The sequence below is a fragment of the Mycobacterium basiliense genome, from assembly GCF_900292015.1.
GTDB lineage: Bacteria > Actinomycetota > Actinomycetes > Mycobacteriales > Mycobacteriaceae > Mycobacterium > Mycobacterium basiliense.
Genome location: NZ_LR130759.1, coordinates 4,835,204 through 4,949,947, shown reverse-complemented (window position 1 = coordinate 4,949,947; position 114,744 = coordinate 4,835,204). Strand labels below are relative to the sequence as shown.

General features: G+C 64.6%; 107 protein-coding genes, 5 tRNA genes and 3 pseudogenes (1 of these 115 running past the window's edge). 54 read left to right on the top strand and 61 right to left on the bottom strand.

Going from position 1 to position 114,744, the window contains the following annotated elements; genetic code table 11:
* Positions 1-713, top strand: the 3' portion of a protein-coding gene (locus tag MB901379_RS21020; RefSeq protein WP_158018367.1) for a non-ribosomal peptide synthetase. The gene continues 3,727 nt to the left of window position 1, outside the view; the window shows 713 of its 4,440 coding nt (coding positions 3,728-4,440); the start codon falls outside the window, past its left edge; it ends in the stop codon at positions 711-713.
* Positions 714-731: 18 nt separating this feature from the next.
* Here the strand turns inward: MB901379_RS21020 and MB901379_RS21015 are convergent, their stop codons facing one another.
* Both MB901379_RS21015 and MB901379_RS21010 read right to left on the bottom strand, forming a co-directional pair.
* Positions 732-3,365 carry a helix-turn-helix transcriptional regulator gene (locus MB901379_RS21015; RefSeq protein ID WP_158018366.1) on the bottom strand — a complete coding sequence of 878 codons (2,634 nt, stop codon included), beginning with the start codon at positions 3,363-3,365 and terminating at the stop codon, positions 732-734.
* A gap of 84 nt (positions 3,366-3,449) precedes the next feature.
* Positions 3,450-3,620 carry a hypothetical protein gene (locus MB901379_RS21010; RefSeq protein ID WP_232021923.1) on the bottom strand — a complete coding sequence of 57 codons (171 nt, stop codon included), beginning with the start codon at positions 3,618-3,620 and terminating at the stop codon, positions 3,450-3,452.
* 152 nt (positions 3,621-3,772) lie between these two features.
* On the opposite strand from MB901379_RS21010, the gene MB901379_RS21005 reads away from it, so the two are divergent.
* The 7 genes from MB901379_RS21005 to MB901379_RS20975 all read left to right on the top strand — a co-directional run bounded on the left by MB901379_RS21005 (position 3,773) and on the right by MB901379_RS20975 (position 13,167).
* Positions 3,773-5,506 (top strand): PE domain-containing protein, encoded by a 1,734-nt coding sequence (locus MB901379_RS21005; RefSeq protein WP_158018365.1) that lies wholly within the window; start codon positions 3,773-3,775, stop codon positions 5,504-5,506.
* Positions 5,503-6,282, top strand: a complete 780-nt coding sequence (locus MB901379_RS21000) for an enoyl-CoA hydratase (protein WP_158018364.1) — start codon at positions 5,503-5,505, stop codon at positions 6,280-6,282. The genes MB901379_RS21005 and MB901379_RS21000 overlap by 4 nt, the downstream gene beginning before the upstream one ends.
* 74 nt (positions 6,283-6,356) lie before the next feature.
* Positions 6,357-8,756 (top strand): arylsulfatase, encoded by a 2,400-nt coding sequence (locus MB901379_RS20995; protein WP_158018363.1) that lies wholly within the window; start codon positions 6,357-6,359, stop codon positions 8,754-8,756.
* A 26-nt stretch (positions 8,757-8,782) separates the two neighbouring features.
* A complete protein-coding gene (uraD, locus tag MB901379_RS20990; RefSeq protein ID WP_158018362.1) occupies positions 8,783-9,286 on the top strand; it encodes a 2-oxo-4-hydroxy-4-carboxy-5-ureidoimidazoline decarboxylase in 504 nt (167 codons plus the stop codon).
* 37 nt (positions 9,287-9,323) lie between these two features.
* The gene (gene uraH / locus MB901379_RS20985; RefSeq protein WP_158018361.1) at positions 9,324-9,644 is read left to right on the top strand and encodes a hydroxyisourate hydrolase; all 321 of its coding nucleotides are present in this window, start codon (positions 9,324-9,326) and stop codon (positions 9,642-9,644) included.
* Positions 9,644-10,468: an FAD binding domain-containing protein gene (locus tag MB901379_RS20980; protein ID WP_158018360.1), complete on the top strand. Its 825-nt coding sequence runs from the start codon at positions 9,644-9,646 to the stop codon at positions 10,466-10,468. The genes uraH and MB901379_RS20980 overlap by 1 nt, the downstream gene beginning before the upstream one ends.
* Positions 10,465-13,167, top strand: a complete 2,703-nt coding sequence (locus tag MB901379_RS20975; protein ID WP_158018359.1) for a molybdopterin-dependent oxidoreductase — start codon at positions 10,465-10,467, stop codon at positions 13,165-13,167. The genes MB901379_RS20980 and MB901379_RS20975 overlap by 4 nt, the downstream gene beginning before the upstream one ends.
* On the opposite strand, the gene hpxO is transcribed toward MB901379_RS20975, so the two are convergent.
* The 3 genes from hpxO to MB901379_RS20960 form a co-directional block, all read right to left on the bottom strand.
* The gene (hpxO, locus tag MB901379_RS20970) at positions 13,151-14,317 is read right to left on the bottom strand and encodes an FAD-dependent urate hydroxylase HpxO (protein ID WP_158018358.1); all 1,167 of its coding nucleotides are present in this window, start codon (positions 14,315-14,317) and stop codon (positions 13,151-13,153) included. The genes MB901379_RS20975 and hpxO overlap by 17 nt on opposite strands.
* 150 nt (positions 14,318-14,467) lie before the next feature.
* A tRNA-Thr gene (locus tag MB901379_RS20965) sits at positions 14,468-14,539 on the bottom strand.
* Between the two features lie 26 nt (positions 14,540-14,565).
* Positions 14,566-15,294, bottom strand: coding sequence for a hypothetical protein (locus MB901379_RS20960; protein ID WP_158018357.1), 729 nt, complete (start codon positions 15,292-15,294; stop codon positions 14,566-14,568).
* A gap of 161 nt (positions 15,295-15,455) precedes the next feature.
* Here MB901379_RS20960 and phoP point away from each other — a divergent pair, with 161 nt between their 5' ends.
* Together phoP and MB901379_RS20950 are read left to right on the top strand one after the other, a co-directional pair.
* Complete coding sequence (phoP, locus tag MB901379_RS20955) at positions 15,456-16,181, top strand: two-component system response regulator PhoP (RefSeq protein WP_158018356.1); 726 nt, start codon at positions 15,456-15,458, stop codon at positions 16,179-16,181.
* Positions 16,182-16,220: 39 nt separating this feature from the next.
* Positions 16,221-17,666, top strand: a complete 1,446-nt coding sequence (locus MB901379_RS20950) for a sensor histidine kinase (RefSeq protein ID WP_158018355.1) — start codon at positions 16,221-16,223, stop codon at positions 17,664-17,666.
* A gap of 6 nt (positions 17,667-17,672) precedes the next feature.
* On the opposite strand, the gene MB901379_RS20945 is transcribed toward MB901379_RS20950, so the two are convergent.
* Complete coding sequence (locus MB901379_RS20945) at positions 17,673-18,077, bottom strand: HIT family protein (RefSeq protein ID WP_158018354.1); 405 nt, start codon at positions 18,075-18,077, stop codon at positions 17,673-17,675.
* 260 nt (positions 18,078-18,337) lie between these two features.
* Between MB901379_RS20945 and MB901379_RS20940 the strand changes: the two genes are divergently transcribed.
* Positions 18,338-19,435, top strand: coding sequence for a D-TA family PLP-dependent enzyme (locus MB901379_RS20940; protein WP_158018353.1), 1,098 nt, complete (start codon positions 18,338-18,340; stop codon positions 19,433-19,435).
* A 99-nt stretch (positions 19,436-19,534) separates the two neighbouring features.
* On the opposite strand, the pseudogene MB901379_RS20935 reads toward MB901379_RS20940, so the two are convergent.
* Positions 19,535-20,917, bottom strand: a pseudogene (locus MB901379_RS20935) (HNH endonuclease signature motif containing protein).
* Positions 20,918-21,114: 197 nt separating this feature from the next.
* Here MB901379_RS20935 and MB901379_RS20930 point away from each other — a divergent pair.
* Positions 21,115-22,569: a hypothetical protein gene (locus tag MB901379_RS20930; RefSeq protein ID WP_158018352.1), complete on the top strand. Its 1,455-nt coding sequence runs from the start codon at positions 21,115-21,117 to the stop codon at positions 22,567-22,569.
* 5 nt (positions 22,570-22,574) lie between these two features.
* Here the strand turns inward: MB901379_RS20930 and MB901379_RS20925 are convergent, their stop codons facing one another.
* The 9 genes from MB901379_RS20925 to MB901379_RS20885 form a co-directional block, all read right to left on the bottom strand.
* Positions 22,575-22,994 (bottom strand): ketosteroid isomerase family protein, encoded by a 420-nt coding sequence (locus tag MB901379_RS20925; RefSeq protein ID WP_158018351.1) that lies wholly within the window; start codon positions 22,992-22,994, stop codon positions 22,575-22,577.
* Positions 22,995-23,023: 29 nt separating this feature from the next.
* Positions 23,024-23,173, bottom strand: coding sequence for a hypothetical protein (locus tag MB901379_RS20920; protein ID WP_158018350.1), 150 nt, complete (start codon positions 23,171-23,173; stop codon positions 23,024-23,026).
* A 29-nt stretch (positions 23,174-23,202) separates the two neighbouring features.
* Entirely contained in the window at positions 23,203-24,330 is a 1,128-nt protein-coding gene (locus MB901379_RS20915; protein WP_158018349.1) for an NDMA-dependent alcohol dehydrogenase, read from the bottom strand.
* Between the two features lie 159 nt (positions 24,331-24,489).
* Complete coding sequence (locus tag MB901379_RS20910; RefSeq protein ID WP_158018348.1) at positions 24,490-25,035, bottom strand: nuclear transport factor 2 family protein; 546 nt, start codon at positions 25,033-25,035, stop codon at positions 24,490-24,492.
* 4 nt (positions 25,036-25,039) lie between these two features.
* Positions 25,040-25,246 (bottom strand): ferredoxin, encoded by a 207-nt coding sequence (locus MB901379_RS20905; RefSeq protein WP_158018347.1) that lies wholly within the window; start codon positions 25,244-25,246, stop codon positions 25,040-25,042.
* Positions 25,243-26,616 (bottom strand): cytochrome P450, encoded by a 1,374-nt coding sequence (locus MB901379_RS20900; RefSeq protein WP_158018346.1) that lies wholly within the window; start codon positions 26,614-26,616, stop codon positions 25,243-25,245. Before MB901379_RS20900 ends, MB901379_RS20905 begins: the two co-directional genes overlap by 4 nt.
* Positions 26,613-27,437 carry an SDR family oxidoreductase gene (locus tag MB901379_RS20895; RefSeq protein ID WP_158018345.1) on the bottom strand — a complete coding sequence of 275 codons (825 nt, stop codon included), beginning with the start codon at positions 27,435-27,437 and terminating at the stop codon, positions 26,613-26,615. Before MB901379_RS20895 ends, MB901379_RS20900 begins: the two co-directional genes overlap by 4 nt.
* A complete protein-coding gene (locus tag MB901379_RS20890; RefSeq protein WP_158018344.1) occupies positions 27,438-28,670 on the bottom strand; it encodes a cytochrome P450 in 1,233 nt (410 codons plus the stop codon).
* Positions 28,667-29,302, bottom strand: a complete 636-nt coding sequence (locus tag MB901379_RS20885) for a TetR/AcrR family transcriptional regulator (RefSeq protein ID WP_158018343.1) — start codon at positions 29,300-29,302, stop codon at positions 28,667-28,669. The genes MB901379_RS20890 and MB901379_RS20885 overlap by 4 nt, the downstream gene beginning before the upstream one ends.
* A 212-nt stretch (positions 29,303-29,514) precedes the next feature.
* Here MB901379_RS20885 and MB901379_RS20880 point away from each other — a divergent pair, with 212 nt between their 5' ends.
* The 5 genes from MB901379_RS20880 to purD are packed head-to-tail and all read left to right on the top strand — an operon-like array spanning position 29,515 to position 34,361.
* Complete coding sequence (locus MB901379_RS20880; RefSeq protein ID WP_158018342.1) at positions 29,515-30,984, top strand: aldehyde dehydrogenase; 1,470 nt, start codon at positions 29,515-29,517, stop codon at positions 30,982-30,984.
* Positions 30,985-30,994: 10 nt separating this feature from the next.
* On the top strand, positions 30,995-31,747 hold the full coding sequence (locus MB901379_RS20875; protein ID WP_158018341.1) for an SDR family oxidoreductase: 753 nt from the start codon (positions 30,995-30,997) through the stop codon (positions 31,745-31,747).
* Entirely contained in the window at positions 31,744-32,628 is an 885-nt protein-coding gene (locus MB901379_RS20870) for an NAD(P)-dependent oxidoreductase (protein ID WP_269462771.1), read from the top strand. Before MB901379_RS20875 ends, MB901379_RS20870 begins: the two co-directional genes overlap by 4 nt.
* Positions 32,628-33,065, top strand: a complete 438-nt coding sequence (locus MB901379_RS20865; protein WP_158018340.1) for a carboxymuconolactone decarboxylase family protein — start codon at positions 32,628-32,630, stop codon at positions 33,063-33,065. Before MB901379_RS20870 ends, MB901379_RS20865 begins: the two co-directional genes overlap by 1 nt.
* A 24-nt stretch (positions 33,066-33,089) precedes the next feature.
* On the top strand, positions 33,090-34,361 hold the full coding sequence (purD, locus tag MB901379_RS20860) for a phosphoribosylamine--glycine ligase (RefSeq protein ID WP_158018339.1): 1,272 nt from the start codon (positions 33,090-33,092) through the stop codon (positions 34,359-34,361).
* 14 nt (positions 34,362-34,375) lie between these two features.
* On the opposite strand, the gene MB901379_RS20855 is transcribed toward purD, so the two are convergent.
* The 3 genes from MB901379_RS20855 to MB901379_RS20845 all read right to left on the bottom strand — a co-directional run bounded on the left by MB901379_RS20855 (position 34,376) and on the right by MB901379_RS20845 (position 38,652).
* A complete protein-coding gene (locus MB901379_RS20855; protein WP_158018338.1) occupies positions 34,376-35,914 on the bottom strand; it encodes a serine/threonine-protein kinase in 1,539 nt (512 codons plus the stop codon).
* A 161-nt stretch (positions 35,915-36,075) separates the two neighbouring features.
* Complete coding sequence (locus tag MB901379_RS20850; protein ID WP_232021922.1) at positions 36,076-37,668, bottom strand: gamma-glutamyltransferase family protein; 1,593 nt, start codon at positions 37,666-37,668, stop codon at positions 36,076-36,078.
* Between the two features lie 72 nt (positions 37,669-37,740).
* On the bottom strand, positions 37,741-38,652 hold the full coding sequence (locus MB901379_RS20845; protein ID WP_158018337.1) for an alpha/beta hydrolase-fold protein: 912 nt from the start codon (positions 38,650-38,652) through the stop codon (positions 37,741-37,743).
* Positions 38,653-38,707: 55 nt separating this feature from the next.
* Between MB901379_RS20845 and MB901379_RS20840 the strand changes: the two genes are divergently transcribed.
* On the top strand, positions 38,708-39,331 hold the full coding sequence (locus MB901379_RS20840) for a TetR/AcrR family transcriptional regulator (protein ID WP_158018336.1): 624 nt from the start codon (positions 38,708-38,710) through the stop codon (positions 39,329-39,331).
* On the opposite strand, the gene MB901379_RS20835 is transcribed toward MB901379_RS20840, so the two are convergent.
* Positions 39,285-40,085, bottom strand: coding sequence for a DUF429 domain-containing protein (locus MB901379_RS20835; protein WP_158018335.1), 801 nt, complete (start codon positions 40,083-40,085; stop codon positions 39,285-39,287). The genes MB901379_RS20840 and MB901379_RS20835 overlap by 47 nt on opposite strands.
* A 235-nt stretch (positions 40,086-40,320) precedes the next feature.
* On the opposite strand from MB901379_RS20835, the gene purB reads away from it, so the two are divergent.
* Together purB and MB901379_RS20825 are read left to right on the top strand one after the other, a co-directional pair.
* A complete protein-coding gene (gene purB / locus MB901379_RS20830) occupies positions 40,321-41,739 on the top strand; it encodes an adenylosuccinate lyase (RefSeq protein WP_158018334.1) in 1,419 nt (472 codons plus the stop codon).
* The gene (locus tag MB901379_RS20825) at positions 41,736-43,001 is read left to right on the top strand and encodes a cytochrome P450 (RefSeq protein ID WP_158018333.1); all 1,266 of its coding nucleotides are present in this window, start codon (positions 41,736-41,738) and stop codon (positions 42,999-43,001) included. The genes purB and MB901379_RS20825 overlap by 4 nt, the downstream gene beginning before the upstream one ends.
* A 12-nt stretch (positions 43,002-43,013) precedes the next feature.
* On the opposite strand, the gene MB901379_RS20820 is transcribed toward MB901379_RS20825, so the two are convergent.
* On the bottom strand, positions 43,014-43,634 hold the full coding sequence (locus MB901379_RS20820; RefSeq protein WP_158018332.1) for a hypothetical protein: 621 nt from the start codon (positions 43,632-43,634) through the stop codon (positions 43,014-43,016).
* Positions 43,635-43,708: 74 nt separating this feature from the next.
* On the opposite strand from MB901379_RS20820, the gene MB901379_RS20815 reads away from it, so the two are divergent.
* Positions 43,709-44,602, top strand: coding sequence for a phosphoribosylaminoimidazolesuccinocarboxamide synthase (locus MB901379_RS20815; protein ID WP_158018331.1), 894 nt, complete (start codon positions 43,709-43,711; stop codon positions 44,600-44,602).
* The gene (locus MB901379_RS20810; RefSeq protein ID WP_158018330.1) at positions 44,599-46,764 is read left to right on the top strand and encodes a S9 family peptidase; all 2,166 of its coding nucleotides are present in this window, start codon (positions 44,599-44,601) and stop codon (positions 46,762-46,764) included. The genes MB901379_RS20815 and MB901379_RS20810 overlap by 4 nt, the downstream gene beginning before the upstream one ends.
* Here the strand turns inward: MB901379_RS20810 and MB901379_RS20805 are convergent.
* Positions 46,693-47,139: a DoxX family protein gene (locus MB901379_RS20805; RefSeq protein ID WP_158018329.1), complete on the bottom strand. Its 447-nt coding sequence runs from the start codon at positions 47,137-47,139 to the stop codon at positions 46,693-46,695. The genes MB901379_RS20810 and MB901379_RS20805 overlap by 72 nt on opposite strands.
* A 97-nt stretch (positions 47,140-47,236) precedes the next feature.
* Between MB901379_RS20805 and MB901379_RS20800 the strand changes: the two genes are divergently transcribed.
* Positions 47,237-47,800 carry a TetR/AcrR family transcriptional regulator gene (locus tag MB901379_RS20800; RefSeq protein WP_158018328.1) on the top strand — a complete coding sequence of 188 codons (564 nt, stop codon included), beginning with the start codon at positions 47,237-47,239 and terminating at the stop codon, positions 47,798-47,800.
* Between the two features lie 5 nt (positions 47,801-47,805).
* Here MB901379_RS20800 and MB901379_RS20795 read toward each other — a convergent pair whose 3' ends face one another.
* Positions 47,806-49,410, bottom strand: coding sequence for a DHA2 family efflux MFS transporter permease subunit (locus tag MB901379_RS20795; RefSeq protein WP_158018327.1), 1,605 nt, complete (start codon positions 49,408-49,410; stop codon positions 47,806-47,808).
* Positions 49,411-49,570: 160 nt separating this feature from the next.
* On the opposite strand from MB901379_RS20795, the gene MB901379_RS20790 reads away from it, so the two are divergent.
* Positions 49,571-50,275: a DUF2334 domain-containing protein gene (locus MB901379_RS20790; RefSeq protein WP_158018326.1), complete on the top strand. Its 705-nt coding sequence runs from the start codon at positions 49,571-49,573 to the stop codon at positions 50,273-50,275.
* 119 nt (positions 50,276-50,394) lie between these two features.
* Positions 50,395-51,611, top strand: a pseudogene (locus tag MB901379_RS20785) (FAD-binding dehydrogenase); the annotation flags it as partial.
* A 12-nt stretch (positions 51,612-51,623) separates the two neighbouring features.
* Here MB901379_RS20785 and MB901379_RS20780 read toward each other — a convergent pair.
* Entirely contained in the window at positions 51,624-52,262 is a 639-nt protein-coding gene (locus MB901379_RS20780; protein ID WP_158018325.1) for an MBL fold metallo-hydrolase, read from the bottom strand.
* Here MB901379_RS20780 and MB901379_RS20775 point away from each other — a divergent pair.
* From MB901379_RS20775 to purQ, 3 genes are all read left to right on the top strand, one after another.
* Entirely contained in the window at positions 52,239-52,964 is a 726-nt protein-coding gene (locus MB901379_RS20775; RefSeq protein WP_174237052.1) for an ATPase, read from the top strand. The genes MB901379_RS20780 and MB901379_RS20775 overlap by 24 nt on opposite strands.
* Before the next feature lie 67 nt (positions 52,965-53,031).
* The gene (gene purS, locus MB901379_RS20770) at positions 53,032-53,271 is read left to right on the top strand and encodes a phosphoribosylformylglycinamidine synthase subunit PurS (protein WP_158018324.1); all 240 of its coding nucleotides are present in this window, start codon (positions 53,032-53,034) and stop codon (positions 53,269-53,271) included.
* A complete protein-coding gene (gene purQ / locus MB901379_RS20765; protein WP_158018323.1) occupies positions 53,268-53,942 on the top strand; it encodes a phosphoribosylformylglycinamidine synthase subunit PurQ in 675 nt (224 codons plus the stop codon). The genes purS and purQ overlap by 4 nt, the downstream gene beginning before the upstream one ends.
* A gap of 77 nt (positions 53,943-54,019) precedes the next feature.
* Here the strand turns inward: purQ and MB901379_RS20760 are convergent, their stop codons facing one another.
* The gene (locus MB901379_RS20760) at positions 54,020-54,475 is read right to left on the bottom strand and encodes a YbjN domain-containing protein (protein WP_158018322.1); all 456 of its coding nucleotides are present in this window, start codon (positions 54,473-54,475) and stop codon (positions 54,020-54,022) included.
* Between the two features lie 129 nt (positions 54,476-54,604).
* The gene (locus tag MB901379_RS20755) at positions 54,605-55,105 is read right to left on the bottom strand and encodes a cupin domain-containing protein (RefSeq protein ID WP_158018321.1); all 501 of its coding nucleotides are present in this window, start codon (positions 55,103-55,105) and stop codon (positions 54,605-54,607) included.
* Positions 55,106-55,470: 365 nt separating this feature from the next.
* On the opposite strand from MB901379_RS20755, the gene MB901379_RS20750 reads away from it, so the two are divergent.
* Positions 55,471-57,342: a PPE family protein gene (locus MB901379_RS20750; RefSeq protein WP_158018320.1), complete on the top strand. Its 1,872-nt coding sequence runs from the start codon at positions 55,471-55,473 to the stop codon at positions 57,340-57,342.
* Between the two features lie 135 nt (positions 57,343-57,477).
* Here MB901379_RS20750 and MB901379_RS20745 read toward each other — a convergent pair whose 3' ends face one another.
* Positions 57,478-58,284, bottom strand: a complete 807-nt coding sequence (locus tag MB901379_RS20745) for a family 1 encapsulin nanocompartment shell protein (protein ID WP_158018319.1) — start codon at positions 58,282-58,284, stop codon at positions 57,478-57,480.
* Positions 58,281-59,339: a Dyp-type peroxidase gene (locus MB901379_RS20740; protein ID WP_162334422.1), complete on the bottom strand. Its 1,059-nt coding sequence runs from the start codon at positions 59,337-59,339 to the stop codon at positions 58,281-58,283. The genes MB901379_RS20745 and MB901379_RS20740 overlap by 4 nt, the downstream gene beginning before the upstream one ends.
* Positions 59,340-59,348: 9 nt before the next feature.
* Here MB901379_RS20740 and MB901379_RS20735 point away from each other — a divergent pair, with 9 nt between their 5' ends.
* Positions 59,349-60,644, top strand: coding sequence for a M18 family aminopeptidase (locus MB901379_RS20735; RefSeq protein ID WP_158018317.1), 1,296 nt, complete (start codon positions 59,349-59,351; stop codon positions 60,642-60,644).
* Between the two features lie 12 nt (positions 60,645-60,656).
* Positions 60,657-61,004, top strand: coding sequence for a VOC family protein (locus MB901379_RS20730; protein ID WP_158018316.1), 348 nt, complete (start codon positions 60,657-60,659; stop codon positions 61,002-61,004).
* 11 nt (positions 61,005-61,015) lie between these two features.
* On the opposite strand, the gene MB901379_RS20725 is transcribed toward MB901379_RS20730, so the two are convergent.
* Entirely contained in the window at positions 61,016-61,666 is a 651-nt protein-coding gene (locus MB901379_RS20725; RefSeq protein WP_158018315.1) for an acetyl-/succinyl-CoA transferase, read from the bottom strand.
* 88 nt (positions 61,667-61,754) lie between these two features.
* Here MB901379_RS20725 and purL point away from each other — a divergent pair, with 88 nt between their 5' ends.
* From purL to MB901379_RS20710, 3 genes are all read left to right on the top strand, one after another.
* Positions 61,755-64,019 (top strand): phosphoribosylformylglycinamidine synthase subunit PurL, encoded by a 2,265-nt coding sequence (purL, locus tag MB901379_RS20720; protein ID WP_158019351.1) that lies wholly within the window; start codon positions 61,755-61,757, stop codon positions 64,017-64,019.
* Entirely contained in the window at positions 64,016-64,651 is a 636-nt protein-coding gene (locus tag MB901379_RS20715; RefSeq protein ID WP_158018314.1) for an Rv0804 family intramembrane glutamic endopeptidase, read from the top strand. The genes purL and MB901379_RS20715 overlap by 4 nt, the downstream gene beginning before the upstream one ends.
* Positions 64,652-64,717: 66 nt before the next feature.
* The gene (locus MB901379_RS20710; protein ID WP_158018313.1) at positions 64,718-65,674 is read left to right on the top strand and encodes a phosphodiesterase; all 957 of its coding nucleotides are present in this window, start codon (positions 64,718-64,720) and stop codon (positions 65,672-65,674) included.
* Here MB901379_RS20710 and MB901379_RS20705 read toward each other — a convergent pair.
* The 3 genes from MB901379_RS20705 to MB901379_RS20695 all read right to left on the bottom strand — a co-directional run bounded on the left by MB901379_RS20705 (position 65,619) and on the right by MB901379_RS20695 (position 69,946).
* Positions 65,619-67,217, bottom strand: coding sequence for a stealth family protein (locus tag MB901379_RS20705; RefSeq protein ID WP_158018312.1), 1,599 nt, complete (start codon positions 67,215-67,217; stop codon positions 65,619-65,621). The two genes, MB901379_RS20710 and MB901379_RS20705, sit on opposite strands and share 56 nt — an antisense overlap.
* Before the next feature lie 221 nt (positions 67,218-67,438).
* Positions 67,439-68,698: an HAD family hydrolase gene (locus tag MB901379_RS20700; protein WP_232021921.1), complete on the bottom strand. Its 1,260-nt coding sequence runs from the start codon at positions 68,696-68,698 to the stop codon at positions 67,439-67,441.
* Positions 68,699-68,740: 42 nt separating this feature from the next.
* Positions 68,741-69,946: an MCE family protein gene (locus MB901379_RS20695; protein ID WP_158018311.1), complete on the bottom strand. Its 1,206-nt coding sequence runs from the start codon at positions 69,944-69,946 to the stop codon at positions 68,741-68,743.
* A 19-nt stretch (positions 69,947-69,965) separates the two neighbouring features.
* Between MB901379_RS20695 and MB901379_RS20690 the strand changes: the two genes are divergently transcribed.
* The 3 genes from MB901379_RS20690 (at position 69,966) to purM (ending at position 73,221) form a co-directional block, all read left to right on the top strand.
* Positions 69,966-70,361, top strand: coding sequence for a sterol carrier family protein (locus tag MB901379_RS20690; protein ID WP_158018310.1), 396 nt, complete (start codon positions 69,966-69,968; stop codon positions 70,359-70,361).
* 134 nt (positions 70,362-70,495) lie between these two features.
* Positions 70,496-72,022 carry an amidophosphoribosyltransferase gene (gene purF, locus MB901379_RS20685; protein WP_197717836.1) on the top strand — a complete coding sequence of 509 codons (1,527 nt, stop codon included), beginning with the start codon at positions 70,496-70,498 and terminating at the stop codon, positions 72,020-72,022.
* Between the two features lie 95 nt (positions 72,023-72,117).
* Positions 72,118-73,221, top strand: a complete 1,104-nt coding sequence (gene purM / locus MB901379_RS20680) for a phosphoribosylformylglycinamidine cyclo-ligase (protein ID WP_158018308.1) — start codon at positions 72,118-72,120, stop codon at positions 73,219-73,221.
* A 164-nt stretch (positions 73,222-73,385) separates the two neighbouring features.
* Here the strand turns inward: purM and MB901379_RS20675 are convergent, their stop codons facing one another.
* From MB901379_RS20675 to csoR, 6 genes are all read right to left on the bottom strand, one after another.
* On the bottom strand, positions 73,386-73,568 hold the full coding sequence (locus tag MB901379_RS20675; protein ID WP_158018307.1) for a DUF3073 domain-containing protein: 183 nt from the start codon (positions 73,566-73,568) through the stop codon (positions 73,386-73,388).
* Positions 73,569-73,725: 157 nt separating this feature from the next.
* On the bottom strand, positions 73,726-74,817 hold the full coding sequence (gene ygfZ / locus MB901379_RS20670) for a CAF17-like 4Fe-4S cluster assembly/insertion protein YgfZ (RefSeq protein ID WP_158018306.1): 1,092 nt from the start codon (positions 74,815-74,817) through the stop codon (positions 73,726-73,728).
* A gap of 63 nt (positions 74,818-74,880) precedes the next feature.
* Positions 74,881-75,498, bottom strand: coding sequence for a DUF5134 domain-containing protein (locus tag MB901379_RS20665; RefSeq protein WP_158018305.1), 618 nt, complete (start codon positions 75,496-75,498; stop codon positions 74,881-74,883).
* Positions 75,499-75,556: 58 nt separating this feature from the next.
* On the bottom strand, positions 75,557-77,953 hold the full coding sequence (locus MB901379_RS20660) for a copper-translocating P-type ATPase (protein ID WP_408632312.1): 2,397 nt from the start codon (positions 77,951-77,953) through the stop codon (positions 75,557-75,559).
* Positions 77,940-78,248 (bottom strand): DUF1490 family protein, encoded by a 309-nt coding sequence (locus tag MB901379_RS20655; RefSeq protein WP_158018304.1) that lies wholly within the window; start codon positions 78,246-78,248, stop codon positions 77,940-77,942. The genes MB901379_RS20660 and MB901379_RS20655 overlap by 14 nt, the downstream gene beginning before the upstream one ends.
* 116 nt (positions 78,249-78,364) lie before the next feature.
* A complete protein-coding gene (gene csoR / locus MB901379_RS20650) occupies positions 78,365-78,724 on the bottom strand; it encodes a copper-sensing transcriptional repressor CsoR (protein WP_158019348.1) in 360 nt (119 codons plus the stop codon).
* Positions 78,725-78,870: 146 nt separating this feature from the next.
* On the opposite strand from csoR, the gene MB901379_RS20645 reads away from it, so the two are divergent.
* Complete coding sequence (locus MB901379_RS20645) at positions 78,871-79,743, top strand: aminodeoxychorismate lyase (RefSeq protein WP_158019347.1); 873 nt, start codon at positions 78,871-78,873, stop codon at positions 79,741-79,743.
* Between the two features lie 242 nt (positions 79,744-79,985).
* Here the strand turns inward: MB901379_RS20645 and MB901379_RS20640 are convergent, their stop codons facing one another.
* From MB901379_RS20640 to lmeA, 8 genes are all read right to left on the bottom strand, one after another.
* A complete protein-coding gene (locus tag MB901379_RS20640; RefSeq protein ID WP_158018303.1) occupies positions 79,986-81,512 on the bottom strand; it encodes a sensor domain-containing protein in 1,527 nt (508 codons plus the stop codon).
* Positions 81,513-81,721: 209 nt separating this feature from the next.
* The gene (locus MB901379_RS20635) at positions 81,722-84,091 is read right to left on the bottom strand and encodes a hypothetical protein (RefSeq protein WP_158018302.1); all 2,370 of its coding nucleotides are present in this window, start codon (positions 84,089-84,091) and stop codon (positions 81,722-81,724) included.
* Positions 84,092-84,224: 133 nt separating this feature from the next.
* Positions 84,225-84,836 (bottom strand): FABP family protein, encoded by a 612-nt coding sequence (locus MB901379_RS20630; protein ID WP_232022159.1) that lies wholly within the window; start codon positions 84,834-84,836, stop codon positions 84,225-84,227.
* Positions 84,837-85,063: 227 nt separating this feature from the next.
* Positions 85,064-85,366: a DUF1416 domain-containing protein gene (locus MB901379_RS20625; protein WP_158018300.1), complete on the bottom strand. Its 303-nt coding sequence runs from the start codon at positions 85,364-85,366 to the stop codon at positions 85,064-85,066.
* A 1-nt stretch (position 85,367) separates the two neighbouring features.
* Entirely contained in the window at positions 85,368-86,201 is an 834-nt protein-coding gene (locus MB901379_RS20620; RefSeq protein WP_158018299.1) for a sulfurtransferase, read from the bottom strand.
* 38 nt (positions 86,202-86,239) lie between these two features.
* Positions 86,240-86,710 (bottom strand): DUF4395 domain-containing protein, encoded by a 471-nt coding sequence (locus MB901379_RS20615; protein ID WP_158018298.1) that lies wholly within the window; start codon positions 86,708-86,710, stop codon positions 86,240-86,242.
* Between the two features lie 100 nt (positions 86,711-86,810).
* Positions 86,811-86,936 (bottom strand): putative leader peptide, encoded by a 126-nt coding sequence (locus tag MB901379_RS25370; protein WP_408632311.1) that lies wholly within the window; start codon positions 86,934-86,936, stop codon positions 86,811-86,813.
* A gap of 67 nt (positions 86,937-87,003) precedes the next feature.
* Positions 87,004-87,816, bottom strand: a complete 813-nt coding sequence (lmeA, locus tag MB901379_RS20610; RefSeq protein ID WP_158018297.1) for a mannan chain length control protein LmeA — start codon at positions 87,814-87,816, stop codon at positions 87,004-87,006.
* A gap of 380 nt (positions 87,817-88,196) precedes the next feature.
* Between lmeA and MB901379_RS20605 the strand changes: the two genes are divergently transcribed.
* The 6 genes from MB901379_RS20605 to pstB all read left to right on the top strand — a co-directional run bounded on the left by MB901379_RS20605 (position 88,197) and on the right by pstB (position 94,015).
* Positions 88,197-88,991 (top strand): winged helix-turn-helix transcriptional regulator, encoded by a 795-nt coding sequence (locus MB901379_RS20605; protein WP_158018296.1) that lies wholly within the window; start codon positions 88,197-88,199, stop codon positions 88,989-88,991.
* Positions 88,988-89,929, top strand: coding sequence for a mycothiol synthase (mshD, locus tag MB901379_RS20600; RefSeq protein WP_158018295.1), 942 nt, complete (start codon positions 88,988-88,990; stop codon positions 89,927-89,929). Before MB901379_RS20605 ends, mshD begins: the two co-directional genes overlap by 4 nt.
* A 127-nt stretch (positions 89,930-90,056) precedes the next feature.
* On the top strand, positions 90,057-91,181 hold the full coding sequence (gene pstS / locus MB901379_RS20595) for a phosphate ABC transporter substrate-binding protein PstS (protein ID WP_408632310.1): 1,125 nt from the start codon (positions 90,057-90,059) through the stop codon (positions 91,179-91,181).
* A 105-nt stretch (positions 91,182-91,286) separates the two neighbouring features.
* Positions 91,287-92,318, top strand: coding sequence for a phosphate ABC transporter permease subunit PstC (gene pstC / locus MB901379_RS20590; RefSeq protein WP_158018294.1), 1,032 nt, complete (start codon positions 91,287-91,289; stop codon positions 92,316-92,318).
* Positions 92,315-93,238: a phosphate ABC transporter permease PstA gene (pstA, locus tag MB901379_RS20585; protein ID WP_158018293.1), complete on the top strand. Its 924-nt coding sequence runs from the start codon at positions 92,315-92,317 to the stop codon at positions 93,236-93,238. Before pstC ends, pstA begins: the two co-directional genes overlap by 4 nt.
* On the top strand, positions 93,239-94,015 hold the full coding sequence (gene pstB, locus MB901379_RS20580; protein WP_158018292.1) for a phosphate ABC transporter ATP-binding protein PstB: 777 nt from the start codon (positions 93,239-93,241) through the stop codon (positions 94,013-94,015).
* Between the two features lie 19 nt (positions 94,016-94,034).
* Here pstB and phoU read toward each other — a convergent pair whose 3' ends face one another.
* From phoU to MB901379_RS20555, 5 genes and pseudogenes are all read right to left on the bottom strand, one after another.
* Complete coding sequence (gene phoU / locus MB901379_RS20575) at positions 94,035-94,703, bottom strand: phosphate signaling complex protein PhoU (protein WP_158018291.1); 669 nt, start codon at positions 94,701-94,703, stop codon at positions 94,035-94,037.
* 61 nt (positions 94,704-94,764) lie between these two features.
* The gene (locus MB901379_RS20570; protein WP_158018290.1) at positions 94,765-96,897 is read right to left on the bottom strand and encodes an LCP family protein; all 2,133 of its coding nucleotides are present in this window, start codon (positions 96,895-96,897) and stop codon (positions 94,765-94,767) included.
* A 169-nt stretch (positions 96,898-97,066) separates the two neighbouring features.
* A complete protein-coding gene (dusB, locus tag MB901379_RS20565; RefSeq protein ID WP_158018289.1) occupies positions 97,067-98,200 on the bottom strand; it encodes a tRNA dihydrouridine synthase DusB in 1,134 nt (377 codons plus the stop codon).
* A gap of 7 nt (positions 98,201-98,207) precedes the next feature.
* Positions 98,208-99,224: an acyl-ACP desaturase gene (locus MB901379_RS20560; RefSeq protein WP_158018288.1), complete on the bottom strand. Its 1,017-nt coding sequence runs from the start codon at positions 99,222-99,224 to the stop codon at positions 98,208-98,210.
* A gap of 93 nt (positions 99,225-99,317) precedes the next feature.
* Positions 99,318-99,957 (bottom strand): annotated as a pseudogene (locus MB901379_RS20555) (TetR/AcrR family transcriptional regulator); the annotation flags it as partial.
* 75 nt (positions 99,958-100,032) lie between these two features.
* Here MB901379_RS20555 and MB901379_RS20550 point away from each other — a divergent pair.
* Positions 100,033-101,091 (top strand): oxygenase MpaB family protein, encoded by a 1,059-nt coding sequence (locus tag MB901379_RS20550; RefSeq protein ID WP_158018286.1) that lies wholly within the window; start codon positions 100,033-100,035, stop codon positions 101,089-101,091.
* Positions 101,092-101,125: 34 nt separating this feature from the next.
* On the opposite strand, the gene MB901379_RS20545 is transcribed toward MB901379_RS20550, so the two are convergent.
* The 3 genes from MB901379_RS20545 to MB901379_RS20535 are packed head-to-tail and all read right to left on the bottom strand — an operon-like array spanning position 101,126 to position 102,323.
* On the bottom strand, positions 101,126-101,329 hold the full coding sequence (locus MB901379_RS20545) for a zinc transporter Slc39a7 (protein WP_158018285.1): 204 nt from the start codon (positions 101,327-101,329) through the stop codon (positions 101,126-101,128).
* 60 nt (positions 101,330-101,389) lie between these two features.
* A complete protein-coding gene (locus tag MB901379_RS20540) occupies positions 101,390-101,773 on the bottom strand; it encodes an ArsR/SmtB family transcription factor (protein ID WP_158018284.1) in 384 nt (127 codons plus the stop codon).
* Between the two features lie 58 nt (positions 101,774-101,831).
* Entirely contained in the window at positions 101,832-102,323 is a 492-nt protein-coding gene (locus MB901379_RS20535) for a nucleoside deaminase (RefSeq protein ID WP_158018283.1), read from the bottom strand.
* Between the two features lie 87 nt (positions 102,324-102,410).
* On the opposite strand from MB901379_RS20535, the gene MB901379_RS20530 reads away from it, so the two are divergent.
* Positions 102,411-103,316 carry an SAM-dependent methyltransferase gene (locus tag MB901379_RS20530; RefSeq protein ID WP_158018282.1) on the top strand — a complete coding sequence of 302 codons (906 nt, stop codon included), beginning with the start codon at positions 102,411-102,413 and terminating at the stop codon, positions 103,314-103,316.
* A gap of 33 nt (positions 103,317-103,349) precedes the next feature.
* Here the strand turns inward: MB901379_RS20530 and MB901379_RS20525 are convergent, their stop codons facing one another.
* Positions 103,350-104,165, bottom strand: coding sequence for a TIGR04255 family protein (locus MB901379_RS20525; protein ID WP_158018281.1), 816 nt, complete (start codon positions 104,163-104,165; stop codon positions 103,350-103,352).
* A gap of 139 nt (positions 104,166-104,304) precedes the next feature.
* Positions 104,305-104,377 (bottom strand) — tRNA-Lys (locus MB901379_RS20520).
* Between the two features lie 125 nt (positions 104,378-104,502).
* Here MB901379_RS20520 and MB901379_RS20515 point away from each other — a divergent pair.
* The 3 genes from MB901379_RS20515 (at position 104,503) to MB901379_RS20505 (ending at position 104,789) form a co-directional block, all read left to right on the top strand.
* A tRNA-Glu gene (locus MB901379_RS20515) sits at positions 104,503-104,575 on the top strand.
* Positions 104,576-104,612: 37 nt separating this feature from the next.
* Positions 104,613-104,686 (top strand) — tRNA-Asp (locus MB901379_RS20510).
* A gap of 29 nt (positions 104,687-104,715) precedes the next feature.
* A tRNA-Phe gene (locus tag MB901379_RS20505) sits at positions 104,716-104,789 on the top strand.
* A gap of 36 nt (positions 104,790-104,825) precedes the next feature.
* On the opposite strand, the gene MB901379_RS20500 is transcribed toward MB901379_RS20505, so the two are convergent.
* Entirely contained in the window at positions 104,826-106,064 is a 1,239-nt protein-coding gene (locus MB901379_RS20500) for a tyrosine-type recombinase/integrase (protein WP_158018280.1), read from the bottom strand.
* Entirely contained in the window at positions 106,061-106,453 is a 393-nt protein-coding gene (locus MB901379_RS20495) for a helix-turn-helix domain-containing protein (RefSeq protein ID WP_232021920.1), read from the bottom strand. The genes MB901379_RS20500 and MB901379_RS20495 overlap by 4 nt, the downstream gene beginning before the upstream one ends.
* 132 nt (positions 106,454-106,585) lie before the next feature.
* Here MB901379_RS20495 and MB901379_RS20490 point away from each other — a divergent pair, with 132 nt between their 5' ends.
* Positions 106,586-106,846 (top strand): helix-turn-helix domain-containing protein, encoded by a 261-nt coding sequence (locus MB901379_RS20490; protein ID WP_158018278.1) that lies wholly within the window; start codon positions 106,586-106,588, stop codon positions 106,844-106,846.
* A gap of 291 nt (positions 106,847-107,137) precedes the next feature.
* On the opposite strand, the gene MB901379_RS20485 is transcribed toward MB901379_RS20490, so the two are convergent.
* Together MB901379_RS20485 and MB901379_RS20480 are read right to left on the bottom strand one after the other, a co-directional pair.
* Positions 107,138-108,397 carry a hypothetical protein gene (locus tag MB901379_RS20485; RefSeq protein WP_158018277.1) on the bottom strand — a complete coding sequence of 420 codons (1,260 nt, stop codon included), beginning with the start codon at positions 108,395-108,397 and terminating at the stop codon, positions 107,138-107,140.
* A complete protein-coding gene (locus tag MB901379_RS20480; protein WP_158018276.1) occupies positions 108,394-110,358 on the bottom strand; it encodes an AAA family ATPase in 1,965 nt (654 codons plus the stop codon). The genes MB901379_RS20485 and MB901379_RS20480 overlap by 4 nt, the downstream gene beginning before the upstream one ends.
* Positions 110,359-110,773: 415 nt before the next feature.
* Here MB901379_RS20480 and MB901379_RS20475 point away from each other — a divergent pair, with 415 nt between their 5' ends.
* The 3 genes from MB901379_RS20475 to MB901379_RS20465 are packed head-to-tail and all read left to right on the top strand — an operon-like array spanning position 110,774 to position 113,861.
* Positions 110,774-112,489 (top strand): N-6 DNA methylase, encoded by a 1,716-nt coding sequence (locus MB901379_RS20475; RefSeq protein WP_158018275.1) that lies wholly within the window; start codon positions 110,774-110,776, stop codon positions 112,487-112,489.
* Positions 112,486-113,355 carry a site-specific DNA-methyltransferase gene (locus tag MB901379_RS20470; protein ID WP_158018274.1) on the top strand — a complete coding sequence of 290 codons (870 nt, stop codon included), beginning with the start codon at positions 112,486-112,488 and terminating at the stop codon, positions 113,353-113,355. The genes MB901379_RS20475 and MB901379_RS20470 overlap by 4 nt, the downstream gene beginning before the upstream one ends.
* Positions 113,352-113,861, top strand: coding sequence for a hypothetical protein (locus tag MB901379_RS20465; protein WP_158018273.1), 510 nt, complete (start codon positions 113,352-113,354; stop codon positions 113,859-113,861). The genes MB901379_RS20470 and MB901379_RS20465 overlap by 4 nt, the downstream gene beginning before the upstream one ends.
* Positions 113,862-114,028: 167 nt before the next feature.
* Here the strand turns inward: MB901379_RS20465 and MB901379_RS20460 are convergent, their stop codons facing one another.
* Positions 114,029-114,238: a hypothetical protein gene (locus tag MB901379_RS20460; RefSeq protein ID WP_158018272.1), complete on the bottom strand. Its 210-nt coding sequence runs from the start codon at positions 114,236-114,238 to the stop codon at positions 114,029-114,031.
* A 271-nt stretch (positions 114,239-114,509) separates the two neighbouring features.
* On the opposite strand from MB901379_RS20460, the gene MB901379_RS20455 reads away from it, so the two are divergent.
* Positions 114,510-114,740 (top strand): hypothetical protein, encoded by a 231-nt coding sequence (locus MB901379_RS20455; RefSeq protein WP_158018271.1) that lies wholly within the window; start codon positions 114,510-114,512, stop codon positions 114,738-114,740.
* Positions 114,741-114,744 lie beyond the last annotated feature (4 nt).

The window sequence follows — 114,744 nt, the reverse complement described above, 5'->3', positions numbered from 1 at the left end:
TGCCCTACCCGCCCGGTGCCGACAACCGGGGCGACACGGTGTCGGTGAGGTGGTCGGCGGCCCTGCACCAGCAGATCGCCGGCCTGGCGCGCGAACATCACGCCACCAGCTTCATGGTCGTCCACGCGGGCCTGGTTGCGCTGCTCGCCAAACTCAGTGCTACCAAAGACATCCCGGTCGGCGTTGCCGTCGCCGGGCGCAATCACCCGGCTCTCGATGAGCTGATCGGCATCTTTGTCAACACCGTGGTGCTGCGTGTGGGGGTGGCCGACGATCCGAGCTTTGCCCAACTGCTGGCCCGGGTACGGGCCGTTAGCCTGCACGCCTTCGAGCACCAGGACATGCCCTACGGAATCCTGGTCGACCGGGTCAACGCTGCCCGGTCGCTACCTGCTCAACCGCTGATCCAGGTGATGCTGGCATGGCAAAACAACACACCTCCCCGGACGGCGCTGGGGGAGCTGGACGTAACGCCGGTCACGCTACACACCCAGACCGCTCGGATGGACCTACTGCTGTCCCTGGCCGAGAATTTCACCGACGCCGCCGAGCCCGCAGGTATCGGCGGCGCCGTGGAATATCGCACCACGGTGTTTACCACGGCGGCCGTCGAAAACCTGATCCACCGGTTGGCCAAGTTGCTGGCGGAGTTGACCGCCGACCCGCAGCGGCCGCTGTCTTCAGTCGATGTACGTTTCGGTGATGGCAGGTAGGAGGCCCCGAAGGGCTTCTTACCGTCGCTGCTTTCGCCCCCTCGGCGTGAGCAGAGCCGCAAGCTCCTCGCGGTTTGAGACGCCGGTCTTGGCCATTGCCCGGTAGATGTGGCCTTCCACGGTGCGTACCGACAGCGTGAGCCGCTCTGCCACAGCGCGACTGGACAAGCCTTCACCCAACAGCATCACGATCTCTCGCTCGCGCAAGGTCAATGGAACGCGCATGCTGGCTTGCCGAAGCGCTGGCGTTGCAGCTCCGCCACACCGTTCGGCCAGCGCATCTGCCCGGGTGGCGCAGCCCAATGCCGAGCCCCGCAAGTCCCTCTTGCGATATGCGGTCGCGGCGTGCGCAGCCGCATCCAGTGCCGCGACAAGATCGCCCAGATCTTCGAATTCCTCAGACATCGAAGCTAATGCGGCCCCATCGCTGGCGGCCAGAGCGGTTGCGAACCGGGCGGCCGCGCCGACCCGAGGCCCCTCCACGATCGCTTCGAGCTCACGCAGCCGGATCGCTGTCGAACCATCGCCGAACTGCGCCGCGGTCTGCAGACACACCACCTCCGCAGCGAATTGACCATTGGAACAAGTAGTTTCGGCGGCAGACTGGGCAATCTTGATCGCTTCACTGACCGCTCCCTGACAAGCTGCCACCCAGGCGCGCGCCAGCTCACGCTCATAGTCGACGAATCCATAGCTTCGATGGTGTTCCGTCGCAGCAGTTCGAAGCGCGGTGGCCGCCTCGGCGGTCAACCCGCACATCGCCAAGGCGGTGGCAAGTGGGAGTAGGTATCGGTATCGAAAACCGTTGGAGTCGCCGGTAAAGAGCTCGACGACCGATTCCAATGCCGACTTGCCTTGGCTCAGCCGGCCCGATCCGACGTCGACCCGGCCCACGATGCCGGCGCTGAGCAACCTGCCAACGCCGGGGGCATCGGTGGTCTGGATGCGCGCCTGCTCGGCCAGTGAGTCCGCTTCGCGTATCCGACCGCACTGTAGAAGCGCGCCGACATGCCGGTCAACGATGAGCAACCTCATGTGGGCGGCTGTTGTCGTGCGCTGAACGTAGGCATAGCCGATTTCGGCCGTCCGATTCGCCTCGGCGATACGCCCTGCATCGCCATGGGCGACAACCAGCGCCCAGGCCGCCGCCGCGCTGGTGATCCCGGGTAGTCGCTCAAGGTCGACGCCGACGCCCAGCCGCGATGCCCGCTTCGGCTGGGCCATCGATGCCCAGTAGACGATCTGGTAGGCATCGCTGAAGTTACGTGTGGACGTCGTCGCCATCCGGGCGGCTTCGTCGATGAGCTCTTTCGCCCCATCGGGGTCGGCAAGACCCCACAGCTTGTTGAAGGCTCGCTGGCCGATCAGGAACATGCAATCGGCCTCCGTCAATCCATCGGTAGGCGTTCCGGCCAGCACGGCGTCGGCCTCCGCACCGCGGCCCTGCCACGCCAGCGCAAATGCGCGGATCTTGTACGCCTGCGCTCCCGCACCCGCGCGAACGGCCGCGGCTGCCAGCCGATCGGCCGCGGGAGCATCCGCCAGGAACATCGCGCCCTCGGCGGCCCTGATCAGCAAGTCCGGGTCCGGGACGAGATCGGAATCGATGCTCAATACCGCGCGCCGGACCACCGTTCGCACCTCGTCGCGGTCGTCCGACGCGGCCAGCTCGAGGGCGACCTGTCCGCGCAGCCGACGCAATCTTGTCGCGGCGGCACGCTTTCGACGCAGCTCGCCGTACAGCGGATGAGCAAGCCGGACTTCGACCCGGTCATCGACCTCACCGAGTGTGATCAAGCCCCGCATGTCGGCGTCTTCGATCGCTGCCCGGTCGGTGATGCGCGTCAACGCCGCTAGGTCAAGAGGTTCGCCAACCGCGAGCGAATCCACGACGTCGCCGACCGCATCTGGCAGCGTTCCGACCCGCGACTCGATCAATTCGGCAAGGCTGGGTGGCACGATCGGATCACCGGTCCACCGCCAGTAGCCATGCTGCTGTCCGAGACGCCCATCGGACAGCTCCTGCTCGACGATATTGCGTAGATAGAGCACATTGCCTCGGGTCAGTCTCCACATGCGTTGGACGGCATCCGGATCCACCGAGCCGCCTAGCGTTGCCGAGAGCAGCATCGCAGTTTCGTCGGCAGACAGTGGTTGCACGTCCAAGCGCTCGAACCGGGGGGTGCGCCAAACATCCTGTACCGCAGTGGGAACCGGTTCACCGCCGCGGATCGTCAACACCACCTTCGCCGCGCCACGCTGGACGATCTGATGGAGAACGAAGGTCGACAAGTCATCGAGTAGATGCGCGTCGTCGATGGCGATGATCACCGGGGTGTGCGGTGGTGCGGCGGTCAGCGAGTCGATGACGTCGCGGACGAGGTGAACCAGTTGGCTGTTGTCGGGTTCCGGCAAGCTCACCCATGCCGCGAAGGGCCCGAGTGGAAGCGACCGCGCCGACGCGGTACCGACCGCCCACCGAGTCTGGCACCCGCGCGCTGCCGCGGCCGAGAGTGCCTCGTGGGCAACTCGGCTCTTTCCGACACCGGCGGCCCCGCAGACGACGATCCCGGCCGTTCCCGCGTCAGAAATGGCGGCCTCGATGAGCGCCATCTCCTGTGACCGGCCGATCAGCGGCCATGTCAACCGCACCCGGATAGCGTAGGAGAGCCATCGGCGGCGCGCAGTCGAACAACCAACGCGGTGCGCTGCGGCTCGCCTATTTGTGTAGCGCGATCAGCTTCGCTTCGGCGATGCGAAAAAGCCGTCCAGTGAATCTTCCTCGACACCGACGTACTCACAGATCACCTCGCGGGCCACGCCGGCGTCGGGTAGCCGCAGGGCCAGCGAGTACGGCAATGGCAATTTGCGTAGCGCTACCTCGAGCTCGGTGCGATCCTCTGCCACCAGATCAGCGTGTGGATATCGGAACCCGCTGGAGTGAGTATGGCCGTACCCGATTGATATCGACGATCGGGGAACTCGTTTGCCGAAACGCCGCATCTTCTTTGCGGCTGGCCACCATGATGGCTAGTACGCGACAACACCAGGGGTAGGCGATGTCTTTTGTGCTCGTAGCGCCGGACATGTTGGAGACGGTAGCGGCGGAGGTGGTGCAGATCGGGTCGGCAGTCAGCGCCGGCAATCTGGCGGCAGCGATTCCGACGACTGAGGTGATGGCGGCGGCCGCCGATGAGGTGTCGGGGGCCATTGCGTCGTTGTTCGGCGCGCACGCCCGCGAGTATCAGGCGACGGCGGCGCAGCTGGCGGCGTATCACGGGCAGTTCGTGCGCACTCTTAGCGCGGCGGCGGCATCGTATGGTGGCGCCGAGGCGACCATCGTCGCCGGTCTGGGTTCGGCGGTTTCCGACGGGTTCCAGACCGCCGTCTACGGTCCGATTCACAGCGTCGGTCAAGCGTGGATTGCCAGCCCGTTCGGTCAGGCGGTAGATCCGGTTATCAATGCGCCCACCGAGTTGCTGCTCGGGCGTGGGCTGATCGGCAACGGTACCGCCGGAACGGCGGCCAACCCTACCGGCGGTGCCGGCGGGATCCTGTTCGGTGACGGCGGCACCGGCTATACCCCCACCGGGGGCATGGGTGCCATCGCGGGCGGCGCCGGCGGAAACGCCGGCCTGATCGGCAACGGCGGCGCCGGTGGTGCTGGCTTCGGCGGCGGCACCGGAGGTGTGGGCGGTGTCGGTGGCTGGCTGATGGGTAACGGCGGCACCGGCGGTGGGGGAGGTGTCGGGGGTGTCGGTGGCGACGCCTTGTTCTTCGGCAACGGTGGTGCTGGTGGCGCCGGCGCGTTGGCCGGCCGGGGTGGTCTCTTTATCGGGGAGCCCGCCACCGGCTGGATTACCAACACCGGCGGCGGCCAGTCGATCGTGATCGACTTTGTCCGGCACGGACAGACGGCGAGCAACGTGGCAGCGTTGATCGACACCAATGTGCCCGGACCGCCGCTCACCGCGCAGGGGCAGCTACAGGCGGACGCTATCGCCAGCGCGCTCTTCGCGAAGGGCCCCTACGCCGGGATCTTCGACTCGCAGTTGCTCAGGACGCAAGAAACCGCCGCGCCGTTGGCCGCCATGTACGGGATAGCGGCCGTTCCCGAGTTGGCCGGGCTCAATGAGATTAGTGCCGGCATTTTCGATGGCATTGCGCAGATCAGTCCCGCGGGCCTGCTATATCTGGTGGGCCCGATGGCGTGGACCCTCGGATTCCCGATCATGCCGATGCTGACCCCCGGCTCCCTCGACTTCAACGGGGTGGTGTTCAACGAGGGCTTCACCAACGCCGTGGACACGATGTATAGCGCTGCGCTGGCGAATCCGGTGTTGGCCGCCGACGGCAAGATCACCGACGTCGCCTACTCAAGCGCGTTCACCATCGGGGTCGGGACGATGATGAACGTCGACAATCCTGATCCGCTGCTCCTGCTAACCCACCCGTTGCCCAACACCGGCGTGGTCGTGGTAGAGGGCAATCCCTCCAGTGGTTGGACGATGGTCAGTTGGGACGGGATACCGGTCGCGCCAGCGACATTGCCGACGCAGCTGTTCGTCGACGTGCGTAACTTGATCACCGCGCCGCAGTACGCGGGCTGGGACATTTTCTATTCGCTGTTCACCGGTGATCCGACAACCATCTTGACCGCGGTTCGGGATGGCATCGAGGAGGTCGGCACGGCGGCGATCAACTTCCCGATCGCGATGACCGAAGACGTGGTCAACGCCGTGTGCGGCGCCACCGGGGGCCTGACGACCAGCGTGCCCAACCTGCTCCCGTGACCGAGGAGGCGACGGAAAACCGGTTCGTCGAACTCGGTCGTGACGGCGGCGCGGCCACCATCGAATTGCTCAACTCGGCACCGCTGAACATTGTCGGCACGGCAGCTATCGCGGCACTTACCAACGCATTCCGCGGTATCGGTCAGGACCCCGAGGTGCGGGTGGTCGTGCTGCGCGGGGGAGGCGACAAGGCGTTCATCGGTGGCGCCGATATCAAAGAAATGGTCACCCTTGACCGGTCCAGTGCCGAGGCGTTCATTCGCCGACTCGCGGATCTGTGCGAGGCGATTCGTGAATGTCCGGTCCCTGTCATCGCCCGGCTCGCTGGGTGGTGCCTGGGCGGTGGCCTGGAAATCGCGATGTGCTGTGATTTGCGGATCGCCGAGACCGGCGCCAAATTCGGCATGCCCGAAGTCGCGGTGGGAATCCCGTCGGTGATCCATGCGGCCTTGATGCCGGCGCTGATCGGGGCCTCACGGGCAACCTGGCTGCTGCTGACCGGCGAGACGATTGGCGCCGATACCGCGGCCGGCTGGGGCCTGGTACACGAAGTCGTTGCCGCCGACGCGCTGGACCACAGGATCACCGAACTCACCACACGACTCGCCGGCTTTGGCCCGCAGGCGGTCCGTCAACAAAAGCGGCTACTCAACAAGTGGTTCGATATGACCGTTCACGGGGCAATCGAGGACAGCGTCGAGCAGTTCGGCCTCGCGTTTCTTACCGGCGAGCCGCAACAGCATATGCAGGCGTTCCTGGCGCGTAAGAACCGATAACGGTGCTCGCGGCCCCAGGGTAAGTGTGAGCGCCAGTTACCTTGGTAGTAAAGCGGATTGACGAGGAGATAGGGATGACAAGAGCAGCGAAGAAGTCGCCAACCAAGGCCCAGCTCACCGAGCCCCCCGAGCCCCGTGTGGCCAGAGAGCACTTGCCCATCCCGGACCCCAAGCACGTCGGGTTGACCACCTACGATGCCAAAGATCCCAACACCAAATACCCACCGATCAAGGAACTGCGCCCCCCGCAGGGCGCGCCGAACGTTCTCATCGTATTGATCGACGATGTCGGTTTCGGCGCGTCGTCGGCGTTTGGTGGACCATGTCACACGCCGGTGGCCGAGCGGCTGGCGGCCGGCGGTCTCAAGCTCAACCGGTTCCACACCACCGCGCTGTGCTCACCCACCCGGCAAGCATTGTTGACCGGCCGCAACCACCACTCGGTCGGGATGGGGGCGATCACCGAGATGGCCACCTCGGCGCCCGGTAACAACAGCATCAGGCCCAAGGAGAAGGCACCCATAGCCGAGACCTTGAAGCTCAACGGCTACTCCACCGCACAATTCGGCAAGTGTCACGAGGTGCCGGGGTGGGAGGTCACCCCGATGGGTCCATTCCATCAGTGGCCGACGGGTTCTGGGTTCGAATACTTCTACGGTTTCGTCGGTGGCGAGGCCAATCAGTACTACCCGGGTCTGTACGAGGGCACCACTGCGGTGGAGCCGCCGAAGACTCCGGAAGAGGGCTACACGCTCACCGAGGATCTAGCGGATCGAGCGATCACCTGGGTGCGCCAACAAAAGGCGCTGATGCCGGACAAGCCGTTTTTCATGTATTTCGCGCCCGGTGCGACCCATGCGCCACATCACGTGCCCAGGAAGTGGTCGGACAAGTACCAGGGCAAGTTCGACGACGGCTGGGACGTGCTGCGGGAGAAGACTCTCAAGGCGCAGAAGAAACTCGGGGTGGTGCCCAAAGACGCCGAACTGACCAAGCGCCACGACGAGATCCCCGCCTGGGACGAGATGTCCGACGAGCTCAGACCGGTGCTGGCCAGGCAGATGGAGATCTATGCCGGGTTCCTCGAGCAGACCGATCATGAGGTGGGCCGCGTGGTGGACGCCATCGCCGACCTCGGCGTCCTCGACGACACGCTCATCTACTACATCATCGGCGACAACGGCGCCTCGGCCGAGGGCACGCTCAACGGCTGCTTCAACGAGATGACGACGCTCAACGGTCTGCCCGGGATCGAGACGACGGAGTTTTTGCTGTCCAAGATTGCTCACTTCGGAACCCCGGATGCCTACAACCACTACGCCGTCGGCTGGGCGCATGCCCTCTGCGCGCCCTACCAGTGGACCAAGCAGGTCGCCTCGCACTGGGGCGGCACCCGCAACGGCACGATTGTGCACTGGCCGGCCGGGCTGGCGGACAAGGGCGGGATGCGAAATCAGTTCCATCACGTGATCGACGTGGCCCCGACGATCCTGGAGGCAGCCGGCCTGCCGGCACCGTATTCGGTGAACGGGATAACCCAGGCGCCGCTGGAAGGGGTGAGCATGATGTCGACCTTGCGTACAGCGCAGGCACCGGAGACACACGAGGTCCAGTATTTCGAGATGATGGGCAACCGCGGCATCTACTTCCAGGGGTGGACGGCGGTGACCAAGCACCGCACCCCGTGGAAGGCCGACGTCCCGCCGCCGTTCGACGATGATGTGTGGGAACTGTACGCCCCCGACGACTGGACCCAGGCTCACAACCTGGCGGCCGAAAACCCAGCAAAACTTGCTGAGCTGCAACGGCTTTGGCTCATCGAGGCAACCAAGTACAACGTCGTCCCGCTTGATGATCGCGGTTTTGAGCGGATCAACCCCGAAATCGCCGGTCGGCCGCAGCTGGTACGGGGAAACAGCCAGGTGCTGTTCAATGGCATGCGCGTCAGTGAATGGTGCGTGTTGAATATCAAGAACAAATCACACTCGGTGACCGCCGAGGTGGCGGTGCCAAAGGGCGGGGTCAGCGGGGTGATTACCACCCAGGGCGGCAGCGCCGGCGGCTGGACGCTGTACGCCCACGAAGGCAAGCTCAAGTATTGCTACAACTTCCTGGGCATCGATCACTACCTGGTGGCGGCGACCAAGAACATCCCCGCCGGCAAACACCAGGTCCGGATGGAATTCGCCTACGACGGAGGCGGTTTGGGAAAGGGTGGCGATGTCACGCTCTTTTACGACGGCGAAGCCGTCGGAAAGGGACGGGTCGAACGCACCCAACCAATGGCCTTCTCCGCCGACGAGGCCTGCGATGTCGGGCGCGATACCGGCTCGCCCGCTTCGCCGGACTACGGGCCCACCGGCAACGCGTTCACCGGAGGCATCGATTGGGTACAGATCGATCTCGCCGAAGACGGCCACGACCACCTGATCACCGCGGAGGATCGGTTCAACGTGGCCATGGCCAAGCAATGATCGGCTGAAAGTGCGAGCCGTTGCAGATGACGAAGCCCGCCTTGGGCGTTGATGGGTTCAATCGCCTCCCGGATCGCCAGCGAATGCGCCTATTGCTCGGCGTGTGCTCGACGACGATCTGGGCGCGCAGGGTGCTGGCCGGTGCGCCGTTCGATGGTGTCGATGCGCTGCTGGACCGTGCGGGCCGGGTGCTGGCCGAGCTGCCCGAGGCCGAGATCGACGCCGCGCTGGACGGCCACCCGCGCATCGGTGCCGACGTCGACAACGCGTCCTCGGCGCGTGAGCAGGCCCACGTCATCGACGCCGACGATGACGTGCGAGCCGAGCTCGCCGAGAAGAACCGCAAGTACGAGGACAAGTTCGGCTACATCTTCTTGGTGTGCGCCAGCGGACGGTCCGCCGAAGAATTGCTCGGGAACCTGACCCAAAGACTCGACCATGATCCGGAAACCGAGCGCCGGGTGATGCGCAACGAACTGGCCAAGATCACCCGGCTGCGGCTGGAGCGCCTGCTGCGCGAGCTCGGGTAGGCGCCGCACTGCGCTGCTGGCCTGGCATGGTGAACCCATGAGCCTTTCGACGCATGTGCTAGACGCCGTGAGCGGTCGACCCGCGGCCGGAGTCGCCGTGCACCTCACCGACGGCGCCGGAACGATCCTGGCCACCGGCCACACCGATGATGACGGTCGGGTCAGATCGTTTGGGACGTCGTTGGTGGCCGGGATCTACCGACTGCGTTTCGACACCGGCGCCTACTTCACCGGTCGCGGTGTGGTCGGGTTCTATCCGGAGGTGGTGGTCGCCTTCGAGGTCACCGACGCCGACGCCCACTACCACGTGCCGCTGCTGCTGTCGCCGTATGCGTACTCGACCTACCGAGGCAGTTGATGGATCTCAATTCAGTCGAAACGGTCAGCATCCCCAGCAGCCGCGAGCAGCTGTGGCCGCTGGGGCCCACCGACGCCATCCTCGCCGGCGGGACCTGGTTGTTTTCCGAACCGAACGTACACATCCATCGCCTGGTCGATATCACCGGCTTGGGCTGGCAGCCGATAACGTTGAGTGACAATGGTATTGAACTGGCCGCGACGTGCACGCTCGCCGAGGTTTCGGTCCTATCGCGGCGGCTACCCGCCGCATGGGCGGCCGGTCCATTGCTGTATCAGTGTTGCACCGCGATGCTGGCGTCGGCCAAGATCTGGCGTACCGCCACCATCGGCGGCAATGTGTGCCTGTCCTTTCCGGCTGGCGCGATGATCTCCCTGCTGTCTGCGCTGGACGCAAGGGTGACGGTGTGGCGCGCCGATGGCAACGATTACACGCTGCCAGTAGCGGAATTCGTCACCGGACAGGGCACCAATGTGCTCGCGCCGGGCGACGTGCTGCGCTCAGTTCACCTGCCGGCCGCCGCGTTGCGGGCTCGTACCGCCTTCCGCAAGCTTGCCTCGTCCGCGCTGGGACGTTCCGGCATCGTGGTGATCGGCCGTCGCACCCCCGAGTCGGATGGCGGCGGCTTCGTGCTGTCGATCACGGCGGCTACCATGCGCCCCTTGGTGTTTGAGTTCCCTACCCTCCCCGATGTCGAGGAGCTGCGGGCCTCGCACGCCGGCATTCCCGACCGCGCCTGGACCCGCGATGCACACGGCGATCCCGATTGGCGGGCAGCGGTGAGCCTGGTGCTGGCCGAGCAGATCCTGGCCGAGCTGACATGAGGTTCACCGTCAACGGTGCCGACCTGGACGCCACACCGGCGGCCGGGCAATGCCTGCGCACCTTCCTGCGCGAGCACGGCCACTTCGAAGTCAAGATGGGCTGCGACGCCGGTGACTGCGGTGCGTGTTCGGTCTTGGTCGACGGGTCCGCGGTGCACTCGTGCGTGTTCCCGGCGTTTCGTGCGGCGGGCCGCACGGTCACGACGGTGGCCGGGTTGGGCACTCCCGATGACCTGCATCCGATGCAGCGGCGCTTCGTCGAGGCGGCCGCCTTCCAGTGCGGGTTTTGCACAGCCGGCATGGTGACCACCGCGTCGACATTCGGTGATGATGAACTAGCCGACCTACCACAACAGCTCAAGGGAAATCTGTGCCGGTGTGCCGGCTACCGGGCGATCTTGGATGCGTTGGAGGGCAGGGTCAACGTCGAGAAGTCCAGCGGATCCGACGCCGGTCGTTCGATCGGCGCGCCTGCGGAGCTGCGGGTGGTGACCGGCACCGAGTCGTACACCATGGACGATGCGCCCGAGGACCTGCTGCACCTGGCCGTGCTCGGCAGCCCGCTCGCGCACGCCCGCATCACCTCGATCGACACCACGGTGGCCGCTGCGATGCCCGGCGTCCATTTGATCCTCACCCACCACGACAGCCCACCCGTTGCGTTCTCCACCGCGCGCCACGAGATGCGCACCGACGACCCCGACGACACCTATGTGCTGGACCGCACCGTTCGCTTCATCGGACAGCGGGTCGCGGCGGTGGTCGCCGACAGCGTGGCGGTCGCCGAAAAAGCTTGCCGGGCGATCCAGATCGAGTACGAGGAACTGCCGGCCGTGTTCGAACCGGAGCAGGCCCGGGCGCCCGGCGCGGTGCTCTTGCACGCCGACAAGGGCGGCCAGGCCCGCATCGCCGACCCGGCGCGCAACTTGGTCGCCGAATTACATGGCGGCACCGGCGATGTCGAAGCCGGCATTGCTGCCGCGGAGGCCTCCGGCGGAGCGGTGGTGCGCGGACGGTGGCAGACCGCCCGAGTGCAGCCGGCCCACCTCGAAACCCATGGCTGCACCGGGTGGCGAGACAGCCTCGGGCGGCTGGTGATTCGGACCAGTTCCCAGACACCGTTTCTGGTCCGCGACGAACTGTGTCACGTCTTCGGGCTGGACCGCGACCAGGTGCACGTTTTCACCAAGCGGGTCGGCGGCGGATTCGGCGGCAAACAGGAGATGCTCACCGAGGACCTGGTGACGTTGGCCGTGCTGAGACTGGGCCGGCCGGTGCGCTACGAGTTCACCCGTGTCGACGAGTTCGTCCGGGCGACGTGCCGCCACCCCTACCGCATCGACGTCACCGTAGCGGCCGACGGTGAGGGGGTGTTGACCGCGCTGGCGGTCGACGTGCTGACGGATACCGGGGCCTACGGAAACCACGGTCCGGGCGTGCTGTTCCACGGTTGCGGCGAGTCGGTGTCGGTGTACCGCTGCGCGAACAAGCGTGTCGACGCCCAAGCCGTGTACACCAACAACATGCCGTCTGGGGCGTTCCGCGGCTACGGCGTAGGGCAGATGAGCTTCGCGGTGGAGTCGGCGCTCGACGTGCTGGCGCAACGACTGGGCATCGACGCGTTCGAATTCCGGCGCCGCAACGTGGTGGTGCCCGGCGATCCGTTCATCGACGCCCATGCCGGTGAGAACGACCTGATGTTCGGCAGCTATGGGCTGGATCAATGTCTGGACCTGGCCCAGGATGCGTTGCGCCGCGGCGGGCGACCGGCGCCGGCCGGCGAGCACTGGCGAGTCGGGGAGGGCATGGCACTGGCCATGATCGCGACGGTGCCCCCGAACGGGCATCTTGCCTCCGCCGAAATCTCGGTTGATGACGGCGGGGTCTACACCCTCGGCGTGGGCACCTCGGAGTTCGGCAACGGCACCACCACCGTGCATGCGCAGCTGGTCGCCACGGCCCTGAGCACCACCATCGACCGGGTGACGATCCGCCAGTCCGACACCGACGTCGTCGATCACGACACCGGGGCATTCGGCTCGGCGGGAACCGTGGTCGCTGGACGGGCGGCGCTGGCCGCGGCACACCAGTTGCGCACCCGTATCGTCGCGGCCGCCGCCGAGGCGGCGGGAATGTCACCGCAGGACTGTGTACTTGGCCCGCACGGAGTGCAGTGCGGGGACCAGCTGGTGGGGTTCGCGCAGCTGCCGATGCCGTTGACCGGCCAGGGACACCACGACGGGAGACAACGGTCGGTGTCGTTCAACGTGCACGCCTTTCGGGTTGCGGTGAACACGGCTACCGGCCAGGTGGAGATCTTGCAGTCCGTTCAGGCAGCCGACGCCGGTGTGGTGATGAACCCGGAGCAGTGCCGCGGGCAGGTGGAAGGCGGTGTGGCGCAGGCGATCGGCTCCGCGCTTTATGAGGAACTGCAGATCGGTGCCGACGGCAGGGTGCTTACCCAGACGCTGCGCGATTATCACATTCCGCAGTTCGCCGACGTGCCGATCACCGAGGTGTACTTCGCCGATACCTTCGACGAGTTCGGTCCGTTGGGCGCGAAATCGATGGCTGAATCGCCCTACAACCCGGTGGCGCCCGCGCTTGCCAACGCGATCGCCCGTGCCTGCGGTGCCCGGGTAACTCGGCTGCCGATGACTGCGGCCCGAGTGTGGCGGTCGATCAACTCAGCGGGGTGAGCGGCCCACCCATGATGCTGGCGACGAGCCCGCGAATGATGTTGGTGCCGTCTTCGTTTCGCAGCTCCTCGTACCAGGCCGCAGTGGTCTCGGGGTTCTTGGCATGGATGAGATCGCAACGTTTTCGGGCCCGCAACACCAGATCGCCGGCGCGTTCGGTGCGACTGGCCTGATAGGCGGCCAGCGCGGCGTCAACGTCGGTGGGGTTGTCCTTGAACGCCCACTGCAGTGCCACCGCGTCTTCCATCGCGGAGCATCCGCCCTGCCCGATGTCGGGAGTGGTGTTGTGGGCGGCATCGCCGAGCACGGCGACGCGCCCCTTGACCCAGGTGTGAAACGGGTCCACGTCGAGGATCTCGACCCGGTTGGTGGTCATCGGGTCGAGTTTGTCGATCAATGCCTGCACGCCTGGAGCCCAACCGGCGAACTGCTGGCGTAGCACCTCGCGTGCGGATCCCTTTTTGAAAGGCCGGCCCTCGGGCTCGACCACGTCGAAAAAGTAGTAGAACCGGCCCCCGGAGACCGGCATCGCCGAAACCCGCTTGCCGTCGCCGACATGCATGGTCCACTCGGTGGCGGGGCCGATGGCGTCGTCGGCTTCCACCAGGCCGTTGAAGTTGACGTAGCCGGCGTAGCGCCGGGTAACCGGCCGGCCGAGCACGTATTCCCGGGTGATCGAGTTCGCACCGTCGGCGCCGATCACGGCGTCGGCACTCGCGGTGGTGCCGTCGGCGAACGTCGCGGTCGCAGCACCGTCGCCGCCGACGACCTCAACCATGGTCGTGCCGAACTGGATGTCGTCGATGCCGTAGGCCGCCATCAGCATTTGTTGCAATTCGGCGCGTGCGATCGGATACGGGCGCTGGCCGACCTGATCGATGAGCGGCTGCATCGAGAACCGGCACATGGTCTCTCCGGTGTGGGCATCGACGTAGCTCATCGTGTCGACGATCCCGCCCAGCCGTGCCGTCTGCTCCGCGAGTCCCAGGTAGTTGAGGCATTTCACGCCGTTGGACCACACCGATATGGCGGCGCCGACCGGCTTGTTCTCCGTGACACGCTCGTAGACCTCGGTGTCGATGCCGATTTGTCGTAGCGCAATCGCGGCGCTCATGCCACCTATGCCGGCACCGATGATCACCACTTTCACCGTTACCTCCTCGCTGTCCGGGTGCCGTGCCTCGACGGTATGACGGCCGGCCCGATTTCGCGCGTGCAGCGCGCGCTCCGAATACGGTTGCCGCAACGAAATGAACGCTCGTCGAAAATGCTGGTCGAAAACGTGAGCCCCGAAAGCTTGAGCCCCCTGTCAGGATTGAACTGACGACCGCTCGCTTACAAGGCGAGTGCTCTACCACTGAGCTAAGGAGGCCGGAAAAACCGGTGCCAGCCTAACCGTTACTCCTCGGCGTCGACGACTCGCTGGGATCGCACCGGACGCGAGGACGAACGGCGGGCGGGACGGCGGCCCGGCAGCGGGATGCGCTCGGCGATGTTGCTCAACGGGTTGACCACCATGGTGAGGGCGACGACGGCATCTTGCAGGGTGTCGATCGCGGGCTCGAGCGCCTCCATGCCGGGGGCCAGGCGGGCCAGGGTGTCGGCTAGGTCGGTGAGCTGCTCGAGTGGTCCGTTTTTGGCCGTCAGCTTGTCGACCAGACCACCTTCGGACAGCAGGCGATCGGCCAGCCCGTCCTCGGACAGCACCCGTTCGATCAGGCCGTCCTCGGCGACCAGCTGATCGGCCAGCCCGCCGGGCTGAAGAGCGCGGTGCATCGCGCCGCCTTCGGCGGTCACCCGATCAAGCAAACCCCCGGGCGCGGTCAGCAGGTCGACCACCCCGCCCGGGCGCAGCATGCGGTCCATCGGGCCGTTGGGGGCGATGGCGCGTCCCAGCGGCGCGTCTTCGTCCAGCAGCTTGGCCAGCCGATTGGCGCGCACGATCGCGTCTTCGATGCCGAGCACGCTGGCCATGGCGTTCGTGCCGGCATCGCCGCTGGTGTCGCCCAACGCCTGCTTGGCCAGACCAACCGCCGCACCGGCCAGGTTGAGGCTGGCCTCAGCGGCGGCGAGACCCGCGCGGGCGGGAGCGGTCGCGACGTCCACCAACGTTTTGCCGAGGTTCATTCTGTGAGTCTATTCACGACTCGCACCGACAAATGTGTCTGGGTTCCAGCCGATCCGACGATTCCTGGCAGACTGTTAGCAGTCGACTGCCAATGAGCTTTCAGGAAGTACTCAATGAACGCCAAGCTAGTTCTCAACTCCGTGTTGCAGGAATGGACGTCATGACAGCCGCAACGCCACCGAGTGAGGCCGCCACCCCAGAAGCACGCATCCTTGTCGTCGACGACGAGGACAACATCGTCGAGCTGCTATCGGTCAGCCTCAAGTTCCAGGGCTTCGAGGTGTACACGGCGACCAACGGGGCCCAAGCGTTGGATCGGGCCCGGGAAACACGCCCCGACGCGGTGATCCTGGACGTGATGATGCCCGGAATGGACGGTTTCGGGGTGCTGCGCCGGCTGCGCGCCGACGGCATCGATGCTCCGGCGTTGTTCTTGACCGCGCGAGACTCGCTGCAGGACAAGATCGCGGGCTTGACCCTGGGCGGGGACGACTATGTGACCAAGCCGTTCAGCCTGGAAGAGGTCGTCGCTCGGCTGCGGGTCATTCTGCGGCGCGCCGGCAAAGGCAGCGCCCAGCCCCGCAATGCCCGCCTCACGTTCGCCGATATCGAGCTCGACGAGGAAACACACGAGGTGTGGAAGGCCGGCCAACCGGTGTCGCTGTCGCCCACCGAGTTCACCTTGCTGCGCTATTTCGTGATCAACGCCGGCACGGTGCTGAGCAAGCCGAAGATCCTGGACCACGTCTGGCGCTACGACTTCGGCGGTGACGTCAACGTCGTCGAGTCCTACGTGTCGTATCTGCGACGCAAGATCGATACCGGGGAGAAGCGGCTGCTGCATACGTTGCGCGGTGTGGGTTATGTGTTGCGGGAGCCGCGATGAGTGTGCCTCGTTGCCCGGCGGGTTAGCGAGAAATTGGGAATGGCCGAACACCGTCCACGAGGGGTGCCGCTGCGGGTGGGCCTGGTTGCGGCCACCCTTGCTCTGGTGTTGTGCGGCCTGCTGGCCTCGGGCGTGGCGGTCACCTCGATCCTGCGGCACAGCCTGATCAGCCGGATCGACGCGATGCTGGTCGACGCCTCGCATACGTGGGCGCAGTCGCCCTGGAAGCATGCCGTTGCCAACGTCGAAGGTCCCGATCCCGCCCGGCCGCCATCGAAGTTCTACGTGCGCAGCATCAGCCCCGACGGCCATACGATGACGGCCATCAACGACCGCAATGCCGAGCCGGCGCTGCCCGGCGACAACGACGTGGGTCCAGACCCGATCACGCTGCCGTCGGTATCCGGCTCGGACATCGAGTGGCGTGCGGTCACGGTACACGGGCCGCAGGGCGGTCTGACCACTGTGGCCATCGATTTGTCCGATGTTCAGCACACGGTTCGATCGCTGGTCTGGTTGCAGACCGCTATCGGGGCCGCCGTTTTGGTGGTGGTCGGTCTGGCGGGATTTGCGGTGGTACAGCGCAGTCTGCGTCCGCTGGTCGAAGTCGAACAGACGGCCGCGGACATCGCCTCCGGCCAGCTGGATCGCCGCGTTCCCGAGCGCGATCCCCGTACCGAGGTGGGTCGGCTGTCGCTGGCGCTCAACGGGATGCTCTCCCAAATTCAGCAAGCGGTGGCGGCCTCGGAGGCCTCGGCGGAAAAGGCCCGCAGCTCAGAGGACCGGATGCGGCGATTCATCACCGACGCCAGCCACGAACTGCGTACACCGCTGACCACCATCCGTGGCTTCGCCGAGTTGTATCGCCAGGGTGCCGCTCGCGACGTTTCCATGTTGTTATCGCGGATCGAAAGCGAAGCGAGCCGGATGGGTCTGCTGGTGGACGACTTGCTGACGCTGGCCCGCCTGGACGTGCAACGGCCGCTGGAAAGTAGCCAGGTTGACTTGCTGGTGCTAGCCAGCGACGCGGTGCACGACGCGCGGGCGATCGACCCCCAGCGCACGATCACCCTGGAAGTGCTGGATGGTCCCGGCACTCCCGAGGTGCTTGGCGACGAGCCCAGGCTGCGCCAGGTGTTGAGCAATCTCGTCGTCAATGCGTTGCAGCACACCCCGGCGAGCGCCGACGTCACGGTACGAGTGGGCACCGAGGGCGACGATGCGGTGCTCGAAGTGGCTGACCAGGGTCCCGGCATGCCCGAGGAGGATGCGGCGCGCGTGTTCGAACGCTTTTACCGGACCGACTCATCGCGGGCCCGGGCCAGCGGGGGCACCGGGCTCGGCCTGTCGATCGTCCACTCCTTGGTGAAGGCGCACGGTGGCACCGTCACGGTGACCACCGCGCCGGGGGAGGGTTGTTGCTTTCGCGTCACCTTGCCGCGCGTCAGCGAGGTGGCGGTCGACGTAGGTGAGCCGGTCAGCTAGCGGCGCCTAGCCCAGCTGGTCCAGGGCGGCCTTGATCTTGGCCTGGGCTTCGTCGAGGGATTCCGGCGACGGATTGCGGTCGACGTTGGCAAAGCCGAAGTCGCTGAGCCTGCGGGTGGGGAACACGTGGACGTGCAAATGCGGGACCTCCAACCCGGCGATGATCACCCCGGCCCGCTCGGTCCTGAACGCTTTGCACACGGCTTTGCCGATCAGCTGGCTGACCTCCATGACACGAGCGAACGCCGCACCGTCCACGTCTTGCCACTGATCGATCTCGGCACGCGGCACCACTAGGGTGTGCCCCTGGGTCATCGGCTCAATTGTCAAGAACGCAACGACGTCGTCGTCCTCGTAGACAAAGCGGCCCGGCAGTTCACGATTGATGATCTTGGTGAAGATCGACGCCATCGGTTCAGCATATGGCCCGCCGGTGGGCGTGATGGCTAGGGGCTCCGGCTGAAATCGTCAGGCCAGCCCACCCTGATGGCGCCGACTCAACACGGTGAATTCGCCCCATTTAGAATTCGCCGTTGTGCTGGTCGGCGTCGAATACATCGGCTTTGACTATGCCGACAAGAGACGCCAGCTGACCCTGCCGGGCCCGCCTAGCCAGCCCGGGTCGCTTTGGGCGCGTCATTCCGATCGCTGGCATTCACTAGGAGCAGCGCGTGGTCCCCATTGCTGATGACGTCGATACACCGGCCGTGTTGATCGACCGCGACATCCTTGACCGCAACATTGCACGGATGAGTACGGCGGTCGCCGCCAAAGGGATCGCCCTTCGGCCGCACGTGAAGACGCACAAGATGCCCGAGATCGCCGAGCTGCAACTCCAAGCGGGCGCGGCGGGTTTGACCGTGGCCACCGTTGGGGAGGCCGAGGTATTCGTCGACCACGGCGCCGACGACATCTTCATCGCCTACCCCCTCTGGTTGAGTGCCCGCCAAGCCGACCTGCTGCGCAAGCTGACCGCCCGCGCCAGGATCGCCCTCGGCGTCGACTCTGCGGACGGCGCCGCCAATGCAGCAGCCAAGCTCGCCGGCACCGCCGCGGCAATCGACGTCCTTATCGAAGTCGACAGTGGTCATCACCGCAGCGGTGTCCGTACCGAGCAACTGCTCGAGGTGGCCCGCGCCACTCGTGATAGCGGTCTGAGGCTCACCGGCGTATTCACCTTCCCCGGTCATGGCTATGCACCCGGCAAGCCCGGAGAGGCCGCTGAACTCGAGCGGCGTGCTCTCGACGATGCGGCGGACACCCTGATAGCCGCCGGGTTCCCGATCGCCCGGCGCAGTGGCGGATCCACTCCGACCGCGCAGCTGGCGGCCACGGGAGGGGTCACCGAGTTGCGACCGGGCGTGTACGTGTTCGGTGATGCCCAGCAACTTGAACTCGGGACGTGTACGCCCGACGAGGTGGCCCTGACCGTGGCCGCGACGGTCGTGAGCCGACATGAGACCGCCAACGGCCCGCGGCGGATCATCCTGGATGCCGGCAGCAAGGTCCTCGGCAGCGATCGCCCGGACTGGGCGACCGGGTTCGGCCGGCTCATCGACCACCTCGACGCACGCATCGTTGCGCTCTCGGAGCACCACGCCACCGTTGTCTGGCCCGATGATGCCGCTCTCCCGCGGCTGGGAGCGCGATTGCGGGTGATTCCCAACCATGTCTGCCTGACCACCAACCTCGTTGACGAAGTAGCCGTCGTCCGCGACGCAAAACTGATCGACTGGTGGAAGGTCGCCGCCCGCGGCAAGAACAATTGATCCCGCTTGCAAGTGTGAAACGGGACCGGCATCCGCATGACGGCCGCCGCAACCATGGATGACATGGGTAGGAGGCGATTCTCGCCGCGCCGATGCGCGCTACTCCTCGTCGTCCTCAGCGTCTTCCCCGTCGCGCAGGTGTTTTTCCGGGTGCTGGACGGTGTTGGTGCGCGGTTGCCCGCGTTCCAGATGCGGTGGGGGTATCCAGTCGGTGTCACCGTTAGCGTTCTTGCGGGTGGTCCAGCCGGCGGGCGCCAGCATGCGGTGGTGGGGGCCGCACGCGAAGGTGAGGTTGTTGACGTCGGTGGTGCGGCAGACGGCGTAGTCGGTGACGTGGTGCGCCTCGCTGTAAAAGCCGGGCACGGTACACCCCGGTGCGGTGCAGCCGCGGTCTTTGGCGTAGAGCACGATGCGCTGCCCGGGCGAGGCCAGCCGCTTGGTGTGATACAACCCCAGGGCCTTGCCGCGGTCGAACACGGCCAAGTAGTGGTGGGCGTGGCGGGCCAGTCGGATCACATCGCTCATCGGCAGCAGGCTGCCGCCGCCGGTGAGGCCTCTACCGGTGGCGGACTCTAGCTCTCGAAGCGTGGTGGAGACGATGATAGACGCGGGTAATCCGTTGTGCTGCCCCAGTTCTCCGGAACCCAACAGCGCGCGCAGGCTGGCCAGCAGCCCGTCGTGGTTGCGTTGGGCCGGGCTGCGGGTGTCGGTGTCGATGGCCCGTTGTGCTGGTGAGCCGTCGACGACCGGGACGTCGTCGGTGGGGTTGAACATGCCGGGTGCCGCCAGTTTGGCCAGCACGGCCTCCAAGGTCGCCGGAAATTCGGGGGTGATCCAGCCGCGTAGCTGCGACATGCCGTCGGCTTGCTGGCCGCCCAAGGTGATGCTGCGACGACGGGCGCGGTCGTCATCCTGGTAGGTGCCGTCGGGGTTTAGGCAATCGGCGAGTCTCTGGGCCAGCCCGGCCAGCTGTTCGGGGCGAAACTGGCTGCCCTGGCGGGCCAGTTGGGCTTCGGCACGGTCGCGGGTCTCCTGGTCGACCCAGCCGGGCAGCTCGCGGCAGAAGCGGCGGATCACCGCGACCTATTCGGTGCCCAGTTTGCCCTCCCGTTGCGCCGCGGCGGTGGCGCTGAGTATCGGAGCCAGCGGTTGGCCGGTGAGGGCGCGGCGCGGTCCCAGGTCGGTGGCTTCGCGGAGGCGCCGCCCGGCCTCGGGACGGCTGATCAACGCCCACTCGGCGACCGCATGGGAGAGCTTGCCCCCTAACTCTTCTCGGCTGGCCAGCCGGGACAGTTGATTGAGCAACGGGTGCTCGACGGCGGGCAACCGCCGGCGCACTCGTTCCACCCGCTCTAGTAAGCACAGTCTTTCCCTGGTGCTCAGCGCTTCGAAATCGGCCCTTACCAGTTGATCAACGGCGGCATCAACGGCGTCAAAAACGGACGTGATCGCCTCCCAACCGACAACACCATCAGCGCTCATAAACCCAAACTAGACCAGGTCACCGACAAGAAATCTCATGCTGAAGGCGCAGTGACACAGGTGATTTCATCTCGGCTGCCACCACCGCAGAGAATGCGCAAGCCATTTCGAGTCGAGATCGTTAACTCCTTGTTGCCGTGTCGTTTTCCTGGGTCGTCAAACTCCACGATGACCCAATATACGGGAGGGTGACCTTGGTGCGGTTTCCCGCGGCGGTGCTGGCCGTTCCTGCGGCAGTTCTGGCCGTATGTGCCACTTCCCTTCTACCTGATGTGATTTCACGGCTGCTGTCGCCTCCGGCGAGCGCGGCGTCGATGTTCGGCCCGTTGGCACCGAACAACCCGTTCATGGCGCCCAATGGCCTGGCGTCCATGCACAACGATGCGGGATCGGCCGACGCTGGGCCGCTTCCGGGTCCCGGCGCTCACCTGGTACCCATCTTCGCCTATCCGCTGTTGGCCGCCTGCCCGACGATCACCCAGGGCACCGACGGGCTGGTGGTGGCGCTGTGTACCACGATCGCCCAGCAGACCCCCATCGTCCATCTCATCGATCCCGGCGGCATTGCCCCCCATGTGATTCCGTTGACCAGCCTGGAAATCGCCAAGGGGGGACTGCTCGGAGGGGTCTATGCCTACCTGGACAACAACAACCAGTTGGTGATGATCGATGGAACCAACCATCTGCTGCGCATCGCGCATGCCAAGGACTCAAAGGGCTGCTGGCAGCTGACCGTCACCGAGTCCACCGATGTGTCCAGTGTGATTCCGTCGGGTGACCAATCAGTTGGTGTGGTGCCCGATTATCTGGGCAACGTCTGGTTCGCCACCGCCACCGGGGTGGTGGGGGTGGCCAAAGTGGGCGGCGGCGTGGCCAGCGTGCATGTGGACCCCGGGGAGCAGGTAGCCAATAGCATTTCGGCGGCGCCGACCAATCGGGTCGGTGTGGCCACCACGCATGCCCTCTACGAAATCAATCTGGACGGTGGGGGCAACCCGCAGATCCTGTGGCGCCAACCCTACGACCGCGGCCCGGCGCGCAAACCAGGACAACTGAGCTGGGGCACCGGCTCCACCCCAACCTACTTCGGCCCCACCGGGGCCGACTACCTGACCATCGTCGACAACGCAGAGCCCTTGGTGCACGCGTTGATCTACCAATCCGGTACGGGCACTTTGGTTTGCCAGCAACCAGTGCTGACTCAGGGCGGACCCGGTAGTGAGAACTCTCCCATCGGGGTCGGAAACTCGATGTTCATCGCCAGCACCTACGGCTACCCGTATCCTGCGGTGCCGGAGGGCGCCGGTCCGGCGGTGCCGCCCACGGCGCCGTTCGTCGGCGGCATGACCAGGGTGGACGTCGAACCCACCGGATGTCGCACGGTGTGGGACAGCAGGACGCGTAGCGCCGCATTGCCGCACCTGTCCATCGATGATGGCCTGATCTACACCATTACCCGGATCGGACCAGAAAACACCACACCGCTCGATGTCTTCGCCTTCGCCGTTGTCGACCCCAACAACGGGAAACTGCTACTGCAACAACCGAAATCGGCAACCATCCTCAGCGATCCGATTCAGACTGCCAGCATGGTGCTGATGGGAAACAAGATCATGCAAGGCAATATCACCGGAATCGGGCGCATCGGCTGACCGGTTCACTCCTTCTTGCCGAAGTTCATCATTTCCAGATTCCAGTATCCGCGCATGTTGGTGATCAACCCGTCGTCATTGACCCGATAGGTGAACACCCCGCGAACCTCACTGGTGAATCCGCCCTCAAACTCGCTACGCAGCACCAAGATATGCGCGATCTCGTTCTCCGAACTCGATGGGAACGTTTCCTCACAAGTGATGGTCAATCGGTTGGCCGCGATATTGGTGTCGTAGAATGAGGCAACGCCGTCCTTGCCCTTTACGCCGGTGCCATCGGGATTGGTAACCGACTTGCCGATCGGATCCTCAACGACGACGTCGTCGGCCATGAGCGCGAGCCAACCTTCTCGATCGTGAACTTGGACGCAGCGCCACGATGCTTGCGATGCGGCCAGTGCCGGTGATTGCGCTATTTGGGTCATCGTTCTCCCTCTCCATTGGTGACGGGCCGTCACGTGGCACCCGCGCCGTATGCGGCGTCTTGGGTGGCGCGGGTGGGCCGTGGCCGCCGACCGTCCCAGGTGCCATACATGACCACCCGGTTGTGCACCGTCATGGCGCCGGTCCGTCCCGGCGCCAACAGCTGCGGAAAGCGGGTCACGCAGGCCCAAATTCGCCGCGCGGTCGATGTTACCGATCGTCGTCGGTGAACCGGATCACGCCGCGAATGTTCTTGCCGTCCAGCATGTCCTGGTAGCCGTCGTTGATCTGCTCCAGCCGGTACTGACGGGTGATCATGTCGTCAATATTCAGCTTGCCGGCCTTGTACATGGACAGCAGTTGCGGGATGTCGTACTGCGGGTTACCACCACCGAAGATGGTGCCCTGCAGGTTCTTCTGCATCAGGGTCAACATCGCCAGGTTCAGGGACACCTGGGTGTCCATCAGGCTGCCGATCGCGGTGACCACGCAGGTGCCGCCCTTGGCGGTGATGTTCAGGTAGGCGTCGACATCGGCACCGTGGAGTTCACCCACGGTGATTACCACCTTCTTGGCCATCAGACCGTAGGTGACCTCGCCGATGCCCATCAGCGCGGCTTCCATGTCAGGGTAGACGTGGGTGGCGCCGAATTTCAGCGCCTGATCGCGCTTCCACTCCACTGGCTCGACGACGAAGATGTAGCGCGCCCCGGCGTTGACCGCGCCCTGCAGCGCCGCCATGCCGACCCCGCCGACACCGACGATGGCGACGTCGTCACCCGGTCGGATGTCGGCCGTGCGCACCGCCGAGCCGTAACCGGTGGTGACGCCGCAGCCGACCAGGCAGGCGACTTCGAAGGGGACCGACGGATCGATCTTCACCACCGAACTGCGGTGTACCACCATGTATGGCGAGAAGGTACCCAGCAGGGTCATGGGGTAGACGTTCTGGCCGCGGGCCTGGATGCGGAAGGTGCCGTCGGAGACCGCCGCGCCGGCCAGTAAGCCGGCACCCAGGTCGCACAGATTGCGCAGGCCGGCCTGACAGGTCGGGCATTGGCCACATGACGGAATGAAGGACAGCACCACGTGGTCACCGGGGGCGATGTCGTCGACGCCGGGCCCGACCTCGGTGACTATGCCGGCGCCCTCATGACCGCCCAGGACGGGAAAGCCTGCCATCGGGATACCGCCGGTGACCAGGTGATGGTCGGAGCGGCACATACCCGCCGCTTCCATTTGGATCTTGACTTCGTCTTTGACGGGGTCGCCCATTTCGATGTCTTCGACCGACCACGGCTGGTTGAACTCCCAGATCAGCGCGCCTTTTGTCTTCACGTTAGACCTGACCCCATTTCGCCATTGAATTGATCAGAACTGCCCCGCGCCGTTATGCCGGGCAGTGACGGGTGCCACAGGCACCCTTGTCGCGCCAGCATAGCGTGTTTAACAAAACAAATGCTTGGTTGGGTCTGTTGACCACCCCGCCGCGACCGCTCACCAGATCGGGACAGGGGTCTTGCCCAGCGGGTAGTAGCCGGGCAGGCGCTCGCCGGCGAGGCTGCGTTCGATGCGCCGCTGCATACCCTGGGACAGCTTTCCACCCTTCATCAGGTCCAGGTAGAGCGCCTGCACATGGCCGAAGTCGAAGAAGTCCCGTTGCCACTCGATGAGCTTGTCGGCGTTGAGCCGGAACCAGCTACCCCCGATTCCGTAGACCTCCTGCCGACCGCCGTCGGCGTCGACGACAACCTGCTTCCAGAAGCCGACGATCTCTCCCTGCCGGTCGTCGATGATCACCTTCTGGTAGGGGTACTGCCAACCCTCCAACCCCTCCATCTCCAGGCCGAGCGCAACCTCGCGGATCTCGTCGATCCCGACGCACATCACGTCCTCTTTGGGGCCGATGTTCCATCCGTAGGTGGCATCGGCGGCGTAGAACTCGGCCAGCAGCGTCCAATTGCCCGATCTTTCGCAGGCCTTGTTGGCCTCGAGCCAGGACTGCACCCACTCTTCAAGCTCTGCACGCTCGAACGACGCCATGGTCTTAGCTCTCTTTCGCCTTGATGGACAACGCTTGGGTCGGACACATCCGGACCGCTCGCTCGACCTCCGCACGCGCCTCCGGTGGAGGCTCGGCGTCGACGATTTCTACCTTGCCGCGTTTGGGCACCCGGAAGTGGTCCGGTGCTTCCAGTTCGCACATCGCATGGCCCTGGCATAGATCCAGGTCGACTTCGACTCGGTAGCTCATCGTTGGTCCGGGTTGGTGGTAGCCGCTCGGCGCCGGTAGCGCACGGTGGCAGGCCGGGCCAACTGCACCACCATCTTGGAGTGGTCGTTGCGATAGCTGTCGGCCGGCTGTGCCATCTCGAACTCGTACTCGCGCAGCAGAACCGAGAAAATGGCCTTGATCTGCATGGTGGCAAATGCCGCTCCCACGCACCGATGCCGACCGGCGCCGAACGGAATCCACGTCCAGCGGTTGATCAGATCTTCCTGGCGCGGCTCGGTGTAGCGCTGCGGCACAAATGCATTCGGGTCTGGGAAATCCTCGGGGATCCGATTGGAGATCGCCGGTGAAGCAGCCACCAATTCGCCTCGGTGAATCGGATAGCCCTCCACCTCGAATTCGCCCTTGGCAACCCGCATCAGAATGATCAGCGGCGGGTGCAGCCGCAGCGTTTCCTTCAACACGCTTTCCAGCTGCGGAATCTGGCGCAGCGCGTGGAAACTCACCGGCTGACCGTCGGCGTAGAGCTCGTCGAGCTCGTCGATCACGGCCGTGTAGGCATCGGGGTGACGTAGCAGCTCGATCAGCGTCCACGCCGAGGTTCCCGAGCTGGTGTGGTGCCCGGCGAACATCAACGAGATGAACATGCCGGTGATCTCATCGGCGGAGAACCGCGGATTGCCCTGTTCGTCCTTGATCGACACCAGCACGTCGAGCATGTCGCGTTCGCTCTTGTCCGCCGGTGGATTGGCCATCCGTTGGTGCATGATTTCTTGCACCAACGCCACCAACCCTTTTCGGGCCTCGTCGCGTCGTTGGAAGCTTTCGATCGGCAGATAGGGATCGACGTAGCACAGCGGATCGGTCCCCCGCTCGAGTTCGTGGTAGAAGTGGGCAAACCGCGAGTCCAGCTGATTGCGGAACTTGGTACCGATCAGGCACGAGGTCGAGGTGTAGATGGTCAGTTCGGCGAAGAAGTCCAGCAGGTCGATTTCGCCTTTCTCGCCCCAATTCTCGATCATCCGGTGCACTTCGTGCTCGATGGTGGTCGCGTGGCCCTTCATATGTTCACCGCGCAACGCCGAATTGTGCAGCATCTCTTTGCGACGTTCGGGGCTGGCGTCGAATACCACTCCCTTACCGAAGATCGGCGTCATGAAGGGATAAGCTTCGGCTTGGTCCAGATCTTCGTCGGTGGAACGGAAGAAGAACTCGTTAGCCTTGGCTCCCGATAGCAAGACGACGTGCTTGCCCGCGAGCTGAAACCAACCCACGTCCCCACACTCGTCGCGGGTCCGCTGCATCAGGCCGATGGGATCGATTCGGAACTCCTCGAGGTGACCGTGTTCGTCCTCGCCGCCGGAAACCCGCGGCACGATTGCTGTCGTCATGACTTCAGGTCCTTCTCGTCAACCTTGAGTTGTTGACGTTCTTTCGTTGCAGCCAATGGAGCTTCGGGCTGCAGCTCTATATTCGCCACGAAGCCGCCCCTGGGCGTCTCCGTGACAAAGGTGATGGCACGCGCGATGTCGGTGGCCCGCAGGAAGTAGTTGTGGCGCGCCTGACCCCATTTGGCCCAGTCCTCCAACGCCGGTCCGACCGCCTCGACCGGCATGCTCCAGCCCATCGCCGTCTTCGTCGGGCCGGGATGCACGATCGAGGCTCGCACGCCGGTGCCCTCGAGCTCCATCTGCAGGTTGGTCACCATCGCGAGCAGTCCGGCCTTCGCGGCTCCGTAGGCGCCCATGTGCGGGCGCTGGCGCAACGCCACATCGGATCCTACGAAGATGAGGTCGCCGCGCTGGCGCTCGAGCATGCCGCCCAGCACCGCGGTGGCCAACCGGTTGGCTCCGATCAGATGAATTTGGACCTGGGATTCGAAAGTCTCGGTATCAATTTCGTGTAGCCTGCCAAAGTAGGTATCGCCGGCGCCGGCGACGAGAATTTCAATATCGCCGAGTTGTTCGGTGGCCCGGTGCACAAATCCCTTGACCGAATTGGCGTCGGTCACGTCGAGCGGTAGCGCGACCGCCTCGCCTCCGTCGGCCTGGATTTTCTCGGCAATCTCCTGACACTTCTCAACCCGCCGCGCACCCAGTGCAACCGGAAATCCATGCGCGGCAAGATCAACCGCGGTGGCCGCGCCAATGCCCGATGAGGCGCCGGCAACGATCGCGGGCCTGCGGTCCGGATGAGGTTGGAAGCGTGGCATTTAGCGAACCTCCACCGTGATGGGTAGGTGAGCGAACCCCCGGACATTGCTGGAGTGCACGCGCACGGCGTTGGCTTCGTCGACCTGGTATCCCCGGATTCGTTTGAACAGCTCGGAAAGGGCGACCCTGGCCTCCATCCGCGCTAGATGGGCGCCCAGGCAGAAGTGTGCCCCGCTACCGAAACTCAATAACTTGGGCCCGATTTCGCGCCCGACCAGATAGTCGTCCGGGTTGTCGAAGGCGCGCTCGTCGCGGTGCGCCGAACCGGGCAGTAGCAGCACCACGTCCCCTTCCGGGATGGTGGTGTCGTGGAGGGTGAGTTCCCCGACGACGGTACGGGCCAGGATCTGGCTGGATGTGTCATATCGCAGGGTTTCCTCGACCCAGAGCGGCACCCTCGACAAGTCCGCGTAGATCGGCGTCAATTGATCAGGATTCTTGTATCCCCAGAAAGCGGCATTGGCAAGGAGTTTGGTCGTCGTCTCGTTGCCGGCGATCACCATCAGAAACATGAATCCGAGAATCTCGTCATCGGTGAGCCGGTCGCCGTCGATCTCCGCTTCCAGCAGTGCCGACGTCAGATCCTCTGCCGGCCGCTGGCGGCGCTCGGCGATCATCTGTTGGTAGTAGACGATGAGGTTGATGGACGCCTCGATGGCCGAGGCCGGCACGTCGTTGACGCCTTCGTCTCGATGCATGACGCCGTCGGCCATGGCCCGGATCTGGTCACGATCGGCGACCGGCACACCCATCAGCTCGGAGATCACGTCCATCGGCAACTTGCCGGCGAATTCGGCTACATAGTCCACGGTTTCGGAGCCCCGCGTCCCACTGGTCGCCTTCTCCAGCATGGCGTCGAGGTGGTGCACTGCGAGTTCGGTCACCCGCGGTTCGAGTTCACGGATCCGGCGCGGGGTAAAACCCTTCGAGACGAGCGCGCGCAGCCGCAGATGCGCCGGGTCGTCCATCGCCAGGAACGACATCGTCTTGGCGGCATGCGGTCCGCGTGACACCGGATCCAGCGAAACCCCGTCGCGGTTGGACAGTGTCGTGCTGTTGCGGAAGCCGTGATGCACGTCACGGTGCCGAGACAAGGCCCAAAAGCCAAGTTCTCGGTTGTGGTAGAGCGGAGCCTCGTCCCGCAGCCGGCGGTAGTACGGGTACGGATCTTCGTGGAAGTCATAGTCGTAGGGATCCAGGTCCAGCTCTGGGCCGCCAACATGGATGGTCATGCGTTACCGCCGTGGTCGGATTGGTCGGCGCCGGCCAGGACCAGTCGCACCACAACGGTCAAGCGGTCGGCGATCTCGTGATAGGTGAACTGACCGCTGCCGGCCTGTACTAGGGCGCCGAAAAAGGCCATTTCTAGCGCCGATACCGTGCCGGTCTCGGCGCCGGGTCCGATGGCCGATGCGATGCGGCGATGGATCTCGGCGCCAATGCGTTCACGGGCCACGCGCACCGCGGGGTCTGCACCGCCGCCCAGCAGCGCAGCGGTGCACGCGGCGCCGACTTCAGGCTCGTCGGCGACCACAAGAGCCAGGTGGCGCAACGCATGATCCACTCGCGTCGGCATGGGGATGTTGACGTCGGTGAAGTACGGGACCTGCCGGACCAGGTCGAGGTAGACCTCGGCGATCAGGTGGTTCTTCGACGAGAAGTATGTGTAGGCGGTGGCCGGAGCCACTTTGGCCCGGGCGGCCACCATTCGCACTGTCAGGTCGGTATAGGTGTTTTCCCGCATGGTTTCCATGCCGGCGGCCAGCACCTTGCGGAAGGTCTCTTCTTGGCGTCGGTTGCGCGGTCTTTCGCCGACCTGCTGCTGGGCCGTCTCGGTGACCGAGGCCAGTACATCGCTGGACACATGTCCAAGCTAGAGGATGGTTGTGATATCAAGCAACCCCTGCCCTCGAAAATGCCGTATTAACTGGTGTTATTGCACGCCAGATCGGTGCTGCGAGGGATCGGCTCTTGCGTCACATCGGCACTTGGCGATATGGTCCGAAACGGAGATATCGGACATGTGTCCATTCAACTCGGTCCTTATCGCAGCCAGTGCGTAGGCGGGAGCATCAGATGGCCCTGTTGGCCGGCGGAGTCAGTGCGCTGTTTATCGATGGAAAGCTCTCGGAGGGCGGCGCGGGCACCTTCCCGACCGTCAATCCGGCCACCGAGGAGGTGCTGGGGGGCGCCGCCAATGCCGACGCGGCGGATATGGGCCGCGCCATCGACGCCGCGCGCCGCGCCTTCGACGACACCGACTGGTCACGCAACACCGAGCTGCGAGTGCGGTGTGTGCGTCAGCTGCGTGCCGGGATGCGGGAACACATCGCGGAGTTACGCGAGTTGACTATCGCCGAAGTGGGTGCCCCCCGGATGCTCACCGCGGCCGCACAGTTGGAAGGCCCGGTCGACGACCTGGCGTTCGCGGCCGATGCCGCCGAAACCTATGCCTGGAATCAGGATCTCGGAGCGGCATCGCCGATGGGCATCCCCACCCGGCGTACCCTTGCCCGAGAAGCCGTCGGTGTCGTGGGCGCCATCACCCCGTGGAACTTCCCGCATCAGATCAACCTCGCCAAGCTGGGACCGGCGCTGGCCGCGGGCAACACCGTCGTATTGAAACCCGCGCCCGACACTCCATGGTGCGCTGCCGTCCTCGGAGAAATCATGGCAAACCACACCGACATTCCACCCGGCGTCGTCAATATCGTCACCTCTAGTGATCACACTCTTGGATCGTTGCTTGCCAAAGATCCACGGGTGGACATGGTTTCATTTACTGGATCCACGGCCACCGGTCGTAGCGTGATGGTGGATGCGGCGGCCACCATTAAGAAGGTGTTCCTGGAGTTGGGCGGCAAATCGGCATTCGTTGTGCTCGATGACGCCGATCTGGCCGCTGCCAGTTCGGTGGCGGCCTTCACCGCATCTATGCACGCTGGGCAGGGATGCGCCATCACTACCCGGCTGGTGGTGCCGCGCGCCCGCTACGACGATGCCGTGGCCATGGCGGCCGGAACCATGTCATCGATCAAACCGAGTGACCCAACCGATGCCGGAACCGTCTGCGGGCCCTTGATTTCGGAACGTCAGCGGGATCGGGTCCAGGGCTACCTGGACTTGGCGATCGCCGAGGGCGGGACGTTCGCGTGTGGCGGCGGTCGCCCCGCGGACCGGGAGGTCGGCTACTTCGTTGAGCCGACGGTAATCGCGGGTCTGACCAACGATGCCCGGCCGGCACGGGAGGAAATCTTCGGGCCGGTGCTTACCGTGATTGCCCACGACGGCGACGATGACGCGGTGCGAATCGCCAACGATTCGCCATATGGCTTGTCCGGCACCGTGTACAGCGCCGATCCGGAACGAGCCGCGGGAATTGCCGCGCGGTTGCGGGTCGGCACGGTGAACGTCAACGGTGGGGTGTGGTATTCCGCCGACGCCCCGTTCGGCGGCTACAAGCAGTCCGGCAACGGCCGCGAGATGGGGTTGCTCGGTTTCGAAGAGTATTTGGAAGCCAAAATTATTGCGACAGCGGCAAACTAGAGGAGAAAATGTGGGCCAATTCGATGGCAGGGTGGCAATCGTCACCGGGGCAGCCCAGGGCATCGGTGCGGCCTACGCTCAGGCACTGGCCCGCCAAGGCGCGTCAGTGGTGGTTGCTGACCTCAATGCCGGCGGTGCCCAAGGCGTGGCCAAGCAGATCGTCGCCAACGGCGGTACCGCGATTCATGTGCCCGTTGACGTTTCCGACGAGGAGTCGGCGGCGGCGATGGCCGATCATGTCGTCGGTGAGTTCGGCGGTATCGACTACTTGGTCAACAACGCCGCAATCTACGGCGACATGAAGCTCGATCTGCTGCTCACGGTGCCATTGGACTATTACCGGAAATTCATGAGCGTCAACCATGACGGGGCGTTGGTGTGCACCCGTGCGGTGTACAAGAAGATGGCCAAAAGGGGTGGCGGTGCCATCGTCAACCAATCCTCGACCGCGGCTTGGCTGTACTCGAATTTCTACGGCCTGGCCAAAGTCGGCGTGAACGGCCTGACTCAGCAGCTGGCTCGTGAACTGGGCGGCATGAAGATCAGGATCAACGCGATCGCGCCCGGGCCGATCGACACCGAAGCCACCCGGACCGTCACACCCGACGAGTACGTGAAACAACTGGTGCAAACCATTCCGCTGTCTCGGATGGGCACGCCCGACGATCTGGTGGGCATGTGTCTGTTCCTGCTGAGCGATCAGGCGGACTGGATCACTGGTCAGATCTTTAATGTCGATGGCGGACAGGTCATCCGCTCGTGACCGAAAGCAGCCAGAACGAAACCAAACCGCGGCTGGGCTACATCGGCCTGGGCAATCAGGGTGCCCCGATGGCCATGCGGCTACTCGATTGGCCAGGGGGCCTTGTCGTCTACGACGTTCGGCCCGAGGCAATGATGCCGCTGGTCGAAGGCGGCGCCCGCATGGCCGAGAGCGTGGCCGATGTGGCCAGCGCGGACATCATCAGCGTGACCGTGCTGAACGACCAGCAGGTGCGTGAGGTGATCGCCGGGGCGCACGGCCTGGCGGCGCACGCCAAAACGGGCACCATCGTTGCTATTCACTCCACGATCAGCGGCACCACCGCCGAAGACCTGGCCCGGGAACTGCGGCCGCGCGGCATTCATGTCATCGATGCACCGGTTAGCGGCGGCGCGGGAGCGGCAAGCAAAGGTCAACTGGCCACGATGGTAGGGGCCAGTGACGAGGTCTTTGCCCGCGTCAAAGAGCCGTTCTCGTGCTGGGCCTCGTTGGTGATACACGCCGGCCCGCCCGGCTCGGGCACCCGGATGAAGCTCGCCCGCAACATGCTCACCTTCACCATGTATGCCGCAGTTGGTGAGGCGTGGAAGTTGGCCGAGGCAAGTGGGGTGAGCCTGCAGGATCTGGGCAACGTGGTACGCCATACCGACAAGCTGACCAGCGGTGCCGGCTCGATCATGTTCCGCGATGACACCAAAGACCTTGAGCCCGGCCATTTCCTGTACGACGGGTTTATCCATGCGCGGGACCTCGGCGAAAAGGATCTGGGCTTGGCGCTGTCGTTGGGTGAGGCGCTGTCGGTCGAGTTACCACTGGCTAGGCTCGCCCTGGAGCGGCTCGCGCCCGGTCTTGGGGTACCGCACACAGAGAAGGACGCGTAATGGACGAACTGCGCCGCAAGGGTCTGGACAAGATGAACGAGGTCTATGGCTGGGAGATGCCCAATGTCGAGGATGACGCGTACTTCGACCTGACTGTTGATCACCTGTTCGGCAGCATCTGGACCCGACCGGGATTGTCGATGCGCGATAGGCGCATCATGACGCTGACGGCGGTGACGGCGATCGGGAATCGCGACCTGGCCGAGATCCAGATCAACGCCGCGCTGCTCAACGGGGAACTCGACGAGGCCGAGCTGAAGGAAATGGCTATCTTTCTCACCCACTACCTCGGGTTCCCCCTGGGTTCGGCGCTCAATGGTGCGGTGGACACCGTCGTGGCAAGGCGCAAGAAGGCCGCGGAGAAGGGCGCCGCCGAGGACAAGAAGGCCAATGTCAACGACGCATTGAAGATGCACTCGGGTGGCACATTGGATTGAGCCCCGGACCGCTAGGCTGGCCCCGTGCGCGTCCTGGTGATCGGCTCCGGTGCCCGTGAACATGCTCTTCTGCTGGCACTTGCCCGCGACCCGCAGGTCACCGGGCTCATCATCGCCCCCGGCAATGCGGGCACCGCCCGCCTGGCCGAGCAGCACGACGTCGACATCACCGCCAGCGACGACGTCGTCGCTCTCGCCCGCGAGGTGCGGGCGGACCTGGTGGTGATCGGCCCGGAGGTGCCGCTGGTCCTCGGGGTGGCCGACGCCGTGCGCGCCGCCGGCATCGTGTGCTTCGGGCCGAGCAAGGATGCGGCTCGCATCGAGGGCTCCAAGGCGTTCGCCAAGGAGGTCATGACGGCGGCCCAGGTGCGCACGGCCAGCAGTGAAATTGTGGACAACCCGGCGTGCCTGGACGCCGCGCTCGCCCGGTTCGGCCCCCCGACAGGCGACCCGGCGTGGGTGGTCAAAGATGACCGACTGGCCGCGGGCAAGGGCGTCGTCGTGACAGCCGACCACGACGTCGCACGCGCGCATGCGGCGAGCCTGCTCGAGGCCGGGCATCCGGTGCTGTTGGAGTCCTATCTCGACGGACCCGAAGTGTCGCTGTTCTGCGTGGTCGACGGGGAGACCGTGGTGCCGCTGCTGCCGGCGCAGGACTTCAAGCGAGTCGGTGAGGGCGACGCCGGACCCAACACCGGCGGCATGGGCGCGTACGCGCCCCTGCCCTGGCTGCCGGACGACGTTTATCGGGAAATAGTCAGCGATATCGTCGAACCGGTTGCGGTCGAACTGGTTCGGCGTGGCAGCCCATTCTGCGGATTGCTCTACGTTGGACTTGCGATCACTGCGAAGGGACCCGCGGTGGTCGAATTCAACTGCCGCTTCGGCGATCCGGAGACCCAGGCGGTGCTGGCCCTGCTGGATTCGCCGCTGGGGCAGCTGCTGCACGCCGCCGGGACAGGGGAATTGGCCAAGTTTGGCGAACTACGTTGGCAGCAGGGCGCCGCCGTCACCGTGGTGCTGGCGGCCGAAAACTATCCCGGGCGTCCTAGGGTCGGCGATGTCGTGGTCGGCGCCGAGACCGAGGGGGTGCTACATGCCGGCACCACCCGCCGTGACGACGGCGCCATCATCTCGTCGGGTGGCCGGGTGTTGTCGGTGGTGGGTACCGGTCCAGACTTGTCCGCGGCGCGGACGCACGCATACGGCATCCTCAATTCAATTCGGTTGGTGGGCAGTCATTTTCGAAATGATATCGGCTTGCGCGCCGCAGAGGGAAAGATCAGCGTCAGCTAGGACGACCTTTCTTCCTATTGCAGATAATGCGGGCAATAGGCGGTGATCGCGGCGTTGATGCCGGCGGCGGCCTGCGCGGGTGTGATCCCGGTGTTGTTGTTCACGGTCGCGGCGGCGGCATCATTGGGGGTCGCCCCGTTTTGCAAGTCCGTGCACACGGCACGGCCACTGGCCGCCGCGCTTGCCGGATCGGTGACGGTGAGACCGGGAATCTCTGACACCAGACCGAGAAATGTTTGGTCGGGGGCGGGTGCCGGTCGCGGTGGTGCCGGGGCAGGTCGCGGCGGCGCGGGGGCCGGTCGTCGCGGGGCTGGCGCGGCCTGTGCGGGCGCAGGCGTTGGGGATGCCGGCGGCGGAGCACTTGTCGGGGGCGGTGGCAAGCGCGGCGGAGGAGGTAGCGGCGGTGGCGCGTAGTCCCGTTCCCGTTGGGGCAGCGCCAACGTCGGTGAAGCGGCGGGCGGGCCCACCTCGCCGGTGGCGTTGTGATTGTCGATCGGGTAGCCACTGGCGCCGACGGCGGTGAGCGCGACCATGGTTGCTGCCGCGGCGGCTATCCGCCACCGACCGCATCGGCGGCCGTTGTCGAGGTCCGCCGACACCGAGGGCACTGCTGTGCTGGTGGGCGGCCTGCGCACCAATGGCGCCGGCATGGTCCAAGCCGTAGGCGTCGCGTGTCCACCGGAGGTGGCCGCGCGTGCAAAGGCTTGGGCGAAATCGGTGCATCGTGCGAATCGATCAGCGGGGTCCTTGGCAAGAGCGATGGCGAGCACCGGGTCGAAGGCCGCGAGCTCGGGGCGGGTCTGGGCGAGTCGCGGAGGCGACGCGGTCAGGTGGCGGCCGATGACCACGGCCGGGTTGGTATGTGGGAACAGCTCTGATCCGGTGAGCAGCTGGTAGCCGGTGGCGGCCAGCGCGTACTGGTCGGCGCGTCCGTCGATCGGGTCGTCGGTTAGCTGTTCGGGCGCGGCGTAGGGAAACGTGCCTATGGTCATGTTCGTCGCCGTCAGGCCGCTGCTATCGGCGATGTTGCGGGCTATTCCGAAGTCGCCCAACAGGATTCTCTGGTCGCCATCCTCCGGTTTGCTGAGCAGGATATTCGCCGGGCTGACATCGCGGTGCATCAGGTCGTGATGCTCGTGCGCGTAGTCGAGTGCGCTGGCGATCGCTGAGATGATCGTGGCTACCCGATCTGCCGGCATTCCGACCGGATAGTGGTCCCGCATTAGGCTTGCCGCGTCCGTTCCGTCGACGAAATCCATCGAGATCCACAGCTGCCCGTTGTGCTCGCCGCGGTCGTTGACGCGCACGATGTTTGGATGCCACAGCGCGGCCGCCAGTTCCGCCTCTCTGATGAATCGCCGGCGGTAATCGTCGTCGGCGGATACGACATCGCCCAATATCTTCAGGGCTTCGCGGCGGGGCAACCGCGGGTGCTCGGCGAGGTAGACCTCGCCCATTCCTCCCGACCCCAGCAACCGGATGACCGTGTACCCAGCAAACACCTCGCCGGGATTCAACCCGACGCCCGATCCTCGCTGAACCAACCCAACCATTGCACCGTCCGTAACCGCGATGCCCAGCACTGCCCTAGTGACAGCCCCCGATTAGTCTAGTCAGTTCACCTACCGTTTACCAGCAAGATGTCCTTAGTTAACCCGTGCAGTTTCCTATGAATTGTCTCTGAGTTAGCCGGCAGTGGGTTGAATGGCAACCATCAGAACGCGACGGCTTGCCCATCTCGGCGGGGATCGCTGGCGGCCACGTAGCCGTCATCGAGCCGCCAGATCGCCTGGCAGCTGCCGAACTCGGTGTAATCGTCCGGCACGACCAGATCGTGCCCGCGCCGGCGCAACTCATCCAACGTCGGCTGCGGAAAGCCTTGCTCGCAGCTGACCCGCAAACCCTGCACCCACCGGAACCGGGGGCCGTCGCACGCCGCCTGCGGGTTCTGGCCGTAGTCGGCGATGCGGACCAACACCTGCACATGGCCCTGGGGCTGCATTTGGCCGCCCATCACACCGAAACTCAGCACCGGTGCTCCGTCTTTGGTGACAAATCCCGGGATGATTGTGTGGTAGGGACGCTTGCCCGGGCCGACCTGGTTCGGATGCCCCTGTGTTGCAACGAAACACGAGCCCCGATTCTGCAGCGAAATGCCCGTCCCGGGAACCACCACGCCAGAGCCGAAGCCCAGATAGTTCGACTGGATCATTGAAACCATCAACCCGGCGGCGTCTGCTGTGGTGAGATAGACGGTGCCTCCCTTGGGGATTCCGGCCGACGCTGGCTTTGCCCGCTTGCGATCGACCAGCATGGCCCGGCGCTTCAAGTAGTTCTTGTCAAGTAGGTGCTCGGGGGGTAGCGGCATGTGGTCGATGTCGGCCACATAGGCCTGCGCATCGGCGAAAGCTAGCTTGAGGGCTTCGATCTGCAGATGCACGCTGTCCGCGGAATCGACTGGATAGCAGGACATGTCGAAGTGCTCAAGAATCCCGAGCGCGATCAAGGCCACGATGCCCTGCCCGTTGGGTGGCATCTCGTGGACGGTGAAACCGCGATATCCGCCGTTGATAGTGCCGACCCAGTCGGTCCGGTGCGTGGCCAGATCGCTGGCCCGCAGAACGCCGCCGGCGGTGGCCGCGTGTGCCTCCAGCCTGCCAGCCAGCTCTCCGCGGTAGAACGATTCACCGTTGCTGGCGGCGATTTTTTCGAGCGTGTCCGCATGGTCGGCAAAGGTAAACAGTTCACCGGGTCTGGGCGCTCGACCGCCGGGCAGGAACGCCGCAGCGAACCCGGGCTGGTTCGCGAACAGCGGGACCTGGGCCTGCCATTGCGCGGCCACGGTTGGTGAGACGAGAAAGCCGTTGCGGCCGTAGTCGATAGCGGGCTCGAAGAGCCGCTCGAAGGGTAGGCGGCCGAACCTGGCGTGTAGGTCCACCCACGCCGAAACCGCGCCCGGCACGGTGACCGAATTCCAGCCGAGCGTGGGCACTTCCTCGCCGCCGAAGTATTGCGGTGTCCAGGCTGCGGGCGAGCGGCCCGATGCGTTTAACCCGTGCAGCTGCTTGCCATCCCAGACCATGGCGAAAGCATCCGAGCCGATGCCGTTGGATACCGGTTCCACCAGCGTGAGGGTGATGGCCGTGGCGATAGCCGCATCGACCGCGTTGCCGCCCGCGGTGAGCATCCGCAGACCGGCCTGGGCGGCCAGCGGTTGTGAGGTGCAGACCATGTTGCCGCCCAGGATGGGAATTCTCGGCCACGCGTAGGGCAGGTGCCAATCGAAGGGGCCATTAGGCGGGGTCACCGTCGGATCGTTGCACGTGGGTCCCGCGGGCCTCAATGAGAAGCCGGATTGCGGTGGTCCGGCGTGGCGCGACTACGCCGTGAGCAACGGCGCCATCCAGGTCAGCTCGGCGGGCAGCTGCGCACTCCAGAACCCTCCGTTGTGCCCACCGGGGGAGAAGCCGCCCGCGGGCGGGTTCGGAAGTTGGGCGATGAACTGCTTCGTCGCCGAATAGAACGGATCGCTGTCGCCGCAATCCACCCGTATCGGGATGGCCCCCAAGGCCGGCATGCCGAATACCGAGTTGGCCGCGAAGTCGTCGGCCCCGTCGAATGCCCCCGGTGCGGCCGCGCCCGCCGATGGCCAGAGCGCGGGGCTCACCGCGCAGATCGCCGCGGTGCGCGCCGGCCCGAGTCGACCACCGAGCAGCAGCGCGCCGTAGCCCCCCATTGACCAGCCCAGGAAGGCCACGCGTGAGGTGTCCAGGTGCTGGCTGTCCAGCATGGGGATGAGTTCATCGAGCACCATGGCCCCGGAGTCCTCCCCGGAGGCGCGTTTGTGCCAGTAACTGCCGCCTCCGTCCACGGCAACCACCGCAAATGGCGGCAACCCCGCGTTGACGGCCTGGGCAAGGCCCTGCTCGACGCCACCGGCCATGACCGTGGCCGCATCGCTGCCCTTGCCGTGCAGCGCGATCACGGGTCGTAGCGGCTTGCTCTGGCCAGGAGGGCGGGCGATCGCCCAGTTGGTCGCCATCCCGCCGCGGGCCGCCGATACGAACGAGCCGGTGGTCATCGTCGGGGCGGCCTGGGCCGGTGGCGGCGGATCGAGCTTTCGTGTCGGGGCCAACGGAACGTTTGTGCCAGTCGCAGCCGGTGGTGTGGCATGTGAAGTTCGAGGTGAAAACAGCATGTCGAGCGCATATGCCCCGATCGCGCCCGCGGTCGCGCTGACACCGAGACCGAGCACGGCCCGGCGACTGAAGTCAGGCATGCGGGCCATCATGCCATGGACGTTTGGCGAAAATGGCAATGCAGTACCACTTTGACTGGCAGCATGGGTGGGCGTGACGGCAGCAGTTACTCCAAAAGGAGAACGTCGACGGTACGCGCTGGTCAGCGCTGCCGCCGAGCTGCTTGGCGAGGGCGGGTTTGAAGCGGTTCGTCACCGGGCGGTTGCCCGGCGGGCCGGCCTGCCGTTGGCGTCGACCACCTATTACTTCTCGTCTCTCGACGATCTGATCGCCCGCGCGGTTGAACACATCGGGATGATCGAGGTAGCGCAGCTGCGGGCCAGGGTCAACGCCCTGTCGCGGCGACGCCGGGGACCCGAGACCACCGCTGAAGCGCTGGTCGACCTGCTTGTGGGAGACGTGTCCGGTCCGGGACTTGCCGAGCAACTGATATCCCGATATGAGCGCCATATCGCCTGTACTCGCCTACCGGCGTTGCAAGAAAGCATGCGTCGCAACTTGCGTCAGCGTGCGGAGGCGGTGGCCGAGGCCATCGAGCGGTCGGGCCGGTCGGTGCGCATCGAGCTGGTGTGCACGCTGATCTGTGCGGTCGACGGGGCGGTGGTGTCGGCTTTGGTTGAAGGGCGAGATCCGCGTAGTGCGGCACTGGCGACTGTGGTCGATCTCATTGACGTGCTGGCGCCGGTCGACCAGCGACCCGTCCAGGTCTAGCCGGAACGAGGTCCGCGGGCAGGGTCGGCGTCACGATGCGGCCACTGGCATCGTCGCCGTAATGGGTGATGTCGGCGGGGCGGCGTTCGGCGTATAACGCCACATAGGCGCAGACGACTGCGTCAACCGGATCCTCAGCGTTGCGTAGGTCGCACTTGCGTGTCGCGGTCGCGACCCGTCGGCGCAACAACGCCCAGTCCTCGTTGCCGGCCACCCGTAGCGGCACCGGGGTGTTCGCCCATCCCTCGACGCCGTCCATTAGTCGCAGTAGCTCCGATCGGAGCTGGCCGACGGCGCGGCCCGGCTTTGCTTTGTATTTGAGTGTGCATGGCAACCGGAGTAGCGCCACCGTCGCTGCGTGCGGGTAGACCTCGATGGCGCGCCGCGTGGTGCTCGATCCGGGGTCCGAGTGCGAATCGACGTCGAGGTTGAGGGCGCGGGCCAGCTGCGCGGCGCGCGGAACTCCGGCGAATTCGGGTCGTGCGGTATTGCTTGGGTAGGCGCCGGCCTGGAACCTGTGAAAATCCCGGTTCAGCGCCGCCTCGGCGGGCCGCTGGCCGGTCGGATTGGTCACCACCAGCGGTGCGTCGAAGGCGACCACGCAGTCGCTATGCAGGTAAGGGCGTAACACCGACAGCACCGAGGCGTCTGCGCGGACCGCGCAGACGCGCAGCAGCACACCGTCGTCGTCGAGCACCGCGATACCGGTCGGATTGCGACCGGCCCAGGCAAGGTCAACGCCGGCGAAATGCATGGGCCCAGGCTATGGCTGATGCGCCGGCCGTTCGGGCGTTGCCCGAAAAGACGGTGGTCGCGCCCCGGCGTGGGTGCTTTGTCGCTGCGAGGCGGGCAGACTGCGCCCCGACCAGCGCAGAAACTGCTGTGCTCATTGTGACCAAGCTGACTGATGTGGCGGCGCGCCGGCCGGTGTCCGGCGGCCCGGCGCCGCTGGCGGGCGCGACCGTAAGCTGTGTGTTCGTGAGGATCAAGTGAGCATTCCCAACGTGCTGGCCGCCCGGTACGCCAGCGCGAAGATGGTCGCGATCTGGTCGCCGGAGGCGAAGGTAGTCGCCGAGCGGCGGCTGTGGCTAGCGGTGTTGCGGGCCCAGGCCGAACTCGGTGTTGACGTCCCGCGCCAGGCGATCTCGGATTATGAGCGGGTGCTTGACGAAGTGAACCTGGCGTCGATCGCGGCCCGGGAGCGCACGCTGCGCCACGACGTCAAGGCGCGCATCGAAGAATTCAATGCCCTGGCCGGTCATGAGCATGTGCACAAGGGCATGACCAGCCGTGATCTGACCGAGAACGTGGAACAACTGCAGATCCGGCAGTCGATGGACTTGGTTTTTTGCCACGGTGTGGCGGTGGTGGCGCGGCTGGCCGAGCGGGCGGTGGCCTATCGCGACCTGGTCATGGCTGGGCGCAGCCACAACGTGGCCGCTCAGGCCACCACCTTGGGCAAGCGTTTCGCCTCGGCGGCAGAAGAGACGCTGATCGGCCTGACCCGGCTGCGTGAATTGATCGACCGCTACCCGTTGCGTGGCATCAAAGGACCGATGGGCACCGCGCAGGACATGCTTGACCTGCTGGACGGTGATACGGCCAAGCTGGCCGAACTCGAGCGACGGGCAGCCGATTTCTTAGGCTTCGCAACGGTTTTGCACAGCGTGGGCCAGGTGTATCCGCGATCGCTGGATCACGACGCGCTCTCCGCGCTGGTGCAGCTTGGTGCCGGACCGTCGTCGCTGGCACACACCATCCGGCTGATGGCCGGGCACGAACTGGTCACCGAGGGATTCGCGGAGGGGCAGGTTGGCTCGTCGGCCATGCCACACAAGATGAACACTCGCAGTTGCGAACGGGTCAATGGGTTGCAGGTGGTACTGCGCGGGTATGCGGCGATGGCTGCCGAACTGGCCGGCGCGCAGTGGAACGAGGGCGATGTGTTCTGCTCGGTGGTGCGCCGCGTGGCGTTGCCGGACAGTTTCTTTGCCATTGATGGGCAGATCGAGACCTTCCTGACGGTGCTCGACGAATTCGGCGCCTATCCCGCGGTAATCCAGCGCGAGCTGGACCGCTATTTGCCGTTCCTGGCCACCACCAAGGTGTTGATCGCCGCCGTGCGCGCGGGTATGGGTCGCGAGTCCGCGCACCATGTGATTCGTGAGCACGCCGTCGCCACCGCGCTTTCCATGCGGGAGCACGGCACCGAATCCGACCTGCTGGGCCGGTTGGCCGCCGATCCGCGGCTGCCGCTGGACCGGGCGGCGTTGGATGCCGCGCTGGCCGACAAGAAGGCATTCGCCGGTGCCGCTGACGACCAGATTGCCGAGGTGGTCGCGCGGGTGGAGACGCTGGTTGGCCGCTATCCGGAGGCGGCCAAGTACGCTCCGGCGGCGATCCTGTGACCTCCGCCGGCGTCCTCGCCGACATCGACTTCACCGATCTGGACAACTTCGCCGCCGGCTTCCCCCATGACCTCTTCGCCATCCACCGTATGCAGGCCCCGGTGTACTGGCATCAGCCGACCGACAACACTCCGGACGGAGAGGGCTTCTGGTCTGTCGCCACCTACCCGGAAACCCTTGAGGTACTTCGTGATCCGGTGACCTATTCGTCGGTTACCGGTGGACAGCGCCCCTTCGGTGGCACGCTCTTGCAAGATTTGGCCATCGCGGGCCAGGTGCTCAACATGATGGACGACCCGCGGCATTCGCAGATTCGGCGACTGGTCAGCTCCGGGCTGACGCCACGGATGATCCGTCGGGTCGAGGACGATCTGCGTGCCCGCGCGCGCCGGCTGCTGGATGCGGTAGTGCCGGGGGAGCCGTTTGACTTCCTGGTTGACGTTGCCGCAGAGCTGCCCATGCAGATGATCTGCATCCTGCTGGGAGTACCGGAATCCGACCGGCATTGGCTGTTTGAGGCCATCGAGCCGCAGTTCGACTTCGGCGGCGCACGCAAGGCGGCCCTGTCCCAGCTGTCGGTCCCGGACAAAGCCGCGGAGGCCGGTTCCCGGATGTACGCCTACGGCCAGGAGCTGATCGCAGCAAAGCGCGCCTATCCGACCGACGACATGTTGTCGGTGGTCGCGAACGCCACCATCGACGACGCGGACCAGATTGTGGCAGCGGCCTTGTCGGATCTCGAGCTCTACTTGTTCTTCAGTCTGCTGTTCAGCGCCGGCGCGGAAACCACGCGCAATGCGGTCGCGGGCGGGCTATTGGCGCTGGCCGATCGCCCGGAGTCCTGGCAGGCGCTGCGTAGCGATCTCGAGATGCTGCCCACCGCGGTCGAGGAGATAGTTCGCTGGACGTCGCCGTCCCCGTCCAAACGGCGCACCGCCACCCGTGACGTCACGCTCGGTGGACAATCGATCCAAGCGGGGCAGAAGGTGCAGATCTGGGAGGGCTCCGCCAATCGCGACGCGGCCGTGTTCGATAGTGCCGACGAATTCGACATCACCCGAAAACCCAATCCTCATCTGGGCTTCGGCCAAGGGGTGCACTATTGCCTGGGCGCCAATCTGGCCCGGCTGGAGCTGCGGGTGCTCTACGAAGAACTACTTTTGCGGTTCGCTTCGGCGCGGGTGGTGGAGCCCGTCGAATGGACACGCAGCAACCGCCACACCGGTATCCGGCATCTGGTGGTCGAGTTACGCGAGGCGTAGGGCCGTGCGAAGTTAACGTGTCCGCAGTCGTATCCCGGCCGCTCGCAGTTCGAGTGCGGCCAGCCCGCGGATGGTGACGGGATCTTCCCGGCGCCACGCGCCGACCGGATCCGCGCTGACAGCGGCCAGCTTGCTGGGTGACCGGTTGGCCAACGCCCGCAATGCCAGCAGCTGTTGACCGGCCGCGGTGGCGGCCAGGGCCGTCACCGCCAACTTGCGGCGGAAAAACCGTAGCCGCAGGAACAGCCATGGCATGCCCACGGCGAGAATTGGCGTCGCGGCGACCGCGAGCGCGAGCACCACGGCCAGCCAGCTCGCGGTGGTTTCCAGGCTGTGGCCGGCGCTCGCGACGTCGAGGGCGGCCTGGCTCGCTGCGGTGATCGGCTTGCTGACCGCATCGCCCACCAACGGGAGGTGTTGCGCGCCGTGACCGGCCGAGGCCAGGTTGCCGGCGATGCCCTGTGAGCCGTCTTCTATTTGCCGGCCCGCCTCGGCGATGGTCGCGATGGCGCTGTGCACCGCGATGCCGATGAACACCCACAGCATGATCCAGATGGCGGCGGTGATGTCGCTGAGCAGTTGGGCTCCCAGCCGGAGGGGTCTGGTGGAATAGGGCAAGAACCGCGATCTCATACACCGATACCAGCACAGATCCCTGCCGACGGCCGTGATCGAGGCGGCGGTGGGTTGCCGGATAGGCTGACCCGATGCGCCCCGCATTGTCCGACTACCCACATCTGGCCAGCGGCAAGGTTCGTGAGCTGTACCGTGTCGATGACGACCACCTGCTGTTGGTCGCCACCGATCGGATCTCGGCCTACGACTACGTCCTGGACAGTACGATCCCGGACAAGGGCCGCATCCTGACCGCAATGAGCGTGTTTTTCTTCGGTCTGGTGGACACTCCCAATCATGTGGCCGGTCCACCGGATGACCCACGCATCCCCGACGAGGTGCTCGGCCGCGCGCTGGTGGTGCGGCAGCTGGACATGTTTGCGGTGGAATGCGTCGCGCGTGGCTACCTGACCGGCTCCGGGTTGCTGGACTACCAAGCAACCGGAAAGGTCTGCGGTATCGCGCTGCCGCCGGGGTTGGTCGAAGCCAGCAAGTTCGCCGAGCCGCTGTTCACCCCGGCGACCAAAGCTGCGCTCGGAGACCATGATGAAAACATCTCGTTCGCCCAGGTGATCGAGCTGGTCGGGGGGGTGCGCGCCAACCAGCTGCGCGACCGCACTTTGCAGATCTACGTCCGTGCTGCCGATCACGCCCTGACCAAAGGAATCATCATCGCTGACACCAAGTTCGAATTCGGCACCGACCGGGACGGCAACGTATTGCTGGCCGACGAGATATTCACACCGGACTCGTCGCGATACTGGCCGGCCGACGAGTACCGACCCGGCGTGGTGCAGAACAGCTTCGACAAACAGTTTGTGCGCAACTGGCTCACCAGCCCCGAGTCCGGGTGGGACCGTGGCGGTGATCGACCGCCACCCCCGCTCCCGCAGGACATCGTTGACGCTACCCGAGAACGTTACATCGATGCGTATGAACGGATTTCGGGCCTGCGTTTCGGTGACTGGATCGGGCCGAGCGCATGACCGATCAGACCGGGACGGCCCCACCCCCGATAGCCAAGCGGGTGGATACCCGACGGGAGCATCACGGCGACGTCTTCGTCGATCCCTACGAATGGATGCGTGACAAGGACAATCCGGAAGTGATCGCATACCTCGAGGCCGAAAACGCCTATACCGATCACATCACCGCTGATCTGGAACCGTTGCAGCAGAAGATCTTCGACGAAATCAAGGCCCGCACCAAGGAAACCGACCTGTCTGTGCCGACCCGGCGCGGCGATTGGTGGTACTACGCCCGCACCTATGAGGGAAAGCAATACGGCATCCATTGCCGGTGCCCGGTTGCCAATCGCAATGACTGGAATCCGCCGCAATTCGATGAGCACACCGAAATTCCCGGCGAACAGCTGCTGCTCGACGAGAACGAAGAGGCCGAAGGTCAAGATTTCTTCGCCTTGGGTGCGGCCAGTGTCAGCTTGGACGACAATCTCCTGGCCTATTCGGTTGACGTCGTCGGCGATGAGCGATACACGTTGCGGTTCAAGAATTTGCGCACCGGAGAGCGATACCCGGATGAGATTGCTGGCATCGGCCCCGGCGCGACCTGGGCTGCCGACAACCGCACGGTTTACTACGTGACCGTGGACGCCGCCTGGCGTCCGGATACCGTATGGCGCTACGGGCTCGGGTCCGGTCAATCGTCGGAGCGGGTTTACCACGAACCCGACGAACGGTTTTGGCTCGCGGTTGGGCGCACTCGAAGCAACGCCTACGTCCTGATCGCGGCTGGTTCGTCGATCACGTCTGAGATTCGCTATGCCGACGCTGGTGACCCGAACGCGCAATTCGTCGTCGTGCTGCCGCGCCGTGAGGGCGTGGAATATTCGGTGGACCATTCCCCCGGCCGCGCCGGCGTCCCCGACCGCTTCCTGATCCTGCACAACGCCGACGCGGTGAACTTCACCCTGGTAGAGGCCCCCGTCGACGATCCGACACGGCAGCGCACCCTGGTCCCGCACCGCGAGGACGTCCGCTTGGATGGTGTGGACGCCTTCGCCGGTCACCTGGTGGTCAGCTACCGGCGTGAGGCGTTGCCCAGAATCCAACTGTGGCCGGCTACCTTCGATGGAGGTTACGGTGAGCCCGAGGAGATCTCGTTCGACACCGAGCTGATGTCGGCCGGACTGGGCGCGAACCCCAACTGGGATTCGCCCAAGCTGCGAATCGGGGCAGGATCGTTCATCACGCCCGCGCGGATCTACGACATCGATCTGGTCACCGGTGAGCGCACCCTGCTGAAAGAGCAGCCGGTCCTGGGCGGCTACCGCCGCGAGGACTACGCGGAACGCCGCGAATGGGCTTACGCGGAGGACGGCACCCGGATCCCGGTCTCGATCGTGTACCGTGCCGGACTGGATTTCCCCGCGCCGGCACTGATTTACGGCTACGGCGCCTATGAGATCTGCGAGGATCCCCGGTTTTCCATCGCTCGGCTGTCGCTGCTGGATCGAGGGATGGTATTTGTCATTGCCCATGTGCGTGGCGGCGGCGAGATGGGCAGACTTTGGTATGAGCACGGAAAGTTGTTGTCCAAAAAGAACACCTTTACCGACTTCATCGGGGTGGCAAGGCATTTGGTGGATTCGGGTGTCACCCGACCCGACCGGTTGGTCGCTCTGGGCGGCTCTGCCGGGGGACTGCTGATGGGTGCGGTGGCCAACATGGCGCCGGACCTCTTCGCTGGGATTCTGGCCCAGGTGCCTTTCGTCGATCCGCTGACCACCATCCTGGACCCCTCCTTGCCGCTCACCGTCACCGAGTGGGATGAGTGGGGAAATCCGTTGAGTAGCCACGATGTCTACGAGTACATGAAGTCCTATTCACCGTATGAGAACGTCGCGCCCAAGAGGTACCCGGCCATCCTGGCGATGACGTCGCTGAACGACACCCGGGTCTACTACGTGGAGCCGGCGAAATGGGTTGCAGCGCTTCGGCACGTCAAGACCGACGACAATCCGGTCCTACTGAAGACGCAAATGAACGCGGGCCATGGCGGAATAAGTGGGCGTTACGAACGCTGGAAGGAAACGGCGTTCCAGTACGCCTGGCTGCTAGCCGCCGCCGGCTACGACAACAGTGGCGGCGGCCAGGAAGACGACCTCCTCAGCACTGCGCAGGGTTAGGCGCGTCGTCATCGACTTGGGCGGATTGGGCATCCGCGCGGCGTAAACATTGGCCGGGAACATCGCCAACATCAGTGCCAGCAGGCACACCGCGGCAGCCACCCGGGTTTGGGGTAGTAACAACCCCACCGCACCTAGCAGCTCGAGGACGCCGGTGGCGGTAACCAGTAGGGCCGGCGCGGGCAGCCGAGGCGGCACGATCGCGAGGAGGTCGCCGCGCAGCGGCGGTGCAAAATGTGCGACACCGGTGAGCAGGAACATCGCGGCTAACCCTGTCGCGGTCGCGGCATTCCAGGTGTCGAAGTAGGCGATGCCAAGCCAGCCAACGATCCGGGCGGCGATGGTGCCCACCAGCAGCGTGATCAACGGCGCCATCTTCGAGCTCTCCCTGATCTAGACACTGACAAGATTTGACACGCCCACGCTAGGCGGCAAACTAGTCACTGTCAAGTTAGATTTGTATACTGGCCTGATGGACCGTCCGGCCTACCACCACGGCGGTTTGCGGACCGTGATCCTGACCGAGGCCGCCCGTCTGGTGGCCGAACGCGGCGCGGACCGGGTGTCGCTGCGTGAGCTGGCCCGCGACGCCGGAGTGTCACACGCGGCACCGGCGCACCACTTCACCGATCGGCGTGGCGTTTTTACCGCGCTGGCCACCGAAGGATTCCGGCTGCTGACCGCGGCGCTCGTCGAGGCTCGCCCGGCATTCGCCGACGCGGCCCTGGCTTACGTGCGGTTTGCGCTCGAGCACCCTGGCCACTACCAGGTCATGTTCAACGCAACGTTGGTGGATGGGTCCGATGCCGACCTGACCGCCGCCGCGGCAGCGGCCAGCGCCGAATTGGCGCAGGGGGTGGCGACATTGCGCGATCGCCGCGCGAAGAACGATCCAGCCGGTGCGCAACTGGCGGCCTGGTCGCTGGTGCATGGCTTCTCGACGCTTTGGCTCAACGATGCGGTCAATGCTGAGGTGAAAGCGATAGATCCGATGGACACCGTCATGCGAATCGCGACGATTTTGTTCGAGGGATAGCCGGATCAGGTCGGCGGCGTCTTTGGGAGAAACGCGGCCGGGACAAGTGTCGCGGTCATCAGCGCCGCCGCGACCACGAACATGACCATGTACGAGTGTGAAAGATCGCGCACTACATTCGCTGCGAAGGCGGGGTCAAGGGACTGCGGTGGCATCGTTGCCTCGTCCACTGGCACCCCATGCCTGGCCGCGTCGTCCTGGAGTGCGGTGATTCTATTTGCGACGGAGATGTTTTCGCTGCGATTGAACTGGTTGGTCAAGATCACCGACATCAGCGCGGCCCCCATCGAGCCGCCTACCTGGTGGGTGACGCTGATCAGTGTCGAGCCGCGCGCGATCTCATGCGGGGTCAGCGACCGTACCGCAGCACCGGAGAGCGGCATCATCGTGCAACCGGTGCCCATGCCGGTTATCGCAAGCGCAACCAGCAGGGTCGGCAGATAGTGTGTCTGCTTGGCGACGCCAACGGCGAAGATGCCCAGGCCCACTGCGAGCAAGGTGATGCCAACCAGCACGCTCATGCCTGGCCCACGCCGGTCCATGAACGCACCGGCGAGCGGCATGGTCAACATGGCACCGAGCCCCTGCGGGATCAGGTGCACGCCGGACTGCATGGGTGTTTGGTGTAACACCTGCTGCAAGTAGCTCGGCAGCAGCAGGCTGGAGCCCACAAAGGCCGTTGCGAAAACCAGCGCCGTCAGATTCGCTTGGGCGACCACGCGCTTCTTGAACAGCCGCAGATCGATCAGCGGGTGATCCGCACGGTGCCAGGCATGCCAGCCGAACGCGATAATCAGCGCTAGGCCGCCAATCATGGGCACCAGCACATCGCGGTCGAGCAGTGCGCCCTGGCCGGGAACGGACGACACACCGAACAGAAAGATCGCCAGACCGGGTGACAGCAGCAGCAAGCCGACGAGGTCGAAGGTCTCCGACGCTGCTGGGCGATCGGGCGGGAACACGACCGCCGCTAGGGCGAAGGCGGCCACCCCGACCGGCAGGTTCACCAGGAAGATCCAAGGCCAGCCGAAGGAGTCGATCAGCCAGCCACCCAGGATGGGGCCGCCGATCGGACCCAGCAGCATCGGGATGCCCAGCACCGCCATCAAGCGGCCCAGTCGCCTCGGACCCGCCAGCCGAGTCAGGATTATGAATCCGAGCGGCATCAACATCCCGCCGCCCATTCCCTGCAACGTACGAAAAGCAATTAACAACAGAATGTTCGGTGCCATCGCGCACATTAATGAGCCCACGGTGAATGCCAGGATTGAACCCATCCAGAGCCGTTTGGTGCCGAATCTGTCAGCGGCCCAACCGGTCATTGGGATCATGGTGGCCACTGCGAGCGTATAGGCGGTCATGGTCCATGCGACAACGGCTTGGGTGGAATCGAATTCGACGATAAACGTTCGCTGCGCGACGCTGACGATGGTGGCATCCAGCACCGACATCACCGACGCCAGCACGCAGACCCCGGCGATCCGGAATAGCCCCGCGTCCAGCTTGTCCGGGTAACCGGGCTGGCCGTGGTGGTGGGGCCCTGTTGCGGCAGCGGGCAGCGTGGCATCCTCGGGTGCCGAACGCGCCTCATCCATAGCGTTGCTGAGCATAGCTACTCGGCTCGCTGGTGCCGATGTTGGGATCGGGTTCGCTGCCTCGTGCGGGTCGGGGTCTCAGTCGGGCTCCCTGGTATTTCATAAGCGTCGGCTAGACGTCTGCTGTCTGCGTGTATTTCACCGTTTCGAAACCTGGAATCGTCAGACTACAAGCGTGTCTGGAAAATTGATCGTCTCGGTGTCGGGGATAGGCGAGCACACCCTGGCCGAAGTCGACGAATTCTGTGCGCAAATGGATATCCGGTCGGTGCCGGTGTCGCTGCTCGTCGCGCCACGGCTCAAGGGCAACTATCGGCTCGACCGGGACCCGGGCACTGTCGAATGGCTGGCCGCGCGGCGCGCCGGGGGCGATTCTCTTGTGCTGCACGGCTACGACGAAGCCGCGACAAAAAAGAGACGTGGCGAGTTTGCGACGCTGCATGCGCATGAGGCCAATCTGCGGGTGATGGCCGCCGACCGCGTGCTCGAGCATCTTGGCCTACGTACCCGGCTATTCGCGGCGCCGGGATGGGTTGTGTCGCCGGGTGTCGTTAAAGCGCTGCCTAAAAATGGTTTTCGATTGCTTGCCGATTTTCACGGGGTGACCGACCTGGTTCGTCAGACCACGGTGCGCGCCCGGGTACTGGGAATCGGGGAAGGCTTCCTGACCGAGCCGTGGTGGTGCCGGATGGTGGTGCTGTCATCCGAGCGGATCGCGCGGCGCGGCGGGGTCGTGCGCGTTGCGGTTTCGGCTCGTCAGCTACGCAAGTCGGGCCCGCGCCAGGCCATGATCGATGCCATCGACTTGGCGTTGATGTACGGCGCCGCGCCGATGGTTTATCGCTGGCTGCCGCACAAGGCCATTCTCGACGCCGCATAGTCGGGTGTCCGGATGAGGGTCGCTATCCTGTACCGGCATGAGCGATTTGCCGGCTAGGTCGGACGGGTTTACCGCTGATGTGATCATCGTCGGCGCCGGGCTGGCCGGCCTGGTAGCGGCCGGAACAATGGGCACACGCCTACGTCGATTTTGCCGCGGGGGAAAAACGCAGCTGGCTACGGGAGCGTGGCCTGAAGATTTTCCCTCTGGTGGGCTGGGCAGAGCGAGGCGGTTACGACGCACAGGGACATGGCAATTCGGTGCCGAGATTTCACAGCACCTGGGGTACCGGGCCCGCGCTGGTGGAAGATCTTCGCGCGGGCTCTAGCACGGTGCCCCGGACCCCGGCTGGTATCGGGGGCAATCACGACTTGGTGCGCAAGAACTGGCCCAAGCGGATGGGACGCATCCCAAAACAGCTGCTCAGCGGGTGCCGGCGCACGTCGACGGCCGGATGATCGGTATCGCTCAAGAGGCGGGCGCACGAATCATCAACCCCGATCGGATGTGGCATTGCACCGAGGGCATCACCAACTACGATCCCATCTGGCCGCACCACGGCATCCGGATCATTCCCGGCCCGTCGGCGCTGTGGTTGGACGCGGCGGGTAATCGATTGCCGATTCCGCTCTATCCGGGCTTCGACACGTTGGGCACCCTGGAGTACATCGCGTCGTCCGGGTATGACTACACCTGGTTCATCCTGAACGCCAGGATCATTGAGAAGGAATTCGCGCTTTCCGGCCAGGAGCAAAACCCAGACCTAACCGCGCAGAGCATCCGTCAGTTGCTGCGTTCGAGGATCCGGTCCGGGCCGCCCGGACCGGTGCAGGCGTTCATCGACCGGCGCGTGGACTTTGTTAGCGCCGCCTCTTTGCGCGAGCTCGTTGATGCGATGAACGAGTTGTCCGATGTGGAGCCGCTCGACCACGAGACGGTGGCGGCCGCGGTCAGCTCGCGCGATCGTGAGGTGGTCAACAAGTTCACCAAGGACGGTCAGGTCACCGCTATTCGAGCCGCCCGTGGCTACCTCGGTGACCGGCTGGGCCGGGTGGTGGCGCCGCACCGGTTGACCGACCCCAAGGCGGGGCCGCTCATCGCGGTCAAGCTGCACATCGTGACCCGAAAGACGTTGGGGGGAATCGAGACTGATCTCAACGCCCGGGTCCTCAAGGCGGACGGCACTCCGGTCGCCGGGTTGCACGCCGCCGGCGAAGTGGCCGGGTTTGGCGGGGGTGGCGTGCACGGCTACCGCGCCTTGCAGGGAACGTTCCTGGGTGGCTGCATCTTCTCCGGCCGGGCGGCCGGCCGTGGGGCGGTCGAAGACATCACCTAGCCGGTGCTCGGCCTAGAAAGTCACCGCGATTTCCTCAGCCAACACCTGGAAGTCGGTACTGGTCATCTCGCTAAGTCGGCCGTAGTAGATGCCCCGCGCATCGGGAGCGATGATCCCCTGGTGGATGGGTACCGCGCGAGCGGGTGCTACCGCGCGCAGGTAGTCGACCGCCTCCGATATTTTCATCCACGGCGCGGCGGCCGGTGTGGCCAAGATGTCCACCGGTTCGTCCGGGACGAACAACGCGTCACCCGGATGCATCAGTCTGGCGCGGTGGTCACCGTCATCGATCAGATACGAAATATTCTCTATCACTGGGATTTCCGGATGGATTACGGCGTGTCGCCCGCCCACGGCGCGGATGGTTAGCTGACCGACGGACAGTTCGTCGCCCACGTGGACCTCCTGGCAGGGCGCGCCGAGCTGCGCGGTGGTCTGTGGGTCGGCGTACAGTACCGCGCCCGGGTTGGTGTCGAGCAGAGCGGGCAGCCGGGCGACGTCGACGTGATCGGGATGCTGGTGGGTGATCAGGATGGCGGCCAGGCCGGTGATCCCTTCGAAGCCGTGCGCAAAGCTGCCGGGATCAAAAAGCACGCTGGTTTGTCCGAACTCTGCCAGCAGGCAGGAATGACCGAAATGCGTCAGTTGCATGTCTACGATTGTGCCCTGATGGGGACCACGGCGGCGCGGATGCTCCTGACGGCGATGCTTGTCGCCGGCAGCCTGGTGATCGCGGTTGCCGCGATCCCGGCACGCGCGGAACCCGAAACCTGCCCGCCGGTGTGTGACAAGATTCCCGGCACCGCATGGATCGGGCGCCGGGCCGTGCCGCTGGATTTCGTGTATGGGTGGCCCAGGCTGGCCGACGCGGCAACCGCTGTCACCAGGACAACACCGCGGTTCCGGTTCGAGCAAGCATGTAACACGCCAGCTTTCCCGCAGGACAGCCGTGACTCGGCGGTCGCGGGCCGCGCGGCGGTGGCCCACCCGGACGGGCAGTGGCAGCTACACGCTCAGATCCTGCACTGGCGAGGTGACACCGCCCGCGGCGGTGCCATTGCGGCGTCGGTGTTCGGCACCGCGGTCGCCACGCTGCGCGCATGCCAGCTGGGGGCGCCTGGCCAGTCGCCGTCGATCACCGACCTCGAACCGACTCGAATGGCGGCGGTGATCAGCGGAGCGATCATCATGCATACCTATTTTGTCGCACATCTGGCGAGTAGCACGATCAGCGAGCTCACGCTGTGGACAGCGGGAGCACCGCAGGTGGAGTGGCCGGTGATCGCGGACGCCGCCGTTCTGGACGCCATGACCACGCCGCTGTGTGCGGCCTACATGGCCTCCTGCCCCTAAGCGTTGGTGGCGGCCACGGTCGCCGGTAGAGTTGGCGCCGAGCAATCGGATCTGAGGAGGAGCGCGGGTGGCCCGGGTAGTCGTGCACGTGATGCCCAAAGCAGAGATTCTCGATCCGCAGGGGCAGGCGATCGTCGGGGCACTGGGGAGGTTAGGGCATCCCGGCGTCTCGGATGTCCGTCAGGGCAAGAGGTTTGAGCTGGAGGTTGACGATACCGTCGACGATTCCACCCTCGCCGAGATCGCGGAATCGCTGCTGGCGAACACGGTAATCGAGGATTGGACGATAAGCCGGGATCAGCAGTGACGGTGAGGATCGGCGTCGTCACCTTCCCCGGCACGCTTGATGACGTGGACGCCGCGCGTGCGGTGCGGCAAGTCGGTGCCGATGCGGTCAGCCTGTGGCATGCCGATGCCGACCTCAAGCGGGTCGACGCGGTGGTGGTTCCGGGTGGTTTTTCCTACGGTGACTACCTCCGGGCTGGGGCGATCGCTAGATTCGCCCCGGTAATGGGGGAGGTGGTTGCCGCCGCCGGCCGCGGAATGCCGGTGCTGGGCATCTGCAACGGGTTTCAGGTGCTCTGCGAGGCCGGTCTACTACCCGGAGCCCTGACCCGCAATGTGGGGTTGCACTTCATCTGCCGTGACGTCTGGCTACGGGTCGGGTCGACGTTGACGGCCTGGACATCGCGGTTCGAGCCCGATGCGGACTTGCTGGTGCCGTTGAAGTCCGGCGAGGGACGCTACGTGGCGCCAGCGTCCGTGCTCGATCAGCTCGAAGGGGACGGGCGGGTGGTGTTCCGATACCACGAGAACGTCAACGGCTCGCTGCACGACATCGCTGGCGTCAGCTCGCCTAACGGTCGTGTGGTCGGGTTGATGCCCCACCCCGAACATGCGATCGGGGCGCTGACCGGCCCGTCCGATGATGGACTGGGGTTGTTCTATTCGGCGCTGGACGCTGTGCTCACGGCCTGAGGCCGAGCAGACGATCTACGGCCCCGCGGGGTTTCGTCGAATTTTGCGTCGAGTGAGGGGCAAGCCGGCCGCGCCCCTCAGCCGGCGTCGCGTAGCAGCGGTGTCGACGACAACTCGGCGATGGGGGTCAACCCATCGAAAAACTCGATCGCGGCCGCAATGGCATGGTCAACAAACATTGCGAAATCCTCGAACGCCACACCATTTTCCACCGGCTGGGAAACGATCGCGGCGACACCAATCCGGTGCGGATCAGACGAGCCGTGCAGGGTCGCGGTGACTTCGCGGCACTGGTCGTTCCAGGTGTCAACGACCTGCCTCAGCGTTGGCGCGTCGGCGGCGGGGAAGAAACAGGCGGGTGTGACCCGAATCGTGAAAATCTCGCGATCGGTGACCGGGATTTCAAGGTGCACGTGCAGTCGAACCACGTTCATGACGAAAAAAAATTCGCCATCGTGCTGGCCACGGAAGTACCGACGCCCGCGCGCACGCAGGTAGCGTTCGATCAGTTTGGTATCCAGCGACTCGGTCATGGAATCCATGGTGCTGCCGGCGCCTATAGGGATCCTTGGAACCAGGGAAAGCGATAGCGAAGAATCAGCTGAGAATCGCCTGAGGCAAACCACCGAACGCCGGGCTCGAACTGGGCTTTTGCAGCGCCGTTAGGCAGGGGCCGGGTCTGCACCGGGGCGCGTCGACGCTTCGAGCGGATACAGCTGCGGCAGGTTGACCACGATCGCCTCTTGGGTGCTGCGGGCTATGACGACCTCGGCGGGTGCGACGGGGTCGGGGTTTTCTTCGCGATGTGGCAGGTAGGGAGGTATGAAGATGTAGTCGCCGGGTTGAGTCGAGATCCGCACTTCTTGGACGCCGTCGTGAAACACGAACTCAGGCCGGCCGCTTCGTACATAGATCGCAGTCTCGGACTCGCCGTGATGGTGATTGGCCGAGGAGGTTTCGGGCGAAACATGGGTTTCGCCCATCCAGAGCTTCTCGGAGCCGACCGAGCGCCCGCTGAGGGCGGCGAATCGACGCAGTCCCTCCGATTGCGCTGTGTCGGAGCTGATTTCCGTCGCTTTGATGTGATGCACCCGCATCGGGCGAGCGCCTGGAGTCGAAGCGTCGGAAGAAAAATCAGGGTGAAAGTCATCCGAAAATGTCATCTGGGCTCCCATTGTTGGACGCTAGTGAAAAGCGTATCACGTTATGCTGCAAGCATTTTCAGTCGCAGTTCGGTGACAGTGGGAGATCGAGGTGCGCCCTGCCGGCGGCGATCATGGGCTCCTGACAGGTCACGGCGACGGTACCCGGACCGACCATACGACAGACGCGGCTTCGCGGCTCTGAGGCGACGCGGGATGGTGGTCGGCATGCTCGGCCTCCTTCCTCGGCTCTGGTGCGAGGCTACGCCTCCGAAGTGCAGCGAAGACGAATTACAGATTCGGTCACGAATTGACGCCGATGGGGCTAGGTTTTGCTGAAACCAGTGGCAAACATTGCGCTGTGGTGGTGGGTATGAGGAGTCACGATGCTGCCGAATTTCGCATTGCTGCCGCCGGAAACAAATTCCGCGTTGATGTTTGCCGGCTCAGGGTCGGCGCCCTGGTGGACGGCGGCGGGTGCGTGGGACGCGTTGGCCGAGGAGTTGCGCTCGGCGGCCGCCTCGTTCTCGTCGGTGACCGAGGGTTTGACCGCCGGGTTGTGGCAGGGTGCGGCATCCGCGGCGATGGCCGGCGCGGCCGCCCCATACGCGGCATGGCTGAACGCCTCGGCGGCGCGGGCTCAGGGGGCGGCGGGTCAGGCCCGAGCGGTCGCCGGGGTGTTCGAGGCCGCTCGCGCTGCGATCGTGAATCCCGCGGTAATCGCCGCCAACCGAACCCAGATCGTGTCCTTGGTGCTGTCGAACGTGTTCGGTCAAAACGCTCCGGCCATCGCGGCCGTCGAGGGCGCCTACGAAGAGATGTGGGCCCAGGACGTCAGCGTGATGGCCGGCTACCATGGCGGTGCCTCCGCGGCGGCCGCGGCGCTGAGGTCCTGGCAGCAATCACTGCGGGAAGCGCTCGGTTTCTCCCTGCCGCAAAACGCCGGTCTCGGCAACAACGGCACCGGCAACGTCGGTAACGGAAACCATGGCGACTCAAACCTGGGCAACGGGAACCTGGGAAGCGCCAATGTGGGCAGCGGAAATACCGGCAACTCCAACTTGGGGAGCGGAAACATCGGTAGTTCCAACCTGGGCGGCGGGAATCGCGGCGAATCGAATGTGGGCGGCGGTAACTCCGGTCACGGCAACCTCGGCGGCGGCAACAGCGGCAGCGGGAACGTGGGCTTCGGCAACAATGGCGATGGCAACGTCGGCGGTGGGAACAAGGGCCACGGAAACTTCGGATTCGGAAACGTCGGTCCCACCGAAACCGATGCCCTGTCCAACATCGGCAGCGGAAACACCGGAAGCTTCAACCGGGGTTCGGGGAATACCGGCGATTCCAACTGGGGCTTCGGCAACACCGGCGACGGCAATATCGGCGTCGGAAATAGCGGTAACGGGAACATCGGGTTCGGCCTCACGGGTAACAATCAGATGGGCATCGGCGCCTTGAACACCGGCAGCGGCAACATCGGGTTCGGCAATTCGGGCAACGGCAACATCGGATTCTTCAACTCCGGCACGAACAATGTCGGCGTCTTCAACTCGGGCTTTGCCAACACCGGGTTTGAGATTTCCGGGACGAACAACACCGGGTTTCAGACCACCGGCGGCACCAATACCGGCTTCTGGAACACCGGTCTGGAAGCCACCGGTTTCGGGAACACCTCCGGCGAAACGACAGGTGCGTTCAACTCGGGCCGCTATACCACCGGATTCTTCAACTCGGGCGACGCGAATAGCGGCTGGTTCAATTCGGGGAAGGGCAACACCGGATCCGCCAACTCCGGCGACGGGAACACCGGCTGGTTCAACGCCGGTGCGACCAACACCGGGTTCGGCAACTCGGGCAACATCAACACCGGCATCTTCAATTCGGGCAACCTGAACACCGGCATCGGAAGCGTCGGCAACGGGCCCGGCACCAGCTCGGGATTCGGGAACCTGGGTACCGGTGCCTCAGGCTTCTTCAACCAGGGCAACAATGCCTCCGGCTTCGTCAACTCCGGCGACGATACCTCGGGCGCGCGCAACTCCGGGCCCGATAGTTCGGGCTTCAACAACTCGGGATTTGGCGGCTCTGGCTTCCAGAACTCGAGTGATCGGGGTTCGGGCTTCTTCAACAGCGTCAACGATGGCGTGGGCTTCCAGAACTCAGGCTTTTTCAACACCGGCATTCGCAACTCGGGTTTTGGGAACGTGAGTGAATTCCCGGGAACCGACAGCGGGCACTCGGGCTTCTTTCACCGCTGATTTCGGCGCCAGCGCATTGGCTGGCGTGTGCCACCTGTGTGTTATGGGAAGAGTGGCCGGGAGGACCACCCCAGAAAGACGTACTCATCTGCTCGGCAGCTCCTCAAACCGATCTGGTTCTCGACCTTTAGCGTGCTACTGGCTTGGCGGGCTCAGCGCGACCGATGCCTCGGCTGTGTAGCACAGGAAGGTCAGCGTTTCCTGTAGGTAGAGCTGCACGGTGTCGGCGTCGTGGCTGGTGTACCCGATCGCGACGTCGGTGCCCAACTGTAGGTCAAAGTCGCCGCCGCGGGTGGTCAACACGAATGCGCCGTCGATCGCCGGCGCCCAGATGATGTCGCCGTCGACCAGGCGGTTCAGATGCTCGCGGATGGGATAGCCGTGTTCGGTGGTTTCGCTGACCTTGGTGTAAACGTCGGCCGCGAGCAGCACCGAGTACGGGCCATCGACACCGGCCAGGCGCAGCTCCGATAGCGCCTGGGTAATGACATCGGGAATTTCGCGCGGGTCTTCGGGCAACGTGAGCGGCGGGTTGGAGCTGGCGCTGCGGATGCCCTCGATCGACGCGGCGGCATAGCCCTCGAAGATGGTGCGGTCCTCGACGAACGCCAACTTCTTGGCGGCCACTTTGACCGGATCCCAGTCCGAGTCCTGCGAACCGCGTTCGACGTCGTCGATCTCGGCACGCGACAGGGTAAACGGAACGCGCAGCCGGACAAGGGGTTTGCTTGCGCGTAGGTGGGCGATGACGCCGTCGGTGGGGGCCTGGACGTCAATCAGCCGGCCCGTACTGACTGCTGCGGTGACCGGACCGCCGGGCCCGCCGACGTCAACCACCCGACGCCCGGCGATGTGCCGTTTGAACGTCCGCGTCGCCTCCAATTCGATTTCGGCCCAGGCAGCTTCGGTGACGGGTGCCAGTTCGCGGTAGAGGTTGTTCATTGAGAGGTTCCTTTCAGGCTGCCGATCGAGAGTGAACCGTCATTCGAGGCTGGGGTGACCGCCGGGGTGGGCGGTGCGACGGGCAGAGGCGGTGGATCGTCGAGGAAGGTGATGGTGGGGGAGAAGAACAATCCACCGGTTACTGCCGTCGAAAAGTCCAGCACGCGATCGGTGTTGCCGGGAGGATCACCGAGAAACATGTTGCGCAGCATCCGCTCGGTGACCTGGGGCGTGCGCGAATAGCCGATGAAGTAGGTGCCGTATTCGCCCTTTCCGACCTCGCCGAACGGCATATTGTGACGCACGATTTTTAGTTCGGCGCCGTCGTCGTCGGTGATGACATTCAGCGCGATATGCGAGTTGGCGGGTTTCGCTGCGTCGTCGAGTTCGATGTCTTCCAGCTTGGTCCGCCCGATCACCCGTTCCTGCTCGGTGACCGACAGCGCATCCCAGGACTGCATCTCGTGCAGATACTTCTGCACATGCACATAACAGGATCCGGAAAAGTCGGGGTCCTCGTCGCCGACGGTGGTGGCGCTGACAGCCACTGGGCCACCTGGATTTTCGGTGCCGTCCACAAAGCCCAACAGGTCGCGATTGTCGAAGAAGCGGAATCCGTGCACCTCGTCGACCACGGTGACGGCACCGGCCATGGCTTTGAGAATGCGGCCGGCTAGTTCGAAGCACACGTCCATGGTTTCGGCTCGGATATGGAACAACAGATCACCGGGTGTTGCCGGCGCCGTGTGCCGCGGTCCCTCCAAGGCGATGAACGGATGCAGTTCGGCCGGGCGCGGGCCGGAAAACAACCGGTCCCAGGCATCGGAACCGATCGAGGCGACGACCGACAGCCGTTTACTCGGATCGCGAAAGCCCACCGCACGCACCAAACCGGATATGTCGGCAAGCGCGTCGTGCACGGTCGCTTCGCCGCCGTCGTCGATGGTTGCGACGAGAAAGATTGCGGCGGGCGTCAGGGGTGCGAGGATGGGTTGTGGCTGAACCGAAGGCACCCTGCCGACCCTAGCGTGAACCACATAGTCCTCAACAGCCATGATGGTCACATGTCCGGCGGGCCTACCCTCTCAGCCAGCGCGCGTGGCCTCTGCGAGTTCATCGATGCCTCACCGTCGCCTTTTCACCTGTGCGCCACCGTCGCCCGACGGCTGCGTAACGCCGGGTACACCCAACTCAGCGAAACCGAGCGCTGGCCAGCGCAACCCGGGCGTTACTTCCTGGTGCGTGCCGGTTCGCTGGTCGCCTGGAACGGTGGTGGCGGCGGTGATACGGGTGGCCCGCCAGGCCCATTCCGGATTGTCGGCGCACATAGCGACAGCCCGAACCTACGGGTCAAACAGCACCCCGACCGGCTGGTCGCCGGTTGGCAGGTGGTCGCGCTACAGCCATACGGGGGCGCGTGGCTCAATTCCTGGTTGGACCGTGATCTGGGTGTCAGCGGGCGGCTTTCGGTGCGAGACGGCGGCCAAATCGATCACCGGCTGGTCCGCATCGATGAGCCGGTCCTGCGGGTGCCGCAGCTGGCCATCCACCTGGCCGAGGACCGCAAGTCGGTGACGCTGGATCCACAGCGGCACGTCAACGCGGTGTCGGGCGTGGGCGATCGCGTCGGCTCGTTCCTCGGCTACGTTGCGCGGCATGCCGGGGTGATCGAGGCCGACGTGCTGGCCGCCGACCTGATGACCCACGACCTGACGCCGTCGGCGGTGATCGGCGCCAACGCCGACCTGGTAAGCGCGCCGCGGCTCGACAACCAGGCCAGTTGCTATGCCGGACTGGAGGCGCTGCTGGGCGCCACCCCGGGTGAGGTGTTGCCCATCCTGGTGATCTTCGACCACGAGGAGGTCGGTTCGGCCTCCGATCGCGGCGCCCAGTCCAACCTGCTGAGCACCGTCCTGGAACGGATCGTGCTGGCCGCCGGCGGTGGCCGCGAAGACCTGCTAAGGTTGCTGCCCGCCTCGTTGTTGGCGTCGGCGGACATGGCGCACGCCACACACCCCAACTACCCCGATCGTCATGAGCCGGGCCACCTGATCGAGGTGAACAAGGGGCCGGTGCTCAAGGTGCACCCGAACCTGCGGTACGCCACTGACGGGCCCACCGCCGCGGCGTTCGCAGTGGCCTGCCAGCAGGCCGGGGTTACGCTGCAGCGCTACGAGCATCGAGCCGACCTGCCGTGTGGGTCGACGATCGGCCCGCTGGCTTCGGCCCGCACCGGCATCCCCACCGTCGACGTGGGCGCCCCCCAGCTTGCGATGCATTCGGCGCGGGAGCTGATGGGTGCTCATGATGTGGTCGCCTACGCGGCGGCGCTGCACGCGTTCTTTTCCCCCACTGCGTAGGGTCTACAGGCTATGACGCTCACCGTGGAGATGATCACATTCGATTGCCACGACCCCGCGACGTTGGCCAGCTGGTGGGCCGACCAGTTCGGCGGTACTACGCGCGAATTGTTGCCCGGTGAATTCATTACGGTGGCCCGAGCCGCGGGCCCGCGGCTCGGATTTCAGAAGGTTCCTGATCCCACGCCGGGGAAAAACCGCGTCCACCTCGATTTCGTTGCTCCAGATGTGGATGCCGAAGTATCCCGGTTGACGGCCGCGGGCGCCACCGAACTTGAACAGCACCGGTTCGGGGAGAACTTTCGCTGGGTGGTGCTGGCCGACCCCGAGGGCAACGTGTTCTGCGTGACGGGGCAGTAGCTAGCCCCTCGTCACGCTCGGCGCGAAAGTCCGAACAGCCCGCGGCATTGGTCGAACCCATCCACTTGCACCTCAACCGTGCGATGGCGCTGCCAATCGTCCCGGGTCAACCGGAAACGCAGTAGCTCAACCATGAGGCCGTCACGCGCCACGCGGTCCACGCCGTTGATTTGGTAACCGGCGCGGCGCGATACGGCGATGGAGGTCGGGTTGTCGGTCATCGATTCCGAAGTCGCGATTTCGGCGCCGAGCTCAGTGAACACGAAATGTAGTGCCGCGGCTCGCATCTCGGTGCCGTAGCCGCGGCCTTGGTAGCTTCGTCCGAGCCACGATCCGGATGCAACCGCGCGGGTGATGGGGAAATCCTTGGCGATCAGGGCCTGTACGCCGACCGCCGCGCCGTCGATCACGACGGCCAGCGGCAATTCCCAGTCCAGCGTTTTGAAGCGGGCGAGCTGTTGCCATACGTGCGACAGCGTGTTGAACGGCAGCTCTTCGCGAGGAGCTCTGGTCCAAGGGACCGAGAAAGGCATCCGCTCGGGTTCGTGCACCCCGTCGAGAATGGTGTCGATCAGCTGGTCACACAGCTCCTCGGTGGGCAGCCGCAGCTGTAAGCGCGGCGTGCTGATCCGCAGGTCGAACAGGGGCCAATGACGAGACATCCGATCATTATCTGGATCGTCCCAAGCGCTGTCAGCTGGATTTCCCCGGGGAACCTAGACTGTCCCCGTGACGACCGCGCGCACCCAGGTGATTGACACCGTCGAACATGCCGCCACCACCCCCGACCACCCGCAACCATTCCATGAGCTGGGCCTCAAAGACGACGAGTACCAGCGGATTCGTGACATCCTGGGGCGCCGCCCCACCGATACCGAGCTGGCCATGTACTCGGTGATGTGGAGTGAGCACTGCTCCTACAAGTCATCCAAGGTTCACCTGCGCTATTTCGGTGAGACCACCAGCGAGCAGATGCGCGCGGGCATGCTGGCCGGAATCGGCGAGAACGCAGGCGTGGTCGACATCGGCGACGGCTGGGCCGTCACGTTCAAGGTGGAATCGCACAACCACCCGTCCTATGTAGAGCCTTACCAGGGTGCTGCCACCGGTGTCGGTGGCATCGTGCGCGACATCATGGCCATGGGAGCGCGCCCGGTCGCGGTGATGGACCAGCTGCGATTCGGCCCTGCCGAGGCGCCAGATACCCGCCGGGTGCTCGACGGCGTGGTTCGCGGTGTGGGTGGCTACGGCAATTCGTTGGGTTTGCCCAATATCGGTGGCGAGACCGTCTTCGATGCGTGTTATGCCGGAAACCCGTTGGTCAACGCGTTGTGTGTCGGCGTATTGCGGCAGGAGGATCTGCATCTGGCGTTCGCTTCGGGTGCCGGGAACAAGATCATTCTGTTCGGCGCGCGAACGGGACTCGATGGTATCGGCGGGGTGTCGGTCCTGGCATCGGACACCTTCGACAGTGCAGGCTCACGCAAGAAATTGCCCTCGGTGCAGGTGGGCGACCCGTTCATGGAGAAAGTGCTGATCGAGTGTTGCCTCGAGCTCTACGCGAGCGGACTGGTGATCGGCATTCAGGATCTGGGTGGGGCCGGATTATCCTGTGCCACATCGGAGTTAGCCTCTGCCGGGGACGGCGGAATGGCGATCCAACTCGATACCGTCCCGCTGCGGGCCAAGGATATGACGCCAGCCGAAGTGCTCTGCAGCGAGTCGCAGGAGCGGATGTGTGCGGTGGTCGCCCCGGAGAATGTGAATGCCTTCATGGCGGTGTGTCGCAAGTGGGATGTGCTGGCCACGGTGATCGGTGAAGTCACCGACGGCGACCGGCTGCAGATCAGCTGGCAGGGTCAGACGGTCGTCGATGTGCCGCCGCGCACAGTGGCCCACGAGGGGCCGGTGTACCAGCGCCCGGTTGCCCGCCCCGACGCACAAGATGCACTCAACGCCGACACCTCGACCGGATTGCCTCGGCCCTCTTCCGGGGACGAGCTGCGCGCGACTTTGCTTGCGTTACTCAGTAGTCCGCACCTGTGCAGTCGCGCATTCATCACCGAGCAGTACGACCGCTATGTGCGCGGCAACACCGTGCTGGCCGAGCACGCCGACGGCGGCGTCCTGCGCATCGACGAGTCGACCGGACGGGGCATCGCGTTGTCCACCGACGCGTCCGGGCGCTACACGTTGCTGGACCCCTACGCGGGAGCCCAGCTGGCATTGGCCGAGGCGTATCGCAATGTTGCCGTCACCGGCGCCACGCCGGTCGCGGTGACCAACTGCCTGAACTTCGGTTCGCCCGAAGACCCCGGCGTGATGTGGCAATTCGCCCAAGCGGTGCGGGGGCTTGCGGATGGCTGTGTGGCTCTTGGAATTCCGGTAACCGGAGGCAACGTCAGCTTCTACAACCAAACCGGATCGACGGCGATCATGCCGACCCCGGTGGTCGGGGTGCTCGGCGTCCTGGACGACGTCGCCCGCCGCATTCCCACCGCCATGGGTACGGAGCCAGGTGAAACCCTGATGCTGCTCGGTGACACCCGCGACGAGTTCGACGGTTCCATTTGGGCGCAGGTGACCGCCGATCATCTGGGTGGGTTACCCCCGGCGGTCGATCTGGAGCGGGAGAAGCTGCTGGCCGAGGTGCTCAAAGCGGCATCGCGCGACGGGCTGGTGTCCGCGGCGCATGACCTGTCCGAGGGCGGACTGGCTCAAGCCATCGTCGAATCTGCGGTGGCGGGTGAGACGGGTTGCCGCATAGTGCTTCCCGAAGGTGCCGACCCCTTTGTGACGCTCTTTTCCGAGTCGGCGGGACGGGTGCTGGTGGCGGTGCCGCGGACCGAGGAGAGCCGATTCCGAGCGATGTGTGAGGCGCGTGGATTGCCGGCCGTTCGCATCGGAGTCGTCGATCAAGCCTCGGACGCCATCGAGCTTCAAGGCCTGTTCACGGTGTCGCTGGCGGAATTGCGCGAGACATCTGAGGCGGTGCTGCCGCGATTCTTCAGTTGAGTCGCCTGCGCGCGCTGTCTTTGGCTGCCGGCCTGGTTGGCTGGAGCTTCGTCGGGCCGCGTTTGCCGGCGCGCTGGCGGGTGCCGTTGCAGGCCGGTCTCGGGTCCCTGCTGGCGGCATTCGCCGGGACGCCGTTGGGTTTTCGTCCGCCGCGGCTGTGGGCGGGATTGCGCTTGGGCTCGACGGCAGCGGCGGCCGCGACGACGGCGATCGCCGTGACGACACCGCTGCCCGCTGTGCGACTGTCGATGTCGGCTCGCGAGCTACCGGCATCGGCGGCCGGCTGGCTTGGACTACAAATACCCCTCGGCACCGTGTGGGCCGAAGAGGCCGCGTTTCGCGCGGCGCTGGGAACCCTGGGCGCCAGAGGTTTTGGTCACGCCGGTGGACGGCTGCTGCAGGCCGGCGCCTTCGGGCTGTCGCACATCGCCGACGCCCGCGCGACGGGCGCGCCACCGGCGCCAACGGTGCTGGTCACCGGCCTGGCGGGCTGGCTCTTTGGCTGGCTGGCCGATCGCAGCGGCAGCCTGGCGGCGCCGATCCTGGTCCATCTGGCGATCAATGAAACCGGCGCGGCCGCGGCGCTGGCCGTCCAGCGGCGCGACAACAACACCGCGGGAACCACTCTGTAGCGCGGCTATACTGGACTGGCTGCGCTTTTACAGCGATCAAATCGACCGAGAGGCTTGGCACCGCAGGTGCACAGACTTAGGGCCGCGGAGCATCCGCGGCCGGATTACGTTCTTCTGCATATCAGCGATACCCATCTTGTCGGAGGGGACCGCCCTCTCTACGGCGACGTTGACGCCGACAGCACGTTGGGAGAGCTACTCGAACAGCTGAAACACTCAGGCGTGCGCCCCGATGCCATCGTGTTCACCGGCGACTTGGCCGATACCGGCGAGGCGGACGCGTATCGCAAGCTGCGCGGCGTGGTTGAACCGTTCGCCGTCGAGCTGGGCGCTGAGCTCATCTGGGTGATGGGCAATCACGATGACCGGGCCACGCTGCGCAGGTTTCTACTCGACGAGGCACCGTCGATGGCGCCGCTGGACCGGGTGCGCATGATCGACGGGCTGCGGCTCATCACGTTGGACACCTCGGTGCCGGGACACCACTACGGCGAAATCCGGAATTCCCAGCTGGGTTGGCTGGCCGAAGAATTGGCGACGCCGGCCCCGCACGGCACCATCCTGGCGTTACACCACCCGCCCATCCCCAGCGTCCTGGATTTGGCCGTCACCGTGGAGCTGCGCGACCAGCCCGCCCTGGGACGGGTGCTCAAAGGGAGCGACGTGCGGGCCATTCTGGCGGGGCACCTGCACTACTCCACGAACGCCACCTTCGTCGGAATTCCGGTGTCGGTGGCATCCGCAACCTGCTATACCCAGGACCTCACCGTCGCCGCGGGCGGAACCCGGGGCAGAGACGGTGCGCAAGGCTGCAACCTCGTGCACGTCTACCCCGATACCGTCGTGCATTCGGTGATTCCGTTGGGCACCGGCAAGACCGTCGGCACCTTCGTCTCGCCGGCAGAGGCGAAACGTCAGATCACCGAAAGCGGAATGTTCATCGAACCGTCGCGGCGGGACTCGCTGTTCAGCCACCCTCCGATGGTGCTAACGCCATCGGGGTGGCAGAGTCCTGCGGATTGATATCCGCGGCGACCTTTTCCCACGGGGCGGGTATCGGGAAGTACCGCTCCAGAAAACCGACCACGCGGTCCGCGCGCTCGGCCGCGCTGACTTCGGGAAAACTGCCGTCATTGAGGCAAAAGAAGTCGTACTTGCGCTGCTTGCGCAATTCGGGCAGCAAGGCCAGGCCGGCGTGACTGGTGGTGTCGACGTAGAGAACTTTGGCTTTTTCCTGTTCGACGGCACGGCCGGTCATCAGCGCATAGTAGTGGTACAGCGAGTTGGTCACGGAGATGTCGGTGCCGGAGCGGAACGCACTGGCCCGGGTGCGGGCGAACTCCTCGGGAAATTCGCGTTCCATCTCCACCAGCACGCTTTTTCGTAGAGGGACCGCGGTGTGCTCGAGGTGCCGAGTGATCAGATATCCGAATCGCTCGAACAGCAACTGCCGATTCACCCGGGCGGCGTTCTCGAAGCCGCTGCGGGTGGGATCGTTGGTGCCGAGCCCGATCCGGGTCTGCGCCTCGATAAACCTGGTGACACCGCCGGGTGAGAAGAACATGCTGGCCGGCACCGGACGGCCCAGAAACATGTCGTCGTTGGAGTACAGGAAATGCTCGCTCAGCCCGGGGATGTGGTGCAGTTGGCTCTCCACCGCGTGCGAGTTGTAGGTCGGCAACGCGGAACGGTCCGAAAAGTGGTCCTCGGCACGAACGATGGTGATTTTGGGATGCTCGGCCAACCATGGTGGCGGGGTCGAGTCCGTCGCGATGAAGATGCGACGGACCCACGGAGCAAACATGTTTACCGAGCGCAGCGCGTATTTCAGTTCGTCGATCTGACGGATCCGCGCGTCGGCGTCATCGCCTTCGCCGACCACGTGCTCAGACATTTGCACCGCCCGGCGCGCACGGAACTCGGGGTCATTGCCGTCGACCCAGGAAAACACCAGATCAATGTCAAAAGTCACGTCGCTGGCGTGTGGTGTGAACATTGCCTCTAGCGTCGGCCATTTGTACCCGTACAACTTGACGGTGGCGGGGGTTAGTTCGTTCCGCGGCAGCACTTTGCGAGTAAGGGAGTTTTCTATCGGACACCGGACCACGGTTTCTTCGAACGCCCAGAATTGGACCTCGACGCCGAACATCGGTCCGTACCGAAATCCGCCCGGGGCAATCCGACGCCGATAAAGCCGTAGGATTCGTGGGTCACGCAGCCTGGAAAGCTGACCATTGGCGACCAAAACGGGAGAAAGGCCTTTCTCGTCAATGGTTTTGGCATACATCGGTTCGGCAACACACGCCGCGGCAAGCGAGCGCTCGACTGCGCTACGCAATTGAATATCGATAGCGAGAACTGGACGGCCTTTGTGATTGCGAATCAGCAGAAAGGGAATATCGGCCCGGTTCAACGTCTTTCGCAGGAAGACCAAATCCTCAATCTGAGCCTCCTGCGGAGTCAGGCTCGATTCCAGGCGCGCGATTTTGCCTCGCCGGGTAACGATGATGGGGTCTAGGTTGCGCTGGGCGGGCCGATCGCCGGGCAGTGAAGAGGTAACGGGCATCGGAACACCGCCTTAGGTAGAAGTGATTTCGGCACGCAGAGGATCTCATACTTTGGGCGATCCCGCAGGGCGAGGGCACGCGACGGCGTCAATACCGCCGGACAAGTCGTCGGTAGGGCGATAGGTATTGTGCGACAGTCGATTTAGCGGCGCTTGGACACCTGATGGATACCTGTTTGTTGCGGGTATGTCATGTCGTGTTCGTGCGGTGGTTGCTTGCCTTAGTGCACCCGGTCTTGCTGGTCGGGAACCACGCTACCGTCCGGCCGGCGTAGCGGCACCTGACCGCCGGCGGGATCGTCGAAACCCTGAGTGGCGCACGGATACGGCGGACTGACCGGCAGCGGGTTGATAAACATCGGGTTGACCAGCCAGCGGCCGTCGGTGTTGGCATATGCGCGACACATCAGTTCAATCTGGTTGCGATTGATGATGAGACGCAGGGCGGTGGCGTCCGTGGTGAACGTCGCATCCCCATCGGAGTCGCCGGCGGCGAAGACCTGGCGTCGCTGCTCAGGCAACTGCTGGAACGCCGCCGGACCCTCGACGCCGAGCACCTGCTCGTGGACCCGACACCTCTTGCCTTCGTTGAAGGGGATCGACGGTTCGCCGCCGCATTCGGCCAGCCGCGCCGTGAGTACCTCACCGTCATGCTCGGTTCGGATGCCCATGATCCGGTCTGGGGGAATGCCTACCTCCGCCGCCCAGACCCGGACCAGAGGTTCGGCCGAGGCGGAGATGATCCGCACATCGAATCCGTTGGCCTGCAGCGTACCGACCAGGTCACGCATCTGCGGGTAGTAGCGCACCCAACCGGTCTGGCGGGTGGTGCCCACGGTCTGCTCGGCATTCTCGGCGGCATCAAGATTTTGCTGTCGGGCCGCCGTGGCAAACTCCGTGATCTCAGCGTCGGTCCATCCGGCCAGCAGTTGGGCCGCCCAGGCATCCGCGGGTTCGATGCGGCGCCTGTTGAAGCCGGCAAACGCGATTTCGCCCGACCGGGTTTCCCGGTTGGTGTACACCGAGACCAGCTCGTCGGCACATCCGGTGTTGGCGCCGGTGGGCAGCGGCTGTCCGGGTGCCGCGAGATCGCCGCAGGCGGCGGCCAGCGCCGCTGCCGCCGGCGGGGTGAGGTATTGGCTGGTGTTGCTCCAGTTCCCCGCGGCGGGTTGGCGCACCTTGGAATTGCGGATCATCCAGAAGAACGTCGCATTGCCGATGTCGTTTCGCACCATGGTGTTGTCCCAGTCGAACAACGCCAGGTGAGCGCCGTCGGCCACTGATCCGGAGCTCCCGCAGGTGCCCAGCCGGCCGATCATCTCGTCGATTCGCTCCCGATTGTCCCCATACCATCCCGGGTCGGCGGCAAGGGTTCGGCAGGTCGCGCCCTGGGCGCCGGCGTCTGGATGGTGGCCAGCGCTACAGCCCGCAAGCACCAGCATTGCCGCGGCAGCAAGCGCACGCAAAGCCAACGGTGTCATTGTTCGTCTCTCGTGTCATGTGGTGTTGGGGCTTAGAAAACGTTAGGGGTTAATGCTGTACTCGCCGAATTGACGACCCCAGACATATTCGGTTAACAATGGTTGGCCGAGTTCGAAATGGTTATATGGCGCTATGCTCGCACCGGCATCCATCACCAGATAGGGAGCCGGCCACAAGTTGCGAGTAATGGTCCGCCAGCATCCGGGTTTGCCGCCGGGGCCTCCCCTTGCGTTTACCCGCGGCAGATTCTCCGGGTAGAGATACGGATTCGGTGCACCCGAGATGGCGCCCGAGGAGGCCGCGCCCAGCGAGTAGCCGTTGTAGCCGAGTGCATTGCGGATCCTGGGCGCGACGTGATCGTAGTTACGGATCGTGCAGAAGATTTCGGGACTATATTCGTCGAGTAGCTGGGCAGACGGAAGCAGGTCGACGGCCCCGCGCGACAGGTACGGCCCGCCTCGGCCGAACACCTCGTTGCCGTTGTTGCCCAGCCCCACGGCCGCCAGCAACGCCGCATCCAGGTCGCTTTGTTGCTGGTTGAGGGTGTGCGCGGTGGTCACCGTCTGCTCGATCGCGGCCCACAAGTCCGGCGAGGCGTCGGCGTAGATGTCGCCCAGCGTTGCCAACTTCCGAAGGTCGTCGCGGACCTGCGGCATCGTCGGGTTTACCTCGTCGAGGATGGCGTTGCCGTTGATCAGGGCGGTGCCCAACTTGTCGCCCAAGCCACTTAGTGCCTGTGCGGCCGCGCTCAGCGTCAGGTTGAGTTTGACCGGATCAACCGTCTCGGTGATCGCGGTCACGTGTTCGAACAGCGTGTTGAATTCTGTGGTCACCGCCGTTGCATAGATCGGCACGGACGGTGTGATGTGTTGTCCCGCGGGTTTTTTGGGTGAGGTCAGCGACACGTATTTGTTCCCGAAGACGGTGGTCGCCTGGATGGCCGCGGCCACGTTGGCCGGAATCGACTCGACGTACCTTGGTTTGACGTCTAACACCAGCTTGGCCGCCGGCGCGCCGTCGTGGATGACCGCCGAAATGCTGGATACCCGGCCGATTTGCACGCCGTTGTAGGTGACCTTGGCTCCCGGATCGGTCACCAATCCGGCCCGCGGTGCAATCATCGTCAACTTCGTCTTGGGGCTGAAGTTGCCGCGAAACTGCCAGTACAGCATGGTACCGACGAGCGCCAAGGCCATCAGGCTCGCCAGACCAATGAGCTTGTACGGTGCCCGCGTTCGCGGATCCATGATTCTGAGACCCTAAGGTATGGTCGCCCGCGATAGAGCCGATCCGGCAAAGACTCGCCAGATTGTCATGGCGATTGCGGACTGGCTGCATGACGAATCCCGTCCGGCCCCGACCCGGGAGGTGTTGGCGACGGCGGTTCGGCTCACCGCGCGTACCCTTGCCGCGGCGGCGCCCGGCGCCAGCGTCGAGGTCCGGATCCCGCCGTTCGTCGCGGTGCAGTGCATCTCCGGGCCTAAGCACACCCGCGGCACGCCACCCAACGTCGTGCAGACCGACCCGAGGACCTGGCTGTTGGTCGCCACCGGGTTGCTGGAGCTGTCGAGGGCCGCCGAGACGGGGGCATTGACCCTTTCGGGTTCCAGAGCCGGCGAACTGCAGCATTGGTTGCCGGTGCTGGACCTCAACCAAATTTAGCGTTCTGAACTGCAGTTTTGCCGCGACACGATGGTTTGACCGGGAGCAACACGCTGGTTTGATTCGTCGGCGGGGCCGTTGTGGCCGTACACTCCCTATACGTCACCAACCGCGCCCCAGGGAGCCGCCAGACCGTGACCGTCCAGCAGCCCGAGCAGGACCTGAACTCGCCCCGTGAAGAGTGTGGTGTATTCGGGGTCTGGGCCCCAGGTGAAGATGTCGCCAAACTCACCTATTACGGCCTTTACGCACTGCAGCACCGTGGTCAGGAGGCCGCGGGGATCGCGGTCGCCGACGGCTCACAGGTGCTGGTCTTCAAGGACCTCGGCCTGGTTAGCCAGGTGTTCGACGAGCAGACGTTGGCGGCCATGCAGGGCCACGTCGCCATCGGGCACTGCCGCTACTCCACCACGGGCGATACCACGTGGGAGAATGCCCAGCCGGTGTTCCGCAACACCGCGGCCGGCACCGGAGTTGCGTTGGGTCACAACGGGAATCTTGTCAACACGGCGGCCCTTGCTGCGCGCGCCCGGGATGCGGGATTGATCGGTAACCGATCCCCGGCCCCGGCGACGACGGACTCCGACATTCTGGGCGCGCTGCTAGCCCACGGAGCCGCCGATTCCTCGCTGGAACAGGCGGCGCTGGAACTGTTGCCGACCGTGCGCGGGGCGTTCTGTCTGACCTTCATGGACGAAAACACGCTGTACGCGTGCCGCGACCCCTACGGGGTACGACCGCTGTCGCTCGGGCGGCTGGACCGCGGCTGGGTGGTCGCCTCCGAAACCGCCGCGCTCGACATCGTCGGTGCCTCATTCGTCCGTGACATCGAGCCGGGCGAGTTGCTGGCGATCGACGCCGACGGCGTGCGGTCCACCCGCTTCGCCAACCCCACGCCCAAGGGCTGCATCTTCGAATACGTCTACCTGGCACGCCCGGACAGCACGCTGGCCGGCCGGTCGGTGCATGCCAGCCGGGTGGAGATCGGTCGTCGGCTGGCGCGGGAGCGCGCGGTGGATGCCGACCTGGTGATCGGGGTGCCGGAATCAGGCACACCCGCCGCAGTTGGCTATGCGCAGGAGTCCGGTATCCCGTACGGGCAGGGTCTGATGAAGAACGCCTACGTCGGGCGCACCTTCATCCAGCCATCCCAGACCATCCGCCAGCTCGGTATCCGGCTGAAGCTCAACCCCCTCAAAGAGGTAATCCGCGGTAAGCGGCTCATCGTCGTCGACGACTCGATCGTGCGTGGCAACACTCAGCGTGCCCTGGTGCGCATGCTTCGCGAGGCCGGCGCGGTGGAGGTGCATGTGCGGATCGCGTCGCCGCCGGTGAAGTGGCCGTGCTTCTACGGCATCGACTTTCCGTCGCCGGCCGAGCTGATCGCCAACGCCGTCGAGGACGAGGGCGAAATGCTCGAAGCCGTGCGGCATGCGATCAACGCCGACTCGCTGGGCTACATTTCGTTGCGGGGCTTGGTTGCCGCCACCGAACAGCCCACCACCAGGCTCTGCACCGCCTGCTTCGACGGCAGATACCCGATCGAGCTGCCCAGCGAGACTGCGCTGGGCAAGAACGTCATCGAGCACATGCTCGCCAATGCCGCGCGTGGAGCCACGCTGAGCGATCTGGCCGCCGATGAAGTGCCACTGGGGCGCTGACTGAGTACGCGCCGGGGCCGGGTGCGGACGTGCGGTAGCCACCAGAGCCGGTTGCCGATACCGGTGTCGCCCGCGGCCCGGTAGCCTTTATCGCGATGACGGATCTCCCGAAAAGTCTAGAAAGCTCCGGAAGCAGCCTGGGCGGCCAGGGCATCACCTACGCATCGGCGGGGGTGGACATTGAGGCCGGTGACCGCGCCGTCGAGTTGTTCAAGCCGTTGGCTACCAAGGCCACTAGACCCGAGGTGCGTGGCGGGCTCGGCGGGTTTGCCGGATTGTTCGCTCTCCGCGGCGACTACCGCGAACCGGTGCTCGCCGCCTCAACCGACGGTGTCGGCACCAAGCTGGCGGTCGCTCAGGCAATGGACAAACACGACACGGTGGGCCTCGACCTGGTCGCGATGGTGGTCGATGACCTCGTGGTTTGTGGTGCCGAGCCGCTGTTCCTGCAGGACTACATCGCGGTCGGGCGCACGGTGCCAGAACGGGTGAGTGCCATCGTGAGCGGCATCGCCGAGGGTTGCGTGCGTGCCGGTTGCGCGCTGCTGGGCGGCGAGACCGCCGAACATCCCGGCCTGATGGAGCCGGATCACTACGACATCTCGGCCACCGGTGTCGGGGTGGTCGAGGCCGACGATGTGCTTGGCCCAGAACGCGTGAAGCCTGGCGACGTCATCATCGCTATGGGGTCGTCCGGCCTGCATTCCAATGGATACTCGCTGGCCCGCAGCGTGCTCCTGGAGATCGACCGGATGAATCTGGCTGGTTATGTCGAGGAGTTCGGTCGCACTCTGGGCGAAGAACTGTTGGAGCCGACGCGCATCTACGCAAAGGACTGCCTAGCGTTGGCCGCCGAGACACACGTCCGCACGTTCTGCCATGTCACCGGCGGTGGCCTGGCCGGCAATCTGGAGAGGGTTATCCCACACGGCCTAGTGGCCGAGGTAGACCGGGGCACGTGGACCCCGGCGCCGGTGTTCGCCATGATCGCTCAGCGTGGCCGGGTGATACGTGAAGAGATGGAAAAGACGTTCAATATGGGTGTCGGCATGGTCGCCGTGGTTGCGCCCGAGGACACCGACCGCGCCTTGGCCATCTTGACCGCGCGGCACTTGGACTGCTGGGTGCTAGGGACGGTTTGCAAGGGCGGGAAAGAAGGTCCCCGCGCCACACTGGTGGGTCAGCACCCCAGGTTCTAGAACCCGCACTCCCTTTGGTGGGCGAAACCCGGCGCAATCGGCGCTAGCGCCCTTGGGTGTCATTGGCGGGCGGCAATTTGTTCAATGTCACAATGTGCGCCGCGAGCACAAAGGCCACAACGGCACGATGACGGCCTGGAGAGTGTGAGTGGGGTTGTTGGCCCCTAGCGACGCCAGCCGTCCTCGTCGCTCCACGAGTCATCGGACTCGTCGTCTGCGTGGTCGGATGCGTCGGCACTTGTCCCCGACAGCTCACGTTGAAGCCGCTGGAAGTCTGTCTGCGGGGAGCTGTATTTCAGTTCTCGAGCAACCTTGGTCTGCTTTGCCTTAGCACGGCCGCGGCCCATGGGGGAACCCCCTCGCGAAATAACGGAGCGGCCTACGAGTAGGCGGCTCCGATCTCTTAGTGTCGTTATTGTCCTGCCGACAGCTTACCGTGCCGCACGGGCGGACGTGGGTGCGCCCTGCCTGCCCGCCCGGACCCGATGGCTGGTTTCATCGGGATCATCGGCCGTGACCTCGCAATCGCTCGACGGCCAGCCGTCCGGCACCCACTTCGTCGGTGGGCGGCAGGGAATCGACGTCGATCACGGCGGCGACATCGCCTTCGGGGCCGGTCAGCAGGGCGGTGTTGGCTGGCAGGCCGCGCTTGAGCAAGGCCAAGGAGATTGGCCCCAGGTCGACATGCTCGACCACGGTTCCTAGCCGTCCGACGCTGCGCCCCCCGGCCACCACCGCATCGCCGGTGGACGGTCGATCCGCGGAGCCGTCCAGATGCAACAAGACCAGCATCCGCGGCGGCTTGCCCAGGTTGTGCACCCGTGCCACGGTTTCTTGACCGCGGTAGCAACCCTTGTCCAGGTGCACGGCGCCGGCGCCCGGGCCGCCGATCCAGCCCACCTCATGGGGAATCGTGCGTTCATCGGTGTCGACACCCAGCCGCGGCCGGCCGGCCGCCACCCGAAGGGCTTCGTAGGCCCACACTCCGGCCGGTCGTACGCCCGCCTGCGTCAAGCCTCGCTGCCAGTCAGCGGATTCCTCCCGCGGTACCACCACATCCAGCTCGATTTGGCCGGACGGCGCCGGCATTCGCCGGACAAATCCGCCGCCGGGGAGCGGCGCCGCGGTGAGCTCGTCGGGCAACGCCTTCAGGCACAACACATCCACTACCGCCTGGTCGGACAGCCGCGGACCCAACAAAGACAGCACAACCAGGTCTGCGCTGTCGGCGCTGACCTCCGACCAGAACACCATCTTGCGCAGATAGGTCAACAGCGGCTCGCCGCGCCATGGCTCCGTGTCGAGGTAGGTGGTAGCGCCCAATTCGGTCTGGATCCAGTGGTCTTCTACCCGACCCTGTCCGTCCAGACTGAGGTTTTGCGTACTGGCGCCGTCCGGAAGTTCGCTGACGTGCTGGGTGGAAATGCTGTGCAGCCAGGTTTGCCGGTCCTTGCCGGTCAGTGCGAGCACGGCGCGATGCGAGCGGTCCACCACCACCGCGTCGGTTTCGGCGGCGCGCTGTTCGCCCAGCGGATCGCCGTAATGCCAGACGGCTCCGGCGTCGGGTCCGGACTCGGGTGCAGGAATTGCGGTCACACAACAACTTTACGGAAACTCCACGAAGCGGCCCGTTCTCGACGGCGGCGTGCGTGGCGCGGGCTAGATGGCGAAGAGCGCGGCGGAAAACAATATCGTCATCCCGGCGGCCATGGCCGCCTGGCCCAAGTTGGCGAGCAAGTCGCACCGCTGTTCTTTTCTTCGATGCGCGATGTAGGGCCGGCATGTCCAGAATGCGGCCGCGACCGCGAAACATACGGCGCCAAGCCAATTGGCGGCACTGAACCAAATCGGCGCCCCGGCGGTAGCGGGCATGTCCATTGCCGCCATGTTGGTGCCCGGCATCAAGGCTCCCGTCTGGGGATGCCGGGTCAGGACCAACACACCGTCCATCGCGATGTACATCCAGGCGGTCGCCAGCATCATCAGGCTGTAGTAGCCGCACCGGAGTCGCGCGGTCCTGGTTTCGACTGCGCGGACGGCCGCTGTCGCGAACCACACTGCAGCCAGCAGAAAAAACACGGCGAGTTCGCTGGTCGGTGACTGTGCGCCCCAGGGCCAGGCCATCGCGGCCATCGCAACCGCCATCAGGAAATGCAAGCCATGACTGACGACCAACGTCCACGGTCCGCGCTTGGTGACGATCGGTACACCACATTCGGCGGCCGACAGTGCGAACAATCCGGTGACCAGCCAACGAAGCGTCAGGTCATGAATCATGGGAGAGCCGCGGTCCCAGATGGCGTGCGATCGAAGGCATCCGCGACTTCGGCCGCGATCACCGTGCGCGGCCGAAGCGGCGCAACCGCAGCGAATTCGTCACCACGCTGACCGAGGACAAACCCATGGCGGCGCCCGCGACGACCGGATGCAACAGACCCAGCGCGGCAAGCGGTATCGCCGCGGTGTTGTAGCCGAATGCCCAGCCCAGGTTCTGATAGATCGTGCGTAGCGTCTGCCGGGACAGGTCGATCGCAAGAACGACACCGTCCAGCCGGTCCGACATCAGCGTGATATCGGAGGCCTCGATGGCCACATCGGTGCCGCTGCCGATCGCAATGCCCAGATCGGCCTGCACCAGAGCGGGCGCGTCGTTGACACCGTCACCAACCATCGCGACGACGCGGCCTTCGTCCTGCAGCCGCCGTACCTCGCCGACTTTGTCGGCCGGTAGGACTTCGGCGAGCACTCGGTCGATACCGACTTGAGCCGCGATCGCGGCGGTCGTGCGGGCATTGTCGCCGGTGATCAATGCCACCTGCAGGCCCATGGCGTGCAGGTGCTGGACCACGTCGGCGGCGTCGTCTTTGACGGTGTCGGCCACCGCGAGCACCCCCACAACCTGGCCATCCTGGCCGACGAACACCGCGGTGCGGCCGCGTTCCTCGAGGTCCGCGGCCGCTGCAGCCAGGTAGTCGGGCAGGCGCAAATCCTGCTCGTCGACCAGCTTGCGCCGTCCGACCAGCACGGGCTTGCCGTCAACCTCGCCCCGGACCCCATGCCCGGCCAGGTTGGCGAACGCCGTGGCGGCCGGAATTTCCACCTCCCGATCGCGGGCGCCGGAAACGATGGCGGCTCCGATGGGGTGTTCGGAGCCCGCCTCGACCGCGGCGGCGATCCGCAGCACCGCATCGGGCTGGCGCCGATTTCCGGCGATGACGTCAGTGAGCTGCATGTGGGCGCGGGTGAGAGTGCCGGTCTTGTCGAACACGACGGTGTCGATCTTCTTCGAGATCTCCAGCACCTCGCCACCTTTGACCAGGATCCCCATGTCTGCGCCTCGACCGGTGCCGACAATGATCGCTGTGGGTGTGGCCAGGCCCAGCGCACACGGGCACGCGATGATCAGCACCGAGACCGCCGCGGTCATGCCGGCCACCGGGTTGGCGGCGATCAGCGACCACCCGGCAAAGGTCGCGACGGCAACACCAACGACGATCGGCACGAACACCGCGGAGACCCGATCGGCCAACCGTTGCACCGGAGCCTTGCCGCCCTGCGCTTGCTCGACCAAGCGCACGATCTGCGCCAATGCCGTGTCCGCTCCGACAGCGGTGGCGCGCACTGTCAGCAACCCATCGGTGTTGATGGTGGCGCCGGCAACCCGGTCGCCCACCGCCTTTTCGACTGGAACGGACTCGCCGGTGAGCATCGACTCGTCGACCGCCGCCCGTCCGTCGATCACCTCGCCATCGACGGGGATTTTCTCGCCGGGTCGAATCCGCACCAGATCTCCGACTCGCACCCGCTCGACCGGCATCAGGTGTTCCTCGCCGTCCACGATTAATCGGGCTTCTTTGGCGCCCATCTCCAGTAGCTTGCTGATCGCTTCCCGCGTCTTACCGTGCGCCGTGGCTTCGAAGTAGCGGCCCAACACCACGAACGCGATGATCAATGCCGCGGTGTCAAAAAACAGCGGTCCGCCGACGAACAGCTGATACGTGGAGTAGACGAACGCGGTCAGTGTGCCCAGCGAAATCAGCGTGTTCATGTTCGCCGACCTGGCCCGCGCTTGCTGCACGGCCCCCACCAGGAACGGCCACCCCGCGACGAATTGCACGGGTATCGTGGCGGCGAGCGCCAGCCATCCGGCCCACGAGTAGGCGCCAAAGAACATCGTCAAACCGGAGGCCAGCAGCCCTAGCGGCCACGCTAGCCACACCCGTCGCAGCCAGAAACGAATCCCGCTGCTGACTTCGTCTCGCGGTGAGAGCTGGGGCGGGGGCATCGGATCGGGTGAATAGCCGATGCGCTCGAGCGCCGCCCGCAGCCTCGCGATCTGCGGTGGGTGGTCTTGTTCGTCCGCGCGCAGACCCAGCAGCGTTCGGGCGATTCCGCCGATGATTTTCCCCACGACGCCGCCGTTGCTGTGATCGGCCGCGTGTGCGACACGTTCAGACTCGGCCCCGGCGGGGACGTACTTGAAATCCGTGATCGCTGACAGCACCGCCGCGGTATCGCACTGGCCGGGCGAATGCCAGACCACAATGGCCGCCGTGCGCGGATAGGTGCGCACAGCGCGCACACCGTCTACCCGGCTGACCGACTCCTCGACCGCAGCACTCCGGGCGGCGTCGAACTCAAACCCGTTGGCATGCACACGCATCCGCCCGCCAGCGGCGGATACAACGGTGAGGTTGACGTCCGCTTGGCGACGATCCTCAGTGGCTAGCATTGTCGGCCTCGGCCACGATGGTCGGGGTTGCAGCTGTCGCTGGTGGCGGAGGAACCTCCTCGCCCACGCGCTCCGCCGCCTCGGCCAGCACGTCGGCGGCCGCCAGGCGGATCCGTTCGGCGGCCGCCTTGGTCCTGCGCTCGGTCTCTCGCGCGGTGCGTAGGCTCCACGCGGTCGCCGTCACGGTTGCCGATCGCCACGGGGCTTTCGTCAGCGCCTCGTAGGCCGCAACTCCCACAACTCCGGTCGCCACCGGAGGCGCCGCCTTTGCCCACAGTCCATGCCAGAACGTCATTTTGAATGCTCCCTTCGTGTGGTTGTCCCGTCACGGCGTTGCGGACGGCGCTGTTGTGGAATGGGTGTCTTCCATCGGGTGCGGCTAGGGGCGCATTGGCGGCGTCGGAGCGGGCGTCATGTGGTGCTCCCCGCTGGTGCGGCCCCGTGCTGAGCGGGTTCGCCGACCGCGGCGCCACCCAACTGCGCGTACGGCCCGGTGAGGGCGGGGGTGAACTTGACGGCATCGATCAGCTCGTCGATGGCCGCTTGGCCGCGGCCGTCGAGGACCGCGGTGGAGAAGCAGGTTTCCAAGTGGTTGTGCAGCATCACCCGATTCGCCCGTTCCAGTGAGGACTGAACTGCCGATAGCTGTTTCATCACGTCCACGCAGTAGGCGTCGGATTCGACCATCCGAATGATGCCGTCGAGGTGACCTCGAACCGTCTTCAGCCGGTTGAGCGCAGCGCGCTTCTTGTCCGTCAGTTCCTGGCTCATCATTCGCACCGACTCTTCGTCACGCGGCCCAGTATACCCCACCCCACCCGGGGTGGGGTAGTGCCGAGGCCCGGCATGCTGTATCCGCATTGAGGTGGGGCCGCCATGGGCCACTAGGCTGCTGTGGCATGACTGGGCAAATGGGTGTGGTCGTCACGCTCGATAGGCAGTTCCTTGAGCCCGGGACGCCGCTGCTGCATGCCGATGATCTCGCAGCGGTCCGGGGTGACGGCGTGTTCGAGACACTGCTGGTTCGCGACCGGGCGGCCTGTCTGGTTGGGCCGCATCTGCAACGGCTGAGCCATTCGGCCAAACTCATGGATTTGCCCCAACCGGATCTCACCGCTTGGCGCCATGCAATTGAGCTGGCGGTGCAGCGTTGGGCTGCGGCCACCACTGCCGAGGGCGCGATGCGTCTGATCTACACCCGCGGCCAAGAGAGCGGTTCGGCGCCGACGGCATACGTGATGGTCAGTTCCGTACCCGACCGGGTTACGGCCGTCCGGCGCGATGGCCTATCGGCGATCACGTTGGACCGCGGACTGCCGGCCAACGGGGCCGATGCCATGCCCTGGCTGTTGGCCGGGGCCAAAACGCTGTCTTATGCGGTGAACATGGCCGCCCTGCGGCACGCTGCGCGACAAGGCGCCGGCGATGTCATCTTTGTCAGCTCGGATGGCTACATCCTGGAGGGGCCGCGCTCGACGGTGGTGATCGCGGCCGACGGCGACGAGGGGCCCAGCGGCAATCCGTGCCTACTGACTCCGCCTCCGTGGTACCCGATCCTGCGCGGCACGACACAACAGGCGCTCTTCGAAATGGCCCGTGCTAAGGGTTACGACTGCGACTATCGAGCGCTAAGGGTCGCCGATCTTATTGCCGCGCAGGGAATCTGGTTGGTGTCGAGCATGACGTTGGCCGCGCGGGTGCACACCCTCGATGGCCGGCGGTTGGCTCGTGCGCCGATCGCCGAGGCATTCGCCGAGCTCGTTGACGCGGCCATCGTCAGCGACCGTTGAGGCCAGTAAATCTGTTGTGAGCGGCCCGGAGTGGGGGTACGGTCGGCCGTACACAGGGAAGGAGGTGGTCCGCGAAATTGAGTGCTTCATGGACATGTGAGGTGGCTACGCGCTAGCCGCAATGGCTCGGAAGAGCCGGCGTCTCGGCGCTGGCGAGTACCCCGTAGCCACCCGGCCCCCGAGCCTCCGGTCTGTCCAACCGGAATGGCGCTCGGGGGCCGCTCCATATTTGGACCGCGTCGTTACTTTGTCCCGCGGGCGGCCACTTGTTCGGCTATCCGAACGGCGGCATCGGCGACGTTAAGCCCGCACGCCTGAACGTCGATGACCATGTCGGACACCGCACTTAGCGCGTGCTGGCAGGTCCGGTTGCTGCCGTCGGCGAGGGTGCGCACCTGGCTGATCTTGGGGGCGGCGCCGCTGACGTCGCCGACCGCCCATTCGGTGCTCTTGTTGGGCCCGGTGAAGGTGACCGTTTGACCGGCGCACGTTCCCCATTTCGCGGCAGATGTCTCTACGAAGGCGCGCGCCTTCTCCGACGATCCGAAGGTTGCCACCCCTTCCACCACCCGATGGGGCGGATCCTGTCCGGCGGTGTGGAGTATCTCGCCATGGACCAGGGTTGTGCCGCTGCCCTGATAGGCCGATTCGTCGAGCGCTTCGAAGGTGCCCGCGCACTCGGGCTGCGACAACGTCCCCTGCGCAGCACGGAGCTGTTCGACACGTCCCACCGTGACCATGTTCGGGTCGCCCAGGATACTGCCGATTTCGTCGGCGCCCAGCAGAGTCAGGTCCGTGTGGGCCGGCGTCCCGGCGGAACTGGTCGATCCGCTTGGCTTGGCCGACGACTTCTTGCCGGCACCCTGCGTCACGAGCATCACGACCACCACGATTGCCACGATCACCGCGAGGGCGGCTCCACCGATAACGATCAACCGATGACTCGGTCGGCCACCGGTCTTCGCGCCGCGCTGTGCGGATGCGGCGCCGGACGATACCCGGTTCGCCGAGGTTGGCTGCGGGGAGGCCGGTGCGGGCGGGCCCGGCGGGGGGACCGCGGCCGGCGCCGCCGCTGCCGGTCTCGCGCCGGCCGCCGCAACGGACGGCGATTTCTGCTGCTCCAGCGATGCCAGAAGTTCGTCGATTTCGCTGCGGATGCGGTAGGTGACGTCGTGTCGGTTGCGCAACATGCTCAGCAATTGGGCCAGGTCGCGGCGGGCTGAGGGATCACCGCCGTCGTCCGCCAACCCGGACTTGAGCTCGGCCAACAAGATGGTTTGCTGCTGGGGGCTGAGCTCGTTTTCGGTGAGGGTGGAGCTCAGCCGCATCAGATAGGCGAACGGAACGGGTGGTTCTTCGGGCAGCGGCGACGGCAGCGGTTTGGGCGCTGCCTGCAGCGCGTGCACGGCGCTGATCAATTGGATGCTGGTGTCAACGGTCGGGTTTTCGTATTCGACTATCTGAAGTGCGGCAACCGGATTTACCCGCACGCTGTCGACGGGGCCGACGCGGACGGGAAGGATGGGCCGGTTGAGAGCCTGCGCATAGCGGAACTCGGCCTGGCAGGGCTTGGACTCGAGCCAGTGGTTCGACAAGGCGACGATAAACACGTCTGCGGCCCGGATTTGCTCGAGAATCATGCTCCACCAGGCCTCGCCGCCGCCCAGCTCTTCGTCGAACCAAACCTGTTGGCGTCCACGTCGCAGGGCCGCGGTCAGGGCTTCGATCAGGGGTCTGTCCTGGCTGGAGTAACTGATGAACAGCCCCATAGCGTCTCCTATAGCTAAGGCGGGGTGAACAACAAAGCGGGTCGGCTACTGCGCCGGTTTCGCATGTTGCGGAGGGTTCGGGCAGGCCCGGTCCGATGCCGACTACGCGCCGATACCGTATCAGTGTTCGCCCGTTCTGGGGGGTGCTCATCGAATCACGCTGATTCGGTGTCAACAAAGACCGGCGGGCTCGATGCGGAGTCACCCCGCTAATCGCTCTCGCCGACGTTCGCCCCTGCTGAGGGATGGAATTCGACGTAGCGGCGGGCGAACTCATCACCGGGAACGGGCCATTGCTCGCCGTCGGTGCCGCGGACCACCCAATCGCCATCTGCTGCGGTGGTGGGCCCCTCCAAGGTGTTGACGATCTCGCCCGCTTGGGCCGGCCTGGCTTGAACGGTTCCCCTACGTCGCCACAGACCGTCGGCGGCCTGGTCGTAGGTCGCGCGGAAGATATCGTCTCGTACCGACCAGCGCTTGCCGTCAGCTTGCACTGCCCAATCTCCCGCAGCGGCGTGCATGGTGTGCCCGGAATCCGATGTCCAAGTCCAAGGGGCGCCGCGCTGTTCGGCGCTGACCGTACCGACGCGGGTGAACGACTGCCACAGCGGACGTGACCGATAGCCGAGCTGGCGCAGGCTCCACAGGGTGGCCGCCAAGCTGCGCACCGCGGCGCTGAGGAGCTCCGGATTGCTTTCGACGACAGACCAGTCGACGAGCTTGTCGTGGATTCGGCGGGCATCGTCGCGCGGGGTGCCGTACTTCCAGCCGTTGCGCCGGTAGTAGCGACACCAGTCGTCGTGTTCTGTTTTGGCCATGCTCAGCGCCGAGTAGCGATCGAAGCCCATGAGCGCGAGCTGCTCCAGCGGCGGCAGATCGGTCATGTCGCGCCCGGAGAGCTGGGCCGGAATGGTGCCCCAGGTGTTCCAGGTATGTCCGGCAATCTGTTCGACCATCCACAACGCGTTGCGAACCTGGCGTCGGTTGGATCCGCGGTAAAACTCGTCAAGCTCGGACCACGGCATCGCCGCCGGGGACCTCGGCGAGCTCGGCCCGATCGTGGCGACATACCGCTCGTGGATGAGCCTCGCCGCCCGTTCCCAGGCATCGTGGACTTGACCTTCGCGCGTGTCCAGCACCAGGGAGTAGGACTGCAGCATGCCGACCACCTGAATCGAATCGTCAGTGATATTGGTGTTGAGGTCCGATGCGTAGACGGGCAGCGCCGGGAAGCGGGCTGCCAGTCTGGTGCCCGTCGGCGCGACTTGGGTGTCCACCAAGATCACCGCGCTCGTGTTGGGGCCCGCTTCGGCGATCAGCCGCAGCAAGGTCGGTATTGTCGGCGATTCAGCCACCGCGTCGATGGTTGGACCCTCGGACATAAAACCGGCCTGCTGACGGTAAAACTCGTGATCTTTCAGGTAGTCTTCGGCGTCTGTTTCGACGAGTGTCAGTGCCGGTAGCGGTGCCACACCGGGTGGGGTGTAAAAGTCGCGTTCCAGCGCGCGGCGTGTCAGGTCCGCGGCCAGCGCCAAAGTCAATTGTGAAGTGCCGCAAACGAAGATGCGCTCGACGTTCCCGGTGGCGATGATGCCGTCGAGAAGTCGGCTCGCGGTCATCTCGTACTTGCCGACGACATCGGCCGCCCACCGGGTATCGGAGCCGCCGAACTGTTGAGCGCGCCACGCTTCGGCTAGCCATGGATCGTCCATGCGCACGATCAACGGCAGCCGCTGCTTGTGGCCCACCGCGGCGAGCCGACGGCTGATCAGATCCAGCCACAACAGGTTGGTCGCCGGGTCGGGCGCCATCAGATAGAGCCGGCTGAGGTGACGCCACAGCCGCAGCGAGGTCAAGGTCGATGGGTTGTTGAAGTCCACCAGCACGACGCGGGCGCCCTGCCGGCGCGCTCGCTGTACCTTGTCGTCGCCCGCGCTGGTGATCACTACCAGGGTGCTGCGCCGGTCCAACGTTCGTGCGGCCGCGCTGATCATCGCTTGGCTGTCGTCGTTGACGCCGACAATGACGGTGACGGAATCGGCCAGGTTGGCGCGCAACCGGTCGACCTGAGATCGGAAGACGCCGACTACGACGCCACCCAACCCGGTAAAGATCGCCGAAACCGCTGCCATTCGGGCTATTTCGAGGCCCACGGGTGTGGGGCTCGGGCAGATGTGACCAGCGAGTGAGTAGTCGCCGCTGCTGCCTTTGATCAACTGCGCAGTCAACATCAAGGGGGTGAACACGGCGGGATGGTTAGCGTCGTGACACCCCCAGTACGAGCTGAGGCCGAGGATCGCGCTCATGCTGATGAGTACGGCAATCACGGTGAAGGACACGCCCACCAATTGGTGACTGCCGCTTGACCGGAAGGTCATGACGATCACCGTGACCAGCACCCCGACCACGATCGCGGTGGTCGCCATCGATCCCGGTCTGCCGAACCAGTGCAACCAGTGCGGCAAGGTATTGAGGATCGCGGGTTGGGCCGCCACGGCCGAGAGGTAGGCGATTAGCAACACGCCGAGCCCGGCCACGGACCGCCGCACCCAGGTGGGGGCTGTTCTCCTGGAACGCATCCGGCCGACCTCCCTTCCCGGGACATCGCAGCTTATCGGCGGCTAGGACGCGAACAGTACACGCAGAATTGGCAACCGCACGCAGCAGCGGGTTTGCCGTCCCGGTCGACTTGGCGACCAGCGCTGCGGGCCGCTACCCGACAAACCGGGACAGGCGCGCCGACAGATGCGGCACCAAGCCGCCGTCGGCGTCCACGCGTTCCTCGACATAGGCTAGATCGCCGCCCTCGACGATGCCGTACAGCCGTTTGGCCCCGCCTACCAACACGCCGGACCGGCTGCGGGCCAGTGCGTCGGTGACCAACTCCCAGGACGACTGGGTGCGCGGGCGACCGTAGAACAATTCGACGTATCCGGCCGAGTGCGCCAACAACAACTCGATCGCCTGCGACTCGCTCGGATCGTCCTCGGGGTCGCTGACAAAGCGCCAGAAACCCGTCTCGCGTAGGCCAGGTTCCTCGTATTCCCCTTGGTCGCTCATGCGCCAGGACCGGGCCTCCCAATTCAAGTAGTCGCCCCCGTCGTGAGAGACCACGATCTGCTGGCCGAACCGGTAATCACCGTGGGGTCCGCGACCCTCGCCCTCGCCGCGCCATACGCCGACTAACGGCAGCAACGCCAGCAGGTCATCGTGCAGATTGGCGCCTTCGCGCAGGTTCGCGGTGTCGGCGGGGACCGGCAGATCGTCGAAGGCCGGGATGTTGCGCGCTGCTGTCAGCTTGGCGCGCTCTGCCGCCTGGAACATTCCAGCGGCGGTGCGATCGCCAGAGCCCGCCACCGCATCCGGTCCGTCATGGCTTGTTTCGGAGGTCACGACTCGTCGGTGATGAGCCGATACAGCGTGTACAGCGCAAACCAGGAGATGACCACGGTGGCAAGAACCAGCATGATCTCGTAGAACAGCACCACGGGGATGAGTCTATTCGGCTTTGCGCTCTAACGAGGCATACGGGTACCGGCTTGGTTGGCCGGTCAGGCGATCTTGACGTCTACCTCGTGGATGCCAGCGCCTGAGGGCCGAACCACCGCGTCACCGTTGCCGGCCTTGGACAGGGCGCGCACGGTCCAGGATCCCGGCGCGGCGAAAAACCGGAAATCCCCGGTGGCCGATGCGACGACCTCTGCGGTGAATTCGTCGGACGAATCCAATAGCCGCACGAACGCACCGCCCACGGCTTGTCCTTCACCGTCGACGACGCGGCCGGTGATCACCGTCTCCTTCTCCAGGTCGACGCTGGCGGGCAACGTCAGTCCTTGTTTCGGCGCAGTGCACATATCAGTTTCCCAACTCGATCGGGGCACCCACCAGGGAGCCGTATTCCGTCCAACTGCCGTCGTAGTTCTTGACGTTGGTGTGTCCGAGCAATTCGTGCAGGACGAACCAGGTGTGTGAAGAGCGTTCTCCGATTCGGCAGTACGCAATGGTTTCCTTCGCGCCGTCCAGGCCGGCGTCGGCGTACAGCTTGGCCAGTTCCGTGTCGGACTTGAAGGTGCCGTCCTCATTGGCGGCCTTGCTCCACGGCACGTTGATGGCGCTGGGGATGTGCCCAGGTCGCTGACTTTGTTCTTGCGGTAAGTGCGCGGGCGCGAGGATCTTTCCGGAGAACTCGTCGGGGGAGCGCACGTCGACAAGGTTCTTGACGTTGATGGCGGCTATGACCTCGTCGCGGAATGCGCGGATCGCATTGTCCGGCGCGGCGGCCGTGTAGGACGTCGCCGGCCTGTTGACGGGGTCGGTGGTCAACGGGCGTCCGTCCAGCTCCCATTTCTTGCGGCCGCCGTCGAGCAGCTTGACCTTGTCATGCCCGTAAAGCTTGAAATACCAGTAGGCGTAGGCGGCGAACCAGTTGTTGTTACCGCCGTAGAGGATCACGGTGTCGTCGTTAGAGACGCCCCGGTCGCTCAGCAGTTTGGAGAATTGTTGGGCGTCGACGAAGTCGCGCTTGACTGGGTCCTGCAGGTCTGAGCGCCAGTCCAGCTTGATGGCGCCGGCGATGTGGCCGTCGTCGTATGCGCTGGCGTCCTCGTCGACTTCGACGAAGACGACGTTGGCGGCGTCAAGATTGCTCTCAGCCCAGTCGGCAGAGACCAGGACGTCGGAGCGTGCCATGGTGTGGGTCCTTTCGATTTCTTTCACGTGAACAGCTGTTAGGCAGCGCCTGGACTGCGTCGCAGGCGAGCTGCAAGCGGGTACAGCTCGCAGCCTAGGCAAATGCCGAAGGCGGCATTGAGGAAGGCGGCCACCAGCGCTAGCGCGGTCGCAACGGTGCCCACCACGAGCGGGCCGACGGCAAGTCCGACAACGCCACTAGCCGCGAAGAAAAAGCCGAGCAATTGGGCGAACTTCAGGGGAGGTATCGGTTCGCGCTCTCGGACCGGACCCAGCCGCGGTGCCACCACTGTCGCGAACACCAGGCCATAGGGGTGCCGGCGCGGTCCAGCGAAAGCGCCGATCGCGAAGACAACGGTCTGCAGGCCCAGCGCGATGGCGGCAGCCACGGGGCTGAACGCAGAGATAACGAGGATGGCAGTGAGAACTGCGGATGTGACCCACGCGGTGAACCTGGGCCCGCGCACATCCACACCGGCCGTTATGGCCGGACTGCTACTGCTCGACACGTACTGCTCCTAGATACGCCGATTGCCAGGACATGGTGGGAGGTTGGCCACGGTAGGAATCCGCAGCTGCTCCGAGTGGCCGCGTGGATGGCGCAGCTACTCAGCAGCTACAGCAACAGCAACAGCAACAGCAACAGCCCGCGATACGGCACAGGTCGACTGCGCGGCGTTTGGTGAGCGTTGGCTCGAGGCGGGCTGGCACGCCGGTCAGCTTACCCAATGACATGGTGATCAGGCCAACGCAGTGCGAGGGCGGAATTGCTGGTCGGCGGCGGTCGTGCTGATCGGCGTCATCACGACTGTTTGAACTCGGTCAGTGAGATGCTCACGTCGTCGGTGATGCCTTCGATGATCACATCCGAGCCGCGCGCTCCCACCGTGTTGGGCGCCACTCCGAACGGGAGCTTCTGGTTGGGCAGCCGGGTGCCGAAGGCGCGCAGCACCGCGTCGCGCTTGTCGTCCGGAACGGTCTGGTCCGCGGTGTCGGGGCCGGTCACAACGCGGATCGGGGTGACTACCAGGGTGGTCGGGTCGTCTGCTGCGACCGACAGGTCCACCGAGACGCTGACGCGATGATCGAAGCCCGCCGACGTTGGGGTTCCGCTGAACACCAGCCCGTGGCTGCCCGATATCCCGGATTCGGTGGTGCCGCCGGTGGCATCGTTGCTCTCTTGCGGGGGGGCCTGCACCATCAGGTCGCTGATTCCTACGTAGCGGCCCAGATGCATCGAGTCGATGATGATTCGACTTTCCAGCTTGCGCACCGACAACCGTGCGTCGGGCTCGATCAGCCAGGACGCGCGGGACAGGTCGATCGAGTGCATGGTGGCCTCGAGCGTGGCCACACCGACGGTTGAGTGTTCGACGGCGTAGGCCTTGATCTCCAGCTCGTCGTATCGATGCCGCATGGCTTGCGGGATGAACGGAAAGCCGATGATGGCAACAAATGGGTCTGATCCCAGGTCGGCCGCCTTGCGGACGCTGGTTGAGAGTCGGTATTCGGCGTAGATGCTGGCGCCGAAGTCGATGACGACTGCGGTGAGGGTGACGACCAGCAGAAAAATTGCCAGTGTGGTGAGGCCGATCAGCACCTTGCGCATCCGCATATTGTGTCCTACCGCCGGCGTGACCCGGTGGAGTCGCGGCCCGTGGGGGCACCGCGCACCGGCCCCATGACGTCACATCTATCGCAGATGTCACACCAGCCCCTGGACCTGAGGGCACGCATTTTGCCCGCCTCATAGCGACAACTGTGGCCCGGCTCCTCGGTCGTGGGTGCTCGCACGACGTCGTCGTCGGGCGGTGGTGGGTGGCCCGCCTCCTCGGTCGTGGGTGCTCGCACGACGTCGTCGTCGGGCGGTGGTGGGTGGCCCGCCTCCTCGGTCGTGGGTGCCCGCACGACGTCGTAGTCGGGCCAAAGACCAGGTGGCAAGTTATCGTTAGATGAGCTGGGCGCTAACGTCACGTGTCGCGATGAATCTGGGAGATGCCTTTCCCACGACGCTGGAGGGGCTTTTTGGAGTTATTACTACTGACCGCGGAGCTGTATCCGGACCCCGTACTGCCGTCGCTGTCGCTACTTCCCCACAACGTGCGGACGGCCCCGGCGGAAGCTTCATCGTTGCTGGAAGCGGGTAACGCGGATGCCGTGCTCGTTGACGCGCGCAACGACCTCTCGGCCGCTCGCGGTCTGTGTCGACTGTTGAGCACGGCAGGCCGTTCTGCCCCCGTGGTGGCGGTGGTCAATGAGGGCGGTCTGGTGGCGGTGAGCGCCGACTGGGGGCTGGACGAGATCCTGCTGCCCAGCACCGGACCCGCAGAGATCGACGCCAGACTACGTCTCGTGGTCGGTCGGCGCGGAGGTCAGGCCGACCAGGAGAGCGTCGGCAAGGTGAGTCTGGGTGAGCTGGTGATCGACGAAGGCACCTACACGGCCAGGCTGCGTGGCCGACCGCTTGACCTCACCTACAAGGAGTTCGAATTATTGAAATACCTGGCGCAACATGCCGGCCGTGTCTTCACGCGCGCGCAGCTGCTGCACGAGGTGTGGGGGTACGACTTCTTCGGCGGCACCCGGACCGTCGATGTGCACGTACGGCGACTGCGCGCCAAGCTTGGTCCGGAGCACGAGTCGTTGATCGGCACGGTACGTAACGTTGGCTACAAGGCGGTTCGCCCCGCGCGCGGCCGAGTCTCATCTGTTGATTCTGACGACGAAGACGCCGAGCCCGACCGCGACGGGTACCCGGATCCGTTGAGCGACCCACTGCGAAGTCAGTGAGCCTGCCGCAGTGGCGCTCGGCTCTTACCGCTGAGGAGCAGCAGGGAGTACGCGAACTTGTCTCGGCGGCAACAACCTTCGATGGCGTTGCGCCCGTTGGCGAGCAGGTGCTGTTGGAATTGGGCCAAGATCACTCCAAGCATCTGCTGGTTGGTGACTCGCGGCCGACCAATGCGCTTATTGGCTATCTGACTCTCACCCCGGCGCGGACGACCCATGCCGCGATGGCGGAATTGGTCGTGCATCCCCAGGCCCGGCGCGGCGGTGTCGGCACCGCGATGGCGCGTGCGGCACTGGCAGAGACCGCCGGGCTAAACCAGTTCTGGGCGCACGGCACCCTGCCGGCCGCCCAGGCCACGGCGTCTGCGCTGGGACTGACCCCGGTCCGGGAGCTGGTTCAGATGCGCCGCTCGTTGCAGGATGTCTCCGAACCGGAAATCCCGGCGAACCTGAGGATCCGCACCTACGCCGGCAACTCCGATGACGCCGAACTGTTGCGGGTCAACAACGCTGCATTCGCCCACCACCCAGAACAGGGCGGCTGGACGAAACGGCAGCTGGCGCAGCGGCGCGCAGAACCATGGTTTGATCCCGCCGGGCTGTTTTTGGCCTTCGACGAGGCCGCCGACCCAGGCAGCCTCCTGGGATTCCACTGGACCAAAATCCACCTCGACCGCCCCGGGCTGGGCGAGGTGTACGTGCTGGGGGTGGACCCGGCGGCGCAGGGGCGCGGTATCGGCAAGACGCTGACAGCGATCGGCCTCAACTCGCTGGCCCAGCGGCTGGCGGACCCCGAAGGCGGCGAATATCCCACTGTGATGCTCTATGTGGAGTCGGACAACATCGCCGCGATGCGCACCTACCTGGGCCTGGGCTTCACCGTCTACAGTGTCGACACCGCCTACTCGCTGGTCACGTCCGATGCTGCAGCGGGCTAGGTTTCGCCAATCGGCATGGTTAGGTGCGCCGGGGAGCATACTTATCTGGTGGCTCGGCAGTCCATGTGTGCGACGGCCGGCACGATTGCCGACAATGGTCGAGAATGGGTGTTAGGAAGCGAGGTCTGTGAAACTCGACAGGGCGGGCAGGACGTTCGCAGCGGCAACGGTCGCGATGATGTTCTGCGCTGAAATCTTGACTGGATGTTCTAGCGCCAACAACCGAGATGGTGTCTCGACCGCGAATTTCGGAGCAAATTCTGCAAATGCCGACTGTGGCGGCAGAAATGTGTTGGATGCTGCCGGGTCGACCGCACAACAGCACGCTATGGACTCGCTCAACTTGGTGTGGGGCCAGGCGTGTCCGGGTAAGCGGGTGTCCTACCGAGCCACCGGGTCCTCCGCCGGGCGCGAGGAGTTCATTGCCGGTCGTGTCGACTTCGGTGGGTCCGATTCCCCGTTGGTTGCCGACCAGATCGGGCCGGCCGCCAACCGCTGCAAGGGAAATCCCGCCTGGGACCTGCCACTGGTATTCGGGTCAATCGCGTTGGTGTACAACCTGACCGACATCCAGACCCTGGTCCTCGATGCCGACTCACTGGCCAAGATCTTCAACGGCTCCATTCGGACCTGGAATGACCCGACGCTGGCGGCACTCAATCCTGGTGTGGCACTGCCGAATACCAAGATCACCCCGGTCTACCGCGAGGACTTGTCGGGGACCACCGACAACTTTCAAAAGTATCTGACGGCCGCCGCACCCCAGAGCTGGACCAGGGGAGTTGGCAGTGATTTTCACGGCGGTACCGGTGACGGCGTTCACCGGTCCGACGGTGTAATCCACGCGGTACAGGCCACCGAGGGCTCGATCGGATATGTCGAGAAGTCTTTCGCAGATGCGGCCGGTGTCCCGTACGCGCGGATCAACAATGGCACTGGCGTGGTGCCGCTCACCGATGACACTGCCCGGCGAGCCGTCGATACGGTCACGTTCGCAGCGGGCGGCAATGACCTGGTGCTAGAGCTTAATTCGGTATACGGGATCCACGATCGAGGCGCCTATCCGTTGGTGCTGGCCACCTACGAGATCGTCTGCTCGCAGGGATACGACGCGGAGACCGCCGCCGCGGTCAAGTCCTTCCTCATCACCGCGGTCAACGACGGTCAGAACGCTCTTTCGGCTGCCGGCTACATACCGCTACCGGATAATGTCAAGGAGCGCCTTGTCACCGCGATCAACGCCATGCAGTGACTGCCTGACCGCCCATGATCCAGATCGGACACGAGCGCGCAAGTGACAGCGGCGCGTTGAAATGTGCTGAAATGGCACCGCACTAGACGGATCGATGGGATCGCAGTGACAACGCCGAAGCCAGCCGATGCCGGAGCTGGTGCGGTGGTCAAGGCCCCCTTTCCTGAGCCGCCGGTGATATACATCAACCCATGGGGCAGTGCTAAACCGGGGCTTGGTGACCGGATGTTTCGCTGGCTTTCGCAGGGGGCCGGAACGCTGATCATTGCCCTGATTGCGGCGATCGGTGTTTTCCTGTTGTGGCGGGCGATACCGGCGCTGGAACGCAACAAAGAGAACTTTCTGACTTACGGCGGACATTGGGTAACCGCCGACACCTCGGCGATGCACTTCGGAATCCTCGACCTAGTGAAGGTGACCGTGTTTGTGTCGCTGTTCGCCCTGCTCTTGGCGATGCCGGTCGCGCTCGGCGTCGCCCTATTCTTGACGCAGTACGCGCCGCGCCGGGTCGCCGGACCGCTGGCCTACCTGGTCGATCTGCTGGCCGCCGTGCCTTCGATCATCTACGGCGTGTGGGGTCTGCAGGTGTTAGCACCCCAGCTGCAGCCGGTCGCGAACTGGCTCAGCGACGCCCTGGGCTGGTGTTTCCTGTTCGCCAGCGATCCCGCGACGGTCGCCGACGGTGGCACCATCTTCACGGGCGGGATCGTGCTGGCGGTGATGATATTGCCGATTATCACCGCGGTCACGCGCGAAGTGTTCGCCCAGACGCCGCAGGGTCAGATCGAGGCCGCGTTGGCCCTCGGCGCCACCAGGTGGGAAGTGGTCAAGACCACCGTGCTGCCCTTCGGGCGATCCGGTTATGTCAGCGGAGCAATGCTGGGTCTGGGCCGGGCATTGGGCGAAACGGTTGCCCTGCTGATCATCCTGCGTGGCACCCAACAGGCGTTCAACTGGTCACTGTTCAGCGGCGGTTCCACCTTCGCTACCAAGATCGCTTCGGCGGCATCGGATTTCGATGACCAATACCAAGCCGGTGCCTACCTTGCCGCCGGGCTGATGCTCTTCCTGCTGACGTTCCTCGTCAACGCCGTCGCACGCAGGGCGGTCACCGGAGCCGGACGGGCTCACCGATGACCTCGATGCTGGACCGCCCGCTAAAGATGCGCACGTTCTCCGGACTGCCACGACGCCGTCGACTGGCGAACAACATTGCGACCTTGCTGGTGACACTGTCAATGGCGATCGCATTGGCGCCGCTGGCGTGGGTGCTGTGCTCGGTGATTGCCAAAGGATTCAACGCGGTCACCTCCAGCACGTGGTGGACGCACTCGCAGGCGGGCATGACATCGTTCGTCGCAGGTGGCGGCGCGTTTCACGCCATTGTCGGCACCGTGCTGCAGGGCCTGGTATGTGCGGTGATTTCCATCCCGATCGGCATCCTGGCGGGCATCTACCTCGTTGAATACGCCGGAGGCGCGCTGGGCAAACTGGTGTCTTTCATGGTGGACATCTTGACCGGCGTGCCATCGATCGTGGCCGCGCTGTTCATCTACGCGCTCTGGGTCGAAGTACTGGGCTTTCCCCGTTCGGAGTTCGCGGTCTCGCTGGCGCTGGTGCTGCTGATGCTGCCGGTAATCGTTCGCGCGACCGAGGAGATGCTGCGAATCGTTCCGGTCGACCTTCGGGAGGCCAGCTATGCACTGGGCGTGCCCAAGTGGAAGACCATCGCCCGAATCGTGATTCCGACCGGGCTGTCCGGCATTGTCACCGGGGTCCTCTTGGCCGTGGCGAGGGTGATGGGCGAGACGGCCCCACTGCTGATCCTGGTTAGCTATGCACAGGCAATGAACTTCGACATCTTCAGCGGGTACATGGGTTCGCTGCCCGGCATGATGTATGACGAAACGACCGCTGGCGCCGGTATCAACCCGGTCCCCACGGATCGGCTGTGGGGGGCCGCGCTGACACTGATCTTGGTGATCGCCATTATCAACATCGGCGCCAGGGTGGTCGCACGAATGTCCTACCCACGCAGTCCTAGGCAGGAGCACTAAGTGGCCAAGCGGTTAGACCTCGCGGACGTCAACATCTACTACGGCGCGTTTCAGGCCGTCGCCGATGTGTCGCTGTCGATTCTGCCCCGCAGTGTCACGGCGTTCATCGGTCCCTCGGGCTGCGGGAAAACCACGGTGTTGCGCACGTTGAATCGGATGCATGAAGTGATCCCCGGCGCTCGGGTCGAAGGTTCGGTCATGCTCGACGACGAAAACATCTATGGTCCCGGAATCGATCCGGTCGGCGTGCGCCGGGCCATCGGAATGGTGTTCCAACGTCCTAATCCCTTCCCCGCGATGTCGATTCGTGACAACGTGGTCGCGGGTTTGAAGCTGCAGGGCGTGCGCAATCGCAAGGTTCTTGACGAAACCGCCGAATACTCGCTGCGCGGCGCGAACCTGTGGGACGAGGTGAAGGACCGGATGGACAGGCCCGGCGGTGGATTGTCCGGTGGGCAGCAACAGCGGCTGTGTATCGCGCGGGCCATTGCCGTGCAACCCGACGTGTTGCTGATGGACGAGCCGTGTTCGGCGCTGGATCCCATCTCCACGATGGCGATCGAAGATCTGATCAGCGAGTTGAAGCAGGAATACACCATCGTCATCGTCACCCACAACATGCAGCAGGCCGCCCGGGTGAGCGATCAGACAGCATTCTTCAATCTCGAAGCCGTGGGCAAGCCGGGCCGGTTGATAGAGATCGACGACACCGAGAAGATCTTCTCCAACCCGACCGAGAAGGCCACCGAGGACTACATCTCCGGGCGCTTCGGCTAATCCGCATGCAGTCGCCCGCTCAGCGGGTTTGGGATTGCACTTCGTCCTCGGGGAATCGCCCGGTCGCCTGAAAGATCACCCGGCGCGCCACTTCGACGGCGTGGTCGGCGAAGCGCTCATAGAAGCGGCCCAGTAGCGTCACGTCGACCGCGGCCGCTACCCCGTACTTCCACTCGCGGTCCATCAGCACGGTGAACAGATGCCGGTGCAGATCGTCCATCGCGTCGTCTTCTTCGCGGATTCGGGCGGCCTTCTCCGGATCGCGAGACAGCACTACTTCCTGAGCACTGTTGCCCAATTCGACCGCTACTCGGCCCATTTCGGCAAAGTATCCGTTGACCTCCTCGGGAAGTGCATGCTGGGGATGCCGGCGGCGCGCGATCTTGGCGACGTGTAGGGCCAGCGCACCCATCCGATCGATGTCGGCCACCATCTGGATGGCGCTCACGATGGCCCTGAGGTCGCCGGCCACCGGCGCCTGCAGGGCGAGCAGTACGAAGGCGCTTTCTTCGGCTCGTGTGCTCAGCGTTGCGATCTTTTCGTGGTCGGAGATCACCTGTTCGGCCAGCACCAGATCGGCTTGCAATAGGGCTTGGGTGGCCCGCTCCATGGCGATCCCTGCTAGCCCGCACATCTCGCCGAGACGCTCGGATAATTCCGAGAGTTGCTCGTGGTAGGCGGTCCGCATGCGTTAAAGCCTACGTTCTTGGCAGTGAAAACGCCGAGAAGCGCTGTCTCGGTGGGCGCGCCTATTCGCAGGTGGTGTCGGCCGCGTTGGTCACGGTCAGGTCCTCGGGCAGCTTGATGGGCGGCGCGCTCGAGTTGCGGCTGATTTGCACGCTGACCGACGAGCCGCTCGGCGGGGGATCGGCCACCGAACTGAAGTCCGGGCCGAGGACAACCTGAACCACTTGACCGATACCGGTGACCCGCTCGACCTTCGAACTGCCGAACGTCGCGGCTACAGTGGCGGCGGCCTGCTCGTTGCCGGGCGAAAAGAACACCGTCGTGGCCTTCAACGACGTCGGGTAGTCATCCGGCGTCATGACGTTGAAGCCATTTCGTTTGAGCTGCTTGGCTACCGCGGCGGCTAGACCGGTGGTACTGGTTCCGTTGGAGACCTGCACGGTGACTTCTTGCGGTGAGGTGGTCGTCACCTGCTCGCGCTGAACCTCTTCGGACGGGTTGGCCTGGGGCGTCTTTGTGGGGGTGGTCGGCCCGGTGGGGGTGGCGGTCTTGGGCGTGTTACCCAGCATCTGCGCGTTTTGATCGTTTTCCAGCGGCAGCGGATCATCATCGATGATGGCGGCGAAAAGCGCCTTCATGTCCGCGGTCCGGGGAGGTTCGTCGCCGTTCTCGTCGGTCACGCCGGTGGGTACCGTGACGAACGTGATATGGCCGGCGGCCATACCTTGCAGCGACTGGCCCAGCTCGACCAGATCCTTGGTTCTGACGTTGTCCACATAGCTGTCGCCGATAAACATGTTGACGACGTTGTTCAGCTTGTTGAGGTTGAACAACGTGTCCTCAGAAATCAGCGAACGCAGTAGCGACGACAGGAACAACTGTTGACGTTTGATGCGGCCGTAGTCGCCGTTGCTTTCAGTGGTGACCTGGCGCGCCCGCACATAGTTCAACGCGGTCGGCCCGTCGATGGTCTGGCGTCCGGCGTGTGCGAGCACGGTGCCCAGTTCGTAGTCGCGCAACGGGGTGGTGCTGCATACCTCGACGCCGCCCAGGGCCTCGACCATGCGGCCGAATCCGACGAAGTCGATGGCGATGAACCGGTTGATGCTCAACCCGGACAGCTTTTGAATGACCTTCACCAGACACTTTGGCCCACCGAAGGAGAACGCGGAGTTCAGCTTGGTCTCGGTGTAAACCATCCTGGAACCCATCGTTCCAGTCTTTTCGTCGTAGATGGGTCCATATTCGCCGGTATCGGGGTTCCACGCCTCGCATTGGATCGGGGTAATCGCAAGGTCGCGGGGAAATGACACCGCCACCACACGCTTCCGGTTTGCCGGAATATTGACCAGCATCACGGTGTCTGAACGAGCACCGCCGGCATCCTCGGCATCGCCCGCGCCGACGTTGGCGTTGGCACCGGCCCGCGAGTCCATGCCGACGATCAGGAAATTCTCGTCGCCATATTGCGCGTTGGGGTCGACGATGTCGCCTGAATGCGGGTCGAGCGCGCTCACGATGTTCAGTCGACCGTTCTTCGACGCACTCCACTGCCATGCCCCGCCGGTCAGGGTCAGCGCCAGCACGGCAACCAACGCCGCCAGTGAACGGCCGGCCAGCAGAATCGGGTGTCGGCCCGATTTCGGCTGTTTCCGGGCGCGGGCCTGACACCGCGCGCGGGTAGCTGACCTGCGGCGACGCTTCGAGCGCGGCGCTATACGGCTCTCCTCCGGGTCGGGCCGGCCGGCTTGCGACAACGCACGTGAGTGGCGTGCCGAGCCAAGGTCGGGCAGCTCGGATAGGAGTTCGACAGCGTACGCCGGGATCGCGATCGCGTCGGTGTCCAGCTGTTCGTCGTCGTCGGGGACCTGCTCGCCCAGGTCCGACGAGTCCACCGGCGGTTCCGGTTCGGGGTCCGACGCGCTGTGATGGGTGGGATGGGTGGGCACGGGAGCGCCAAGCTTGGCAATCAACTCGGCGACGCTGACGCCGCCGCCGAGGTGAGAGCCCAGTTGTCGGGCGGCCGACTCACCTGAGTAGCGCAGCAGTCCGTCGTCGGCCGGCGGTGCAGAAAACCGCTCCCACGGCGCGGCGCCTGGTATTCGCTTCGAGTTTGGGGTATTCAATTCATCATCGTTGTCGGTGCCGGACGCGCGCCGATGATGCGCAGTGGCGCCTTTGTCGCCGTCGCTCATGTCATCGGCCTCCGAAGGTCTGACGTGGACAGCAAACTCGTCCTACGCACGCATGAGCGCAGCGCCGATCTGGTCAGCGCCGCGCAATGCAATAAGTCCCACATCGTACTGATTAATGGGCGCAGACGCGATTTCAAGAGCGTCTCGGTTCAACCACGTCCCGCAGGATTTACCCGCCCGAGTGCATGACATCGGCGCCCTCGGGTACGTGGCAGTCCTCGGGGTCGTTCAGCCAGCCGTCGGGAAGGGCAACTCGGGCGGGTGAGCCCTGGCGACCGCGAGGGCCAAGAGCGGCACTGGGGAAGGCAACGCTGCTATCCAGTTGGTTGAGCAAGGAGTCAAGTTCACCCAACGTCTTGACCAGCGCCAAAGCCCGCCGTAGGTCGGATCCTGCCGGGAAGCCATGCAGGTACCACCCGACATGTTTACGGATGTCCCGCATGCCCTTGTCTTCGCCGAAATGTGCGGTCAGCAGGTCGCCATGTCGACGAATGATGTCGGCAACCTCGCCCAGTGTGGGTGGTGCCGGTGCCGGGCTGCCGGTGAACGCGGCCGACAGCTCGGCGAATAGCCACGGCCGGCCCAGGCAGCCGCGGCCAATTACAACGCCGTCGCAGCCGGTTTTGGCCATCATTGCCAGCGCATCGCTGGCGTCGTAGATGTCTCCGTTTCCCAGTACCGGGATGGTCCGAACATGCTGTTTGAGCAGGGCAATCTGCTCCCAATCGGCGGTACCCGAGTAGCGTTGTGCCGCGGTTCGGGCGTGCAGTGCGACCGCGGCGGCGCCCTCGGTTTCGGCGATGCGGCCGGCATCGAGGTGCGTGTGGTGGGCGTCGTCGATGCCGATGCGGAACTTCACCGTCACCGGTATGTCGGTGCCTTCGGTGGCGCGCACCGCCGCGGCGACGATCTGGCCGAACAACCGCCGCTTGAACGGCAGGGCAGCGCCGCCGCCGCGCTTGGTCACCTTGGGTACCGGGCAACCGAAATTCATGTCGATGTGGTCGGCTAGGCCTTCATCGGCGATCATCCGCGCGGCCGTGTAGGTGGTGTCGGGGTCGACGGTGTAGAGCTGCAGCGACCGCGGCGACTCGTCCGGGTTGAACGTCGTCATGTGCATGGTGACCGGATGACGCTCCACCAGCGCGCGTGCGGTGACCATTTCGCAGACGTACAGGCCGCTGACGGTGCCGACTTTGGACCGTTCCAATTCGCGGCACAGGGTCCGGAAGGCGACGTTGGTCACCCCGGCCATGGGCGCCAACACGACCGGGCTGGCGAGCTGGATGGGCCCGATGCGCAAGGCCGGGCTACCGGCGGCTCATTGTCAGCTTGCCCGCGGTTTGGTGCAGTTCGTGGGCGGTGACCCTCTTGCCGGTGCGGGCTTCCCGGTCGAGTTGGCGCTGCTTGGAAACCTCGAACTTCTCGCAAGCCATCTCGAGTTCCTTGACTAGGACGCCAAGGTCGTCGCGCATCGCGGCGGCCTCACCGGTGAAGTCCTCGCGTTCGAAGATGCGCCATTTCTTCAGCACCGGCATCACGACCTCGTCGAGGTGGATGCGCGGGTCGTAGACGCCTCCGACCGCGATGAAGACGGCCTTGCGCCGGAACTCGGGGACCTGGAAGCCGGGCATCTGGAAGTTCCGCAGGATCAGGTGCAGTGACTTCATCGCCTGGTTGGGGACAAGGTCGAAGGCGGCCTCGCTGACATCGCGGTAGAAGATCATGTGCAGGTTCTCGTCCGCCGAAATTTTGGCCATCAGCTGGTCGGCGATCGGATCGTTGCAGGCCTTGCCGGTATTGCGGTGGGAAATCCGGGTGGCCAGTTCCTGGAAGCTGACGTAGAGGACGGAGTGGGTGAGGCTTTCGGCAAACAAATCGCCTTGGTGGTTCTGGCCGGGGCTAAAGCCGCGATTGACCACTTCGAGCCGAAGCTTCTCCAGCTCGACGGGGTCCACTGAGCGGGTCACCACCAGGTAGTCGCGCAGCGCGATACCGTGCCGGTTCTCCTCGGCGGTCCACCGGTTGACCCACTGTCCCCAGGCGCCGTCCATGCTCATGTTCATCGCGATTTCGCGGTGATACGACGGCAGGTTGTCCTCGGTGACCAGGTTCTGCACCATCGCGACCTGCGCGACGTCGGACAGCTTGCTCTGCTCGGGATGCCATTCCTGGCCGCCCAGCGCGTAGTAGTTCTTTCCGTCTGACCACGGGATGTAGTCGTGCGGGTTCCAGGGCTTATGCATGCTCAGGTGCCGGTTGAGATACTTCTCGACCACCGGCTCCAGCTCATGCAGCAGCTGTAGGTCGGTCAGCTCGGCTGGCATTACCCCTCCAGTTATCTGTGTCTATGGGTAGCAGTCAATATATCTGTGTCGTTCAGTATCAACAAGTTTGCAGGCGGTGCGTTGAACACGATAATTCCGCCGTGTGGCGGGTGGCCGGTGTTGCGCGCTATCCGCGCTCGCGGTGCGGGACATAGGTGGCGGCCGTGCTGAGCAGCATGTCGACGCAGTAGTCGATAAATTGCTGGCGCGTGGCTCCCAGATGCCCGTTCAGGTAGGCGGTAAACAGCCCGGTCAGGGCGCCGATCAAGCTGGTAGCCACCAGCTTCTGCAAAACCGGATCGACAATCCGCGACAGCTTGCGCTGCAGCAACTCGATGAAGTTGGGCATCCACTCCGCGCCGGACCGGGTCAGCACCGGTTCAACCGTCGGCGCCAGCAGCAGCACCCGCCCGCGCACTGGGTCGTCGACCATCAGGGCTACGAATCGTTCGACGGCTTCCCGGGGGGATTTGGCCGACGTCAGGGCCGCCATCGCTCGCGTGCACACGTCGTCGTATACCGCGCGAACGAAATGGTCACGGTCGGCAAAGCTTTCGTAGAAGTAGCGCTCGGTCAGCGCGGCCGTGCGGCACACCGCACGCACGGTTAGCGAGGGTCCGTCCTTCTCGCCGAGCAACTGCACACCGGCCGCGATGAGATTGTCTCGACGCAGTGCGTGGCGATCCTCGAGCGGGACTCCGGTCCAGCGGCCCCGTTTTTGACCGGCCTGCACATCGCTCCTAAACTTCAAGTGACAACGCGTGTAGTCAGAATTTCTGGCGTCGCCCGACCACCAGGGAAAGCACCAGTGACCCAAGATACGTCCGCGACCTGCCCACTGACCAGCGGTGAAGCGAAGTCCGTGGCTAATACCGCCGGTTCGAAGGGCGCGCCCGGCGAGTCGCCAGGGGCGGCCGGCGGCTGTCCGGTTTCACCGCTGGGCTACGAAACACCGCCGCCGTCGCTGGGCCCGGAGTCGCTGACTTGGCGATACTTCGGCGATTGGCGCGGCATGTTGCAAGGTCCGTGGGCGGGATCCATGCAGAACATGCATCCGCAACTGGGCGCCGCCGTCGAAGAGCACTCCACGTTCTTCCGGGAGCGTTGGCCTAGGTTGCTGCGATCGCTCTATCCGATCGGCGGGGTGGTGTTCGACGGCGACCGTGCCCCGGTCACGGGCGCTGAGGTGCGCGACTACCACGTCGCGATCAAAGGGGTGGACGCCGCGGGCCGTCGCTACCACGCGTTGAACCCGGACGTCTTCTACTGGGCGCACGCCACGTTCTTTGTCGGGACCCTGCACGTGGCCGAACGATTCTGTGGGGGCCTGACCGACGCGCAGAAGCGGCAGCTGTTCGACGAACACATTCAGTGGTACCGGATGTACGGCATGAGCATGCGGCCGGTGCCAGCGTCCTGGGAAGAATTCCAGATCTACTGGGACCACATGTGCCGCAACGTGTTGGAGAACAACTTCGCCGCCCGTGCCGTGCTTGACCTGAGCGAGCTTCCCAAACCGCCGTTCGCGCAACGTATTCCGGACCGCCTGTGGGCGGCGCAGCGTAAGCTCTTGGGCCCGTTCTTCGTTTGGCTTACGGTCGGCCTCTACGACCCGCCTGTTCGAGAGCTGATGGGCTACCAGTGGTCGCGCCGCGACGAATGGTTGCATCGGCGCATCGGTGACCTTGTTCGGCTCGTTTTCGCCTTCGTGCCGCGGCGGTTTCGGAAACACCCGCGTGCGCGCGCCGGTTGGGATCGTGCATCGGGGCGCATCGCCGCGGATGCCCCGCTGGTGCAGACGCCGGCGCGCAACCTACCGCCGCTGGACGAGCGCGACAACCCGATGCATTACTGCCCCCAGGTGTGACGACGAAAAGCTCGCAGCCGCAAGCCGGGTGGGGCTAGGCGTGTGCGTGGCTGTGTGCCTCTTCGAGCCCGCGCTGATGTACGTGCTGATGGGTGTGCTCGGTCCCGTCGTCGTGCGCGTGTGAGTGTTCGTGCGTGACGTGCTCGTGCTCGTGGCTGGTGTGCGCGTGGCTGTGGCTCACGTCGCCGTGGTGGTGTTCGTGCGTGTGCGGCGCGTCGTGGCCGTGCTCGACTGTCATGGTGACTCTCCTTCTTGTTGTCCGCTATGTCGGAACCTGTTGTTGTGAGTATGGATTCGCTTATCCGGCGTCGGATTTCTCGGCTACCGCCTGTAGCCCGCCGTCGCCGCGGTGATGGCGCGGAATGCCCGGACCGGCATGCTCGGCGTTGAACACGGCATCGACGACGAGCTGGCGCACGTGGTCGTTTTCCAGGCTGTAGAAAATCGTGGTCTTGTCCCGCCGGGTACGGACCAGCCGCGCCATCCGCAGCTTGGCGAGGTGTTGGGAGACCGAGGGCGCCGGCTTGCCGACGTGTTCGGCCAGCTCGTTGACCGACATCTCTCGATTCGCCAGCGACCAGAGCACGTGCACGCGGGTGGCATCGGCCAGCATCCGAAACACCTCGACCACCAGCGCGACCTGGTCATCCGGCAGCCGCAATGGTCTATTATCTGCATGCATACGAAGATAATAGACCAGGATGGTGCGCGCCTGTCAAGAGATGATGCGGGTTGGCTGGCTAGCTGGCGGATGCTGAGCGGTTCCCGCCGTTGCGCTCCTGCCAGAAGCGGTACACGTCCACCGCGGCCGGGCGTGGCTCGTAGCGCATCGGCAGGCGCCGGTTCTGCCAGTCCTTGGCGAACTCGTCGTAGAACGTCGCCAGCTCAAAGTACTTGCGGTCGTCGACGTAGTGCGGTTCGTATTGTTCGCGCGTCGTGAGAAAGATGACTTCGTCGGGGGAGCAGTAGTACAGCGATCCCAGACACATGGGGCACGGGTGGGCCAGCACGTAGAAGGTCGTCCCGGCCAGATTTTCGGTGCCCAACTTGGTGCAAGCCGCACGGATGGCCAGGATCTCGGCGTGTGCGGTGGGGTCGTGGGTCTGGGCGACCTTGTTGGCGCTTTCGGCCAGTACCTCGCCGTCCTTGACGATCACCGTCGCGAACGGGCGGCCACCGTCGGCGACGTTTTGACGGGCAAGGTCGATGGCGCGCTGGGCGAAGTCAGTCACAGTTCGCACAGTAGCCCGGGAAACGTAATGAAACCTGTGATAGTAACTAGGTTATCTAAATTCTTTCCCCGGGATGAATGGAGCCCCATGGTGCGCACCGAACGTGATCGGTGGGATCTTGCGACCAGTGTCGGCGCGACGGCCACCATGGTCGCCGCCCAACGGGCGCTGGCCGCCGCCCCCGAATATGGGCTAATCGACGACCCGTTCGCGGCACCACTGGTGCGTGCGGTCGGTATGGACGTCTATACCCGCTTGATAGACGGACTGATTCCCGTCGAGGAGGATTCCGAGTTCGATCCAGCGCGGATGGCCGAGGGGATGGCCTGCCGGACCAGGTTCTACGACGAGTTTTTCCTCGAGGCCACCCGCAGCGGGATTGGCCAGGTGGTCATCCTGGCATCCGGCCTGGACGCACGCGCCTATCGGCTGCCGTGGCCGGCGGGCACCGTCGTCTACGAGGTCGACATGCCGGAGGTCATCGAGTTCAAGACGCTCACCCTCAGCGGTCTTGGCGCCGAACCGACCGCGGAGCGCCGCACCGTCGCCATCGACTTGCGCGACGATTGGGCCGCCGCGCTGCAGGGGGCGGGCTTCGACAGCCAGGCGCCGTCGGCATGGAGCGCCGAGGGGTTGCTCGTCTATCTTCCCGGCGACGCGCAGGACGCACTGTTTGACAACATCACCGCGCTAAGTGCCCCGGGTAGCCGGCTGGCCTTTGAATTCGTGCCGGACACAGCGATTTTCGCCGATGAGCGCTGGCGTTCACATCACGACCGGATGAGCGAGCTCGGATTCGAGATCGACTTCAACGATCTCGTCTATCACGGCCGGCGCAGCCACATCATCGACTACCTGTCCCGTAACGGCTGGCAGAGTTCGTCGCACGTCGTCAAGGAGCTGCACGCGGCCAACGGCTTCGACTATCCCGACGACGACCTCGCGGCGGCCTTTGCCGATATCACCTACACCAGCGCGGTACTTGGGCGCTGAGGCTCGGTTCTAGTCAGACCCCTCCGGCGCCGGCTACTGCTGGCGCAGCAGCTCCTCTTTGAGTCGCCCGGTGATCATGTCTTGGAAGACCTCGCGCGCGGGGCCGTACAGGTCCTGGAAGGTCGACACCAGCGCATCCCGGTTGTACTCGGGGATCGAGCCCACCGGAGTCCAGAAGCTGTCGATATCCATCAAGAAGAACGGTCCGGTCTGGGCCGGCGTCGCCCGACGCAGGTGGTAGTTCTGATCGAGCGCCTGGCCCACACCCGGGCCGTAGCGCACGATCAGCGACTTGCCCGGTTGGGCCTCCCGATAGACCGCGGCGCCCTGCCATTCGGTCAGTGACAGGCCACCGGGCGTGATGCGGTAGGGCCCGAGCAGCTGCTCGTCGATCCAGTTGCTCCAACTGATGCGGCCATCCACCCCCGCGGGGACGCGGATCTCGAGGACATACCGCAGACCGATGCGCTCCACCCCGACAATCGACGAAACCTGCGCGCGGGCGTCTGCGACCCGCAATACCGTGTCGCAGAACGCCTCGAAACTGGTGTAGGCGCTGGTCTCGACCACAATCGCCTGATTCTTCAGCGACGCGGAGACCGTGTTGTCGCGGTTGCCGTAACGCACGAAACGGTCCGCGACGGGAGTCGGGGCGGCACCGGGAGCCGTCATACCCCAGCTCACGTCTTGCGCCTGGCGTTCGATCGGCAAATCATTGATGAGAAGGTGCTTGAGTTCCCGGCTCGCTGATTCTGTGAGGGAATCCGTTGCCGGGTGCCGAATTTCCATCGTCACCAGGGCGACGGGTGCGTTGGGTTGGACTCCATCAGGATTCATCTCGGGAAGCATAGTCCGGAGCATAGCCAAGTCATGTGGGGTTCCAAACGCCGCCCGACCATGTATACGGCGGCCCGCCTCGCCGGGCCGGGCAGGTGACAATTGGCCGACGTCGTCGTCAAGCATCAGCCGAGGTCACACCCGTTTTCGGTGCCCCCACTAGGACTCGAACCTAGGACCTGCGGATTAAAAGTCCGTAGCTCTACCAACTGAGCTATAGGGGCGCGAAGAACTCAGGATACTTCGTGCCCGCGGGAGGCTCGTTTGAGGATTGGGCCCGCGGTGACCTAAGCTGACGTGGCTCCCAACGATCAGTGCGTTGCGAGTGCCCCGGAGTGATTCGGTTCTGGCCCCCATCGTCTAGTGGCCTAGGACGCCGCCCTTTCACGGCGGTAGCACGGGTTCGAATCCCGTTGGGGGTACACGCGACGCGGCAACGCGGAGCAGGTAGTAGAGCGAGGCCCTGTGGCGCAGTTGGTTAGCGCGCCGCCCTGTCACGGCGGAGGTCGCGGGTTCGAGTCCCGTCAGGGTCGCCGATACGGCGAGGCATACGTTGCCTTCCGGCCAGGTAGCTCAGTCGGTATGAGCGTCCGCCTGAAAAGCGGAAGGTCGACGGTTCGATCCCGTCCCTGGCCACGGGGAAAACCCCTTCTGAGCGGGGTTTTTAGATCATTACCCCGTAGGGGTATTGGGCTTCGGCTCATCTGACGTGTCACGCGATGTCACAAGACCCCCGAGCGTCACCGCGGCCTCCGCGAGCATCGAAGGGGAGGAGTGGGCGTAGGTGCGAAGGGTGAAGCTGGCGTCGGTGTGTCCCAGCCAAGCCGCGATCACGGCCAACGGAACGCCGCGCTGGTGCATCAACGTCGCGCACGAGTGCCGAGCGTCGTGCAGTCGGACGTGACGGAGACCGGCCGCCTTGAGAGTGCGCGACCAATACTTGTAAAGCGTATCCGGGTGATACGGGCTCCCGAACTCGTCGGCGACCACGTGGCCCTGACCGATCCACTTGCTGCCCGCCGCCAACTGCTCTTCCCGGCTGCGCTGCCGTGCCCGGCGAAGGATCGGCAGCAGCTCGTCGGGGACCGGCAGCACCCGCCGGCCTGCGTCGGTCTTGGGATCGGACTCAGCCGCTCCACCGGACACGGCCACCCGATTCGCGGCCACCGCGAGGGTCGGCGGCGTGGAGTCCAGATCAATTCCCGACCACCGCAGCGCCGCGATCTCGCCGCGCCGCAAGCCGAGAAGGGCTAGGTGCACGAACAACTCCAGTCGTTGCCCGGACATGTTGGCGAACAACGTCTCGACCTGCTTGACGGACAGCGTGTGCATCTCAGGCTTCACGGTCGGCAACGGGCGGACCAGTGCGGGCACGTTGCGGCTGACCACTCCCTGATCCACTAAGTCCTGCCAGACCGACCGCAGCCGTGCCAGCATGGGGTTGATACTGGTCGCCGCCCACGCACTACGGGTCTTCTTGCCCTTGAGCTTCGTCGGTGCGTTCCAGGTGCCCGTCTCGCTGGTGCCTTCGACCAAACTGCGGACCACCGTCTCGATGTCGGACTTCGTGATCTGCTGTACGGGCTTGGCGCCCAGCGCGTCGACGGCCGGGCGTAGCGCCGTGATGTAGGCACTGCGAGTCTTGGGGCGCAGACGCTGACCGCTCAGCCATGCTTCTACGGCCTGCTGCATGCTGAGGGCTGACCGGCGGACGTGGACTCCGCGAACAACGTCGCCTTGGAGCCCGGCGAGGTGATCCTTCGCGTCGGCCAGCCTGGCGAACCGCTTGCGTGTCTGGTGCCGCGTACCTTCGCGGGCGACATCGGCGATGACTTCGTATCGGACAGCGCCGGACGGCAATTCGCGTCGTTTGATTTGCGGCGGCAGGTTGTTGCGGGCTGCACGGGTCATTTCTTTGTCCACCTCCAACGCGGTAGGGATAGACGGCGATGCGTCTCCTGTGCGTATCCGTCATCTGGGTCCGAAACTAGGTCGCATTCGCCGATAAGCCAGTCCAGCAGCTGGGTGGCAGAGTGCTCTCCGGTGCCGGTCAACGCTGCGGCTCCGGCTTGATCGTCGTTGCTCTCTGGCATGAGCAGGGCCACGGGTGAGACGCTCAAGGCGACGCTGATTGCGGTCAGATCATCCACCGTCACCTGGCGCACGCCGCGCTCGGCGGCAGATAGCTGAGCGTGGTTCAGCTTCCGGCCTTCCGGCATCCGATCTGCGAGTTCACGCAGGCTCAGCCCACGCTCGGCACGGATGCGAGCGATGTTGCGGGCTACCGTCTGACCCGTCAAACCCAGTTCTAAAGCCTTCGGCGGCATACATCACAGTGTAGCGAAAATAAATCCGGTCCGTACTTATCTTGCGAACGCCAAGCAGGGAGAGTAATGTCTTGATTATAAATCCAATCCGTATTGGAAATGGAGATGACTGTGGAAGCCAACACGCTGGCCGCGCAGATTGCGGCGCTGATCACGGCGGCTCAGGTAGCGACAACGCCCTCTCCAAGAGAACCTCTGGTGCCGACATTGTTCACCGTGCCGGAGGCCGCCAAGCACCTGCGCTGCGCGGAGAGCACGGTCTGGCAACTCCTGCGGGCGCGGGAACTTCGGAGCACCCGTGTCGGACGTCGTCGGTTCATCCCAGCGGATGCGATCACCGAATACCTGGCCGGGATGTCGGCATGATGGCCACGGCCAATACCGGGCCGGTCGTGCGCAGCGCGATAGGCAGCCAAGCTGAAACATTTTGTCACGTAATAAGTTACCGCCAATATTGATACTTCTCTTGCGTAGCAAGGGATTTTGGTTTTCTGGGGTGGTGAAGCCCCGGTCGAGCAACCAAACCCGCGCAACCGGCCCCTGGGTCCACTCGGGCCAACCCGGCGATGTACAGCCAGGTAAGTCTGGCGCTGTTGGCCAGGTGGTGCGTCTTGCGGCTTGTCCGGGCAGAGAAGGACGCGCGTAAAAGGCAGGCAGTTAAGCAGATTCGGCGGATATGGCGCTTACTGCCACAGAGGCTACCGCCGGGGCGACCTCATCGGCGGAAGTTACCCAAAGAGGTCGCCCGTTGGGGATCTTTGACCTGAAGCCGGCGCCAGTCGGCGCAATTAGCCACCCCGACGCTGGCTCAGTTAGCAACCGCGGACGGTCCCGGAGGTAGCCAAGAAGCTGTGAGAGGCCGCTGCTGAGATACGTACCGGACGACGATGCTTTCAACTCGAGAATGATCGCTCGTACTGACCTACCGGACTCAAACAGCTCGACAACTATGTCGGGGCGGTTCACAGCTGACGGCAGTTCGTAGTACCGCGCAGCATCATCGAGAACCGAGGGAAGCGTTGCGGGTGGCCACGATTGGTACCACAGCCGAACCTCTCGCGTCGGATTGATGCGGAACCGCGCAAACGGACCACCCCTCCCGTTGTGGAACAGGCGGGTTGGGCTCACGCGCGCACCTACCTTGCCGAGAGCCTGGGTGATTCTCATCAAGATGCCGATCTCGAATAGCTTCCAGTCCTCGCGCGGCTCGAAGTACCGGTCGCTGAGCGCCTGGACGATGTCATCCGAAGACGGCTCGAGCAAGAGACGCCGTAAATACCTCGCAGCCGCTGTGAGGCGGATCCGGTAGAAACCTGTGCGATCGGCCTTGAGGCGGAAGTAGGCCTCATCGCCCGGCCAAGTCGGGGGCACGCCTTCGAGCCAAGCGGTTTGCCGTGCGCGGTGAACGACGCCGGTCATAGAACGAATCTCGTCCCCCCATGCACCAGGAGCTTCACCCGTCGGGGGCACAGCCACTGTGCCACGCTCCTCAAGTTTGAGAAGCACCCACGCCAGCGCGCGATTCTCGGGAATGTCAAAGATTCGGTTGGCGGGTCGGGTGACCCAAACGTCGGCGAGCGGACTGGACGTCGCCCGGTGTCGTGCCGTCGCAGCCCAATCGATCCCGGAAGTGATTGTGCGACCGGCGACCCGCGGCCGCGCCGACGACGTATTCGGGCTACGAACGCCCGCCGGCAGCTCGGCGACCAGTTCGCGCACCGGTGTCGCAAGCATTACATGTACGGCCAGCACGCGGCGGAGGTCGGATTCACGGAGGCCGAGGAGTTCGACGGCGGCGTTTACGGGACCGTCGCGCTCGACACTGGCTGCACTCAAAAAGGCGGGCAGCAGTGCTTGTACCTCCGACAGCATCACGGCCCGCAGCGCAGGGTCCATGCTGCTGTCGATCACACTCATGACAGCGCAACCTCGTGGAGCGCATCCGAGAGGGTGGCACGGGTGGCCGCATCTTGGGTAGCAATGGCGCCATCGATGATGCTCAGGAGTTTGTCTCCCGCGGTTAGCGGTTGCCCCTCGTACTGCGGTGCGACGAGGAGGCGCGCGGCGGTCAGGATGGCCTCGACGTCGTTTGCGAAGGTTGGTGTGCCGCTGGCCGTCTCGGTCAGTCCTTCGATAATCACCTGCGCGAAGTCGCGTCCGATCGCAGGTCCGATCGGGACGGGGCCTGTCGCAATAGCCATCGCTAAGCCGACAAAGCGATCAGTGTCATTTCGGCCGAGCGATTCAAACCACTTTGTGAAGAGGTTGCGGTAGTCGTCTGCAGCTGGAAGAGGCAGATCGATGACGGCGAAGCGGCGCAGGAACGCAAATGACAGACGAAACAGGCTCGCCTTGTCTCTAACATTGAGGGTGCCAATCAACCGCCATGAGGGGGTGACGGTATAGGTGCCCTCAGAACTGCTGGACCTGGCTGCCCACTCGATAGTGACCGGTTTTCCGTCGCTAGTCGTGTAGGGCAGAACTGATGTACGACCAGCCGCGCCTTCCCCACCCGAGAGCACCGTAAAAAGTGGGCCGAAGGCCTTATCAATGTCTGCTCGATTAACCTCGTCAATTACGAGCCAGCCCCGGGAACGCAACGAGCGCAGGACGACGCCGGGGACAAATTTTAGGCCTTGGCCTTCGGGTAGATAGCCACCAATGGTGTCGAACGTCGTCCAGTCGGCGGTTGCGGTGGCGACGTCATAGTTGGTACCCACCACGGCGCGGCACAGCGCCTCTGCCAGCGTGGTCTTGCCCGTACCCGGCGGTCCTCCCAGTAGCAGATGTTTTCCGGCGCGCAGCGAAGCCACCGCGGCAGCCACGACGCCCCTTTCGATGCAGAAACCGTCTGGAAGCTCTGCGAGGACTGCCTCGACCGACAGGCCTTGCAGAGCCGCTGCGGCGTCGCTGTACTCGGCCGACCCCTCGGGCTCGGTTGGGGTAGTGATATCGGCGGGTAGGGCGCGCTTGGCGAGTTCAATGGCTTGCGTTACAGCTCGGCTGAGGAGACGAAACTCATAAAAGCCGGCAAAGTCGTCGACTGGCTTGACCTGCCCGTTAGAGTTCAGAAGCCCTATGAGTTCGTCAACCGCCGCGATGGCTGGATCGGCGTTGAACGGATCCGCGGCGGTGGCCTTGCGCTGAGCGTCAATCAGAAGTTCTCTGATCTCCTCCGGGGTTCGTGCGATGGGCTGCTGTGGGTGCCCGAGTGTTCCGCCGGCGTTCGCGGCCACCAGGCCAGGCATGGTCGCGCGGGTGACTAAGAAGGCCATGTCGCCTTCCCGTGGGGCACGGTCGGCAGCAGTTAGCAGACTGGCGGCGGTCTCGACGTTCTGTGTTGCGACCAAACTGAACCGCCGGAACAGCGCAACATTATCCCGTTCCTGTGCCGCCGCCGCACGTACGCTAGTGATCAGCGCCCCGGGCACTTCCTGGATGGCCCGGCTTGGCGCCGCACCCTTGAACTGCGACGCAACCGTGTCGCTGAGGGTACGGAGTCGTAGAAATTCACTCGATGGCAGCGGGACCTGTAGATCGTCCGAATTGACCGGAACCACAACGACGTTTTCATCATCGATCGTGCCGTCTTGAGACGCTCCGGTCACGGTAAGAATGAACGGAACAGACCCCGCAATGGCCTCATAAGCGCGGACCACCTCATCGCGATCGAGCGCGAGCTCCTTGCAGATGGCAGCCAGATCCCGCAGCTCGTCCTCGCCGTGGGCGAGTGTGGACTCGAAGAGGGGGACCACGCGATCTCCGGGCGACATCCGGCGCAGAGCGTCAGCCACGATGGTCCTATCCTTCGCGGCCACCTCGCCGTGGCTGACAAGTACGAAAACTCGAGCATTCGCGAACATGGCGTAATCAGTCACACGAAACAAGTTATCCGGCAACCGGCCCGGGCACCGCAATACTGTCGGCGCTAGCCCTTATGTTTACAACGTGACCCGCCGGAAACCGCCTCCCAACTGGGTCGCGCCATCATCTCCCGGACACAAATGCCCGTTAGTTCCTCGGGTGGAACGGTTGGGGCGCGTCGTGCGGACGGTTGCTGCCCAAGTGGAAGCAACAGTCGGCGTGCCATTCGAGGACCTCTACCGGCCGTCTCGGAGCGGTCTTGGTTTCACGCTTAAGACTGGGGACGAGGCCCGGCGAGCGGCCTGGGCTCTTGTGGGGGAATGGCTTGTTGCGGCCTCAGTTGAAGCGCAGTGTGTAGCTGGCGGACTCCGGGCTGCGCATGAGTGGTTCTGGGATGGGAGTGGCCGTGCCCTTGGCCTCGTCCCTGAGGTGGACCTACCGATCAACGTGGCGAATGCAGTCGAACTGCGCGCGCTTCTCCCGTACCTTCTCGATCCGATGGCGGCGGCGACACGCCGGGATGTCATGAACACGCTGAGTACCGCTCAAGAGCGACATCTGCGGAAGGCCTCTGGTGTCTATTACACGCCGGGCGACGTCGCGCATTTGATGGTGGAAAGAGTCTTGGCGACAGCCAAGGAAAGCCACCTGTGGCTAGATCCTGCTCATGGCAGCGGCGTGTTCCTACGCGCGGTCCTTTCAGCGATCCACGATGACCCGGCTGCGCATGACCGTATTTACGGCGTAGATTTGGAGCCGCTCGCGGCCGAGGCCTGTTCATTCGTGCTGACGGCCGAAGACATCGTGTTGAGTCCGAATGGGCCTGCTCCGTGGGAGCGTTGGCATCGATTCCGCCGTAACCTAGCAACGGGTGATTCGCTGCTCATCGACACATCGTCGACGTCCGATGGCTCAGTCCCGTCATTCGAGTTATTCGAGCCTGATGGTCGGCCCCTTGATGGGCATCCCCTGGGACGCTTCAAGCCTTGGCGCCTTGAATCGGTATTCCCGGAGACTGCACAGCCCGGTTTCGCACGGGTGGTAGCGAACCCGCCCTACGCATCGCTAAGGCATAGCGCCGCCAGCTTCCATTTACCGGCACTTCGAGCGGTGACTGGCCCGCGCACGCGCCAGGACATATCACCCGCTTTTGTGGAGCTGTGTACAAGTCTGTTGCCTGCCGATGGTGCACTCAATGTCGTGATGCCACTTTCGGTGGTTTCGTCGACCCGATCACCGTTTCCCGAGCTTCGCCAACACCTTGCTGGGCAACCGGGATCTCTCGAATTGCTGTCATTTGACCGTGTGCCGGATGCGCTCTTCGGTGATGACATTAAGACGCGGAATGCGATCGTCCATCTCGATAAGAACGGTCCGCGGGCCTTCACGGCCAGTCCGCTGTATCGGTGGACTAGCCGTACTCGTGAAATGGCGCTCGCTGCAATTCCGGTTACATCAATTGCTGACCTCGAGGGCGTGCCACAAGTCATCCCCAAAATTGGTGCGGAGTGGGAGCGCGACTTAATTGTCGCTTGTAGCAACCAGACCCGATACCTGGAACACTGGCACACTACCGTTCGCCTCGTGCCTTTGACGCGCGTCAAGGCTTCGTTCGACGAAGAGCAGTCGGACGTGCTCGCGCTGGCACCAACCGCGTATAACTTTCTCGGAGTACTCCGTGACCCGTATCGCGCAGTGACCGAGGGGCACAGCTCTCAGAACAGTTTCTGGATCCTCCGTTTCGTATCCGAGCTGTATGCTTCAGCGGCTTATGCGTTGCTCAGTAGCCGACTGGCATTTTGGATTTGGCATGTGATTGGGGACGGCTTCCACGTCACCGGTATGGTGCATCGCCGTATCCCCGTCCCGACGGGGGATGCAAGTCGTGTTGAACGGCTTGCCGATCTGGGAGACCGGCTCTGGAAGGCAGCACTCCAAAGCCCGTCTGTAAGCACAAATCGCGGCCGGACTACGGTGGCTTATCCGACATGGATCCACACTGACCTGATCGATGCGATCGATGCCGAGCTTGGTAGCTTCATCGACGTGGACTATCGCGAGCGGCTATCCCAATGGTATGAAGAGCTCGTCGTTGTTGACCTTGATTCGAAGCGGCGCAACTTAATTCGAAGGATGGCTCAGTGAGTCTTACTGTCACCCGCGAGCAGCGGGACGCCAGCGCACTTACCAAAGATGAGTGGCGAGAGTACACGAAGACCGTGTGGAGTATTGCGAACACTTCCGACGTTGAGCATCCTGCCGTTTTTCCTCCGGAGATCCCGCGACGCCTCATAAAGATGTTCAGCTTCATCGGGGAGGTGGTGCTAGATCCCTTCGCTGGCACTGGCACTACTGGACATGTGGCGGCCGAGCTCAATCGTCATGGGGTATGCATCGACCAGAACAAGGCGTACGTCAAGCGGATGCTTCAGGAAAAGGCAGCTTTGAATGGCACGGGAGATCAGTTCGCGCCGTCGTTAGGCGACGCCCGTAGGCTCGACTTGGAGGACAACTCGGTTGGCGTGGCGGTCACAAGTCCGCCGTACTGGAACAAAGCGAATTACGGGAACGGCCGAAATAACCTAGGCAATATCGCTGGCTACCTGGAGTTCATTGAGTCCCTTCGGCCGGCCTTCGCCGAGGTCCTGAGAGTTCTCGCTCCTGGTCGTAAGTTTTGTGTCAACACTGCCAACGTTAACCAGCACACAGAGCATGGCTTACTGACATTCCCGCTGGCGACCGACTTCGTCAACCTTCTCCGCGAGGTCGGCTTCCTCCTAGTCAACGAAATCATCTGGAACAAGGACGGAACCGGCGGCAAGTGGGGTTCCGCCAACGGCCAGCGGCCAATCTTTGGCAGCTACCCTTACCCACCGAATTTCCTATTCAAGAACGTGCATGAGTACATCATCATTGCGGCGAAACCCCCGGTGAAGAAATCAACAGGCAAGACGGTGCTGCCGTACGACACCATAATGCGGAAGCCCGACCCTCATACGATGTCTGAATGACGTATCAAGTTCCAGACCTGTTGACGGGCACGGAGTTGGCACTCCTCGCGACGGTAGGCAAGGCGGAGAACAGCAGCGGTCTTCCGCGATGGCAGCAAGTTCACTTCAACAGGGACGTCGCTCGGCAGTTCTTCAATCTCGAACCCGGCGATGATCGATCGATCACGCTTGAAAAGCTCTCCACAGCGGGCCGAGTTGTCGAACGCAAATGCAAGAAGCTGGTTTTTTCCCAGAGTAGCAATAGGAATCCCAAGATCGAATTCCACTTTGGCCCAACGGATCTTCAGTATCCCCAGGATTCGCAGCGGCCCCTGCTAGTAGTGGTCGAATCTGCACATCTGACCTACCGCTATCGCACGCTCATGCCAGGGGACGAAGGTCATGACGCTATCCAGAGACTGCTGGATGCTGGACCTAGCGTCGGAAGAGGATTACCGCGCAGGATCGTAACGCTCGACGATATCGAGGCGTACTGGCCGGGCGCCGCTCTCCGCGGCGGAATCTGATAATTGCAGTCAATAGCCTGTCACCACGAGGGTGGGTAGTGCTCCACGAAACCCGACAGTAGCCAGATCCCGCCAATGTACATTTGCACGATCTAACCGAATCCAGGCCGCCTCGTATTGAGCAGTAGTTGCGGTTACCGATGCGAGCGGCACGATCTCGCGGCGTATCACCGCGTACTTGATTCGCTGCGCCGCGTGACCGGAAGTTGCTCGCTGTCTTGCAGGTACTCAACCAGTTCCTGCTCCGTGAGGTTGGGGCGATCGTGGTCGTGAAGACCGGTAGCGCTGGCCTGGTTGATCAGCTCACGGATGGCATGGGCAAGGTCATGCCATCTCAGATCAGAACCGTTGCTGCCCAGCTGTACTCGGGATCGCACACAGCCTCCGCATGCGCCGGTAATGCCCGAAACCTCTACCGGCTGATGGTACTTCCCGGCAGGATGGGTTTCTTTCAGCCCTGCCGGACTTCATAGGTGCGGGTCATGACGTGCGCTATGGTTGGTCTCGCTGGGCGCTTTGGCAGATATGGCAAGTCCGTTGGTCCCAGCCGGAACACGGCCTACGCCGCTCCAGCCGTCCGACCAGCTCGCGCCCGCGGCCTTGGAGGCCGCGTGCGTTCGCGGTCTCCCGGCTTCCGCGGCTCCGGCCGTGTTCCGGCTGGCCGTTCGGGTCTGGTTGCGTGAGGTGGGTGGGTTCGGCTTCGTGGTGGTGGGTGTGGTTGTCCTGCTCGCGTTTCGGCCTGATGATGCCGGGCATGGGCGCGCCTGTTTCTTGGGGATGCGCGGCGCGGATGAGTGTGTGACGGGTTACTCAATGCCGGCAACGCCGCAGCGCTGGGCCAGTAGGCTTCTGGTCGGGGAACTTCACGACTTCTACTGATGTC

Bases quoted from the DNA above. Each gene is read 5' to 3' on its own strand.
- MB901379_RS20995 (WP_158018363.1), top strand. From the start codon at position 6,357: ATGACAAGAGCAGCGAAGAAGTCGCCAACCAAGGCCCAGCTCACCGAG.
- MB901379_RS20545 (WP_158018285.1), bottom strand. From the start codon at position 101,329: ATGACAGTCGAGCACGGCCACGACGCGCCGCACACGCACGAACACCAC.
- phoU (WP_158018291.1), bottom strand. From the start codon at position 94,703: ATGCGGACCGCCTACCACGAGCAACTCTCGGAATTATCCGAGCGTCTC.
- MB901379_RS20950 (WP_158018355.1), top strand. From the start codon at position 16,221: ATGGCCGAACACCGTCCACGAGGGGTGCCGCTGCGGGTGGGCCTGGTT.
- MB901379_RS20780 (WP_158018325.1), bottom strand. From the start codon at position 52,262: ATGCAACTGACGCATTTCGGTCATTCCTGCCTGCTGGCAGAGTTCGGA.
- MB901379_RS20540 (WP_158018284.1), bottom strand. From the start codon at position 101,773: ATGCATGCAGATAATAGACCATTGCGGCTGCCGGATGACCAGGTCGCG.
- MB901379_RS20900 (WP_158018346.1), bottom strand. From the start codon at position 26,616: ATGACGACAGCAATCGTGCCGCGGGTTTCCGGCGGCGAGGACGAACAC.
- MB901379_RS20755 (WP_158018321.1), bottom strand. From the start codon at position 55,105: ATGACATTTTCGGATGACTTTCACCCTGATTTTTCTTCCGACGCTTCG.
- MB901379_RS20695 (WP_158018311.1), bottom strand. From the start codon at position 69,946: ATGGATCCGCGAACGCGGGCACCGTACAAGCTCATTGGTCTGGCGAGC.
- MB901379_RS20655 (WP_158018304.1), bottom strand. From the start codon at position 78,248: ATGACGTTCTGGCATGGACTGTGGGCAAAGGCGGCGCCTCCGGTGGCG.
- MB901379_RS20640 (WP_158018303.1), bottom strand. From the start codon at position 81,512: ATGGGGCTGTTCATCAGTTACTCCAGCCAGGACAGACCCCTGATCGAA.
- MB901379_RS20855 (WP_158018338.1), bottom strand. From the start codon at position 35,914: ATGGTTGGGTTGGTTCAGCGAGGATCGGGCGTCGGGTTGAATCCCGGC.
- MB901379_RS20925 (WP_158018351.1), bottom strand. From the start codon at position 22,994: ATGACCCAAATAGCGCAATCACCGGCACTGGCCGCATCGCAAGCATCG.
- MB901379_RS20750 (WP_158018320.1), top strand. From the start codon at position 55,471: ATGCTGCCGAATTTCGCATTGCTGCCGCCGGAAACAAATTCCGCGTTG.
- MB901379_RS20820 (WP_158018332.1), bottom strand. From the start codon at position 43,634: ATGAGATCGCGGTTCTTGCCCTATTCCACCAGACCCCTCCGGCTGGGA.
- phoP (WP_158018356.1), top strand. From the start codon at position 15,456: ATGACAGCCGCAACGCCACCGAGTGAGGCCGCCACCCCAGAAGCACGC.
- csoR (WP_158019348.1), bottom strand. From the start codon at position 78,724: ATGAGCCAGGAACTGACGGACAAGAAGCGCGCTGCGCTCAACCGGCTG.
- MB901379_RS20500 (WP_158018280.1), bottom strand. From the start codon at position 106,064: ATGACCCGTGCAGCCCGCAACAACCTGCCGCCGCAAATCAAACGACGC.
- MB901379_RS20570 (WP_158018290.1), bottom strand. From the start codon at position 96,897: ATGAGCGACGGCGACAAAGGCGCCACTGCGCATCATCGGCGCGCGTCC.
- MB901379_RS20735 (WP_158018317.1), top strand. From the start codon at position 59,349: ATGTCCGGCGGGCCTACCCTCTCAGCCAGCGCGCGTGGCCTCTGCGAG.
- MB901379_RS20525 (WP_158018281.1), bottom strand. From the start codon at position 104,165: ATGCTTCCCGAGATGAATCCTGATGGAGTCCAACCCAACGCACCCGTC.
- uraD (WP_158018362.1), top strand. From the start codon at position 8,783: ATGACGAAGCCCGCCTTGGGCGTTGATGGGTTCAATCGCCTCCCGGAT.
- MB901379_RS20665 (WP_158018305.1), bottom strand. From the start codon at position 75,498: ATGATTCATGACCTGACGCTTCGTTGGCTGGTCACCGGATTGTTCGCA.
- MB901379_RS20625 (WP_158018300.1), bottom strand. From the start codon at position 85,366: ATGTGCACTGCGCCGAAACAAGGACTGACGTTGCCCGCCAGCGTCGAC.
- MB901379_RS20795 (WP_158018327.1), bottom strand. From the start codon at position 49,410: ATGCTCAGCAACGCTATGGATGAGGCGCGTTCGGCACCCGAGGATGCC.
- MB901379_RS20945 (WP_158018354.1), bottom strand. From the start codon at position 18,077: ATGGCGTCGATCTTCACCAAGATCATCAATCGTGAACTGCCGGGCCGC.
- uraH (WP_158018361.1), top strand. From the start codon at position 9,324: ATGAGCCTTTCGACGCATGTGCTAGACGCCGTGAGCGGTCGACCCGCG.
- MB901379_RS21005 (WP_158018365.1), top strand. From the start codon at position 3,773: ATGTCTTTTGTGCTCGTAGCGCCGGACATGTTGGAGACGGTAGCGGCG.
- MB901379_RS20530 (WP_158018282.1), top strand. From the start codon at position 102,411: ATGGTGCGCACCGAACGTGATCGGTGGGATCTTGCGACCAGTGTCGGC.
- MB901379_RS20700 (WP_232021921.1), bottom strand. From the start codon at position 68,698: ATGACACCGTTGGCTTTGCGTGCGCTTGCTGCCGCGGCAATGCTGGTG.
- MB901379_RS20910 (WP_158018348.1), bottom strand. From the start codon at position 25,035: ATGGCGTCGTTCGAGCGTGCAGAGCTTGAAGAGTGGGTGCAGTCCTGG.
- MB901379_RS20485 (WP_158018277.1), bottom strand. From the start codon at position 108,397: ATGAGTGTGATCGACAGCAGCATGGACCCTGCGCTGCGGGCCGTGATG.
- MB901379_RS25370 (WP_408632311.1), bottom strand. From the start codon at position 86,936: ATGTCATTGGGTAAGCTGACCGGCGTGCCAGCCCGCCTCGAGCCAACG.
- MB901379_RS20740 (WP_162334422.1), bottom strand. From the start codon at position 59,339: ATGGCTGTTGAGGACTATGTGGTTCACGCTAGGGTCGGCAGGGTGCCT.
- MB901379_RS20775 (WP_174237052.1), top strand. From the start codon at position 52,239: ATGACCGAAATGCGTCAGTTGCATGTCTACGATTGTGCCCTGATGGGG.
- MB901379_RS20605 (WP_158018296.1), top strand. From the start codon at position 88,197: ATGCCTTTCCCACGACGCTGGAGGGGCTTTTTGGAGTTATTACTACTG.
- MB901379_RS20805 (WP_158018329.1), bottom strand. From the start codon at position 47,139: ATGGCGCCGTTGATCACGCTGCTGGTGGGCACCATCGCCGCCCGGATC.
- MB901379_RS20490 (WP_158018278.1), top strand. From the start codon at position 106,586: ATGACTGTGGAAGCCAACACGCTGGCCGCGCAGATTGCGGCGCTGATC.
- MB901379_RS20660 (WP_408632312.1), bottom strand. From the start codon at position 77,953: ATGCTAGCCACTGAGGATCGTCGCCAAGCGGACGTCAACCTCACCGTT.
- MB901379_RS20635 (WP_158018302.1), bottom strand. From the start codon at position 84,091: ATGCGTTCCAGGAGAACAGCCCCCACCTGGGTGCGGCGGTCCGTGGCC.
- MB901379_RS20890 (WP_158018344.1), bottom strand. From the start codon at position 28,670: ATGACCATCCATGTTGGCGGCCCAGAGCTGGACCTGGATCCCTACGAC.
- MB901379_RS20620 (WP_158018299.1), bottom strand. From the start codon at position 86,201: ATGGCACGCTCCGACGTCCTGGTCTCTGCCGACTGGGCTGAGAGCAAT.
- MB901379_RS20560 (WP_158018288.1), bottom strand. From the start codon at position 99,224: ATGCCAGCCGAGCTGACCGACCTACAGCTGCTGCATGAGCTGGAGCCG.
- MB901379_RS20960 (WP_158018357.1), bottom strand. From the start codon at position 15,294: ATGAACCTCGGCAAAACGTTGGTGGACGTCGCGACCGCTCCCGCCCGC.
- MB901379_RS20905 (WP_158018347.1), bottom strand. From the start codon at position 25,246: ATGAGCTACCGAGTCGAAGTCGACCTGGATCTATGCCAGGGCCATGCG.
- MB901379_RS20725 (WP_158018315.1), bottom strand. From the start codon at position 61,666: ATGTCTCGTCATTGGCCCCTGTTCGACCTGCGGATCAGCACGCCGCGC.
- MB901379_RS20760 (WP_158018322.1), bottom strand. From the start codon at position 54,475: ATGACCGAGTCGCTGGATACCAAACTGATCGAACGCTACCTGCGTGCG.
- pstA (WP_158018293.1), top strand. From the start codon at position 92,315: ATGACCTCGATGCTGGACCGCCCGCTAAAGATGCGCACGTTCTCCGGA.
- MB901379_RS20800 (WP_158018328.1), top strand. From the start codon at position 47,237: ATGGACCGTCCGGCCTACCACCACGGCGGTTTGCGGACCGTGATCCTG.
- MB901379_RS20880 (WP_158018342.1), top strand. From the start codon at position 29,515: ATGGCCCTGTTGGCCGGCGGAGTCAGTGCGCTGTTTATCGATGGAAAG.
- MB901379_RS20810 (WP_158018330.1), top strand. From the start codon at position 44,599: ATGACCGATCAGACCGGGACGGCCCCACCCCCGATAGCCAAGCGGGTG.
- MB901379_RS20835 (WP_158018335.1), bottom strand. From the start codon at position 40,085: ATGCATTTCGCCGGCGTTGACCTTGCCTGGGCCGGTCGCAATCCGACC.
- MB901379_RS20630 (WP_232022159.1), bottom strand. From the start codon at position 84,836: ATGTTCCAGGCGGCAGAGCGCGCCAAGCTGACAGCAGCGCGCAACATC.
- MB901379_RS20465 (WP_158018273.1), top strand. From the start codon at position 113,352: ATGACGTATCAAGTTCCAGACCTGTTGACGGGCACGGAGTTGGCACTC.
- MB901379_RS20815 (WP_158018331.1), top strand. From the start codon at position 43,709: ATGCGCCCCGCATTGTCCGACTACCCACATCTGGCCAGCGGCAAGGTT.
- MB901379_RS20675 (WP_158018307.1), bottom strand. From the start codon at position 73,568: ATGGGCCGCGGCCGTGCTAAGGCAAAGCAGACCAAGGTTGCTCGAGAA.
- MB901379_RS20705 (WP_158018312.1), bottom strand. From the start codon at position 67,217: ATGCCCGTTACCTCTTCACTGCCCGGCGATCGGCCCGCCCAGCGCAAC.
- MB901379_RS20975 (WP_158018359.1), top strand. From the start codon at position 10,465: ATGAGGTTCACCGTCAACGGTGCCGACCTGGACGCCACACCGGCGGCC.
- MB901379_RS20745 (WP_158018319.1), bottom strand. From the start codon at position 58,284: ATGAACAACCTCTACCGCGAACTGGCACCCGTCACCGAAGCTGCCTGG.
- MB901379_RS20690 (WP_158018310.1), top strand. From the start codon at position 69,966: ATGGTCGCCCGCGATAGAGCCGATCCGGCAAAGACTCGCCAGATTGTC.
- MB901379_RS20895 (WP_158018345.1), bottom strand. From the start codon at position 27,437: ATGCCACGCTTCCAACCTCATCCGGACCGCAGGCCCGCGATCGTTGCC.
- lmeA (WP_158018297.1), bottom strand. From the start codon at position 87,816: ATGCGGATGCGCAAGGTGCTGATCGGCCTCACCACACTGGCAATTTTT.
- MB901379_RS20865 (WP_158018340.1), top strand. From the start codon at position 32,628: ATGGACGAACTGCGCCGCAAGGGTCTGGACAAGATGAACGAGGTCTAT.
- MB901379_RS20730 (WP_158018316.1), top strand. From the start codon at position 60,657: ATGACGCTCACCGTGGAGATGATCACATTCGATTGCCACGACCCCGCG.
- purM (WP_158018308.1), top strand. From the start codon at position 72,118: ATGACGGATCTCCCGAAAAGTCTAGAAAGCTCCGGAAGCAGCCTGGGC.
- MB901379_RS20980 (WP_158018360.1), top strand. From the start codon at position 9,644: ATGGATCTCAATTCAGTCGAAACGGTCAGCATCCCCAGCAGCCGCGAG.
- MB901379_RS20845 (WP_158018337.1), bottom strand. From the start codon at position 38,652: ATGATGGCCCGCATGCCTGACTTCAGTCGCCGGGCCGTGCTCGGTCTC.